The following is a 115343-nucleotide window of genomic DNA, read 5'->3' on the forward strand; positions in this document are numbered from 1 at the left end:
TTGGCGATACTATTCGCATCTCGTTGGCGGCCGACCCGGTCGAGGAAGTGAAAGTCGGCTACGACATCCTCAAGTCCCTGCACCTGCGCTCCCGTGGTATCAACTTCATCGCCTGCCCGAGCTGCTCGCGGCAGAACTTCGATGTGGTCAAGACCATGAACGAGCTGGAAGGGCGCCTGGAAGATCTGCTGGTGCCGCTGGATGTGGCGGTGATCGGGTGTGTGGTCAATGGACCGGGTGAGGCCAAAGAGGCCCATATCGGCCTGACCGGTGGGACGCCGAACCTGATCTACATCGACGGCAAGCCGGCGCAGAAACTGACGAATGACAATCTGGTGGATGAGCTCGAAAGGCTGATCCGGCAGAAGGCGGCCGAAAAGGTCGAAGCCGACGCGGCGCTGATCGCCCGCGGCTGATCGAAGAATTTAAGGATATTTTGTGAGCAAGTCTTTGCAAGCCATTCGTGGCATGAACGACATCCTGCCCGAGCAGACGCCGCTGTGGCGCTATTTCGAGGGCACCGTTGCGCGCCTGCTGGATAACTACGGTTACAAGCAGATCCGCATGCCGATCGTCGAATTCACCGAGCTGTTCAAGCGCTCCATCGGTGAAGTGACCGACATCGTCGAAAAAGAGATGTACACCTTCGAGGACCGCAACGGCGATTCCCTGACCCTGCGTCCGGAAGGTACCGCAGCCTGTGTGCGCGCGGTGCTGGAACACGGCATCACCGGTGGCGGCCAGCCGCAGAAACTCTGGTACATCGGCCCGATGTTCCGCCACGAGCGTCCGCAGAAAGGCCGTTATCGCCAGTTTCACCAGATCGGCTGCGAAGTCTTCAATATCGACGGCCCGGACATCGACGCCGAACTGATCGTGCTGACCTGGCGCCTGTGGGGCCTGCTGGGCATCCGCAACGCGGTCAAGCTCGAACTCAACAGCCTGGGCACCAGCGAGGCCCGCGGACGTTATCGCGAGGCCCTGGTGGAGTTCCTCAGCGCGCGTCTCGAGCTGTTGGACGAAGACAGCCAGCGCCGCCTGAAGACCAACCCGCTGCGGGTGCTCGACACCAAGAACCCGGATACCCAGGCCGCGCTGGTGGATGCGCCGAAACTCGCCGACTACCTCGACGAAGAATCGCGTCTGCACTTCGAAGGCCTCAAGGCCCGTCTCGATGCAGCCGGTATCCCGTACGTGATCAATCCCAAGCTGGTGCGCGGGCTGGACTACTACAGCAAGACCGTTTTCGAATGGGTCACCGACCAATTGGGCGCTCAGGGCACGGTCTGTGCCGGTGGTCGCTACGATGGTCTGGTGGAGCAGATGGGCGGCAAGCCGACCCCGGGCGTGGGTTTTGCCATGGGCATCGAGCGGCTGATCCTGCTGCTGGAAACCCTGGAGCGGGTCCCGGAAGAAATTGCCCGTCAGGTCGACGTCTACCTGTGCGCCTTTGGTGAAGCCGCTGAGCTCGCGGCCCTGGCCCTGAGCGAGAAGGTCCGTGACCAGCTGCCGAACCTGCGTTTGCAGGTTAACGCCGGTGCGGGCAGCTTCAAGAGCCAGTTCAAGAAAGCTGACAAAAGCGGTGCGCTGTACGCCTTGATTCTCGGCGACGACGAGTTGGCTCAGCAAGTGGTAGGTTTCAAACCCCTGCGTGGCCAGGGCGAGCAACAAAGCATTGCCTGGGAGGCTCTTTCCGAGCACTTGGCCACCTGCGTCGTGCAGGGTTGAAGCTGTAAAACAGCCGATTTAGAGAATAAGGAGTATTGGGGTGTCGAGTACCGAAGATGATCACTTGGCGGAGTTGAAGGACTGGTGGCAGCGTAACGGCAAACCCCTGGTCACTGGCGGCTTGCTGGCCCTGGTAGTGGTGTTCGGCTGGCAGGCTTGGCACAAATACCAGAACAACCAGGCGCAAGGCGCCTCGGTGCTCTATCAGCAATTGCTGGAAACCACCCTGACGCCGGACGGCAAGCCCGACCCTGGGCGCGTGGCGGACCTGGCCAACAAGCTCAATACCGACTTTGCCGGGAGCGCCTATGCGCAATACGGCAGCCTGTTCGTGGCGAAAGTCGCGGTCGATACCGGTAAGCTGGACGACGCTGCTCGTGAGCTGAAAGCCATTATCGACAAACCGGCCAACGTCACCCTGGGCGAAGTCGCGCGTCAGCGCCTGGCCCAGGTGCTGGCGGCACAGAACAAGGTCGACGACGCACTGAAACTGCTCGACGGCGATGCTGACAAGGCGTTCCTGGCCAGTCGCGAAGAACTCAAGGGGGACCTGTTGGTTCAACTGGGTCGGACCGATGAAGCCCATGCCGCGTACCAAAAGGCCAAGGCGGCGCTGTCTGATGAAGCAGCGGTCGGTGGCTTACAAATCAAGCTGGACGACCTGGCCAAAGGGGATGCGTGACGTGATCCGTTGGAAACATGCAGCATTGCTGGCTCTGGCCATTCTGGCCGCGGGTTGCAGCAGCAACAGCAAGAAAGAACTGCCACCGGCCGAACTGACTTCCTTCAAGGAAGAAGTGGTTCTGCATAAAGAGTGGAGCCGTTCCATCGGTGACGGCCAGGGCAAGATCTACAACATGTTGGTGCCGGCGATTGACGGCGATACCCTCTACGCGGCCGATGCGACCGGTGTAGTGATCGCCATGGACCGCATGAACGGCGACGTGAAGTGGAAGAAAGACCTGGAGCTGCCGGTTTCCGGCGCCATCGGCGTCGGCTACGGCCTGGTGCTGATGGGCACCCTCAAGGGCGAAGTGATTGCCCTGGATGCCAGCAGCGGCGAGCAGAAATGGCGCGCCCAGGTGACCAGCGAAGTGCTGGCGCCACCGGCCACCAACGGTGATGTGGTGGTTGTGCAGACCCAGGACGACCGTGTGATCGGCCTCGATGCCGACACCGGTCACCAGCGCTGGTTGTACGACAGTTCCCCGGCGGTCCTGACCCTGCGTGGCACCGGCGCACCGATCGTGACCAACCACCTGGCGGTGGCGGGTCTGTCCAGCGGTAAAGTGGTCGCCCTGGATACCCATAACGGCGTGCCGGCGTGGGAAACCCGCGTGGCCATCCCGCAAGGGCGTTCGGAGCTGGAGCGCATCGTCGACATCGACGGCGGCCTGCTGTTGTCTGGCGGCAGCTTGTATGTCGCCAGCTACCAGGGCCGCATGGCGGCACTGGACCTGGAAAGCGGTCGAGTGCTCTGGCAGCGTGATGCTTCCAGCTACTCGGGTGTTGCCCAGGGTTTCGGCAGTGTCTATGTTGCCTTGGCGTCCGGCACGGTTGAAGGCGTCGACGAACGTTCCACCACGGCGATCTGGAGCAACGATGCCCTGGCTCGCCGTCAGCTGTCGGCACCGGAAGTGTTCTCCAGCTATGTTGCCGTGGGCGACTTCGAAGGCTACCTGCACCTGCTGAGCCAGGTGGACGGTCGCTTCGTCGGTCGCGAGCGCATCGACAGCGACGGCCTGCGTGCCCGTCCGCTGGTGGTAGGTGACATGATTTACGTGTATGGCAACAGTGGCAAACTGGAAGCCCTGACCATCAAGTAAAGGTTTGACTATGCTTGGGGGCATCCCAGCGCATCACTTGTAGGAGCGAGCTTGCTCGCGATGGTCGTCAACGATAACGTGGGGCATCTGATGCACCGCGGCGCCCCGGCCCATCGCGAGCAAGCTCGCTCCTACAGGTTTGGCGTTGATCCCACAGGCGGCCTCGTTTCATGAGGTTTGCGGCACCTCCCGGTGCTGCCCCGAGCACCAGCCGCTGCCTTGCAGCGGCTTTTGTATTTTCTGAAATAACGAAGTGGAGAGCCGCATGGTTCCCGTAATCGCCCTGGTGGGCCGACCGAACGTCGGCAAATCCACCCTGTTCAACCGCCTGACCAGGACTCGCGACGCCATTGTCGGCGACTTGTCCGGTCTGACCCGTGATCGCCAATACGGTGAGGCAAAGTGGCAGGGGCGCACCTATATCCTGATCGACACCGGCGGTATTTCCGGCGACGAGCATGGCATGGATGAAAAAATGGCCGAGCAGTCGCTGCTGGCCATTGAAGAAGCCGATGTCGTGCTGTTCCTGGTGGATGCCAAAGCCGGCTTCACCGCCGCTGACCAGATGATCGGCGAGCACTTGCGCAAACGTAACAAGCGCTCCTACGTGGTCGCCAACAAGGTCGACAACATCGACCCGGATATGGCCCGCGCCGAATTCAGCCCGATGGGCCTGGGCGACGCGATCCCGATCGCTGGCGCCCACGGTCGCGGTATCACCCAGATGCTGGAAATCGCCCTGAGCGACTTCCCGAAAGACGACGAAGACGAGCCGGAAGACGGTGAGATCGAAGACGTTGCCGAAGGTGAAGAAGCCAAGCGTATTCCCGGCCCGAGCGAAAAAGATGGCATCAAGATCGCCATCATCGGTCGTCCGAACGTCGGCAAGTCGACCCTGGTCAACCGCATGCTCGGTGAAGACCGGGTCATCGTCTATGACGAGCCGGGCACCACCCGCGACAGTATCTACATCCCGTTCGAACGTAATGAAGAAAAGTACACGCTGATCGACACCGCCGGTGTGCGTAAGCGCGGCAAGATCCACGAGGAAGTCGAAAAGTTCTCCGTGGTGAAAACCTTGCAGGCGATCAAGGACGCCAACGTGGTGATCTTCGTCATGGATGCCCGCGAAGGGGTGGTCGACCACGACCTCAACCTGCTCGGGTTTGCCCTGGAGTCGGGGCGTGCGCTGGTGATCGCCCTGAACAAATGGGACGGCATGACCCCGGGCGAGCGTGATTTCGTCAAAATCGAGTTGGAACGCCGGTTGTTCTTCGTCGATTTCGCCGACATCCACTTCATCTCGGCCTTGCACGGCACTGGCGTGGGTAACCTGTACCAGTCGGTGCAGAACTCCTTCAAGTCGGCGGTGACCCGCTGGCCGACCAGCCGTCTGACCCAGATTCTCGAAGACGCCGTGAGCGAGCACGCGCCGCCGATGGTCAACAGCCGTCGGATCAAGCTGCGTTACGCGCACCTGGGTGGGGCCAACCCGCCGTTGATCGTGATCCACGGCAACCAGGTGGAGAAGGTGCCGAAGTCCTATGTTCGCTACCTGGAAAACACCTACCGTCGCGTGTTGAAACTGGTAGGGACGCCGATCCGCATCGAGTTCAAGGGCGGCGAGAACCCGTACGAAGGCAAGAAGACCGCGCTGACCGACCGTCAGGTCAACAAAAAGCGCCGGATGATGTCGCACCACAAGCAGGCCGATAAAAAGCGTCGTGACAAGAAACGCTGATCCAGGGCATGAGAACGGGCGCTTCGGCGCCCTTTTTCATGCCTGCCGTTTACGTTATCCTCGAACCCTCCCGTGCCCCGTAGAGCCGGATGTTAAGCTGGGAAAACGCCCCCATGATCAGCAGTAAGTTGCCGAATGTCGGCACCACCATCTTTACCCGTATGTCTGCGCTCGCGGTGGAAACCGGCGCGCTGAACCTGTCCCAGGGCTTCCCGGATTTCGAGGGGCCGCAGGCCCTGCGCGACGCCGTTGGCCGGCACGTCAACAACGGCCACAACCAGTATGCCCCGATGACCGGGCTGCCCGCCCTGCGCCAGCAGGTGGCGACGAAAATCTCCCGCAGTTACGGCGTGCATGTGAATGCCGATGCCGAGATCACCATCACCCCCGGCGCGACCCAGGCGATCTTCTGCGCGATCCAGGCGGTGATCCACCCCGGCGACGAAGTGATCGTCTTCGACCCCTGCTACGACAGCTATGAACCTTCGGTGGAATTGGCCGGCGGTCGTTGTGTGCATGTGCAGTTGGGCTTGAATGACTTCGCCATCGACTGGCAGAAGCTCACCGATGCGCTGAGCCCGCGCACCCGCATGATCATCCTCAACAGCCCGCACAACCCCAGCGGTGCACTGATCACTCATGCCGAGCTGGACCAGTTGGCGAAATTGATCGCCGATCGCGATATCTACCTGGTCAGCGATGAGGTCTACGAGCACCTGGTGTTCGACGGCGTACCCCATGCCAGCGTGCTGAGTCATGAGGCGCTGTATCAGCGCGCCTTTGTGGTCAGCTCGTTCGGCAAGACTTATCACGTCACCGGTTGGAAAACCGGTTATGTGGTGGCGCCGCCGGCCCTCACCGCCGAGCTGCGCAAGGTGCACCAGTACGTCAGCTTCTGCGGCGTGACGCCGTTGCAGTATGCGCTGGCCGATTTCATGGCGCTGCGTCCGGAGCATGTCGAGGAATTGCCGGCGTTCTATCAGGAGAAGCGCGACCTGTTCTGCGACCTGCTCGGCAAGTCGCGTTTCAGCTTCACCCGGGCCGCGGGGACGTACTTCCAACTGGTCGACTACTCGCAGATCCGCCCGGACCTGAACGACGTCGACATGGCCGTGTGGATGACCCGCGAGCATGGTGTGGCGAGTATTCCGGTGTCGGTGTTCTACCAGAACCCGCCGGAAGGGCAGCGCCTGGTACGGCTGTGTTTTGCCAAACGCGAGGAGACGCTGCGTGAGGCGGCGGAAAAACTATGCGTGATTTGACCGGCTTGCCGGACCTGACGGTCGCGTTGGTGCAGACCACTTTGGCCTGGCATGACCGCCAGGCCAACCTGGAGCATTTCGAAGGACTGCTGGAGCAGGCCGTGGGCGCTGATCTGGTGATCCTGCCGGAGATGTTCACCACTGGTTTCTCCATGGAGTCGCAGACCCTGGCCGAAGCCGAAAATGGCCCGACCAGTCATTGGCTGCGCGAGCAGGCGAAAAAACTCGATGCGGTGATCACCGGCAGCGTGATTGTCCGCGCCGCCGATGGCAGTCACCGCAATCGTCTGTTGTGGGCGCGGCCGGATGGCGAGCTGCTGCACTACGACAAGCGGCATCTGTTCCGCATGGCCGGTGAGCACAACCACTACACCCCGGGCGAGCGGCAGATGCAGTTCGAGCTCAAGGGCTGGCGGGTACGTCCGCTGATCTGCTATGACCTGCGTTTCCCGGTGTGGAGCCGTGATGCCCAAGACACCGACCTGCTGCTGTACACCGCCAACTGGCCGGGCGCACGACGGTTGCACTGGAACCGGTTGTTACCGGCACGGGCGATTGAAAACCTGTGTTATGTCGCGGCGGTGAATCGGATCGGCACCGATGGCAAGGGTTTCGCTTATACCGGCGACAGCCAGGTGCTGGACTTCCAGGGCGAGTCGCTGCTGGGCGCGGGGGAGGCCGATGGGGTGTTCCAGGTCACCTTGAGCGCGGCGGAACTGACGGCCTATCGGACGCGGTTTCCGGCTTACCTGGATGCTGACAGCTTCGAGTTGCATCAGTAACACCGCGTTATCGTTTATCGCCGGCAAGCCGGCTCCCACACGGGATTTGTGGCGTACGCAACTCCAGGAGTTGGCATGCTCTCCTGTGGGAGCCGGCTTGCCGGCGATGACGGACTCAAACGCACAAAAAAGGCCTCGGGGGTTCATACCACCGAGGCCTTTTTTTGTCAGCCGACGCTTACGCCGCCTTGCTGGTATCCACCTGGCTCAACGAGCGGTTCAGCGCACTGAACAGCGCCTTGAAGCTGGCGGTGGTGATGTTTTCATCGATCCCCACGCCGTGCACCGCACGTTCGCCGTTGACCCGCAGTTCGATATAAGCCGCGGCCTTGGCGTTGGTCCCGGCACCGATGGCGTGCTCGTTGTAGTCCATGATCTCCACCGGCAGCGGCAGACCGGCCACCAGCGCTTCCAGGGCGCCGTTGCCCTTGCCGCGCCAGTGCAGGTTGGTCTCGCCCTGGCCCTTGCCGGACACTTCCACTTCCACGGTGCTGTTGCCGTTCTCTTCCTGCAGGCGATGGCTGACCAGCGCATACGGAGTGTTGGCTTGCAGGTACTCGCTGTGCAGCAGGGCATGAATCTGCTGCGCGCTCATTTCCAGGCCAAGGCGGTCGGTTTCCCGCTGTACCACCTGGCTGAATTCGATTTGCATGCGCCGTGGCAGGCTGATGCCGTATTCCTGTTCCAGCAGGTAGGCGATGCCGCCCTTGCCCGACTGGCTGTTGACGCGGATCACCGCCTCGTAGCTGCGACCGATATCGGCCGGGTCGATCGGCAGGTACGGCACTTCCCACAGGGTGTCGGCTTGCTGCTGGGCGAAGCCCTTGCGGATCGCGTCCTGGTGGGAGCCGGAGAAGGCGGTGTGGACCAGGTCGCCGACATACGGGTGACGTGGGTGCACCGGAATCTGGTTGCACTCCTCGACGACCTTGCGCACGCCGTCGATATCGGAGAAGTCCAGCTGCGGGTCGAGCCCCTGGGTGTACATGTTCAGGGCCACGGTGACCAGGTCGACGTTACCGGTACGCTCGCCGTTGCCGAACAGGCAGCCTTCGACGCGGTCGGCGCCGGCCATCAGGCCCAGTTCGGTGGCGGCCACGCCGGTGCCACGGTCGTTGTGGGTGTGCAGGCTGATGATCACGCTGTCACGACGGTTGATATGACGACCGAACCACTCGATCTGGTCGGCATAGATGTTCGGGGTGGCGCACTCGACCGTGGCCGGCAGGTTGAGGATCACCTTGTGCTCGGGCGTCGGGTTCCAGACGTCGATCACCGCGTCACAGACTTCCTTGGCGAACTCCAGCTCGGTGGCGCTGAAGGTTTCCGGGGAGTATTCGAACTGCCACTGGGTTTCCGGTTGCTGAGCGGCATATTTGACGAACAGCTTGGCGGCGTTGACCGCGATGGCCTTGATCCCGTCCTTGTCCTGGTTGAAGACAATGCGGCGGAAGGACGGCGAGGTGGCGTTGTACAGGTGAACGATGGCTTTTTTCGCCCCGCGCAGCGATTCGAAGGTACGTGCGATCAAGTCTTCACGGCCCTGGGTCAGCACCTGGATGGTGGTGTCCGCGGGGATGTGGTTGTCTTCGATCAGGGTCCGCACGAAGTCGAAGTCGGTTTGCGAGGCAGCCGGGAACGAGGCTTCGATTTCCTTCACGCCGACGCTGACCAGGGTTTTCCAGAAGCGCAGTTTCTTCACCGCGTCCATCGGTTCGATCAGCGACTGGTTGCCGTCGCGCAGGTCGGAGCTGCACCAGATCGGCGCGCTGGTGATGGTTTTCGACGGCCAGGTGCGGTCCGGGAGGTCAATGGTCGGGAACGCACGGTACTTCGAAGACGGGTCTTTGAGCATGCTCATGGGAATATTCCTTGGGGTCAGGGCCGAAAAAAGGCGGCCGGCCGGTGAAGCGTTATCAGGGAGAAAACCAGGGGCGAGGTCGGGCGATTCAGCCTGGCAGTCGTGCGCTGACGAGGCAGAGGCTGCGATGTTGACGTCGCTGGATGAGGGTGTGAGAAGTTTTCATGTCTTCAACCCTAACCACTGGGGTGAAAGATGGCAAGCCTGTGGGAAAAATTGAGAGAAATACTCAGAAAATCGACTTTTACGAGATTTTATTCTGCTTGATCGACTGAAAATCTAGAACAATTGCGCACTATTTTGGACCTGCGCAATCTTTGCCGCTGGGATGGTTGGCTGCAACATCGGTCGCCCAGACTGAACGAGGTCCTTGTAGGAGCGAGCTTGCTCGCGATGGACGTCAACGATAACGCGGGGGCACCTGATACCCAGTGGTGCCTGGACTACCATCGCGAGCAAGCTCGCCCCTACAGGGGGGCGGTGGTGTTCCGGGGATCAGGGTTGGAACGCGCCGATAAAGATCGCCGGATCGACCCGTGCGTCATTCAGGCTGACGTTCCAGTGCATATGGGGGCCGGTCGCCCGCCCTGTGGAGCCGACCTTGCCCACCACCGCACCACGGGCCAGTGACTGGCCCACCTGCACGTCGATCTTCGACATATGGCAGAACATGCTGATAAAGCCCTGGCCGTGGTCGACGAACACCGTATTGCCATTGAAGAAGTAATTGCCGATCAGAATCACCTTGCCCGCTGCCGGGGTCTTGATCGGCGTACCTGCTGGCACCGCGAAGTCCAGCCCGGCGTGTGGGTTGCGCTCCTCGCCGTTGAAGAACCGACGCACGCCGAAGCGGCTCGACAGTGGCCCGTTGACCGGCTTGTCCAACAGCAGGTTGCTCGGCGTACCGGGGCTGAAGCTGCGATAGGCCCGAATCTGCACCGCCAGTTCTTCATCGATGCGCTTGAGGTCGGCCGGGTTCGGGTTGACCTGGCGGGTGTTTTTCAAGGTGATGTGCTGTTCCGGGTATTTCTTGCTGGTAACGTTGAAACTCAGGTTGCGCCCCGCCGAGCTGATTTGCTGGCTGCCGGGTTTCACGCTGAGGGGAATCCCCACAATCGCCAGCCAGCTGTTCTGTTCCTTGACCACCAGCACCGGCTTGCCCTGGTAACTGGCCTTGGGCGCCTGGGCGTTTGCTCCGAGATCGACCACAGCCACGCCGCCGGGCACCGGTTTGTTCAGCAGGCGGGTGAGATAGCTGTCGGCGTGGGCGTTGAAGGCGAGGCCCAGCAACAGCAGGGCGGCAAGAAAACGGGGCATGCTCGGATCCCTTGAAAGTCAGTCCAGTAAAGAAAGGGTGACGGGCGTCAGGTGATTGTCCTCGACCCGAACCTGCAACTCCCCGTTACCAAGTTTCGCCTTGAGGCGTTGGCCGGTGTGGGTCTGCTCGGCACTGCGGATGGCCTGGCCGCGCTCGTCCAGCAAAATACTGTAGCCGCGGCCGAGGGTGGCCAGCGGACTGACCACATGCAGCGTCTGCATCTGGCTTTGTAGTTGCAGGCGCCGGGCCTTCAGGCCTTCGTGCATGGCCCGGGGCAGGCGCGAGGAGAGGCTGTCCAGGCGTTGGCGTAATAGTGCCAGTTGCCGCCCCGGATGTTGCCCGGCGAGACGGGTTTCCAGGCGGATCAGTTTTTCCCGGCGGGTATTGAGCTGGCGTTCGAACGCCCGGCGCATGCGCATATCCAGGTCATCCAGGCGCTGGGCCTGTTGGCGCAGGCGTTCACCGGGGTGGCGCAGGCGGCGGGCCAGGCCGTCGAGACGCAGGCGGTCGCGCATCAGGCGGTCTCGGATGCGCATCACCAAGCGGCGGTGCAGGCTCTCGATCCGGCGTTGCAGGTCGCTGGAGTCTGGAGCCAGCAGTTCGGCGGCGGCGGATGGGGTCGGGGCGCGGACGTCGGCGACAAAGTCGCTGATGGACACATCGGTTTCATGGCCGATGGCACTGACGATTGGCGTGACGCAGGCATCCACGGCTCGGGCCACGGCCTCTTCGTTGAAGCACCAGAGGTCTTCCAGCGAACCGCCGCCACGGGCCAGGATCAGCGCGTCGAAGCCCTTGGCATCGGCCAACTGCAACGCTCGGACGATTTGCGTGATGGCTTCGCGGCCCTGCACGGCGGTGGGGATCAGCGTCAGCTCGACCTGCGGTGCGCGGCGGCGGAACACGCTGATGATGTCGCGGATCACCGCGCCGGTGGGTGAGCTGATAATGCCGATGCGCTGCGGGTGGGCGGGGAGGGGGACCTTGCGTTCGGCGCTGAACAGGCCTTCGGCGCTGAGTTTTTCCTTCAATGCATCGAAGGCCAGGCGCAGGGCGCCATCACCGGCCGGCTCGACGGTATCGAGAATCAGCTGATAGTCGCCACGGCCTTCGAACAGCGAGACCTTGCCACGGACCTTGACCGCCAGGCCGTCCTTCAGCGCCTGACGCACTCGGGCGGCGTTCTGCCGGAACAGCGCGCAACGCACCTGGGCGCCGCTGTCCTTGAGGGTGAAATAGATATGGCCGGACGCCGGGCGGGCGAGGTTGGAGATTTCGCCTTCGACCCAGATATTGCTGAACACGTCTTCGAGCAACACTCGGGCGCGGCCGTTGAGCTGGCTGACAGTGAGGACTTCGCGGTCGAGGCCCAGGCGTGAAAAGGGATCTTTAATCATGGGCGGCATGATAAAGGCATTCGGTTGCCAATCTCTACGTTATGTCGTCGAACGCAGATTTTGTGTGCAACCTGGATCCAATGTGGGAGCAGAGCTTGCTCGCGAAGGCGGCCGTGAGGACGCTAAAAGCTTCGCGGGCAAGCTCCGCTCCCACATAAACCCTGCTCCTACAAGGTTCGTGGTGTTTTCAAGGGCGTTGGAGGTCTTCGCCGAACCGCTCGACAAACTGCGCCACCAGCGGTGTCGGGTCCTGGCGGCAGGCCAGGGCCAGGGTGCTCTGGCAATCCGGATCCTTGAGGGGCAGGAAATGGATATTCGTCGGGGCGATGTCCCGCATCGACTCGGGCAGCAGCGCGATACCGAATCCGGCCTGGATCAACTGCAACTGGGTGGTCTTGCGCGACACCACTCGCGCCGCCCGGGGAAAGAAACCCTGGCGCATGCACAATTCAGCCGAGAGATAACTCAAACCACCGCGCTGCGGATGGGGAATGGAAATAAAGGCTTCATCTTTCAGTCTCGCCAGGTCGACGGCCTCGGTCGAACCCGCCAGCGGATGATTCGGCGGTACCGCCAGCAGCAGGCGCTCGCTGAACAGCGGCAGGATCTGCACACCCTCGCGTTGGCGCAGTACCGGCAGGCGCAACAGGCCGATATCCAGCCGCCCCTCGGCGAGTTCTTCGAGCTGGGCTTCGGAGGACAGCTTGACGATATCCATCGACGCGCCCGGGCTCTGCGCCAGAAAATGACCGATCGCCCGCAGCAATCGACCGCTCATCGGCACCGTGCTGGAATGACTCAGGCGCAAGGTGCCCAGCTGCCCTTTACCCACCTGGGTCGCCAGTTCGCTGGCCTTGTTCAGTTCGCTCAGCAGATTGCGCGCCCGCGGATAAAAGGCCTCGCCGGCCGCGGTCAGCCTCGGCTGGCGCGCCGTACGTTCGAACAAGGGCGTCTGCAAATGGTTTTCCAGTTCCTTGATTTGCCGGCTCAAGGCCGACTGCGCGATAAACAGGCGTTCGGCAGCAGCGCTGAAACTGCCGGATTCGGCGATCTCGACGAAGTAGCGCAATTGGCGGGTGGAAATCACGAGTCATGCCTTTTCGAGATGGGTGTCGGGCTTTGAATATATTAGTCGCAAGGCTCGGCACTGGCTAAAGTCAATCGAACCCATTGTGGAAGTGTTCTTCATGAGTCTTGTTGCACTGTTGAACCAGTGGCCGTTCAGCGCCAACGATTGGCTGGTGGTGGAGCTGGGCGTGGCCCTGGCCTATATCGTCTTCGGCGTGGCGGGTTTCGGCACGGCGCTGCTGGCGGGGCCGATCCTGATCCTGTTTATGCCGCTGTCGAAAATCGTGCCCCTGCTGGTGCTGCTGGATTTTGTCGCGGCCTTTGGCAATCTGCTGCCTTCGCGCAAGGATGTGGCCAAACCCGAATTGCTGCGGTTGCTACCCTGCATGGCGGTGGGCTGCACCCTGGGGGTGATCTTCCTGTTGAATCTCAAGTCCGACATCCTGTTGCTGCTGATGGGTTTGTTTATCAGCGCCTATGCGGTCTACAGCCTGTTGGTGAAGGTGCGGCCGACGCAACTGGCCGCCGGGTGGGCGGTGCCCATGGGCACGGTGGGCGGGATGTTCGGCGCGCTGTTTGGCAGTGGCGGCTTTCTTTATGCGATCTACCTCAACAGCCGCTTGCCCAAGGACGCGGCCCGAGCCACGCAAAGTGCGCTGATCAGTTGCAGCACGGTGGTGCGTCTGTCGCTGTTCGTGATCGCCGGGGTCTATGCCGAGCTACCCTTATTGATGTTGGCGCTGTGTTTGCTGCCAGCGATGGCGCTGGGCCTCTGGATCGGCAGGCGTTTGACCCGCCGGCTGTCGCGTGAAGCCTTCGTGCGCCTGGTGACCTGGCTGGTGCTGGCCAGTGGGATTGCCCTGATCACCCGTTACTTCAGCACTTGACCTCGGGGTTTCAGGGATTAAGCTGCCGGGTCGCAAACGCTCCAGGCCGTACCCATGAATTCGCAAAGCATCATCGTCCCGAAGATTTCCACCTTGCCGGTCCACGAAGCCCGGGCCCGGGCCATCGTGCGCTGGCTGGTGCGCAAGAACATCATCGAGGAACAACTGAGCACCTGCGGGCGCACCGGCAACCGCATGGCCCACGCTATTGCCCCGGGCGCCGCCAGCGTGGTCCTGCACCCCGATGCATTGCCGTTCCACGAGCCGATCAACGGCCTGGAGATCGTCACCAAACGCTGCATCTATACCCCGGCCAAGGGCTTTCTCGAAGAGGCGGGTTGCGCCGAGTGCCGCAAGGAAGTTGGCGAGGCGTTGTTCGACAGCCTAGAAGACTGGATGCCGGGGCGCACCGAGAACTTCATCTGCCCGCTGTGCGGTCATGAAGACGATATCAACGGCTTTCTGTTCCTGCAGGAGTGCGCTTTTTCCAATCTGGGCTTTATCTTCAACAACTGGGCTGAAGCCGGCTTCAAGCAGAGTTTTCTCGACGAGTTCGCCGACTGGCTGGATCAGCCGGTAGCCTGGGTGAAAGTGCAGCTTTAAATAAGCCAAGGTTTACATTGAGCCCAGGGGTCCATCTGAGTATAATGGCGCGCTTCCATTTTCCCGCTCGGGAGCCCCCGCGATGCTGCGTATCAGCCAAGAAGCTCTGACCTTCGACGACATTCTCCTAGTGCCCGGTTATTCCGAGGTACTCCCTAACGAAGTCAGTCTCAAGACCCGCCTTACCCGTGGCATCGAGCTGAATATTCCGCTGGTTTCCGCCGCCATGGACACCGTGACCGAAGCCCGTCTGGCCATTGCCATGGCCCAGGAAGGCGGTATCGGCATCATCCACAAGAACATGACCATCGAGCAGCAAGCTGCCGAAGTGCGCAAGGTCAAGAAGTTCGAAGCCGGCGTGGTCAAGGACCCGATCACCATCGAGGCCGATGCCACGGTGCGTGAACTGCTCGAACTGACCCGCATGCACAACATCTCCGGCGTGCCGGTGCTGCATGACGGCGACCTGGTCGGTATCGTCACTTCCCGTGACGTGCGTTTTGAAACCCGCATGGATGTCCCGGTTCGTGAAGTGATGACGCCTAAAGAGCGCCTGGTCACGGTCCGCGAAGGCGCCAACAAGCACGAAGTCCGCGATTTGCTGCACAAGCACCGTCTGGAAAAAGTGCTGATCGTCGACGACAAGTTCGCCCTCAAGGGCATGATGACCGTCAAGGACATCGAAAAATCCAAGGCTTACCCGTTGGCCAGCAAGGACGACCAAGGTCGTCTGCGTGTCGGCGCCGCGGTCGGCACCGGTAAAGACACCGCTGATCGCGTGGCCGCACTGGTCAATGCCGGTGTCGACGTGGTGGTGGTCGACACCGCCCACGGTCACTCCAAAGGCGTGATCGACCGCGTTCGCTGGGTCAAGCAGAACTTCCCGGAAGTCCAGGTGATCGGCGGCAACATCGCCACCGGCGCGGCCGCCAAGGCCCTGGCCGAAGCGGGCGCGGATGCGGTCAAGGTCGGTATCGGCCCTGGCTCGATCTGCACTACCCGTATCGTTGCCGGTGTCGGCGTACCGCAAATCAGCGCCATCGCCAACGTCGCCGCCGCCCTTGAAGGCACCGGCGTACCCTTGATCGCCGACGGCGGTATCCGGTTCTCCGGTGACCTGTCCAAGGCCATCGTCGCCGGTGCTTCCTGCGTGATGATGGGCTCGATGTTCGCCGGTACCGAAGAGGCACCGGGCGAAATCGAACTGTTCCAGGGCCGTTCCTACAAGGCTTATCGCGGCATGGGTTCGCTGGGTGCGATGTCGCAGTCCCAGGGTTCCTCCGACCGCTACTTCCAGGACTCCTCCGCGGGTGCCGAGAAGCTGGTACCGGAAGGCATCGAAGGTCGTGTTCCCTACAAGGGCAGCCTGAGCGCCATCGTCCATCAACTGATGGGCGGCCTGCGTTCCTCGATGGGTTACACCGGCAGCGCCGACATCGAAGAAATGCGCACCAAGCCTGAATTCGTGCGTATCACCGGTGCCGGCATGGCCGAATCTCACGTTCACGACGTGCAGATCACCAAGGAAGCTCCAAACTATCGCGTAGGTTGATAGTGATCGCCTCCTGGCCGAGGTCGGGAGGCGATTGACGAATTTGAACCGGGGCTGTTGATGACAGCCCCGTGTTGTTTCTGATTTCACAGACGAGAATGACTCATGGCCCTCGACATTCACGCCCACCGCATCCTGATCCTCGACTTCGGTTCCCAGTACACCCAGCTGATCGCCCGCCGCGTGCGTGAAATCGGCGTGTACTGCGAACTGCATCCGTTCGACATGGACGATGAAGCGATTCGCGAATTCGCTCCCAAAGGCGTCATCCTCGCCGGCGGTCCCGAGTCCGTGCACGAAGCCGACAGCCCGCGCTGCCCGCAAGCCGTGTTTGACCTGGGGGTTCCAGTCTTCGGTATCTGCTACGGCATGCAGACCATGGCCGAGCAGTTGGGTGGCAAGGTCGAAGGTTCCGAGTTGCGTGAGTTCGGTTACGCCCGTGTCGATGTGGTCGGCAAGAGCCGCCTGCTGGATGGCATCGAAGACCACGTCGACGCCGACGGCCTGTTCGGCCTCGACGTCTGGATGAGCCACGGTGACAAGGTCACCCGGATGCCGGCCGACTTCCATGTCCTGGCCAGCACCCCGAGCTGCCCGATTGCCGGCATGTTCAACGACGACCTGCGTTACTACGGCGTGCAGTTCCACCCGGAAGTGACCCACACCAAGCAGGGCGGTCGGATCCTGTCGCGTTTCATCCTCGACATCTGCGGCTGCGAAGCGCTGTGGACGCCGTCGAAGATCGCTGAAGACGCCATCGCCAACATCCGTGCCCAGGTCGGCACCGACAACGTCCTCCTGGGCCTGTCCGGCGGTGTGGACTCCTCGGTGGTTGCGGCACTGCTGCACAAGGCCATCGGCGACCAACTGACCTGCGTCTTCGTCGACAACGGCCTGCTGCGCTTGCACGAAGGCGAGCAAGTGATGGCCATGTTCGCCGAGAACATGGGCGTCAAGGTGATCCGCGCCAACGCCGAGGATCAGTTCCTGAACAACCTGGCTGGCGAGTCCGATCCAGAGAAGAAGCGCAAGATCATCGGCCGCACCTTTATCGACGTGTTCGATGCCGAGTCGTGCAAGCTGGACAACATCAAGTACCTGGCCCAGGGCACCATCTACCCGGACGTGATCGAGTCGGCTGGCGCGAAAAGCGGCAAGGCCCATGTGATCAAGTCCCACCACAACGTCGGTGGCCTGCCGGAAGAGATGAACCTCAAGCTGGTCGAGCCGCTGCGTGAGCTGTTCAAGGACGAGGTCCGTCGTCTTGGCCTGGAACTCGGCCTGCCGTACGACATGGTCTACCGTCACCCGTTCCCGGGCCCGGGCCTGGGTGTGCGGATCCTCGGTGAAGTGAAGAAGGAATACGCCGACCTGCTGCGGCGCGCCGACCATATCTTCATCGAAGAACTGCGCAAGGCCGACTGGTATCACAAGGTCAGCCAGGCGTTCGTGGTGTTCCAGCCGGTGAAATCGGTCGGTGTGGTCGGTGACGGCCGGCGTTACGCCTGGGTCGTGGCCCTGCGTGCGGTGGAAACCATCGACTTCATGACCGCCCGTTGGGCGCACCTGCCTTACGAGCTGCTGGAAACCGTCAGCGGCCGGATCATCAACGAGATCGAAGGCATCTCCCGCGTCACCTACGACGTGTCGAGCAAGCCGCCGGCGACGATTGAGTGGGAATGATGGCTTCATCCTCGCGTCAGCGGGGTGAAGAATAGGCGCTTTAGCCCAATGCCAGTCAGTCACGCTGACTGGCATTTTCATTTGTGCTCGGATGCTTCGGGGATTCAAGTCTGATGGTCTTTGGAGGCATCACACTCCGACACAATTGCACTCATTACTCTGATCGCCTGGTGAGCTGATAGGCGCTTATAGTCTGTGCTTCGCTGCTAAATCAGCGAACGGATTTCGCAGTCCGTACACATTCTAACCAGCAGCGCCGCAAGCCTGTTGTTGGCGTTTTCTCTCGCCTCCAATAAGCTTCCATGGCGACTGTGCGTGGGAGACCTTCGGGTCTGCCGGGTTTATGGTTGGAATTACCGGTCTGCGAACCCGCGCACAGTTGCCACCCATTTCGTTTCGCAGCGGACGGTGGTGACCCTTTAAGACATTTAAGGGAATTCCTACCATGCAAAGTAACGAACGCTTTACCCCCGTCGATACCGTAGCTTCCGAGCACCCTGTCCTGTACATCGATAGCCATGCGCCCCTGGTCGACCTGCATGCCTGCGTCAGCGAGCGCATCGGTGCCTTGGGTAATATACTGAGTCTTTTTTCTTGTTGTAGCTTGAATGACAGTGATCCACGCGACATTGCTTCTATCGCCAATATCAGTCGAATCCTGTTGCAGGACGTCAATGATGTCTTCGCAGTGATTCAACGGCGTGGCCTGATGGCAGAGCGGCGCGTCTGCTGATTTTTACTCCATGCTTTGCTGAGGCCGCGATAGCCCGTTGGGTTTTATTGCGGCCCTTCCCTGAGTTTTCTGTCAGCAATGATCGCTGCTGAGTTGCGCGCTGACGTGGCACTGATGCCAATCGGCAAGCAGCGTATGACGCCGTCGATGGCTCGGTGGTGTGTCTTGTCTTTTAGTGTACTACCTTGTGAGCAAAGATTGATCAAGCCGTATGGGGTACTCAAGCCATGAACCACAAGCTGAACACCTATGGCGTATCCATAGTAGAGAGGCCTAAAATTAAAGCCACCAAGAAGCTGGACTTGGGTGGCGACCCGGGTAAGCGGATTGTTTTTTTGGAAACCAGGCTCGTTCTGACAACGCACAAGAAGACCTTTCGGAAACTGGCTGACATGTAATGGAGTTGATCTTCTTTCCATTTGAACGGGTCATTGAGATAAATACTCAAATCTTGACTACCGAGCCCGGCAAATATTCCGATCTTGCAGGGCGCGCTGGCCCGAATCGATAATGCGATCGCCTATAATGGCCTCGACGATGTATTTGAAATTGCCGCTAAGTACACTGCCAGTATCGCGCAAGGCCATGCACTGCCTGATGCTAACAAGCGTACCGGACTTGCAGTCGGCTTGGAGTATCTTTCGCTCAATGATTATGAAATTACCCTAGACAATGATCTTCTGGCGGATGCGGTTAGAGATTTGGTTGTCGGCGATATCAATGAGCTTGATTCCGCTGATATTCTCTACTCCTATTTCAGCGCCTCACAAAATCAGGCTTAGTACTAGAAGGGGCTGTCAGATGTATTGGCTGGATTAGCCGTAGTTATGATGAGGCAATAGCAGAGTTTTCGAGGCTGATCCGTTATATGCGGCTGAGCTGCTGGATGAAGTTGTGCATGATAGCGTGCGGATGAATTGTCCATCCGCCCCGGAGCATCAGTGATCGGCTGCCTCTGCTATGAAAGACGCTGGCCGGGCCTCCTGAGTAGTGTTTTTGCTAGTATCGCCGATTCGGCAAGCCAATCGAGGTTTGGATTACTGATTAAGAAAAGGCGGTGATCACCGATTGCGACGAGAAGGCTGGCATACCCCGGTCGGGCTATGTTCAGGTACTTGGGTGAACACTATAGAACTAGGCGCCTTTAAATATTTATCTAAAGGGAATGTTGAAGGTAGAAGGAGCTCAGAGCTGTCGAAATTGTAGCCTGCTGAGAAGTACGGCATTGTGCGCGGCCTATGGACTTTGATATCAGGATGGAACGACTTCAAAAATTTTAGTTAGAATCTGTCTCTTCTGATTTGTGTATTAAGGTAAAGCCAATCCGATACGATCTCTAAATTGAGCCGCTGACTTGGCATCGAGAATGGATACAGATTGCTATTGTTCTTTCTCGGATTTTATTATCATGGGCTTATTGATAGAATACTATGCATATAATGGTACTCGCTCTCATAGCTGTGGCTGATTCACGATACGTAACCTTTGTTCAAAAAGCTCATTAATGGCTTCAATTTTAAATTTCTGTGCGGAGACTTTCGTATTAGGTCTTCGTAGGTCAATTACGCTTTTATGGGGTGGTGATCTAAAGTCAACGCTACTTAGTTCCTCTCCTTTTCCTTTGAGGAATTCACGAAGCTCATATGTATCAAAATACCACTCTCGCAGGTCTTCATTGCCATTGTAAATACCCTTTATTTTAAAAAGGTTAATATTGTTATTTTTGGAGTGGCTATTTTGTTGGAGTATATCTATACTAAAAGTATCACGTATATCTCCATCCGGAAGAAATCCAAAGCGAAACATTGTATCGTTTTCTAAACCTTCAATGTGGGGGTGCATATGTCCCAACATAGAATTATTTCTCTTGAGTTTTTGATTGCAAATAGATCCGGCTGGAATGAGGTTGTAAAGTGAAATAGCGAGAAACGGAAAACGAGTTTGTGGGTAGAAATGGTCTAGGTCTGGCCGAATAGATATGGCGCTGTATGTTTGGATTGACTCCAGTGCGCAATAAGGGCAAACCGTCATTTCTAGCTGTTCAGTTATTGCTTGACCAAGCTTTTCTGATACTGCGTCGTAATCAAAGCAACTGGAAAGTTGGTTGACCCATGTAGGGAAAAGCTGTCGGTCACGCTCAGTCAACTGCGAACGTCCTCTCTGCGCATTCTCTAATCTACATAGGTATCTTTTTTTCTTATGTCGTGGAATATTTGATTCAAGTTCGCTGATTATGAATGGAGTAAGATATAGCCGGTATTTTGATGTTAGTCTTTTTAACTCTTGGATCGTACGCGTTACGAGTTTGTCAAATACCTCCCGGTCGGAAGAAGATTCCGTTGCTATATTGACCACATTTGTCGCAATATCAATTTCTTTTAATAAATAGCAATAGCAGTATCTCTCGGCTAAAAAAGGAAATAATGTGTATATCCTTTCGATAGTGCTTTCAAAGAACGCAGGTTGGCTTCGTAGTAAGTTTTCAAGGAAACGCTTGTTGAATGTTTGTGTCGCTAGTTTTCTGTGGATGTGAGGGATAGTATTTAATAAACTTAAGATATTAGGCCAAAGAATAACGTCCAAAGCATACTCAATGTATGTTTCTTTGAAAGCGGATGAAAAGTTTTTATTGATCTTTATCATGATTTAGGAAGAAGTTTCTTGTGTTGGGGTTCGGGATGTTGGAGATCAGCACTCGGTCGGCTTCTGTGAGTGCGCTCTGTTCCGCTTTTCTAAGAAGATGTTCGATTTTGCGACGTGCATGCTCTCCAAAGGTAGATTTTAAATGCATGCCTTTTATATATATATCTGCAATACTATTGCCGAACCCATAGGAGCTGGTCGCAATAATCTCGTTATCTTCATTTCTTGTTAATGAAACAATGTCGTTTGGAAGAAAGTCGCTGATGATTATTGGAGAGTGCGTGCAAATGACAATCTGAGATGTTTTAATATCTCGGCTTTCTTCTATTGAACTTAAGTGATAAAGCATTTCATGTATAAATATACGTTGCCATTCTGGATGCAAGTATAGATCTGCTTCGTCAAATACGAATATGTTATTGGATTTGGAGTCTGTCGCTTTTAAATAGTGATAGCTCTCGGAGAAAATATGTGTTCGCGCTAATTCTCCGCTACTGATCCCGCGCCAACCCCAGGTCATATTACTGGCAATATTCGACGGGAGGCGGTTAATTGCGGCGATTAAATTTTGAACTGCCTCGTAATAGTCTGTCTTTACACTTTTGAGATCAAGCTTCTCGCCGTCATAGCAATAATCGATTAAGATTGTTGCTATCTCTTCAAAAATCTCTAAGAAACTATCAAGTAAGATTCGGAGATTTCCAAAGTTTATTTGGTCTCTGGAAAATAACTGTTTAATTCCTTTTCCTAGAATTGAACCCTGTACGAACTCGGGCCAATCAGATACTTCTAAATTTGAGATAGCCTCTCGGAGACGGTTAGACGTGCTCATCCCGTTAGTGCTTAAGTTGGATGTTTTGTCAAAGTGAAATAGGATGCTTGGAAGGACATTTTCTTCCACGCCCGAAGCTTTTGCTAGAGCACTAGATATTGATAGAAGGTTAATGTCAATCAATTTCTGAAATACCGCTCCATGTGTAATTTCGCTGTCTGACACTACGAATTGATATTCGTGGGTTATCCATTTCTTTATGAAGTCACTTTCGGAAGCTACTGACTCCAGGCCACGTTTGGCAATGCTAACAGGCGAGCTAGAGAAAATGAATTCGAAAACAATTTCTTCCATGAACCCCTCTCGGTTGAAAGAGTCTCTAAAATAAGCTAATAGCTTCTCAAAATATTTACGTTGTCTAGCGTTGTTTTTTACGTTTTCATAGATGGTGAGATTGTGGATGTTGGGGGAGTGTTTGGGCCTTCTAAAGTTTAGCGTGTCTTCATTGGATGATATTGAATTTATTTTAACGAAATTTATACGGTGCGCTGATAAGAAATTTTCATTGTTCTCAACTAGCTCGTAGTTTTTGTCGGAGACTATTTTTTTTATTTCAAAATTCGAGATATTGATAGAGCAAATATAGTATTTATTTGCGATATTGTCGAAAAAAATTATTATCGCACGAGAGTCGCTTTCGCCGTTTAGTGTTTCCAGGATATCGAGAATACTACTTTTACCTACCCCATTGGGGCCAATCAAAGCAGAGCAATAACGACCAAGATAGTATTCAGCGGTGTTTTCAGGTTTGCTCAGATTCAAAATCGTGTTGTGATAGTTGCACCGGAAGCTGCCATTAAGGTGGACGTTGATGTTACGTAGCGCTTTGTGTTCTGCAATAAATATGTGGGCAAGGATCATGATGCTTTCCGTGTCGATATAACCAAATATCAATGGTTATTTTTAAAGAGCACAATGAGCAGCTGGACTCCTTCCAGTTGCTCTGTGAAAGTAGTTAGTCAGTTTGTTGTGCTCTTCGGGTTTAGTCTTACGTAGCTCTTCACAACATTCATAAAGACATTGTCGGTCTGGTGATGTTTAATGCCTCTATTGACTACACTTTTTAACATGGCAAAAGCATCTTCGTCCGATGGGTTGTTTTCGATAACCTGAATTAAGCACTGTCCTAGTGAGGTGTATGGATAAACATCGTTGTGTCCTCGGAGTTCAATCTCTCTTAGCAGTACTGTGGTCCCTTCTTCGTAAAGCTCCCGTTCTGTGTAGTTTGAGCTTATGTATTTTTTTAACAAGGTCTGCCCCAGCGCATGGCGTACTTGAAATGAGTCATATAAGCCCAAGCCTTTTCTAAAGCAGTGTATTGCACCATCTATATCACTGTCTTTCTCTAGAAAACGGCCATACTGAAGCCAGAATACGCCGTCGCTTGCGAATAAATTTTGGCATGTCGAATAAATTTCGTGTATGTGTGAATAGTTTTTTCTGCCCCTGAATAGTGTTTCAGTCAAATAGTGAAAGGACAGGGTGGAGCGATATATTTTGTAGCTTAAAGGGTGATGCTTGATGTCTTCGATTGTGAACTTGGGTGCAAGGCATGTCATCAGGTTAATAAGGCGCGTTTTGATCTGGTCCGGGGGGATATTATAAGCCAGATGATATTCTGCGATCGAATGATGCCGCGCTGAGACGCCACGTGCTACCCCGTGTGTGTGTATCTTATCTCTCAACCCATCGGAAATTATTCGATCTAGGTTCGATATTGATATGTTATGACTCTCAGCAATGAAATTCAGCGGCAGCGGAAGGCGTGCCGCAGTTACCAACGCTACAGTCTGATATACATCGCGGGCTTCTTGAGTATCAATCTCTCGATACTCTTCTGCCAATTTTTCTTTGTATGACTGTCGAGATGATAAGTCATATAGAGTTGCAAGTAGATCGCCTTTGTATCCTTTGTCAAAGTCAATAATTTCTTTGACTGACTCTTTTTTTGTTTTGCCCGCTAATTTTTCAAATCTGATCCCTAGTTCGAAAGATCTATCGTAAAGTTTAGTAGCGCTAGCCAGGTTTAGATTTTCCACTTTAATTTGGCGTATGTTATCAAGTTGGCTTGACATAAAGTGGTGTTTGTTTCTTTCAAATTGTCGAGTTCTTTCTTCTACGATGACGCATAATCTACAAGATGTTGCTCTATCCATGATTCTTTCGAACACTGCGTTTATTGCGTAGAAGTGCTCATATGCTGCATCAACTACTAAGCAGAATAGTCCGCGTGTGTCTTTAATAGTTCTCCAAAGGTGCTCAATTTCTATACCATTTAGCCCATTGAAATGATGCACATTCAGGTGGTTTGCTGAGAGCTCGGCAGCGGCCATCATGCAGGCGGTGGTTTTTCCCGATCCTAAAGGTCCTGTAACTGCGATAAGCCTGCATTTTGAATCGCTGTTTAGAAACGCATTAACCTCGGAAACAATAGCTCTGTGTGCTGGCAGTGTTGCTGGAACATTGTGCGATACATAAAACCACTCGGGTAGGTCGCCCATATAGAATCGGGAATACGGGCCACGTTGTTTAGCAGCTGCACTTAGCTGAGTAGGAATGTGTTCAAAGTTCTCTGTAAACCATCCGGTGGAATGGTTTGAGTTATCCGCTAGGTAGGGTGCTTTACGCTTTAAAAACTTATCTGGAGAAACGTGGTTTATTTGAGATTTTAAGTAAGAAAAGAACTCATCAGTACGAGCGATTATTGGTGTGATTCCCTTTCTAGTGTAGTGGCTTTTTTCTATCTGAGTAAAATTTTCTGCCACTACCCAGCTGCGCTCTTTTATATTAAAGCTTTCTGCGGAAGTTTTTGATCGAATGGCGCTATCTATAGCCGATCCTTTGAATTTTGAACCGATGAATAGACAATTGCCATATTCGATGTTCAGCGCGCATTTGGCCAGCCATTCGCTTTGTTTTGATGAGGTAATTCCGTAGCTAACTCCGTCAATCAGTATCCCGGCTGGGATATTGGTGACCGTGCCATGCAGGTACACAATTGGTGGTGAGGTGGGTAGTCCGTGAACCGGTTCAAGATCTGCATAGTTGTACGTTTTGTAATCTGGGTAATTTAGTGTTGAGTTTTTATTTTGGTTTATTGCTTCGTTCGCTATGTTATCAATATTGGCAGTGAAAATTGTTTTCCACCATAGCTTGAAAATATCCACCTGCCAGGTATGTATTGAGCTGACTGTGTAATTGGACTTTAGAAAACTGTCGAAGTCATCGATGTCATCCTGGCCTGCACCGAACGCAGTAGGGAAATCTGTCAGCATCGCTTCGTCTGGAGGGTAACCTGCCGAGTCGAAAATTCGCTTTATAAGCTCTTCGGTGGTCGGAATCCCTTTACCGTTTAGGGATGGCGTGCCAGCAAATGTTTCTGCGCCTAAAAAAAGCGTTAAATCCCCAATCTCCATTTTCGGGATTATTTCCGCATCGATAATTTGTTTGGCTTCATGGTTCAACATTTTTGGCTCCCATCCCTAGAATTTTAGTTCTACTGCATTGGCCGTTTGGATCTCATCGGTCCGCTTTTTTCGAGCAGACCATTTTGGATCCTAGATAATAGCAATTTGGCATTATTTGAAAAGCAAAAAGGCGCGAGATTTTCGGTAACAGCACCGGGCTAGGACGGCTGTGGCGGGTGGTTGGTAGCGCCATTGTAGATGCAAGCACGAGGAAGCTCCGTGGCATGAGTTAGTCCTATGCCCCCCGGTGTCAGGATAGTTGTCGCCTCTCCGAATTTTCCTGAAAACGCAGATCGGGGCGGAAAGAGACTGTTCGTGCCGTACTATTCACCGGAGCGCAAAGCTGCATTGCTCAAGATGCTGCTTCCCCCACTGAGCCTGTCGATGGCCGAGGTTGCTCGGCGCGAAGGGGTCAGCGACATGTTATTGGCCAACTGGCGCAGAAAGGCCCGCTCTGAAGGAAACGCAGTGTCCGAGAACATCCCATCGGCCCAGAACTGGACAGCCGAAACCCAGTTTGCCGTCGCCCTTGAAACTGCCGGCTTGTCCGAAATTGAACTGGCTGAATACTGCCGTCGCAAAGGCCTGTACCCCGAGCAAATCAAGGCGTGGCGGCAAGCCTGTATCAACGGTCAGAAGGCAGACAAAGCGCAGCAAAAAGACGATCGCGAGTAAGCCCGCAAGGACAAGAAACGCATCCAGGAACTGGAGCGCGAACTGCGCCGAAAAGACAAGGCGCTGGCTGAAACCGCCGCGTTGCTGGTGCTGCAAAAAAAGCTCAACGACTACTGGGGGATCGACAACGAGGACAACTGACCGCCTTGCCGGAACGGCAATTACTGGTGACCTGGTTGAGTGAAGCCCGGATGGCCGGCGCCCGGAAAATCAAGGCCTGCCAGGAAGTCGGTCTCTCGCTCAGAACCGTGCAGCTCTGGACTGAAACTGAGGCGGTTCAGGCAGACGCCCGAACGACCACGGTACGACCCAGGCCGCGCAATGCGCTGAGCGAGGTCGAACGACAAGCAATCCTAAACGTGTGTAACAGCCCGGGCTACGGCCATTTGCCGCCGAGCCAGATCGTACCGAGGTTGGCTGATCAGCAGCTCTATCTGGCGTCGGAGTCGACGTTTTACCGGGTGCTGCGTGCGGCAGGCCAACAGCAGCATCGTGGTCGTAGCCAGCGCCCCGGGCGGCACGTGGCACCGACGACGCATGCCGCCAAAGGGCCGAACCAGGTGTGGTCGTGGGACATCACGTACCTGCCGTCTCCGGTACGCGGAAAGTATTACTACCTGTACCTGATCGAGGATATTTACAGCCGCAAGGCCGTGGCATGACCTGGGCATCACGCCGTCCCGTGGCCGATCGCGAGTGAGCAATGACAACCCGTACTCGGAATCACTGTTTCGGACGTTGAAATACTGCCCGCAATGGCCGGCAGATGGCTTTGCCAGTCTGGACGCCGCACGCGCCTGGGTCAGGGATTTTATGCGTTGGTATAACCACGAGCATCGGCACAGCCGAATCCGCTTTGTGACCCCGGCCGAACGGCACCGTGGTCAGGATCATCAGATCCTGGCTCGGCGTCATGAGCTGTACGAGCAAGCCCGGGAGAGAAGCCCGGAACGCTGGTCTGGACAGACACGAAACTGGGAGCCGATGGGTACGGTGCTGTTGAACCCGGATCGGGAGCAGCCGCTTGAGAAAAGAGCAGCATAGTTAGACGGTGACGCGGCAACTACCTTGAAAAACGCCGGCAGGTTCCCTGCTTCTTCGGGATGAAGAGGTACGTTTCGGCCAGTGTCGAATAGTAAAACTTTTCCTCTTGACGTTTGACCGCAAGAAATCAAAATCCGATGTCTGTACCGGCATCGGATTTTTTATGCGTCTCGTTCGGGCACTGGGGTTGACCCACAATATCGCCTCTACCCTCGCCGATGGGGAACTCCAGACTGAGGCAACTATTAGGAAATTCCTAATAGTTCGCCAGGTCAAGCGGCAGGTCAGCTAACCGGTACCTGTAACCTGGGTTCCGGACGCGTGGCTTGAGGCGCGCGCGTTCTCTCCTTGAAAATCGGTTCCGATCGGGCGAGAAGCAAAGGCTTACTTGATAAAGCCTTTGATCGCTGCAATCGTCGGCACCGGCGCCTCTTCCATCAGCCAGTGACCGGCATCGGGAATCACCACTTCGGTGACATCGGTGGCGACATTGCGCATCACGATGGCTTCGTTCGCGCCAAAGGACTTGGCGCCCCCTATTGCCAGCACCGGCATGTTCAGCTTGTTACCCATCACCTTCTGGTTCTGCTCCGCGTCCTGGTTGATACTCAGGAACTGCGCGAATGCCGAATGCATTGCACCTGGGCGAGCATAGAACCGGGTGTAGTGCTGGCGGGTCGCTTCGTCGATTTTCGCGGGATTGCCAGCGAACTCGTTCCAGAATCGATCCAGATAAATGCGTTCGCGACCAGCAACCAAACGTTCGGCATCCTTCCCACCGAAGTTGAAATGCCACAGCGCAGGCATCCGTACGATCTGGTCCCACGGTGGGATACCCGGTACCGGGGCATCCATCACGATCAGGCGATCAGTCTTGTCCGGGTAGCGAGCGGCATAGGCGTAGGCGACCATGGTGCCGATGTCATGCCCGACAATCGCGGCATGGTCGATCCCCAGCTTGCCCAGCACGGCGCGGATATCCGCCGCCTGGTTCCATTTGTCGTAACCCCCTTCAGGATGAGACGACAGCCCCATGCCACGCAGGTCGGGTACGACCACGGTATGGGTCTTGGCCAGCTCGGCCGCCAGTGGAGACCACATATCGCCGGTGTCACCGAAGCCGTGGATCAGTACGACCGCTGAACCTTGTCCGCCACTCACGACATGGAGGGTTGCGCCGTTGGCTTGAATCTCTTGGGCGTGGAATGACTTGGGGAATGGCCGGACTTCGGCGGCTGCCGGCAGGGCCAGAGCCAATGCGATCGCGGTCGCGGCAAAGTATTTGAGCATGATGGACTCCTAACCCTGCGGGGATAGCCACTTGGCGATCACTGTTAGCCCGAGGGAGTGACGCCAGTGTGGCCCTGGGCAATTTGAAGGAGTAGCCTTCGAATTCCTGATCAGGATTTCGGAAAAACCGAACAATCATGAAGCTCGATGGAATTGCGACCTTTGTGATGGTCGCCGAATGCAAGTCTCTGACTGAAGCCGCTCTCAGGCTCCGTGTATCCCGATCCGTGGTGAGCGATCGAATTGCCGAGCTCGAAAAAGAGCTGGGCACCAGCCTGCTTCAGAGAACGACTCGCAAGATTTCAGTGACTGAAGACGGGCATGAGTTTCTGGGGCGCGCAATCCGAATTGTAAAGGAGGTCGAGGAGGCGTCAGCCGCCATGTCCAAGCGTCGGGACACGCTTTCCGGCTCGCTGCGGATCTCGGCCCCTGTGACATTTGGGCGAATGCATCTTGGGCCGGCCTTGTACCCCTTTATGGCGCAGCACCCGGATATACAGATCACGCTGGATTTGAATGATCGTCGGGTGGACCCCTCCGCTGACGGGTTTGACGCCATCGTGCGGCACGGCGTGATCCAGGATCGCTATCTTGTGGCCTGGACGTTGGCCACCAGCCGGCGTGTCCTTGTAGCGTCGCCGGAATACCTGGCGCGCAATGGCAAGCCGACCACGCCTGCTGAGCTGGAAGGGCATCGAGGTATTTTCTACTCGAATCGCGGTGGTGCGGATTGGCGTTTCATGCAGCAAGGACACACCCTCATCGTCCATGGGCGGTCCGATTTGGTGCTCAACAATGGGGACCTGATGCGGGATGCGGCGGTGGCCGGTCTGGGCATTACCTTGCTGCCGCAGTTTATTGTCGGCGAGGCCCTCAAGGCCGGCTCCCTGGCGAAAATCGATATCGGCATAGAGGCTGAGCAGGAGTTCATCTATATCGCACATCCTGACGGTCAGCATCCCTCGGCGAAGCTCAGGGCACTGGCGGACTGGCTTCGTGAGGCATTTGGGAGCCCGCCCTATTGGGACGCGGTTTGAATCGATAACAAATGTGCATCTGTCGTTGAAGAGCTGTGGGGGGGGGTAACAAATTCCTGTGATTGGGTAGCCTTTTGACGGCTACCCCCCACTGCTTTTTGAAAGTCTCGGTGCCTCCTGTGTTTACTTGCCCTGCAGCAGCAAGCCGAGCGGGGCGAGTGGACCGACGTGCATCAACTCATACTCGGCAAAACCGCCCGCCGTCAGTGGCAGCGATTCCACCGCCGCCTTGGCCTCTTCGAGAGTTTCGACGTTCATGAGGAAGATCACCCCGGGCTTGTCCTGGCGGAACCAGAACTGTTCGATCTTGCCGTCGAGATAGAGCTTGAGCGTAGCCGGTACTTCGCTCGGCATGATCTGCTGGCGTTGCTCCGGGGTGAGTGGCTGGTTGATCGAGGCGATGGCTAGGACTTTCATGTGTATCTCCTGGATTGACGTTCATTGCGTTGCGCAATGGAGAGCACAGTAGTCCTCGCCGGCCAAAAACCTTATCATCACAAATGACAACTTTATGGTCATTTACGCCATGCGAATTTCAGTCCTCGCTCTTGATGGATTATTCGATACCGGGCTCGCGGTGACGCTCGATTCGCTCCGGGCGGCGAATGGGCTCGCGTCCCTCCTGACGGGCGGAGCACCGCGTTTCGAGGTCTCAACCGTCGGCGTGAACAAACGGGTGCGCTCCGGCCAGGGCTTCACGATTCCCGTACAAGCCATCACGCCGGATCTGAAGCCGGATTGGGTGATCGTGCCGGCACTGAATACGATCACTCCGGATCGGCTGATCCCCGCCCTTGATCGGGCCGATGTGAAACGGGCCATGGCGCAACTGCGCACCTGGCACAGCGAAGGCGTACGGATTGCCGCGGCCTGTATCGGTACCTTCCTGCTGGCGGAGGCCGGTCTGCTCGATGATCGGCAGGCGACGACGACCTGGTCGCTGGCGCCGCTGTTTCGGCAACGTTATCCGCGGGTGCTGCTCGACGAGTCGCGTATGCTCGTGCCCACGGACATCGGTGTGACCGCTGGCGCCGCAATGGGCCATCTCGACCTGGTCCTCTGGTTGATCCGCTCGGCGAGCCCGGAGTTGTCGGCCCTGGTTTCACGTTACCTGCTGGCCGATATTCGTTCGCTGCAGGCGCCTTACATCATCCCCAACCATCTGGCCCAGGCCGATCCGTTGATCCAGCTGTTCGAACGCTGGGCCCGCGATCATCTGAAGGCCGGCTTTTCGTTGCAGGAAGCGGCGAGTGCGCTGGCGGTCAGTACACGGACTTTGCAGCGTCGTTGCCAGGAAGTGCTGGGCAAGTCACCGCTGGCCTATTTTCAGGATCTGCGGGTCGAACGCGCGCAATCGCTGCTGCATGGCAGTGGGCTCGACATTGAAGCGATTGCCACCGAAGTCGGTTACGAAGACGGAGCCACGCTACGTACGCTCTTGCGCCGACGACTCGGGCGCGGCGTGCGTGAGCTGCGTGCTGATTTGCGCTGACGGCCCGTATACGAAACAGCGTTCATCCGGCCTTCGCAACACCTCGTAAATACCTCGCTCAGCCTCGACGCCATCCCTCCCTACACTCAAGAAACCGGCACTGAATTGAAGTGCCGGGAGTGTCATTTTTTGTCGATAAATGGATTTGGTTGTCAGTTGACAACCTATGCGCTTGGAGCAAGACTGGAGGCTATGGATGGCTAGAGCAAGACACCCGATCAAGGAGATCGAGAAGGTTCTGCGTCATGCAGAGGAACTTGGCTGGCGAATCAAGGTGGGCGGTTCGCATGCCTGGGGCAGGATGTACTGCCCGCTTAACAGTGGGCTGTGTCGTTGCCAGGATCACTGTATTACCAGCATTTGGAGTACGCCGCGTAATCTGGTCAGCCATGCCTGCAACTTGCAGCGGGTGGTTGATGGCTGTGTCATCAATCACGCCAATGGCGATCCCCGAATCGCGTCACCCAAGGAGTAGAACCATGGAGTATGAATTCACCCTGAGGTACCAGCTCTCGGAACAGAACAACGATCCGGATGTATTGATCGAGCTCTTGTATGAGTGCGGTTGCGATGACTCGCTGATCGGCTGCGGAATCCCTGGAAGGCTGGCGCTGAAGTTCTCCCGAGACGCCGACAGCGCCGCTCAGGCATTGCTTAGCGCTTTGCAGGACGTCAAGCGCGCTATCCCCGATGCGCGTCTCATAGAGGTTGTGCCCGACCTGGTCGGCCTTTCGGATATAGCCGATATCGTCGGCGTTTCGCGGCAGAACATGCGCAAACTCATGCTCAGTCATGGGGCTTCATTTCCGTTGGCGGTCCACGAAGGCAGCGCTTCGGTCTGGCACCTGGCGGAAGTCCTGGGCTGGCTCGAAGGTCGGGGCTATGACCTTGAGCCCCGAATGATTGAAACCGCGCAGGTGGCCCAGGATATCAATCTCACGAAAGCCTCCAGCAAGCTTGGGGCGGTCAACCCCGAGTGGCTGGCGCTGGTGCTGTGAGCCATGGCAGGGCGCCGACTCAGCGTCTTGCCACGTCGGAAAAGTAGAACTTGTCCAGGGTGTGCCGCGATTCGGTGTATTCAAACTGCCGCCCATCCTGCAGGAACGTCTGGTTCTTCACCACGATTACATGACTGGCCCCATCCAGGTCCAGGTGCAGCAGGTCGTCCCGGCTGCAGCGGGCCGCCTCGATGGTGCGCTGGGCGAAGCTGATGCTCAGTTGCAGGGTTTTTTCGATGTAGGCATAGATCGACTGTTCGGCGATTTCCCGGGTCAGGCCGGGGATCCGGTCGGCGACGAAATAGTTGATGTCGAGAATGATCCGCTTGCCGTCGATGCGCCGCACCCGCTTGATGCGAATCACCGGGCTGCCCGGCTCGGCGTCCAGGCGCTCCTGAAGCGAACCCTCAAGGGCGATCTCGCTGAACTCCACCACTTCGGTGCTGATATTGCTGCCAAGGCTGGAATGGGCCTCCTGGAAGCTGACGATGCCGCCCAATTGAAACTCGATCGGGCTGCGGGACAGCACGAAGGTGCCCTTGCCATGGATCTTCTGCGCGAAACCGCGCTCCTGCAATTGCTCGATGGCCTTGCGCACGGTGCCGCGGCTGGCCTGGTAGCTTTCCATCAGTTCGGTTTCCGACGGCAGCCGGGCGCCTTTTTCCAATTGCTCTGTGGTAATGCTGGCAAGCAGATCACTGTAGATCTGGTTGTATTTGCTCATGCTGGTCGCTCTGGATCGAAAGTACTCGCCAACAGGGTAGCCGACGCGATGTCCTGGGACCTTGAACCTTAAGGGCAGGTCGAAACTTTGTCCATTTGTCGGATCTTTTACCGATAAACCCCAAACTCGTCTGTACGAGTTATTGCTTTAACTCGTACAGACGAGTATTTTTCATTCCTGTGTGCTGGCAACACCCTCCAATAACAAGAACCAGTGGAAGAAAAGCATGAGCCACGACTATCCGAATATCGCCCGCGAGCTGCTGCAAGGCCTCGGTGGCGCTGAAAACCTCGAGCAGGCCGCTCACTGTGTCACCCGTCTGCGCCTGGCCCTCAAGGACCCGAGCCTGGTCGACAAGGCCGCGCTGGCCAATATCGACCTGGTGAAAGGCACTTTCTTCACCGGCGGCTTGTTCCAGATCGTTATCGGCCCGGGGGAGGTTGAGCGTGTCTACGCCACCTTGCGCGAAATCACCGGGCTGGCCGCCTCGACCATCGCCGACGTCAAGCAGAGGGGCGCTGACAAAACCAACGCCATGCAGCGTCTGGTGCGGGTGTTCTCCGATGTGTTCATGCCGATCCTGCCGGCGCTGATCATTGCCGGCCTGCTGATGGGGGTGAACAACCTCATGGGCGCCAAGGGCATGTTTATCGAGGGCAAGACCTTGCTCGAGGCCTACCCGTCGCTGGACGGCGTGTGGAGCTTGATCAACCTGATGGCCAACACCTCCTTCGTGTTCCTTCCGGCCCTGGTCGGCTGGTCGGCGGCCAAGCGCTTTGGCGGCAGCGAAATCCTCGGCATCGTGCTCGGCCTGATGCTGGTGCACCCCGACCTGCTCAACGCCTGGAACTACGGCAAGGCGGTCGCCGGCCTGGACGGCCAGAGCCTGCCGTACTTCAACATCTTCGGCTGGTTCCGGATCGAGAAGGTCGGCTACCAGGGCCAGATCCTGCCGATCCTGATGGCCGCCTATGTCATGAGCGTGATCGAGAAATGGCTGCGGGCGCGGGTGCCGAATGCCATTCAATTGCTGGTGGTGCCCATCACCACCATCGTCGTCACCGGCGTGCTGGCCCTGGCGGTCATCGGTCCGGTGACCCGTCACCTGGGCATCCTGATCACCCAGGGTGTGGTCATGCTGTTCGATGTGGCGCCGGTGCTCGGCGGCGCGATCTTCGGCCTGCTCTACGCGCCACTGGTGATCACCGGCATGCACCACATGTTCCTCGCGGTGGACTTGCAACTGATCGCTACCCAGGGCGGCACCTTCATCTGGCCGATGATCGTCATGTCCAACCTGGCCCAGGGCAGCGCGGCACTGGCGGTGTTCTACATGAGCCGCAATGCACGGGACCGCAGCATGGCGTCGACCTCGGCGATCTCCGCCTACTTCGGCATCACCGAGCCGGCGATGTTCGGCGTCAACCTGCGCTACAAGTTTCCGTTCTATGCCGCGCTGATCGGTTCGGCACTGGGCAGCATTTTCCTCTCGCTGAACAAGATCCAGGCCTCGGCCATCGGCGTCGGCGGCTTGCCGGGCTTCATCTCGATCATTCCGCAGTACATCCCGATGTTCATCGTCGGCATGGGCATCGCGATGGTCGTGCCGTTCGTGCTGACTTGCGGGTTGAGCATGAAGATCATCCGGCCCGGCTACCGCGTCGCCTGAGCCGGAACTGTATAGGAAGCAGGGCTTGCGAACGCGGTATCTGTAGGAACTGAGCTTGGTTCGACGGCGTTCCGACGAAGGCGGCTGTGAGGACGCTAAAAGCTTCGCGGGCAAGCTCCGCTCCCACACAAGCTCTGCTCCTACAGGTTCGCGGTGTTCATGAGGCCGCAGGCTCAAGTTTACTGAAAGTATCAGGAGTACCCATGCAAGACTGGCAGCGTTCGGTGATCTACCAGATCTACCCGAAAAGTTTCTACAGCCACTCAGGCCAGGCCACCGGCGATCTGCTAGGGGTGGTCGACAAGCTCGACTACCTCAAGTGGTTGGGCGTCGATTGCCTGTGGATCACGCCGTTCCTGCGCTCGCCGCAGCGCGACAATGGCTACGACATCAGCGACTACTACGCCATCGATCCGAGCTACGGGAGCATGGCCGACTGCGACCTGCTGCTCGCCGAAGCCGGCAAGCGTGGCATCAGGTTGATGCTCGATATCGTGGTCAACCACACCTCGATCGAGCACGAATGGTTTCGCCAGGCCCGCAGCAGCCTCGACAACCCATACCGCGACTTCTACATCTGGCGCGACCAGCCGAACAACTGGCAGTCGAAGTTCGGCGGCAATGCCTGGGAGTACGAGGCCCAGACCGGCCAGTACTACCTGCACCTGTTCGACCACACCCAGGCCGACCTGAATTGGGACAATCCCAAGGTGCGCCAGGAAGTGTTCAAGATGATGCGTTTCTGGCGTGACAAGGGCGTCGGCGGTTTCCGCCTGGACGTGATCAACCTGATCTCCAAACCCGCCGACTTCCCCGAGGACGCCAGCGACGGTCGTCGTTTCTACACCGACGGTCCGAACGTGCACGACTACCTGCAGGAAATGCACCGCGAAGTCTTCGAGGGCCATGACCTGATCAACGTCGGCGAAATGTCCTCCACCAGTCTTGCGCATTGCATTCGTTATTCGAATCCGGAGTCCCGCGAACTGTCGATGACCTTCAACTTTCACCACCTGAAAGTCGATTACCCGAACATGGAGAAATGGGTCCGCGCCGATTTCGATTTCCTCGAACTCAAGCGCATCCTCTCCGACTGGCAGACCGGCATGCAGGCCGGTGGCGGCTGGAATGCACTGTTCTGGTGTAACCACGACCAGCCGCGGGTGGTCTCGCGCTTCGGTCATGAGGGTGAATACCGGGACGTCTCGGCGAAGATGCTCGCCACCGCGTTGCATTTCCTCCAGGGCACCCCGTACATCTATCAAGGTGAAGAACTGGGGATGACCAATCCGGGCTTCGAGTCCATCGGGCAGTACCGCGATGTCGAAACCCTGAACATCTATCGGCTCAAGCGCGAAGCCGGCGAGTCCGAAGCCCTGGGCATGGCGGCGATCATGCAAAAGTCCCGGGACAACGGGCGCACGCCGATGCAATGGAGCGCCGGGCCGAATGCCGGTTTCAGCAGCGCGCAGCCCTGGATCGAGGTGCCGGCGAACGCCGCGCTGATCAACGTCGACAAGCAGTTCGACGATACCCGCTCGGTGCTGCATCACTACCGGGCCCTGGTCAGCTTGCGGCGCAACGAAGCGCTGATGGTGGACGGCGTCTACCGCCAGTTGCTGCCCGAACATCCACGGGTCTGGGCCTACGTGCGGGAAGGCCAGGGTGAACGACTGCTGGTGGTGAACAACTTCTATGCCGAGCCTTGCGCAGTCGAATTGCCCGAAGGCGTTTTCATCGACGGCCAGAGCCAGCGCCTGGTGATCGGCAACTACGACGACGGCTTGCCGCGTAGCCGACATCTGTCACTGAAACCTTACGAGTCCTTTGTGTTGCACCTGTCAGAAAAGTAAGACGTTTCGTTCGCTCAATGCAGTTCGCATCAGATCGTGCGCGGGGGAGCCGCGCCCGATAATCAAGAAGCACTACACAATAAAAATAATGGGGGAGCCAATGAAAACAACAATAAATCGTCGTCTTGCGGTGTCTTGTTTGTGCCTGGGATTGCCGTTCTCGGCCCAGGCCCTGGAGTTCGCCGGCTACTTGCGCAGCGGCATGGGCAGTTCGGCCAACAGCGGTACGCAAAGCTGTTTCCATTTGCCTGGCGCCGAGTCCAAATATCGCCTGGGCAACGAGTGCGAACAGTACGCGGAGCTGGAGTTGCGCCAGGACTTGCTGACCCTTGATGACGGCTCGGTGTTCAGCGTCGACGGGATGGCCTCGCTCTACAACAAGTACGATCACAATCCCAGTTTCGACGGCGACAACGGCACGGTGCGCATGCCGCAGATGTATGCCCAGTGGTCGAACCTGCCTTCGCTCAATGGCGGTTCGCTGTGGGCCGGGCGCCGCTACTACAAGCGTAACGACATCCATATCTCCGACTTCTACTACTGGAACCAGAGCGGCACCGGTGGCGGTATCGAGGACGTGAAGATCGGCGACTTGAAATACAGCTACGCCTTCTCGCGCAAGGACAACCTGTACCAGAAGGACTATATCAACCGTCACGACGTCAACGTCTCCGGCTTCAAGGTCAATCCCGATGGCGAGCTGGAGTTCGGTGTCAGTTACCTCGATGCCCCGAATCGCCGTGATACCCACCAGGGTTGGGCCGTCACCGCGCAGCATGTGCAGAAGAATTTCCTCGGCGGCAAGAACAAGTTCGCCCTGCAATACGGCGAAGGGCCGGGTACCGGATTGGGCTACACCGGCGACACCAGCCTGGACACCAGCAACAAGAGCTACCGCGCGGTCGAGTTTTTCGACTGGCAGGTGACACCGCGCTTCGGCGGGCAGATCGAGGCCGTGTACCAGAAGGACATTCGTCCCGACGGTCAGGGCCAGACCTGGATGTCCCTCGGGGTCCGCCCGTCCTATGCGATTACCGAGCAATTCAAGCTGGTGACCGAACTGGGCCACGACCAGATCGAAGCTCCGGGCGGCACCCGCAAGCTCAGCAAATTTACCTTCGCCCCGACCTGGTCGCCCAAGGGCCCGGACTTCTGGGCACGCCCCGAAGTGCGCGTCTACTACACCTATGCCAGTTGGAACGCGGCGGCCCAGCGCGCGGCCAATGAGTTGGACGCCGGTTCGGCATTGTCCGATAGCGGTGCGTTTGGCAGTGCCCTGCATGGCTCCAATTTCGGTGTGCAGGTCGAGTATTGGTGGAAATAAGCCCTATGCTGGCGTGGCCTTCGCCGCGCCAGCGCTTCAAAGAACAATGATAAAGGTGATGTCATGACCGCAACCCCTTCCCTGGAACTGCTCGCGCCCCTGTCCGGGGTGCTGATCGAGCTGGATCAGGTGCCTGATCCGGTGTTCTCCAGTCGCATGATCGGCGACGGCCTGTGCATCGACCCGACGTCCGGGGTGCTCTGTGCACCCTTGGCCGGGGTGGTGAGCAATCTCCAGGCCAGCGGCCATGCCATCAGCATTACCGACGACCAGGGGGTGCAGGTGCTGATGCATATCGGCCTGGATACCGTGCAACTGCAGGGCCAGGGTTTCACGGCCCGGGTCCGCGAGGGCGAGCGGGTGACGGCCGGGCAGACACTGATCGAGTTCGATGTCGACTACATCGCCTTGCACGCCCGTAGCCTGCTGACCCTGGTGCTGGTCGTCAGTGGCGAGACATTCACCCGGCTGGCACCGGCCAGTGGCTTGATTGAAAGCGGCGCGCCGCTGCTGCGTATCGAGCACAACGCTGCGGCGGCGAGCCCGGTGCTGGAAGAGGAAGGCGAGGCGTTGTTCTCAAGTCCGGTGACCTTGCCCAATGCCAATGGCCTGCATGCCCGCCCGGCGGCGGTGCTGGCGCAGGCGGCCAAGGGCTTTGCCGCGAGCATCGTCGTGCATCGCCGCCAGGACAGCGCGAACGCCAAGTCCCTGGTGGCGATCATGGCCCTGCAGACGGTGCGTGGCGACGTGTTGCAGGTCAGTGCGGTGGGCGCGGATGCCCAGGCCGCCATCGAGGCACTGGCGGTACTGTTGGCCGACGGCTGCGGCGAAGCGGTCGAGCCGGTGGCCAGGATCGATATTCCTGCGGTGGTCGAAGCGTCTTCGCCGACCTTGCTGCGCGGCGTCTGTGCGTCGCCGGGATCGGCGTTCGGTCGGGTCGTGCAGGTGGCCGAACAGCGGCTGGAAGTGGCGGAGTTCGGTGCCGATGAGCCCCATGAGCGCGCATCGCTCGAACGGGCTCTGGAGCAGGCGACCGAGGCCTTGCAGCTGTTGCGGGACAACGCCGAGGGCAGTGCCCAGGCGCAGATTTTTCGTGCGCATCAGGAATTGCTGGAAGACCCGAGTCTGCTGGAGCAGGCCCAGGCACTGCTCAGCCAGGGTAAAAGCGCGGCGTTCGCCTGGCGCCAGGTCACCGAGGATACCTGCGCATTGTTCGAACGCCTGGGCAGCAGCTTGCTGGCCGAGCGCGCGCTGGATCTGAAGGACGTCGGCCAGCGGGTCCTGCGGCTGATTCTCGGGGTCCAGGAGCGGGTCAGCGAACTGCCGGACGACGCGATCCTGATTGCCGAGCAACTGACCCCGTCGCAAACGGCCGGACTCGATACGCGCAAGGTCCTCGGCTTCGTCACCGTCGGTGGCGGCGCCACCAGCCATGTGGCGATCCTGGCCCGGGCGTTCGGCTTGCCGGCCCTTTGCGGCTTGCCCGCCGAGGTCCTGAAGGTGCCCGCCGGTACCCAGGTGCTGCTCGATGCCGACCTCGGGCGCCTGCACCTGATGCCGGAAGAGGCTGATGTGCAGCGCCTGCTGGTCAAGCGCCAGCAACAACGCCTGCGTCACCAGCGCGAGACGGAACAGGCGGCCGAGGCGGCGCGCACCCGTGACGGTCATCATTTCGAGGTCACCGCCAACGTCGCCTCGTTGCAAGAGGTGGAGCAGTCGTTGACCCTGGGCGGAGAAGGGGTCGGTTTGCTGCGTTCCGAGTTTCTCTATCTGGAGCGCCAGAGCGCGCCGAGTGTCGAGGAGCAGGCTGCCACGTATTCGGCGATTGCCCGCGCCTTGGGACCGCAGCGCAATCTGGTGGTACGGACCCTCGACGTCGGCGGCGACAAGCCTCTGGCCTACGTGCCGATGGACAGTGAAGCCAACCCTTTTCTCGGCATGCGCGGGATTCGCCTGTGCCTGCAACGCCCGGAACTGCTGCGTCAGCAATTGCGGGGGATTCTCGCCTGTGCCGGGCTGACGCAACTGCACATCATGCTGCCGATGATCACCCAGTTGTCCGAGCTGCGGCAGGCGCGCCAGTTCCTCGAGGATGAGGCCCTGGCCTTGGGCCTCAAGGCGTTGCCGAAACTGGGGATCATGATCGAAGTGCCGGCGGCGGCCTTGATGGCCGACCTGTTCGCTGCCGAGGTGGATTTCTTTTCCATCGGCACCAATGACCTGACCCAATACACCCTGGCCATGGACCGTGATCACCCGCAACTGGCGAGCCAGGCCGACAGCCTGCACCCGGCGGTATTGCGTTTGATCGCCACCACCGTGAAAGCCGCCCATGCCCATGGCAAGCCGGTCAGCGTGTGTGGCGCGCTGGCCTCCGAGGCGCTGGCGGTGCCGGTGTTACTGGGCCTGGGGGTGGATGAACTGTCGGTCAGCGTGCCGCTGATTCCGGCGATCAAGGCGGCGGTCCGCGAGGTCGAGTTGCTCGAGTGCCAGGCCCTGGCGCAACGGATTCTCGGTCTGGAAAATGCCGGGCAGGTGCGTGAAGCCTTGCTCGCTCATCAACACACCACGGCGCTGCAGCCGCGGGTCCTGGAGAACTGAACATGTTCGAGAAATTTCAGCGGGCGTTCTGGAAAGCCCTGACACCGGACCTGGTGGCGGATCAGCCAAGTACGCCGGTTGCCACGGGAGAAGAGGCGTTGCGCCCGGAGATCGTCGCGGCCCTGGGCGGCGAGGGCAATCTCAAGTCCCACCAGCGCGTGGCACTGACACGTATGCGCGTGGCCTTGAATGACAGTGCCCGGGTCGATCAGTCGGCGCTACGGGCGGCGGGTGTCGTCGGAGTGATGATATTGGCCGGTGGCGTGACCCATTTGTTGTTGGGCCTGGACTGATTCTCTTACGGTTTCGCAACTGCGGGTGTATCGTATTCGCCTTTTGCGCGCCCTGGCGCGCGGCTGAATTGGTGAGGTGGTTGCGTTCATGTCCTTTACCCGTCGACAGATACTCGGTGGACTGGCCGGTCTTGCAGTGGTGGGCGTTGGCGCCGGCGGTGCATCGCGTTACTGGTTGGGGAAAATGGCCGACGCTGATGCCGGCCATGACTATGAACTGATCGCCGCGCCCCTGGATGTCGAACTGGTGGCCGGGCATCAAACCCCGGCCTGGGCCTTCGGCCCGTCGGCGCCGGGCACCGAATTGCGAGTGCGCCAGGGTGAGTGGCTACGGGTGCGTTTTATCAACCACCTGCCGGTGGCCACCACCATTCACTGGCACGGTATCCGCTTGCCGCTGGAAATGGACGGCGTGCCCTACGTGTCGCAACTGCCGGTGTTGCCTGGCGAGTATTTCGACTACAAGTTCCGCGTCCCGGACGCCGGCAGCTACTGGTATCACCCCCACGTCAACAGCAGTGAAGAACTGGGGCGCGGCCTGGTCGGTCCGCTGATCGTCGAAGAACGCGAGCCCAGCGGTTTCCAGCACGAACGCACCTTGAGCCTGAAAAGCTGGCACGTCGATGAAGCGGGGGCCTTCGTGCCTTTCAGCATTCCCCGTGAAGCCGCTCGTGGCGGAACGGCGGGGCGCCTGTCGACCGTCAATGGCGTGCCGCAAGCGGTGGTCGACTTACCGGCCGGGCAGATCACCCGGGTGCGTCTGCTCAACCTCGACAACACCCTGACCTACCGCCTCAATATCCCCGGTGTCGAAGCGCGGATCTATGCGCTGGATGGCAACCCGGTCGAACCGCGGCCGTTGGGCAAGGAATACTGGCTGGGGCCGGGCATGCGCATCTGCTTGGCGATCAAGGCGCCGCTGGCCGGTGAAGAACTGTCTCTGCGCAACGGCCCGGTGCGTCTGGCGACCTTTCGTTCAGTGGCCGCCAGCGACACCCCGGGCGACTGGCCGAAGGCCTTGCCGGCCAATCCGGTGGCGGAGCCGGACCTGGCGAATGCGCAAAAGCTCAACTTCAATTTCGAATGGGTTGGCTCGGTTTCAGTGAACGTCGATAATGGCCGGCCACCGAGTCTCTGGCAGATCAATGGCAAGGCCTGGGACATCACCGACAAGACTTGCGCCGACCGGCCTATCGCCAAGTTGGTGAAGGGCAAGAGCTATATTTTCGAATTGAAGAACATGACCCAGTATCAGCACCCGATCCACTTGCATGGCATGAGCTTCAAGGTCATCGCCTCGAACCGCAAGGCGATCACGCCATACTTCACCGACACCTACCTGCTGGGCAAGAACGAGCGGGTGCGGCTGGCGTTGGTCGCCGATAACCCGGGGGTGTGGATGTTCCATTGCCATGTGATCGACCATATGGAAACCGGCCTGATGGCCGCCATCGAGGTGGCTTGATGCGTCAGATACGGCCGGCGCCGATCATCGACCGCAGTCGCGACCAGGACTTCATGCGTGAAGCCCTGGCGCTGGCCGCCGAGGGCGCGCTGCTGGGCGAGGTGCCAGTGGGTGCGGTGCTGGTGCAGGATGGCGAGATCATTGGGCGCGGCTTCAATTGCCCGATCAGCGGCAGCGATCCGAGTGCCCATGCCGAGATGGTCGCCATCCGTGCCGCCGCCCAGGCGCTCGATAACTACCGGCTGCCGGGCAGTACGCTATACGTGACCCTGGAGCCGTGCAGCATGTGCGCCGGGTTGATCGTGCATTCGCGGATTGCGCGGGTGGTCTATGGCGCGCTGGAACCCAAGGCTGGAATCGTGCAGAGCCAGGGGCAGTTCTTTACCCAGGACTTTCTCAATCACCGGGTGTTGTTCGAAGGCGGCGTGCTGGCCGAGGAGTGCGGGGCCATCCTCAGCGAGTTCTTCAAGGCCCGCAGAAGCAAATCCTGAGTAAGGCTGTTGTGTGTGCCTGTCTTGAGGGCCTCTTCGCGGCGGTGAGGCGTCCCGACAAGTTCTGCTCCCACGAGCTCAGGGCCGTGCGCAAGCTTTGTGTACGACTCAAGACTCAGTGTGGGAGCGGAGCTTGCCCGCGAAGAGGCCAGACCTGACACCGCCTACTTACGAGCGACAATCACCGCCCGCATCGGTGCCGGCAACCCTTCAATAGTCTTGCTGTGATCCTCCGGATCGAGGAAATCGCTCAGCGACTGAAACTTCATCCACTCGGTCCCGCGTTGCTCCTGCACCGTGGTTACGCTCACATCGACGCAGCGCACCTCGCTGAACCCGGCACGCCGCAACCAGCGCTCCAGTGCCGGCACCGACGGCAGGAACCAGACATTGCGCATCTGTGCATAACGGTCCTCGGGCATCAGCACCTGATGCTCGTCACCTTCCACCACCAGGGTCTCCAGCACCAGTTCGCCACCCTTGACCAGGCAGTCCTTGAGCGCGAGCAAATGCTCGATGGGCGAGCGCCGATGGTAGAACACGCCCATGGAAAACACCGTGTCGAAACCTTCCAGCTCGGCCGGCAGGTCTTCGAAAGGAAACGGCAGATGCCAAGCCGACGGCGCTGACAAATAACGCTGTACCGCCTGGAACTGACAGAAGAACAGCCAGTTCGGATCGACGCCGATCACCGTGTCCGCGCCGGCGCCGAGCATGCGCCACATGTAGTAGCCGTTGCCGCAACCGACATCGAGAATGCGCTTGCCCTTGAGGTCCAGGTGCGGGGCGACCCGCGACCATTTCCAGTCCGAGCGCCATTCGGTGTCGACATGCACGCCGAACAGATCGAACGGGCCTTTGCGCCACGGGCACAAGCCCATCAGCGCCGTGCGCATCTGCGCGCGGGTGGCGGCGTCGCAGTCAGTGTCCAGGGTCAGGCCATGCAGCAGGTCGACCTGTGTCGGCTGGATCTTCGGCAGCGCATCGAGCGCACTCTGCCAGCGTTCCAGGTCGCCATGACCTTTTTCCATGCGGGCATCGAGTTGCGCTTGCAGGCCTTGGGCCCATTCGGCCAACGGGGTGCCCGCCAGGCGGCGGGCGAGGGGCGAGAGATCAATCATGGCAGGGCAATCAACGAGGCAAAGTTAAGGCATTGGAACCAGGGCACGACTTTCGAGAAACCCGCCGCCAGCAGGCGTTCGCGGTGTTCTTCGAGGCTGTCGGGTTTCATGACGTTTTCGATGGCGCTACGTTTCTGGGCAATTTCCAGTTCGCTGTAGCCATTGGCGCGCTTGAAGGCGACGTGCAGGTCGGTAAGCAGCGCATGCTCCTCGAGGTCATTGAAGCGCAGTTTTTCCGAGAGGATCAGCGCGCCGCCGGGCAGCAAGGCCTGGCGGATACGCCCGAGCAAGGCCTGGCGCTGTTCGGGGGCGATGAATTGCAGGGTGAAGTTCAGCGCCACCACCGAGGCCGGCTGGAATTCCAGGGCGAGAATATCGCCCTCGATCACTTCCACCGGCAGCAGCTCCTGGAACATCGAGTCCTGGCCATTGAGGTACTGGCGGCAGCGCTCGACCATGGCCGCGGAGTTATCCACCGCGATGACCTTGCAACCGTCGCTGCGCACATGGCGGCGCAGGGCCTGGGTCACCGCGCCGAGGGAACTGCCCAGATCGTAGAGCACGCTGTGCGGCTGGGCGAATTGCGCGGCCAGCACGCCGAGGTTCTCGACGATGGTCGGGTAGCCGGGCACCGAGCGCTTGATCATGTCCGGGAAGACCCGCACCACGTCTTCGTTGAAGGCGAAGTCCGGCACCTGGGCCAGGGGCTGGGCGAAAAGGCGATCGGGTTCTTTGCTCACGGCGGTTCCGGCGGATGCTGAAAAGGCCGGCATTTTAGCCAAGTTGGCGCTGCGATGCGCGCTTTGTCGGATAAAACGCCAAGCCTGCACGCCCCGAAAACTAAAACTGTAGGCGCGAGCTTGCTCGCGATGGACGTCAACGATAACGCGGGGTATCTGGAAGTCAGTGGTGCTCTTGCGTTCATCGCGAGCAAGCTCGCTCCTACAGAAGAGCGGAAGAGCGGAAGAGCAGAAGAGCGGAAGAGCGGAAGAGCAGAAGAGTAGGCGGCGTTCAGCGCGGCTTCTGGCTGAAGGCCGAGGCCGCAATGCCCCATTGCCCCAGCCAGTAGGCAATGATGATCAGGTAGGGCGCGGCGGCGAACTTGACCACGAAGCGATCAATGCCGATCAGGCTGTCGGAGAAGGCGAAGGTCAGCGCGCCAGCGGCCGCCAACAACGCGGAGCGCTTGGGCACATCGGTGCCCAGGCGAGCCAGGGCGCGCCAGAGCATGGCGCTGATGGCCAGTGCGTAAACCGTGACCGGGATCAGCAGGTCGCCCAGGCCCTTGGACATCAGGATGCCGAGCAACCCGGCGCCGATCAGCAGGGCCAGCAACAAGGGCAGCGGCGCGAGCCGACGGCAGTCGCCCAGGTAAGCCTTGAGGTAAGCCAGGTGCGCGACGAGGAACGCGCCCAGGCCGAACACGAACAGGTCGCCCGGCCAGGCCAGCAGCACATCGCCGAGCAGGGAAAAGATCAGGCCCAGGCCGATCCAGCGGCGATACTCGGTCACCGGGGCATCGTGCAACCAGCCGAGCAGGACCAGCACCGGCACCGGTTTGGTCAGCAGGCACAGCATCGGCAGCTCGATGCTCACGCCGTAGAGGAACGCGGCAGCGCCCATCAGCGCGAGGATCAGCCAAGGCATGTCAGTTCACCGTGATCGGGCAGTCGAAACTTTGTGCCGGCGTGGCTTCCGGTTCCCAGGGTTGCTGGTAGGTCAGGCGCAAGCGCCCGGTGCCGACGGCGAAGGCCTGGAAGCGCCAGGTCGATTGCCCGCCGCTGCCCACCAGGCCGTTGTCATCCGGATTGTGATAGACCTCCGGGCCGAGGCTTTTCAGCACGCCGCCGGCCGAATCCTGGATGGCCCAGCGATAGCCGGTGGTGGGGTTGCTGGGCAGGCTGAGGATCATGTTCTGCCCGGTCTTGAGTTGCATCGGGCAGTCACTTTGTTTTTCCAGCGTCAGGTTCTGCCGCGGTTGCTGGGCACAGGCGGCGAGCAAGGCGAGGCTTAACGGCAGCAGCAGGCGAGTCGGGGTCATAGTGTCTCCAGTTATTACAGCGATGACCGAGCATAACCTGTGACGCTGGCGTTGCACTAATGCCTGTGAATCAAGACTGAATACTGTCCTGTAGGGGAGGTGCTTGCCGCCAAAAGCTTCGCGGGAAATCCCCGCTCCGATTGTTTAGAACAAAATCTTCGCCGCATCCGAGAAACGCTTGGCGAAGTGCACCGTGATGCCGTCCTTCAGGTAATCCGGCAACTCCTCGAAATGGCCACGGTTGGCTTCCGGCAGGATCAGCTCGAACAGTTTCTGCCGCCGCGCCGCAATCACCTTTTCCCGCACCCCGCCAATCGGCAGCACATGCCCGGTCAGGGTCAGCTCGCCGGTCATGGCCACGCCCTTTTTCGGCGGCTGGTTGCGCGCCAGGGACAGCAGCGCGCTGGCCATGGTCACCCCGGCGCTGGGGCCGTCTTTCGGCGTCGCGCCTTCTGGCACATGCAGATGCACAAAGGCCTTGTCGAAAAACTCCGGATCGCCACCGAACTGCTTGAGGTGCGAGCTGACGTAGCTATAAGCGATCTCCGCCGATTCCTTCATCACTTCACCCAACTGCCCGGTGAGTTTGAAACCACGGTTGAGCGTATGGATGCGGGTCGCCTCAATCGGCAAGGTGGCGCCGCCCATGCTGGTCCAGGCCAGGCCAGTAATTACCCCCACCCCGGAGAGCACCTGCTCATTACGGAATACCGGCATGCCCAGCGAGGCTTCGAGATCCTTGTTGCCGATCTTGATCGCCGTGTCCGGCGCGTCCAGCAACTTGACCACGGCCTTGCGCACCAGTTTGCCCAACTGCTTCTCCAACTGACGGACCCCGGCTTCCCGGGCGTAACCGTCGATTACCGCGCGCAAGGCACCGTCGCTGATACTCAGGCGGTTTTTATTGACGCCGGCCTTTTCCAACTGCTTGGGCCACAGGTGGCGCTTGGCGATGGCGATTTTTTCCTCGGTGATATAGCCCGACAGGCGAATCACTTCCATCCGGTCCAGCAATGGACCGGGGATCGAGTCCAGGGTGTTGGCGGTGCAGATGAACAGCACCTTCGACAGGTCCAGGCGCAGGTCCAGGTAGTGGTCGAGGAAATCCACGTTCTGTTCCGGGTCGAGGGTTTCCAGCAGCGCCGACGCCGGGTCGCCCTGGAAGCTCTGGCCCATCTTGTCGATTTCGTCGAGCATGATCACCGGGTTCATCACCTCGACCTCTTTCAAGGCCTGCACCAGCTTGCCCGGCTGGGCACCGATATAGGTGCGCCGATGACCCTTGATCTCCGCTTCGTCGCGCATACCGCCGACGCTGAAGCGATAGAACGGCCGCCCGAGGGATTCAGCGATGGATTTGCCAACGCTGGTCTTGCCCACCCCCGGCGGGCCCACCAGCAGGACGATGGAACCGCTGATCTCGCCTTTATAGGCACCGACCGCGAGGAATTCGAGGATCCGCGCCTTGATGTCATCCAGGCCGGCGTGGTGCTGGTCGAGCACCTTGCGCGCATGCTTGAGGTCGAGCTTGTCTTCGCCATACACGCCCCAGGGCAGGGCGGTGGCCCATTCCAGGTAATTGCGGGTGACGGCGTATTCCGGCGAGCCGGTCTCGAGGATCGACAGCTTGCTCATTTCTTCGGTCATGCGCTTTTGCGCCTGGGCCGGCAGGACTTTGCCCTGCAAGCGCTGTTCGAACTGTTCGATATCGGCGCTGCGGTCATCCTTGGTCAGCCCCAGCTCCTGCTGGATGACCTTGAGCTGCTCCTTGAGGAAGAACTCGCGCTGGTGCTCGCCGATCTTGCGGTTCACCTCGGCGGAGATTTCTTTTTGCAGCCGCGCGACTTCGACCTCCTTGCGCAGCATCGGCAGGACTTTTTCCATGCGCTTGAGCATCGGCACGCAGTCGAGCACTTCCTGCAACTCGTTACCGGTGGCGGAAGTGAGGGCGGCGGCGAAGTCGGTCAGCGGCGACGGGTCGTTGGGGCTGAAGCGGTTGAGATAATTCTTCAGTTCTTCGCTGTACAGCGGATTGAGCGGCAACAGCTCCTTGATCGCATTGATCAGCGCCATGCCGTAGGCCTTGACCTCGTCGGTCGGCTCGCTCGGCTGGTGCGGGTACTCGACTTCCACCAGGTACGGCGGGCGGTGGTGCTTGAGCCAGGTGCGGATGCGCACCCGGGTCAGGCCCTGGGCGACAAACTGCAACTTGCCGCCTTCGCGACTGGCATGGTGGACCTTCACCAGGGTGCCGTACTCGGGCAGGGCCTTGGTGTCGAAATGGCGGGTGTCTTCGCTGGGTGTGTCCATGAAGAACAGCGCCAGGGAGTGGTGATCGGACTTGCTCACCAGTTCCAGAGTCTCGGCCCAGGGTTCTTCATTGACGATCACCGGCAGCACCTGGGCCGGGAAGAACGGGCGGTTATGGATCGGGATGATATAGACCTTGTCCGGCAGGTTCTGCCCGGGCAGTGCCAGGCCGGTGCCGGCGGCACTCGTGGCGTGGGCGTCGTCAAGGGTGTGTTCGGTGTCGGCCTCTAGGGTCGGATGTTCAGGGAATTCCTGCTGCTCGCTCATGGGGCACCTGCACAATGGTATATGCCAGTTAGATGGGGCGAGCCGCCGGTGGTTTCAATGGTCGAGGGGTATAGCTTTGCGAAAGTCGGCCGAGAGTTGATCGATGAGCGTTGTATCGAAACAGCTTTTATGTAGAGGTTTTTCCGGCCTGGCGGCCATTCGTCGGTTTTACCTGGATAGTGGCTAATGGCCCATTTGCCACGTGATCTTCTGTGCAACGCCCGCTACTCTGCACTTGCGCAATGCTTTCATGCCAAGCTAGGCCCTCCCGTTCACGAACCTATGAGTAGTTTCCGCATGGCTCGCCCAACCTCGCTGATCGGATTATTTCTGTTTGTTACGAGCCTGTTGTCGAGCAGCCTGAGCGCCGCCGCCGGTTTCCAGGTCGAGATGCTTGACCAGGGCGGCAAGCCCTTGCCAAACGCGGTCGTGACCTTGCAAGGCGACTCGGCGCCGCCGGTCTACAGCCTCAAGGCCGATATGGATCAGCGCAACAAGGAGTTCGACCCCCACGTGCTGGCGGTGCATACCGGCACCCGGATCAAGTTCCCCAACAGCGACAATATTCGCCATCAGGTCTATTCCTTCTCGGCGCCCAAGCGCTTTGAGCTGCGCCTTTACGAAGGCACACCGTCGGATCCGGTGCTGTTCGACAAGCCGGGTATCGTGGTGCTGGGTTGCAACATCCATGACTGGATGCTTGGCTATGTCTATGTCACCGACGATCCCTGGTTCGCGGTCAGTGACGAAAAGGGCCTGATCCGCTTCGACAAACTGCCTGCCGGCCGCTACCACGTGACACTCTGGCATCCCCAGGTGGCCGATAGGCTGCCGCAGCCGGGGGGCGAAATTAATGTGTCCGCCACGGGCCTGAAGCAACGCTTCAGTCTGTCGATTCAACCCCTGTCGCCGGACGAACCCACGGCGCCCGCTGCGAGTGCTTTCGGCGATGCCTTCAATAAAGCTGTCAGTGAAACTGCGAAGTAGCTTTCAGGCGCAGGTCGCCTGCGTCCTGATCCTGCTGTTGCTGGTGGTGATCGGCGCGCTGTATTTCAGCGTCAAGGCGGCCACCAACAGCGCGATCCGCAGCCAGGCCAGTGAGCAATTGCAGCTCGGTACCCGGGTCTTCGAGCGTTTGCTGGATGTCCAGGGCCGGCGCCTGAGCGATGGCGTGCAACTGCTGGCGGCGGATTTCGGCTTTCGCGATGCGGTGGCCAGCGGCGATTCGGCGACCATCCGTTCGGTGCTGGTCAACCACGGCAAGCGGATCAACGCCAATGACATGATCCTGTTGAGCATGGACGGCAAGGTCCTGGCCAGCACCCTGGCCGATGTGCCCGACGGTTCGCAGTTTCGCTACGACCAGGCCCTGCGTGAGGCCCGGCGACTCAAGCAGTCGAACCTGATCGTGCCGTTGCAGGGCAAGCCGCACCTGCTGGTGGAAGCGCCGGTGCTGGCGCCCTTGCCGATTGCCCGGGTGGTGATGGGCTTTTCCATGGACACGGCGTTTGCCCGCGAGCTGCGTTCGTTGAGCAACCTGGAAGTGTCGTTTCTGACCGTGGACAGGCAGCAGCCCGGGCAACTGGTGAGCACCCAGCCGCCGGCCATGGCGCAAAGCATTGAGCAACTGATGCTCGCCAACGCCAGCAAACACCTACCGGAACTGACGGAATACAAGCGGCACAGCTTCCTCAGCAAGACGCTGATGCTGGCCAGCGGTGCCGACGAAAATGACAACCAGGTCATCGCGTTGTTGCAAAGCCCGCTGGATGCGGCGATGCAGGCGTTCGCGCCGCTCGACCAGAATATCCTGTTTATCGCTCTGATCGCGCTGTTGGCGTCCCTGGCCGGTGCCTTGTTGCTGGCGCGCAGTGTGTCGCAGCCGGTGCGGGCGCTGGCCCAGGCGGCGGAGCGTATCGGCCAGGGCGATTACCAGACACCGGTGCCGCTCAAGCGTAGCGACGAACTGGGGCTGCTGGCCACGGCCTTCAATTCCATGCAAAGCGGCATCGCCGAGCGCGAGCAGCAGCTGGCGCACAATGCCTTGCACGATGGGCTCACCGGCCTGCCCAACCGGGCGCTGGCCATGGAGCGCCTGGGCAGTGCGATCAGCGCCGGGCGTCCGGTGGCCCTGGTGTACCTGGAGATCGACAACCTGCGGGCGATCAACGAAGCCGGTGGGCCCGACGCGGTGGACCTGGTATTGCAGCAGGTTGGCCAGCGGCTGCTGAGGGCCCTGCGTGCCGGCGATACCGTGGCACACCTGATCGCCGGCGAGTTCCTGCTGTTGCTGCAGAATGCCGCCAGCGACGGTGCGGTCGCCACTGCGGATAATCTCCAGCAACTGTTGCTAAAGCCCCTGCGGATCGCCGGGCATGACGTGGTCCTGGATTGCCGGATAGGGGTTGCCGCCTTTCCGGGCGATGGCCTGGCGGCCGAGGAGTTGCTCAGTCGCGCCGCCATCGCCATGAAAGACGCCGGACAGATCCCGGGACACATCCAGATTTACCAGCAGGGGCGCGACCTGGCGCACCGTCGCCAAGTCATGCTGATTCGTGACCTGCGCCATGCCGCGGCCAACGGCGAGTTGCTGCTGCATTACCAGCCCAAGCTGGATATCCGCGAGGGTCGTGTGCGTCAGGCCGAAGCCCTGCTGCGCTGGCAGCATCCGCAATTCGGCATGGTCTCACCGGCAGAGTTTATCGTCCTGGCTGAACGTACCGGCAGCATCCAGATCCTGACCCACTGGGTGATCGAGGAGGGCGTGCGGCAGTTGTCGGAGTGGAACCAGCGTGGCCTGCACCTGCAACTGTCGTTGAATATTTCGGCAGAGGACCTGCTCGGCCCCGACCTGACCGACCGGGTCTCGGCGTTGCTCAAGCAGTACCGGCTGCCGGCCGAGCAATTGATTTTCGAGATCACCGAAAGCGCGGTGATGCGCGAGCCCGAGCAGGCCTTGAAGGTTCTGCACCGGCTGCGCGAGTGTGGCATCAGCCTGTCGGTGGACGACTTTGGTACCGGTTACTCATCTCTGGCGCACCTCAAGCGTCTGCCGGTGCAGGAGCTGAAGATCGACCAATCTTTCGTCCGCGACCTGGATGAAACCAGCGAGGACGCGGTGATCGTCCGCTCGACCATCGAAATGAGCCACAACCTGGGGCTGAAGGTGGTCGCCGAGGGCGTTGAATATGCACACAGTCTGCGTTTGCTGGAGCGCTGGCACTGCGACACCGCCCAGGGTTACCTGATCAGCCGTCCGTTGACCGCGGCGGCGTTCGAGGCCTGGGTTGCCTTACCTTTGGGCTCCCCGTCCGTTATGGTTCGTTGACTGCCATGAAGCGGTTACCTGTTTTGCTCTGTGGCTTGGTCTGCCTGGGGGGGCAACCGGTCCTGGCCGACAACGGCCGTTTGATCGCCACGGGCGGGGCCAGCAGCCTCGAAGGCCCGGCGGGCGGCGGTATCACGCCCTGGGCGGTGTTGACCGGCTACGGTGAACAGAACGAGTGGAGTGCCACCGCGTTCGCGACCACGGTCAATGTCCCGGATTATCGGCTTGATGTGGCCGGGGTTGCGGCGTCCTACGACAACCGCGTGGAAGTGTCCTTTGCCCGCCAGCGTCTCGAGCTGGGTTCGCTGGTCAGCAAGCTGAGCCTGCCGCAGGATCATCTGGGCCAGGACATCCTCGGCTTGAAGGTGCGCTTGTTCGGTGATCTGATTTACGACCCGTTGCCCCAGGTGTCCCTGGGGCTGGAATACAAGCATCAAACCAACTTCGATATTCCCCAACGGGTGGGTGCCAAGCGCGACCAGGACGTTGAGGGCTACCTGAGCGCCAGTCGCCTGTTCATGGGCGCGGCGTTCGGCTACAACCTGCTGCTCAACGGCGGCGTGCGCTACAGCCGGGCCAACGAACTGGGGCTGATGGGTTTCGGCGGTGATCGTCGTGATACTCGCAGCGTGCTCAAGGAAGGCTCGGTGGCGGTGTTGTTCAACCCGCGTTGGGCCCTGGGCGTGGAATATCGGCAGAAACCGGACAATCTGTCGTTTTCCGCTGAGAGCGATTGGGTTGACCTGTTTGTCGGCTACTTTCCTAACAAACATGTGTCCTTTGTACTGGCTTACGCTCGGCTTGGAGAAATCGCGACCCTGGATAACCAGAACGGCAGCTATCTGTCCGTGCAGGGGAGTTTCTGATGGGGGCTCTGAAACTGCTGGTGGTCGTCCTCCTGCTGGTCGGTTGTGCCCAGCAGCCGCCCAAGGATGACCGCCTTTATCGCGACCTGGGCGAGCGGGTGGGGATTACCCGGATTGTCGAAGGCATGCTGCTGAACATTGCCCGGGATCCGCGGATCGTCGAGCGTTTTCGCAAGATCGATATCCAGCGCTTGCGGGACAAGTTGGTCGAGCAGTTCTGCGTGCAGGCGGGTGGGCCCTGTGTGTACAGCGGCGATAGCATGGCCGAGAGCCACAAAGGCAAGAACATCAGCCGCAGCGATTTCAATGCGCTGGTGGAAGACCTGATCGCGGCGATGGATGCCCAGGGTATTCCGGTGCCGGTGCAGAATCGGCTGATTGCGCGGTTGGCGCTGCTGCGGGGTGAGGTTATTCAGCATTAGGCTGAATCGCGGCGGTTTGGTGTTGCCCCTGGGGCGCTTGAGTATTTTCATAACGGCTACTGGCCTCTTCGCGGGCAAGCACCGCTCCCACATTAAGTTTTGTGTTGTGCACACAATATCTAGGCTCGACTCAAAATTAGGTTTTGTGTTGTGCACAATATCTAGGCTCGACTCAAAATTAGGTTTTGTGTTGTGCACAATATCTAGGCTCGACTCAAAATTAGGTTTTGTGTCATGCACAACATCTAGGCTCGACTCAAAATTAGGTTTTGTGTCATGCACAACATCTAGGCTCGACTCAAAATTAGGTTTTGTGTTGTGCACAATATCTAGGCTCGACTCAAAATTAGATTTTGTGTCATGCACAACATCTAGGCTCGACTCAAAATTAGGTTTTGTGTCGTGCACAACATCTAGGCTCGACTCAAATACTGTGGGAGCGGTGCTTGCCCGCGAAGGCGTCCGTCCAGGCGCCGCAAAACTTATGGGTGTTGTCCCCCGCGCTCATTCAACGCCGAATCCACCAACGCCTTCGCCAACTCGATCAGATGCACCACGCCGAGTACTACCTTGCGATTGGCACCGCTCAGGTTTTCCACGGATTCATAGGCCGTCGCGGCGGCCGACTCCAGCAACTCGTAGGCAGTGGTCAACGACTCTTCCGAGCGCACATCCGCACGGATCTGGTACAGGCTTTCCGGCAGCTTGTAAGGTTCGGGCGGTTCAACCGGTGGCAGGTTGTAATGGGCGAATACCCGGTCGGTGGTCTTGTCGTGTTTGTACAGTGGGTTGATGGGGGGATCGGGGGTAATCTTCGACATGGGTCTAGCTCTCTCAACATGGGTTGAGCTGCTACCGAGTCGCGACTAAACGATGAAGGTGGCAGCTGTACGCAGGTTAGTCGACCGGCGAGCTAAGAAACCGGCGCGCCCGAGGGCGCCCTGCGCACAGCCACCATAAAGTGCAGGCAACAAAAAAGCGCCTGAACAGGACGATGGCGCTATGCGCCTTAACTCACAGTGGGCGACTAAACCCGATCACTGAATTGGCAGTGACGAACGAAGACTAGCCACGTGTTTTGGCAGGCGCAAGCGGTCAGAATTTTCTAGGAAACTTCATACAAATGAAAGAGCAAAGTCGCATTCGGTGGTGATCCATTGACCGTTTTCAGGAACCGTTAATACACGGCTATGCTCTAGTTGAGAGAGTCAGGAGCCAAGGTCATGGACAGTGACCGGGTTTTGACACAAGGCTGGCGTGGAGTCTCCCTGAAGGCGGCGGCACTTCTGGGATGGGTGGCATTGGGCATCCAGCTCTACCAGAACTGTCAGGCCGCTGGGAGCTTGTTGGGCGGACTGGACGTCTTCTTCAGTTATTTTACGGTGCTGAGCAATATCCTGGTGGCGCTGGTGCTGACCTGCGCGGCGACATTGGGGGATTCGGCGGCGCATCGTTTCTTTCTCAGTCCCTCGGTTCAGGGCGGCGTGTCAGTCAGCGTGGTGCTGGTCGCGCTGGTGTACAACCTGTTGTTGCGCGTTCCGTGGAGCGCCCAGGACTTCGAGTGGGTACCTGATGAGTTGATGCACGACGTGATGCCCGTGCTGTTTTTACTCTACTGGTGGTTCTGTGTGACCAAGGGGCGGCTGCAATGGCGGCATATGCTCCCCTGGGTGATTTATCTGCTGATCTACTTCGTTTGTATTCTGGTGCGTGGACGGCTGATCGATTCCTACCCTTATTCCTTCATCGAAGTGGACACGCTCGGTTATCCCCAGGTGTTTATCAATGCCGGAGCGGTACTGCTCGGATTCGTGCTGGTGTCTCTGATGCTGATTGCCGTGGATCGCTGGCGCGGCAGGCTGTGAACAGCGACAACCGTTGGTCAGGACTGTCATTTCTGACAGTAGAGTCTTGTCCCGGGTTCTTCTAGGGTCTTGCTCAACAGGCCGCCTGTTTCATAAGTACTCAACCATGGGGCTTTGCCGTCGCAGGTGCCGATATAGCGAGGAACCCAAGCCATGAGCAAATCGATGAAACAGCAGCCTACCGGACAGGTCTTGGTGTGGTGGAACGACGGTGTCGAAATGCGGATGCCGGAGCAAGTAAGCTCCGGGGTCTCAGCCATGACCACGAATTCGATCGGTATGTTGCTGGCCCTTAAAGACGGTGAGGTGCTGTCTTGGGATGGCAACGGTAGTACCACCTTGACTCCTGTTCCGCTGGAGGCGAAGTCCGGCGTCACCGCCATCGCCAATGGGTATAACGAATTTCCCACACGGGCGAACTCGTTGGCACTGAAGGCCGGAGAGGTCCTCTCCTGGCGGGACTATCCGGCTTTCACCGGATTGCTGACGGTACCGGAGGCTGCGAAGTCGGGGGTTACGGAGATCGCCACCAACGGTACCTGGGCCATGGCACTCAAACAGGGAGAGGTCCTGCTCTGGGAGATTGATACGCCGTTCCTCACGCCGGTCCCGCAGGAGGCTCGGTCAGGTATCAGGGCTATCTCCATCGACTGGTATCTCGGGGGGCAGGCGATGGCCCTGACTGAGCACGGTCGGGTGCTTACCTGGGCCGCCGGTACCACCCGCCTGATGGACACGCCAGACCAGGCGCAGTCTCGGGTCAGCGCCATCGACAACGACTATGCCCGCTGGGTTGTGATCAGAGGGGGGGAGGTCTTGGCCTGGCACCACGAAGGTGGGGCTGTCATGGTCCCGGTGCCGAAGCAGGCAAGGTCTGACGTAAGCGACGTGGCCATTCGCGCGAAACGGGTGGTGGCGCTGAAACACGGTGGTGTGTTGGACTGGACTTTCGGCGAAACCGAGTCCAGGCCAGGCCCTGAGCCAGCGCTCAGCGGTGTTCTTGAGGTCGACACTTCCAGCTACTCGCTGATGGTGCTGAAGCAGACCCCCTGATGCGCTTATATCGACTGGCGTTAAGCTGCGACGACCGTTGGTCAGGACTGTCATTTCTGACAGTAGAGTCTTGTCCCGGGTTCTTCTAGGGTCTTGCTCAACAGGCCACCTGTTTCATAAGCACTCAACCATGGGGCTTTGCCGTCGCAGGTGCCGCGTAGCCAGGAACCAGGTCATGAGCGACGGAATGGTGTTAACGCAAAGTGGGGGCGGGATTGCGGTGAAGATCGCGGCAGTGCTGGGCTGGTTTGCCCTGATCCTCCAGCTCTACCTGATCCTGATGTCGCGCTGGCAAGGCGACAAGAGCTTGTTGGGCGGGGTGGACATTTTCTTCAGTTACTTCACGGTGCTGACCAATATCCTGGTGGCGTTGGTGCTGACCTGCGCGGCGACGTCGGGGGATTCGGTACTGCGGCGTTTCTTTCTCAAACCCTCGGTTCAGGGCGGTGTGGTCGCCGCCATCGTGCTGGTTGGGCTGGCGTACAACCTGCTGCTGCGCCATACGTGGAACCCCCAGGGCCTGCAGTGGGTGGCCGACGAGTTGCTGCACGATGTGATGCCGGTGCTGTTTGTGCTCTATTGGTGGTTCTGCGTGCCCAAGGGCACCTTGCATGGGAGCAATGTGTGGCCGTGGCTGATCTATCCGCTGGTCTATTTCATCTACGCTCTGGTGCGTGGCTATTTTGTCGGCACCTACCCCTATCCCTTTATCGAAGTGGACACGCTGGGTTATCCACAGGTGTTTATCAATGCCGTGATGGTACTGGTGGCGTTTGTGGTGATTTCACTGGTGGTGATTGCCGTGGATCGGTGGAAAGGCAAGCGCTGAGCGGTTGATCCTGTCGGTACCTGGGTGCCGTTGGATGGAAAACTCAGAGTGGTCCTACACTTATCCCAGGCACTGGACGGTTTGTCTTCGCCCGTGGCTCTTCCCCCCGCCCCAAGGCTCGGCTAAGGTGCGCGGCTTCTTCCATTTCCTGACCTGAAGGCCTGGCATGACGGCATCGAACAACAACCCTTTGCATGGCGTGACCCTGGAGCAGATTCTCAATGCCCTGGTGGCCCATTACGAATGGGAAGGGTTGGCGCAACGCATCGATATCCGTTGCTTCAAGAGTGACCCGAGCATCAAGTCGAGCCTGACCTTCCTGCGCAAGACGCCCTGGGCGCGGGAGAAGGTCGAGGCCCTCTATATCAAGCTGGCGCGTACCAAGCGCGAGCTGTGAGCGCGGGAACCGGAGCGATGCACGGCGCTGTCGAAACCTCGGGTGGCGGGTCTTGGATCCTGCTGTTGGGCGCGGCGCTGCTGGGCTGGAGCGGGCTGGCGATTCAGATGTACCTGCTGCTGATTTTTCGTTGGCAGGTGGAGGCCAGCCTGATCGGCGGGCTGGTGACCTTTTTCAGTTTTTTCACGGTGCTGACCAATACCCTGGCAGCGACGGTGCTGACCTGCGCGGTGACCGCCCGGGACTCAGCGGGCAGGCGCTGGTTTCTCAAACCGACGGTGCAGACTGGCGTGACGGCGAGCATCGTCGTGGTCGGGCTGGCCTACAACCTGCTGCTACGCCATCTGTGGCATCCCCAGGGGTTTCAATGGCTGGCCGATGAGTTGCTGCACGACGTGATGCCGCTGTTGTTTGTGGTCTATTGGTGGTGTTGCGTGAAGAAGGGCACCTTGCGGCTGTGGAATGGGTTGCCCTGGGCGCTCTACCCCATAGTCTATTTAGCCTATGTGCTATTGCGCGGGCATCTGATCGGGGTGTATCCGTATCCTTTTTTCGATGTGGATAAGTTGGGTTATCCACAGGTGTTTATCCATGCCGGGCAGATTCTGCTGGGGTTTTTGCTGGTGTCGGGTGTGTTGATTGCGCTGGATCGATGGCGGAGCGGCAGGTAGCGCGGTGGTGTCTGGACTGACGCTTTCGCGGCGGTGCGGCGTCCCGACAAGCTCCGCTCCACAATGTTGTGTCGTTCACCGATTTTGCATACGACACAACCTTATTGTGGGAGCGGAGCTTGCCCGCGAAGAGGCCCTCCCTACCGACGAATCATTCCTCGGTGCTGTCGTCCAGTTTCCAGTAGCCGACCGCCTTGAGGCATTCCTCGTTCAAACCATGGCTGCCAAGCAACACCTTGCGGATCTTGCGTGACAGCGCCGCTTCGGTCGCGACCCAGGCGTACAGGCTGCCCTCGGGGATGCTCAGCTGTTCGACGGTGTGCAGCAGATCCTGCTCCGGCATATCGCGCCGCACCCAGGTCACCTCGACCTGCGCCGGACTCTGCAGCACTTGCTGCTCCGCCGCATTCTCCACCTCGATTACCACCCGCACCCGGCGATTGGCCGCCAGGCCTTCCAGGCGTCGGGCAATCGCCGGCAGCGCGGTTTCGTCGCCGATCAGCAGGTAGCTGTCGAAGATATCCGGCACCACCATCGAACCCCGCGGGCCGGCGATAGTGAGGCACTGACCGGGCGCGGCCTGGGCCGCCCAAGTCGCGGCGGGACCGTCGCCGTGGAGAACGAAGTCGATATCCAGTTCAGCGCTTTCCAGGTCATAACGCCGTGGGGTGTAGTCACGCATGGCCGGCAGCGGGCCATTGTCCTTGGCCCCCAGTACCATGGTGTCCAGCGCGGCCTGTTCGGCGGCGTTCTGTGGGAAAAATACTTTCACATGGTCGTCCGTGCCCAGGCTGATAAAGCCCGCCAGCTCCGGCCCGCCCAGGGTGATGCGGCGCATGCGCGGCGTCAGGTCGACCACCCGCAGCACTTCCAGGCGCCGGCGCTTGATCTCGTGCATGACACGGTGAATCCCTGGTTGATTGACTGCATTCATTCCGGTTGCTCCGAGCAGGATGGGGCTGATACAGGCCCATCAACGATGGCCTTGGCGGTGTTGTTCAGCAGGTCGCGAACCCGCAGGATTTCTTCCTGGCTCCAGCGGCCGTTGTGCAGTTGCAGGGCGTGGCGCAGGTTGTGCACCGCTTCGTGGATTTCCAACGGCCGTTCATGGCCGCGCAGCGAACGTTTGCTGACATCGATGCGCATGCGCACGCCATCGAGGGCCACGGCCTGTTCGACCAGGGACTGGCGTCCGGCGTCGGTCACGCCGTAGCGCTTTTTCCCGTCGGCTGCATCGCCGATGATCAATTCGCTTTCTTCGAGGAAGGTCAGGGTCGGGTAGATCACGCCAGGGCTCGGGCTGTAGGCACCGTCGAACATGCCTTCAATCTGGCGGATCAGGTCGTAGCCGTGGCTGGGCTGTTCGGCAATCAGCGCCAGCAGCAACAGCTTCAGGTCGCCGGGGGCGAAGACCCGGGGGCCGCGGCCACCACGTTCACGACCAGGGCGGCGTTCGAAACCGTCATGGCCATCGCCGAGTTCTCGCGGATGATGACGATGGTGGGGATGTTCCTCTCTCATTTCTCTTTCTCCTGTCTTCTTAAGATATACCTTAAGATATATCTTAAGCGCGCGACAAGAAAAAATGACGAACGGACATTCAGCCCGTTGGCGCTCATGTGCCTGCCAGGCTCCGGTGTTTTTTCTGTTTGTTTCTGAGGATTTTCCCTACGTGAATCGAAGAAAAGCACTCTAATCAAGGGCTGGGACAGCTCTTTACCATGCCGCCTGGTGTCAAAAAGGCGGGACTTATCGTGTCCAGTTTCTTGTTCGGAGCGCTTCTGTGGGTATCACCGGGTCTGTTCCTGTCGGCTCAGGCATCCGTCGATGCGGCAAAACCGGGGTTGTCGGCGAGGCTGGTCCAGGGGCTGCGGGCCAAGCCGGCGCCCATCGACAATGTCGTGGGCCGCGCCCATGAACTGATTGGCACGCCCTATCGCTGGGGCGGGATGTCGGTCAACGGTTTCGATTGCAGCGGCCTGCTGGTCTACCTGTTTCAGCAGGAGGCTGATATCAAGTTGCCGCGCACCACCGTCGCCATGCGCCGCTCCAACGCCAGGACCATCGAGCGGCACAACCTCAAGCCCGGCGATGCGGTGTTCTTCAGGCGCAATGGGCAAAACACCGTCAATCATGTCGGGCTCTATATCGGCGGGGGCAAATTCATTCATTCGCCGCGCAGCGGCAAGACGGTGCGCATCGATTCCCTCAGCAACAGCTACTGGAAAAAGAGTTACACCCTCGCCAAGCGCTTTCACACTTCCCGCTGAGGTTTTTCTCCTGCCGTCATGGCGTTTGCGCGACCTTTTGCGCGGTGCACAAGGTGCTGCTGCCCGGTTGCAGGTAAGGCGTCAGGATCGGCGCCATGCCCTTGAGCACTTGTACCGGCAAGGCCGAGGTGAATTTGAACGACTCGGCCGAGCGCCCCGGGACGAACGCGGTCAGGGTGCCGAAGTGATGGTCGCCGATGTAGAACACGAAGGTCGCCGTGCGGTTGATCGACTTCGAACTCAAGACCCGTCCGCCGGACCCGATGGCTTCGATACGGTTGTCGCCGGTGCCGGTCTTTCCACCCATGGCCAGCGGTGTGCCGTCCGGCTGTTTGAAGCTGCCGGAAACCCGCCGCGCGGTGCCCGCATCCACCACTTGTGACAAGGCTTCGCGCAGCGCCGTGGCCACCTCCGACGGCAGCACCCGCTTGCCTTTGCTCGGGTCGTTGACCAAGCGGGTTTCGTAAGGGGTGCCGGCAGCGAAGTGCAGGCTGTCGATGCGCAGTGTCGGCATGCGCACGCCGTCGTTGAGGATGATCCCCACCAGTTCGGCGAGGGCCGCCGGCCGATCGCCGGAGCTGCCGATGGCGGTCGCCAGCGACGGCACCAGGTGATCGAAGGGGTAGCCGACCTGTTGCCAGCGCTGATGGATATCGAGGAAGGCTTCGATCTCCATCATCACCCGGATCCGGCTGTCGCGGGCGCCCTTGTGCTTGCTCTTGAACAGCCAGCCGTAGACTTCCTGGCGCTCGAACTCGCTGGCGGCCACCACCTGGCTGAAGTGCGCCTGGGGGTTGTTCAACAGGTAACCCAGCAGCCACAGGTCCAGCGGGTGAACCTTGGCGATAAAACCCTGGTCCGGCAGGTCGAAGGTGCCGGGGCCGTAGGTCTTGTACAGCTTGGCCAGGCGTTCGTCGGTAACTTTCTCGGTTTTCAGGTGGGCCCGCACGAAGGTGTTGAAGGCCGCCTGCGGGGCATTCGGCAGCAGGTAGCGATGCACGGCGGCCAGGCGAATCGGCGTCGGATGCATGCTGTCGAGAAAAGTGTCCAGGCGTTCCTGGGAGGTCTTGTTCTGGTACTTCTTCCAGAAGCGCAGCATGAACGCCGTGCCCTCGCGGTCGGCGAAGCGCGCCAGGTATTCCTGGCGACGGGGCTCGCTATCGTCCTTGAGCAGTTCGGCGCTGTTGTTCGGTCCCTGGTAGGTGCTGTAGCGCACCAGGTCGCGCAGCAGGCGGATAAACGGCAGGTTGATCGACTCGCGCAGGGCCTCGCGCAAGGTCGGGCTGCGGCCGTTGTCTTCCTTGCGGAAGTTGTGGAAGTGGTGCAGGCCGCCGCCGGTGAAGAAGCTTTCGCCGGGGTTGGCCGAGTATTTCCGGCTGAGGGCCTCATCGAGCATTTTCGGCAAGGAGCGGTCGTTGTTCTGCGCCAGGTAATCCACTGCCCAGCGGGTGATCGGGTCCTGGGCGTCATTGGCCACTTTCTTCAGTTCGGCGGATGGCTGGTTGCCATAACGGTCGTGCAGTTCGGCGATGATCTGCAGGTAGCTGGTCAGCACCCGCAGTTTGGCGGTGGAGCCCAGTTCGAGCTTGCTGCCTTCGTTGATGTCGAAGGGCTGGTCGGTGCTGTCGGTCTGCACCCGTACCCGCGCACTGTCGGGGGTCAGTTCGAAAAGGGTGAAGCTGTAGCGCACCTGTTGCGTGCTGGTGGGGGTCAGCAGGTGTTCGCCGAACAGGCCCAGGGACTTGGCGACCTCGGGATCGGCCAGGCGCTTGAGGTAGTCGCTGGCCTGGCTTTGCAACTCCGACTGCAAGGTGCTGGTGGCCGAGAGGTCGAGGCGGTCGAGGTCGTAGAGTGGCCGGTTGAGCATGGCCGACAGGCGACTGCGGGCCACGCTGATACCCTTGTTCGACTCCACCGGCTGGATCGTCGGCTCCTGCTGCCAGTCGCGGTAGGTCACTTTGCTGGCCAGGGCAGCGGCGGCCAGGGGGCCGTCGATCACGGCGTTCTGGGCCAGCAGGCGGATATGGCTGTCGGTCAGCTCGGCCAACTCGTCGCGGCCACGGGCCAGGTAATGGGAGGGGCGGCGCTGGGCAATCATCAGCGATAGCACTTCACGCAGGGCCAGGCCGCGTTGGGACAGGCTCAGGGGATCGCTGGCCACACTGTTCAAGCGCGCGTTGACCTGGGCGAAGTCGGCGCCGTACCAAACCCGCAAGCCCTCCGCCATGCCATGCACCTCACCATGCCCGGGCACGGCCGACAACGGCACGCTGTTGAGGTAGTCGCGGACCACGTCCTTGCGCGCTTCCAGGGTTTGCGGTCCGGCCTGATAGGCACGCACGCTGGCGGAAATCATCTGCCGGATCTTTTCGCCGCCCGAGAGGGTCAGGCCGTCCGGCGAGTGCCGGTATTTTTCCAACTGGGTCGCCAGGGTGCTGCCGCCGGCGGTCTGGCCGCCCATGTGCAGCACCTTGGTAATCTGCGACAGCACCGCCTTGCCGAAGCGTGGCCAGTCCACGGCCGGGTTGGCCTCGGGCTGTTTCGGGTCGAGCAGGTCACGGTTTTCGATGAACAGCAGGCTGTTGACCACCAGCGGCGGGATGGCTTCGAAGCTCGCATACAGTTGTTGCGGATAGTCGTAGTGGTAGACATCGCCCCCGCGGCAATCGGTGATCGACAGCCCAGCCTGGATTTTCTCCTTGTACGGTACGAAGAAGCCTTCCTGGCTATAGTCCAGCAGCGCCGGGGAGAAGCGCGCCTGGGCTTCGATCATGTAGTTGCGTTTCAGCAGGCGTGGCAGGAATTCACCGAGGGCGCTGTAGCCCAGGCGCTTGTCGAACGGTCCTTCACCGGGATAGAGCATCGAGTCACTGGGGCCGGGCTCCAGCGAATAACCGAGGTCGGCGGCAAGGCGACTGAACTCGCGCGCCTGGATTTTTGAACTGCGCATTTCCCGCGAGGCGGCAAACCCCAGCAGCACCAGGGCAATCAGCAGCACGAGCCAGAACAGCCGCCACCACAACCTGCGCTTACGCGGTTTTTTCGGTAAAGGCGCTTCATCCTCCCTGTTGGCTGGCGCCACAGTGTTGCCCGAATCGGATTGCCATAAAGCGCCCATAGTCGATTCATCCATTCACGCAGATTGATCGCACTTGCCTGAAGCTTAGACGCTGCTTGGGGGCGGGGAAAAATATGTGAAGTGAGTCAGGCTACGTGGGGCAATCAGGTGGTCATCACTTGCACCGGCTGGCCCAGGCGCTTGTTGAGGTCCAGCCAGCTCGCCAGCGCCGCCATCAACGCCACCCCCAGCAGCGCGCTGAACACCTGCACCGGCAAGCCATCCCCGGCCTGGGCATTGAGCATGTCCGCCAGCGGTGCCAGCAGCACGCCGAAGCAGAACACTTCCAGCGAATAACGGCCCATCCGGCAGCTTTGCCGGGCCAGCCAATGATCCAGCCAGCGGCCATTGGGTAACAGCTTCGCCAGCACATAGGCCAGTGCCAGGAAATGCAGCAAGCGTGCTGGCGACAGGTTGGTCTTGCTGATCGGGTAAAGCCATTCGCCCAACAGCTTGGGCATGAAGGCGTCGTGCAACTGTGGCCATTTCCACGACAGGGCGATCACCGCGCAGACCAGCAAATAGACCGCACAGGTCACGAACAGCGGTTGGCGTGACAACGGGCGGAGTTCCGGGGGCTTTTTTCGCTGCCCATGAATGGCCGCCGCGCCGCCGAGCACGAACAACAATTGCCAGGCCATGGGGTTGAAGAACCATACGCCGCCCTCCTGGGCGGCCAGGTTCCACTGGAACCAGGGCGCCAGCAGGTACAGCAGCACGGACAGCCCGACCACGTATTCGGCCTTGCGCAGCAGCATTGGCAGGACCAGCGGCAGACCGAGCAGCAACAGAATATACAGCGGCAGGGGATCCATCAGGTTGGGTTTGAAGCGCAGTAGCAGTTCGTCCACCAGTGCCTGCTGCGGATGGCTAAGGAAATACTGCAAGCCCATTTCCTGCACCAGGTCGCGGGTTTCCACCTGGCTGTTGGCAAAGAACACGATGCCCATCAGCAACGCCAGCAGGAAGATATGCGCCACATAAAGCACCCAGGCCCGGCGCAGGATGCGCACGCTGGCGACCAGAAAGCCGTCGCGGCGGGCGATCTTGCCATAGGTCAGGATCGCCGCGTAGCCGGCGAGAAAGACAAAGATCTCCGCCGCATCGCTGAAACCGAAATTGCGCACGGTGAAATGGCCGAGCGGGTTCTGTGGCACGTGATCCCAGAAAATGAAGATCAGCGCCAACCCACGGAAAAAGTCGATGCGAAGGTCGCGTCCGTTGGATATCACGGGAAAACTCTTGGGCGAATGTTGAATAGGGCTGTTGTGGCTGTAAGAAATTGAACGCCGCACAGCGGCGGCGTGCAGGTTGGCGTGAGTGGGCGGGAATTGCAAAACTGGGGTATTACTGAATGTCACAGTTTTGTGCCGGGGTTTGCCTGCCACCGTTTGCCGAGGAGCGGATGACATAAGGCCTGAAATTCCGATCAGCGCTACCTTTCAGATAGCCGGCGCAGGGTTGAAAGGGCTCCATCGTTAGGGGTGGGATGGCAGGGTGACGGACTGGTCTATACTTGTGGTTTCTGACAGTAGACAGACCTGTTGGCGCGGCCTAGTGTTGAGATCTCACCACGCGGGTGTTTCGTTGTACGTGGAAGCGCCCCCCGGCCGGTATCGGGTGGGTATTTCTTTTCGGCTGCGGAATTCAGGACATGGCCGTGTGTGTGCTGCTCAAGCATTTTTCGACCTACGTTTATATCGGCGTTCTTAATACGTTGATTCACTGGGGTGTCTTCCTGACGCTGCACGCTGTCATGTCGGTTCGTCAGCTCGTCAGTAATGTCTGCGCTTTTGTCGTGGCAGCCACATTCTCTTTTTATGCCAACTCACGATATAACTTCAAGCGCGCGGCATCCTTGCCGCGCTATCTGTCCTTTACTGGCTTCATGGCGTGTTTGAGCTTTGCAATAGGCTGGCTTGGGGATCGGTTGGCCATGCCGGGTGTCGTGACCCTGGTCGTCTTTTCAGGTGTCAGTCTGGTCGTGGGTTATTTCTATGCCAGTTACGTGGTCTTTCGGGGGAGGGCAACGTGAAAATTTCTTTGGTTGTTCCGGTGTTCAATGAAGAACAAGCCATTGAGCTATTTTATCGAGCGGTCAGACAAGAGCCTGGATTACGTAATTACCTGCTCGAGATTATTTTTATCAATGACGGTAGTGCTGATAGTACGGAAGGGCTCGCTCGTGCATTGGCGTTGATTGATGAAGATGTGGTGGTGATCAATTTTTCTCGGAATTTTGGTAAGGAACCGGCCTTGTTTGCCGGTCTTGAGTTTTCCAGTGGTGATGCGGTCATTCCTATCGATGTCGACTTGCAGGACCCGATTGAGGTCATTCCAAGGTTGATTGCCGAATGGCAAAACGGAGCGGATGTGGTTCTGGCCAAGCGCCGAAGTCGTTCGGCGGACAGCTATCTGAAACGGAAGTTTGCGAGCATGTTTTATCACCTGCTGAATAGTATTGCGTATCCTCATATAGAAGAGAATGTGGGCGATTTTCGCCTGATGGATCGAAAAGTGGTGGATGTGATCAAGGTTTTGCCGGAGCAGCAGTTGTTCATGAAGGGGGTGCTGTCGTGGCCCGGTTTCACGGTCACCATTATTGAATACGATCGGGCGTCCCGTGCTGGTGGTCGGAGCAAGTTCAATGCCTGGAAATTATGGAATCTGGCGCTCGACGGGGTCACCTCGTTCAGTACCCTGCCGTTGCGCCTGTGGAGTTACATCGGCGGTGGGATTTCATTATTGGCGCTACTGTATGCCGGGTATATGGTGGTCGACAAACTGTTGTTTGGTAACGCCGTGCCGGGGTATCCATCGCTGATGACGGCCATCTTGTTTTTAGGTGGAGTGCAACTGGTCGGGATTGGGGTGTTGGGAGAGTATGTGGGACGGATTTATATGGAGGCCAAGCATCGGCCCAGGTATGTGGTAAAGGATATTGTTTCTACCCGGCGGGGGAAAGGACTGTCGTCGGTCCGGGAGTGGGGGCGTCATGAGTGACATCGAGTCAGCGGCGATGACGACCACGCGTTCACGCGCCATAGGGGGGTGGGTTGTCGCGATTGTCGGCTTGTCGATAGGAGTGCGTTTTTACTTGTTGACCAACGCCTCCATATGGTCCGACGAAGGTTTTAGCCTGGAGTTAATTACCTATCCGCTTGCTGATATCTGGACGCTAAGTGGGCGAGATGTGCATCCCCCGCTTTTTTATATACTCCTGCATGGGCTGGTCGCACTGACCGACAGCGAAGCGTTGATGTGGACAAGGGGTTTCAGCGCCTTGCTTGGCGTTGTAAACGTCGGGCTTGGTATCTGGCTGGTGCGGATGGTTTCAACACCGCGGGCAGCAATAACGGCCGGCTTGTTGCTGGCGTTATTACCTATCGCGGTTCGATACAGTCAGGATGTTCGCATGTATGCGCTGATGGGGGTCGAACTGACGGGCGCCACCATTGCGCTGGTGTACTGGGTGCTCAGGTCGCAAAAAAATGTCTATCTGGTTATTTATGCTTTATTGATGGTGAGCGGGTTTTATACACACTATTTTTCGATTTTTTGCGCACTTTCCCACTGGATATATCTGCTGTTGATCCGTCTGCCGGGTTATGGTGGGCATCGACAGATTGAGCGGCTCGAGTGGTGGTTGGCTAATTTGTTGATTTCGCTGCTTTATTTGCCATGGGTGTCGAACATTTTTACGCAGCTGGACACCTTCGGCGTGGGCTGGATTCGGCCAGTTTCAAGTTATAGCTTGCCATCGGCGATATGGAGATTTTTGATCGTTAACGATGGGCGTTATTATAATGTATTTGTTTATTGGCTGGTGCCGATCTTGTATCTGATGGCGGGGAGTGTCGTGCTGTGGAAGGATACCAGTCGATGTGCAGTGCAAACGCTGATTGTCATAGGCGGGTTTTTGACGATGGTTGTCGTTTTTTTATTTTCTTTCTATATTCCGGTATTTGTAGAGCGCTATTTATTTTTTTCCGCCGTGCTGATGCCAGCTGTTGTGGCTATAGCACTGGATAAATTACGGAGTAGGAGGGTGTTTGTCCTGATGGTGTGCGTGCTCTCGGCGTTGGAGGGTTTGGGCTTAAGTCATGTTTATAGTCAGCAACATACACTGAATAATCCTTATCAGGTGGCGGATAATAGAGTGGCTGAGTTGATGGCCTACTTTAATGCTCGGTCTGTTAGCGGCGATGTATTGGTCGCGAGTGATGCCTATCTGTTTTATGCTGGGCACTTTTATAATGATAGGGGGCGGGAGCTTTTGTTGTATTTTCCACCGTCAAAAGGTGATCGTTCAATGACTTCAGGTTTTTTTGCACCCATGATGAAGTATGGCAATGATACTTATGTTGAATCTCTCGATCGTGTTGAAACGGCAACAGGTCGAGTATGGTGGTTTGACTACTCCCATAAAAAACCGGGTGACGAGGTTGCTCTTCCCGGTCGCTGGCGTCAGATCAAGCAAATATTGATGGGCGATAATGTTCTGGGGTTGTATGAGATCTGCGGGAGCGTGCCAGGGGATAACCCTGCGATGTGTGAGTGAAGGCGCCTGGCTACCAGGCGCTTTTACTCTCTTTACGCGACCGCCACCTCAAGGGGCTCAAAACTATCCGCCCGCGCCATCTGCCACATGCGCGAATAGAACTCGCCATTGATCTCGCCGGTGAGCAACTCCCCTGGCTTGAGGAACACATGCAGTTGCGAAAACAGCTTGATCTCGGTCGCCGACATCCGCCGGACCAGATGCTTGGCCTCCAGCTGCGCCGGATGCTCCAGGCCCGCCGCCGCGAGCATTTCGGCCAGCGCCTTCAGGGTATTGCGGTGGAAGTTGAACACCCGCTGGGCTTTATCCGGCACCACCAGGGCGCGTTGACGCAGGGTATCCTGGGTCGCGACACCGGTCGGGCACTTGTTGGTATGGCAGCTCTGCGACTGGATGCAGCCGATGGCGAACATGAAGCCCCGCGCCGAGTTGGCCCAGTCGGCGCCGATGGCCAGCACGCTGGCGATGTCGAAGGCGCTGACGATCTTGCCGCTGGCACCGAGCTTGATCTTGTCTCGCAGGTTCAGACCCACCAGGGTGTTGTGGACGAACAGCAGGCCATCGCGCATCGGTACGCCGATATGGTCGGTAAACTCTACCGGCGCGGCGCCGGTGCCGCCTTCCTTGCCATCGACCACGATAAAGTCCGGGAGGATGCCGGTTTCCAGCATGGCCTTGGCAATGCCCATGAACTCCCACGGATGACCCAGGCAGAACTTGAAGCCCACCGGCTTGCCGCCAGACAGTTCACGCAGTTGAGCGATGAAGTGCATCATTTCCACCGGGGTGGAAAACGCGCTGTGCCGCGACGGCGATATGCAGTCTTCGCCCATCATGATGCCGCGGGTTTCAGCGATCTCCTGGGTCACCTTGTGCTTGGGCAGGATGCCGCCATGGCCGGGCTTGGCGCCCTGGCTCATCTTGATTTCGATCATCCGTACCTGCGGGGTCTGCGCCTGGGCGGCGAAACGTTCCGGGTCGAAGCGGCCGTCCGCGGTGCGGCAGCCGAAATAGCCGCTGCCCAATTCCCAGGTCAGGTCGCCGCCGTTCTCGCGGTGATAGGGGCTGATGCTGCCCTCGCCGGTGTCGTGGGCGAAGTTGCCGAGCTTGGCGCCCTGGTTCAGGGCGCGAATCGCGTTGGCGCTCAGGGAGCCGAAGCTCATGGCCGAGATGTTGAATACCGAGGCCGAGTACGGTTGCTTGCACTGCGGGCCGCCGACGATCACGCGGAAGCTGCTCGGATCGCTCAGCGGTGCGGGGCGCATGGAGTGGCCGATAAACTCGAAACCGCCCTGGTACACATCGATCAGAGTGCCGAAGGGCTTGTCGGCGCTTTCGTTCTTGGCCCGTGAATACACCAGCGAGCGCTGGGAACGGGAGAAGGGCAGGGCATCGCTGTCGGATTCCAGCAGGTACTGGCGGATCTCCGGGCGAATGCCTTCCACCAGATAACGGATATTGCCCAGGATCGGGTAGTTGCGGCGCACCGCGTGGGGACTTTGCAGCAGGTCGAACAGGCCCAGCAGGCTCAGGCAGCCGGTCAGCAGGGTGAACGGCCAGAGCCAGTCATGCGCCAGGAACGGCAGGCTGGCGAGGGTAAAGATCACACAACCGGCAAAGAAGGCGTAGCGGCTCAGCAGGGACAGGCTCATACGGTTTCCTTTGGTTCGGACTCGTCGGGAGGTCAGGCATTCTGCGCCTGGAGGAAAATCGAGAACAGCTCGGACTGGGATTTGATCCCCAATTTGCTGTACATGTGCTTTTTGTGGACCTTGACGGTCTCGATGGAAATCTCCAGCTTGCGGGCGATTTCCTTGCTCGAACAACCGCTGAGCATCAGCCGCCCGACATCCAGTTCGCGGGCGGTCAGTTGGGCACCCTTGAGCTGTTGCACCGAGGCTTCCAGTTGCGTGCGCCAGTCGCCTTGTCCGGCCGTGCTCGGTTGGGCCACGGCGTCGTCGATTTCATACGGCAGGCGTTGACGCAGCAGCGCCAGGACCCAGGGCTGGATCAGCGAAAGCAGGGCGATCTGTTCGGCGCTGAATGGCGTGGTGGAGCCCAGCGACAGGCACAGGGTGCGGTCACCGTCGAGCTGGCAGTTGAACTGGATTTCATCGGCCACCACGTTCAGGCGGAAGTAACGCTGGTAGTACTCGGTCAGCTCGAAATGCTCCGGTGCCACCTCCGGCAGGCGGTACAGGCCGGTGCGTTGCTGTTCGCGGCTGGCGATATAGAAGGGGTCGAGCAGGTACAGGCCGCGCAGGTAATCCTGGAACAACGTGTCGGGGCCGCCGTCCTCACCCGGGCATTCGGCGAACACTTGCGGGTGCCGGCCGTTGCTGAACAGCAGCACCACCCAGCTGTCGAAGGTCACGTACTGGTTGAGCAGGCGCACCAGTTGCGTCCAGAAATTCGGCCGGTCGAGGGCCTCGATCATTTGCCCCATCGCCCGGTGCCAGGCGATGTCGTCCAGGATCAGTGTCATTCGTCTACCCCTATCAGGTTACCCCGGCCGCGTAATTCCCACGGCCCTCCCCCGGTGCGCATACTGAGCCCACACACAATGGCCGGGCACTCATTCTGCCAGCTCGGCGCCGTCATTGAGCCTGGCCAGCTATCGAAAACAAGGAAAAACCCATGAAGGTCGAATTTGCCCAGCTTGCGGGCCGGGACAACGATACCGCCTACAACCTCGAGCGCGCACTGGCGGCCATCGCGGCCTGCGCCGCCGATACGCAGCTGATCGTGTTCCCGGAAACCCAGCTGATGGGCTTTCCGTCCGCCGAGACCGTGGCCGCTGTCGCCGAGCCGCTGGATGGCCCCAGCGTCCGGGCCGTGCAGCGGGCCGCCCGGGAACGCAACCTGGCGGTGGTGATCGGTGTGGCCGAGAACGCCGCCGGACAGTTCTATAACACCACGTTGTTGATCACCCCCGAAGGTATTGCCCTGCGTTATCGCAAGACCCATCTGTGGGCCTCGGATCGTGGCGTATTTACTCCCGGTGACCGCTACGTCACCGCCGAGTGGAACGGCATCCGCGTCGGTCTGCTGATCTGCTACGACATCGAGTTTCCGGAAACCGCCCGGGCCCTGGCGCAGTTGGGCGCCGAGTTGTTGATCGTCACCAACGGCAACATGGACCCCTATGGACCGACCCATCGCACCGCGATCATGGCCCGCGCCCAGGAAAACCAGGCGTTCGCGCTGATGGTCAACCGGGTCGGGGAGGGCGACGGCGGCTTGTTGTTCGCCGGGGGCAGTGCCCTGGTGGATCCGTTCGGCACCCTGCTGTTCGAAGCCGGGCGTGAAGACGGACAGTTCACGGCGGAGCTGGACCTGAGCCAGTTGGCGGCGGCACGGCGTGACTACCGCTATCTGGATGACCAGCGCCTGCGTTTGCCGGGCGAGGTGATCGAGCATGCCAACGGTGTGCGGGAGTTGTTGATTCCGTAGGCGCCGAGCTTGCTCGCGAAGCTTTTAGCGCCCTTGAGGGCCCCTTCGCGAGCAAGCTCGGCTCCTACAGGTTCCTGCTGTCCTCAAGGTTTTTCAAAACAAGAACTTCGTAGTACCGCTCCACCTTGCCGAACTCGGCTCTGCCATAAATCCAATAACATTCGGAGTAGTCGCCTCATGGCTCGTTTGCAACGTACCCTTTCGCTGGGGTCGGTGGTGCTGTTCGGCATCGCCTATATGACGCCGATCATTGTCCTCGGCACTTTCGGCATTCTTGCCCAGTCCACCGCCGGTATGGTTCCGGCCGCCTATCTCGTCGCGCTGGTGGCGATGTTCTTTACCGCCATGAGCTACGGGCGCATGGCCGCGGCCTTTCCGGTGGCCGGCTCGGCCTACAGCTATGTGCGCAAGGCCATCAGCCCGAAGCTGGGCTTTATCGCTGGCTGGGCGGTGTTGCTCGATTATCTGTTCCTGCCCATGGCGATCTGGCTGATCGGCGCGGCGTACCTCAATTCGGCGTTCCCCTCGGTGCCGCAAGCGGTCTGGGTGCTGGCCTTTATCGGCATCACCAGCGTGATCAATATCGTCGGCCTGCGCCTGGCCAACGGTATCAATGCGCTGCTGATGCTGGTGCAGTTCCTGGTGTTGGTGGCCTTTGTCGCCCTGGCGATCCACTACATCGGCGGTGACGCCAGCAAGCCGTTGTGGACCTTGTCGCCGTTTCTCAGCGGCGATATGCAGATGCCCTTGATCATGAGCGGCGCGGCGATTGCCTGCTATTCGTTCCTGGGCTTTGATGCGGTGAGTACCCTGACCGAAGAAACCCGCGACCCGCGCCGGACCATCCCGCGGGCGATCATGCTGATCACCCTGATCGGCGGTCTGATCTTTGTTGGGGTGTCGTACTTCGTGCAGCTGGCCCATCCGTCGTTCGTGTTCGATAACGTCGATTCGGCCGCCTATGAAATCGCCCGCAATATCGGCGGCGACCTGTTCGTGACGATCTTCCTGATCGGCCTGATCGTCGGTCAGTTCGCCTCGGGTCTGTCGGCCCAGGCCAGCGGTTCGCGCCTGCTGTATGCGATGGGTCGTGACGGGGTGTTGCCGAAGTCGTTCTTTGGCACCTTGCATGAGCGTTTCGGCACGCCGGTCAACAGCATCCTGCTCTGTGCGGTGGTGGCCTTGCTGGCACTGAAACTGGACGTGACCACCTCCACCTCGTTCATCAACTTCGGCGCGTTCCTGGCCTTCAGCCTGGTGAACCTGTCGGTGATTTTCCACTACTGGATCGGTGGCGAGAAACGTGGGCCCCGTGAGCTGCTGCTGTTCCTGGTGTGCCCGCTGATCGGCCTGGTGGCGGATCTGTGGTTGATGATCAGCCTCGATCACCTGGCGATTTACCTGGGCTTGAGCTGGCTGGCGGTCGGCTTGGTGTACCTGGGCTTCCTCACCGGCGGTTTCCGCAAACAACCGCCGGAGATGGATTTCCAGGAAGCGGTCTGATGCCCTTGGGTATTGCATCGACCAAACGGACGCCATCGCCGGCAAGCCAGCTCCTACAGGGTATGGGGTTCGACGATACGTTTCGGTGAAACACGGATTTGTGGGAGCCGGCTTGCCGGCGATGAGGACCTTGAGTCTTGCGTCGCCCCAGCGGACGTCATCGCTGGCAAGCCAGCTCCTGCAGGAGGTGGTCAGGCGGCCTTGTTCTGGCGGATCGGCAACTCGATCCTGAACGTGGTGCCCACCCCCAGTTCGCTGCGCACGCTGATCTGCCCGGCATGTTTCTGCACGATGCCATAGGACAGCGATAAGCCCAGGCCGGTGCCCTGGCCGATGGGTTTGGTGGTGAAGAACGGGTCGAAGATCTTCTGCACGGTCTCGGGCGCCATGCCCGAGCCGGTGTCGGCCACTTCCAGCCAGATCCGCTCACCGTGGGTGCCGCCACGCAGGGTGATGGTGCCGCGCTCCGGCCCCATGGCCTGGGCGGCGTTGACCACCAGGTTCATGATGACCTGGTTGATCTGCGACGCCAGGCACTCGATCTCCGGCAGTGCGGCGTAGTCCTTGACCACATCGGCCTTGTACTTGAGTTCGTTGGCGACAATGTTCAGGGTCGATTCGATGCCCTGTTGCAGGTTGCTCCATTGCCACTCCTGGTTCGAGTCGACCCGGGAGAAGTTCTTCAGGTCCTTGACGATCTGCCCGACCCGACCGATGCCTTCCTTGGACTCCTTGATCAGCAGCGGAATATCTTCCTCGAGGAAATCCAGCTCGACCCGTTCGCGCAGGTCCTTCAAGCGTGCGCGCAACTCGGGCGCGGCGATGCCTTCCTCGGCGCCCTGATAGGCCTGGAGCATTTCCAGCAGCTTGCCGAAATAGCCTTCCAGGGTTCCCAGGTTCGAGGAAATGAAGCCGATCGGGTTGTTGATCTCGTGGGCGACGCCGGCGGCCAGTTGGCCGAGGGAGGCGAGCTTTTCCGATTGAACGAGTTGCCCTTCCAGTTGCTTGCGTTCGTCGATCTCGTGCTGCAAGGCCAGACTGGTCTGCGTGAGCGCCTGGGTCCGTTGCTCGACCAACTCTTCCAGCCGGTGCATCTGCAGATTGGCGCGTTCGGTCATTTCCCATTTGTTGGTGAGGGTGTTGGCCAATTGCTGGACTTCGATATTGTCGAAAGGCTTTTTCAGGATCACCAAGCGGTCGTGGCCGTGCAGGCGTTCCAGCAACTCATCCCAGGAATAGTCGGTGTAGGCGGTGCAGACCACCACTTGCAGGTTGGGGTCGACTTGCCACAGGTGTTCGATGGTTTCGGCACCGTCCCAGCCCTGGGGCATGCGCATGTCGACGAAGGCCAGGGCGTAGGGCTCGCCGCGGGCCACCGCCTGCTCGATTTTTTGCAGGCCTTCCTGGCCCTGATAAGCGGAGTCGAGTTCGAACGGCAGGACGCGGCTGGTCTTGACTTCCTGGCCGAACAGCGCGGCTTCCATCAGGTCCAGATCCGGCGAATCGTCGGCCGCGGGGGTGAGAATCTTGCGAAAGTCGTCGTGGATCGACGGGGTGTCGTCGACCAGCAGGATACGGCGGTTACTGAGTGTGCTCATGTTCATAAAGCCCCCACGGCGGTTTTCAAGGGCAATTCGAGGGTAAAGACGGCGCCTTTTCCGGGGCCGTCGCTGTGGGCGGTCAGGTGCCCTTTCATTTCGATCGCGGCCAGGGCACAGCTGTGCAGGCCGAAGCCATGGCCGTCCTTGCGGGTAGTGAAGCCATGGGCAAAGATGCGGGTCATGTTTTCCGGAAGGATGCCTTCGCCGGCGTCCTTGACGCTGATGCGCAAGGTGCTGTCCTCGATCGCCTGGACCTGCAGGGTGATTTCGCGTGGACGGTCGGAGAGGCCGGCCATGGCCTGCTTGGCGTTGCTGATCAGGTTGATCAGGATCAGCAGCAAGCGGTGTTTGTCGGCCATCACCTGGGGCACCTCGTCGTATTGGCGGATCACGGTGACGTTGTGCCGGTTCAGGGCGCCGGAGTTCATGCGCAGGGCGTCTTCGAGCAAATCGCGGATGTGCAGCGGTTCTTCGATGCTCGAAACACCCGCATAGGATTGCTGGGTCGAGACGATGTCCTTGATATGGTCGACGCTCTTGCTCAACTGGGTCAGTTCGTCGCTCATGCTCTGTTGTTCCGCGGCAATGGCCTCGACCAGTTGGTTGAGGTACCCGGGCAACAGCTTGCCACGTTCGTCACCAGTAATGAACTCGCCGAGATCGTGCTTGTGTTCGTTGAGCATCGTCACGGCCCTGGCCAGGCCCTGGGTTTTGCTGGCGCGCAGCTTGCGCGCCACCAGGTCGGCGGAGATATTCACGCTGTTGAGCACATTGCCGACGTTGTGCAGCACGTTGGTGGCGATCTCGGCCATACCGGCCAGGCGCGCGCTTTCCATCAGTTCGCTCTGGGCATCGCGCAGTTCGCGGGTGCGCCGTTCCACCCGTTGTTCCAGGTGCGTGTTGGCCGCCTGCAGGGCCCGGTTGACCCGGTTGATCTCGGCGTAGCTGCGTATCAGGCGGCTGGCCAGGTACACCAGCAAGACCAGGAGCAGGCCCGAGAAAATCAACAGGTACAAATGGTGGCGCTGTTCGAGGTGGTCGGCCTGTTGCTGATCCTGGTTCAGTTGGTCGGTGATGGCGTCCAGGCTTTCGGAGAGCGGTACCGCGTCGATCTCTTCAATCAGTGAGTTGACCCGGGGTTGTTCGCGCAGAATCAGGTTGACGTGGTTGAGCAGGATCTGCACCGGCTCCTTGAAGGCGGGCGGCAGGCGCTGGGTGTCGGTCAGCACCTGATTGAGCCCCAGTTCGATGCTGTGGGCGCGTTCTTCGGTGGTGGTCTGGGCGAACTCCAGGGTACTGAGCAGCAGGTCGTAGATGTCGCTGGAGGCGTCCTGGAGCATCAGTTTGTCCTGATCCTCCAATGCGTTGAGCTGGTGCTGGATATCGTCTTCGGCGGTCGGCAGGAAAGCCAGGGAGTTGCGCAGTACCGCGTTGCGGGATTTGAACTGTTCCACCAGGCGCGATTTTTCCTCGAGCGTCTGGGCCAGGGTTTCCCGGCGGTCCCTCCAGGCGTCGGCGGCCCGGTGAGCCTGGTCGGGTTCGATGGGGGTGAAGGTCTGCAGGAGCTGGCGCATTTCCTGTGGGGGCTTGACCAGCGGGTCGTAATTGCGCGTCACCGCGATCCTGGACTTGAGGATTTCGGCGTCCCACCGGGCATCCAGCTGTTTGACCCGGTTGATCAGGTCACGGGCGTGGGCATAATCCAGGGTTACGTCGGCGGCGGCCATGAGGTACAGAAATACCAGCACTGCCGTGAGCAGGACGGCCAGGCGCGGCAGGAGCACCCGGTTCAGGACATTGTTGGTGGCCGTCATAGTGGTTTGCCTCCCAACTCACCGGTCAGGGTTTTGAGAAACAACACGATCAGGCGGACGTCCTCGGCGGAGGGGACGCGCCCCAGTTGATAGGTGAACATGACGTGGACGGCGTCTTCCAGGGTCTTGGCCGAGGCGTCGTGGAAGTACGGCGCGGTGAGCGCGACATTGCGCAGGCTGGGGACCTTGAACACGTAGCGGTCCTCTTCGGCCCTGGTGGCCAGGTAGCGCCCGAGGTCGGCCTCGGTGGGATTGCCCCGGGCCGCGAAGTAGTCGCCCATCACGCCGAACTTCTGGAACATGTTGCCGCCGACATTGACCCCTTGGTGGCAGGCGATGCAGCCGTAGTCCTTGAAGCGCTGGTAGCCGTATTTTTCGTCGAGGCTCAGGATATCGGTGTTGCCCTTGAGGTACTGGTCGAAGCGCGAGTTGGGCGTCAGCAGGCTGCGCTCGTAGCTGGCCAGGGCGTTCTGCACGTTGGCGATGGTCACGCCGTCGGTATAGGCCTCGCGGAAGGCCGCCTGGTAAGTCGGCGCCTGGTTGAGGGTATCGACCACGTGGGGCCAGTTGTTGCCCATTTCTGTCGGGCTTTTCACCACACCCTCGATCTGCGCCTCCAGGGTCTCGGCGCGACCGTTCCAGAACTGCTTGAAGTTCAGCGCCGCGTTGAGCACGGTCGGGGTGTTGATCCCCAGGGTTTCCCCGTGGAAGCCGATGGAGAAGGGCTTATCGTCGCCGCCACCGTGCTCCAGATGATGGCAACTGGAGCAGGACGTGGTGTTGTTGATCGACAGTTGCTTTTCATTGAACAGCTGGCGACCCAGCTCCACCTTGCGCGGATCCTGCTGCGGAGCGTCCGGCAACGGCTTGAGCGGCTCGTCCAGGGGCGCGGCGAACAGCGGCGTGGCGAGGAGTATCCCGCCGCAGGCGAGCGATCTCGCCAGCAACGACAGCAGTGCGCGAGACGTCATGAGCATGTCCTTGGCAAAAGAGGCGAGTTCAGGGATCAGTCCTGTGCCGGTCGTTCGAAGCGCTTGTCCTGCAACAAGCGCAGGAAGGTCTCGGCCTCGACCGCCTTGCTGAAGTAGTAGCCCTGACCTTCCTCGCAGTTGTGAGCCTTGAGAAAGGTCAGCTGATCACGGGTTTCCACGCCTTCGGCGATGATGTTCAGGTTCAGGCTCTTGCCCAGGCTGATGATCGCGCTCACCAGCGCGGCATCGTTGCTGTCGCCATTGAGGTCACGCACGAACGACTGGTCGATCTTCAGCACATCGATGGGAAACCGTTGCAAGTAGCTGAGGCTCGAATAACCGGTGCCGAAGTCATCGATGGCCAGGCGGATACCCAGGGCCTTGATGGCTTTGAGGGTTTCAATGGTGTGGTCGACATTCTGCATCAGCACGCTTTCGGTGATTTCCAGTTCCAGCCGTGTCGGCTCCATGCCGGTTTCTTCCAGCACCTGGCGGATGCTATCGAGGAAGTCGCGCTGGCGGAAGTCCATTGCCGAGATGTTGAGCGACAGGATCAGCGGTGTGAGGGTCTGATCCTGCCAGGCCCGACCTTGCAGGCAGACTTGGCGCAGCACCCAATGGCTCATTTGAATGATCAGGCCACTGTCTTCGGCCACCGGGATGAACTCCGTGGGGTAGAGCAGGCCGCGTTCGGGATGCCGCCAGCGGATCAGTGCCTCGGCACCGACCACCGTGCCGGTCCTGAGGTCCAGCTTGGGTTGGTAATGCAGCACGAACTCGTCCCGCTCCAGGGCCAGGCGAATGCCGGACTCGATGGATTGCTGCTCGCGAGCCCGCAGGTTCAGGTCTTCGATGAAAAATCCGAAGTTGTTGGCGCCCTGTTCCTTGACGTTGCGCATGGCGCCTTCGGCTTTCTTGATCAGCACCAGCGGATCCTCGCCGTCGCCGGGGTAGAGGCTGATCCCCAGGCTCGCAGTGACCCGCAGGTCATGCCCGGCGGTCTCATGGGGGGTATTAATGGCGGCGAGGATTTTCTCGGCGGTGCCACGGGTCTGTTGCGGATGGCTGAACTCGGGCAGTACCAGAACGAATTCGTCGGAGCGGTAACGAAACACCGAGTCCGATTGGCGCAAGGCCGCCACCAGGCAGTCGGCCACATGCTTGAGCATTTCATCGCCCGCCGGATAGCCCAGGGCATTGTTGATGCGCTTGAAGCGATCCAGGCCGATGAACATCACGGCAACCTGTTCGTCGTGACGTTTGGCCAGGGCGATGGCCTGGCCCAGGCGGTCGCCAAGCAGGGTGCTGTTGGGCAGTTCGGTGAGCACATCGAATTGCAGCAGCCGGGACACCTGCAACAGTTCCTGGACGCGCTCCTCGATGGTCCGTTCCAGGCTGGCCATCCGCGAGGCGACATCCCGCGCCAGTTGCCACTTCCAGGTCAGGGCGCTGGCCATCTGGCGGATTTCCAGGGCGTCGAAGGGCTTTTTCAGGATCAGCATCTGGTCACCGAAGGCGATGCGTTCGTCCATGGATTCCCAGGAGTAATCCGAGTAGGCGGTGCACAGGGCGATTTGCAGCTCCGGGTCGACCGCCCATAGTTGTTCGATGGTTTCCAGGCCGTCCCAGCCCGGCGGCATGCGCATGTCGAGAAAGGCCATGGCATAGGGATTCTCGGCGGCCAGGGCCAACTTCACCAGCTCCAGTGCCTCCTGCCCCTGGTAGGCCGAGTCGATCTCGAAGCTCTGGCGCTGTGGGCGGGTGGTGCCGAACAGCAGGTGCTCGGTGGAGTCCAGGCTCAGTTCGTCCTCCAGCTCGGGGCCGAGGATCTTGCGAAAGTCCTGATGAATCGAGGCGGTGTCGTCGATGATCAGGATGCGCCGGTTGGCGGCGCTGGCTGCACTATTCATAGGCGGTTCTCTGGCGTGGACGTTGGGCTGGGCGCGATATGTCCGGCGTGCAGCAGTTCGCTGGCGCGCTGGCTGTCGACGGCCTTGCTGAAGTAATACCCCTGGGCCGTCATCGGCGAGCCGGTGGACATCAATGAATGGCGTTGCTCCTGGGTTTCCACGCCTTCGGCGATGATGCCGATGCCCACTTCCCGGGCAAAGTTGATGATCGCCCGCAGGGTGGTGGCGCTTTCCACGTCCTGGGTCGCGTGGTTGATCAGCGACTGGGCCAGCTTCAGGTGGTTGACGCGGTAGGTCTTGAGGTAGTCGAAGGACGAGTAGTCGGTACCGAAGTCGTCAATGGCGATCTTCACGCCGAGTTCGCGCAGCCTGGGCAATACGTCGTTCTGGGTCCATTTGGTCTGGGCCAGGGTCGCTTCGGTGACGTCGAACTGCAGGTCCGCGGGTGACAGCCCCCATTTGCCGGTGATCTCGAGCACATCACGAATCAGTTCGTTGCCACTTTTGAGCTGGGCCAGCGACAGGTTGATGGCGATCACCGGCGGTGCCATGTCGTCCGTGCGCCATTGCTGCATCTGCCGGCAGGCCTGTTCCAGCACCCAGCGGCCGAGGGCGACGATGGTGCCGGTCTTTTCCGCGGCGGGGATGAACTGATCGGCGCCAAGTATGCCGCGCTCGGGGTGGTTCCAGCGTACCAGGGCCTCCATGCCAAGGATCCTGCCGCTGCCCAGGTCGACTTCCGGCAGGTAATGCAGCTCCAGTTCGTTCTGTTCGATGGCCTTTTTCAGGTCCTGGGTAATGGCGACCCGGTCGATGACTTCCTGGTTGATTTCCTCGGAATGGAAGTGGTACTGGTTGCGCCCGCTGTCCTTGGAGCGGTACAGCGCCATGTCGGCCTGGACCAGCATGCTGTCGGCGCTTTCGCTGTCCAGGGCATAGGTGCTGATGCCGATGCTGACCGAAATCCGTACTTCATTACCTTCCAGTTGGTAAGGCTCCACCAGCGTTTTAAGGATCTTGCTGGCCAGGGCGCCGGATTGCGTCGGGTCGAGCATTTCAGTCTGCAACACGGCGAACTCATCGCCGCCCAGGCGCGCCACCACATCGCTTTCCCGGGTGCAGTCCTGGATGCGCCGGGAGACTTCCTGCAGCAGCAGGTCGCCCACCGGATGCCCGAGGGTGTCGTTGATACGCTTGAAGTGATCCAGGTCCAGGTAGAACACCGCGAACGGCGAGGCCCCGCGCCGGGCGGCGGCGAAGCTCTGGTGCAGGCGCTCGATCAGGGTCGAGCGGTTGGCCAGCCCGGTGAGTCCGTCGGTGCGGGCGAGCAGGGCGATTTTCTCTTCGGCGAGCTTGTGTTCGGTGATGTCGATGATGATGCCTTCGACTTCCAGCAGGCGCCCTTCCGGGTCGCGGACCGGTACGTAGCGATTTTCCACCCAGCGCCAGTGGCCGTCACCGGTGCGCAGGCGAAACTCGATCGAGGCGCCCTCGGCATCCTTGTCCAGGACCTTGGCCATGGCCGCGTCGACCTTGGCCTGATCGTCGGCGTGGATCAGCTCCGCGGCCCAGTCGGCGGAGCTCAGCAATTCCTCGGCCACGTGCCCGAACTTGGTGATGTTGTGAGAGATGTACATCAGCGGGAACGACGGCTCGCCGCGCAGGCGATAGAGCAGGGTCGGGCTGTTCTGCACGATGATGTTGGCGTCGGACAGCTCGCGGGTGCGTTCCTCGACGGCCTGTTCGAGCTGGTCCATTTTCAGCGCGGCGTCTTCGGTCATCTGCCATTTGACGGTCAGGGCGCTGGCCAGTTGGCGGATCTCGATGGCATCGAAGGGTTTTTTCAGGATCAACAGGCGGTCGCCCATCTCGACCCGTTCGTTCATTTCCTCAAGGGAGTAGTCGGAATAGGCGGTGCACAGGGCGACTTGCAGCTTGGGGTCGACCTGCCAGAGCCGCTCGAGGGTTTGCAGGCCGTCCCAGCCCGGAGGCATGCGCATGTCGATAAAGGCCATGGCGTAAGGCTGGCCTTGCAGCAGGGCCTGTTCGACCTTGGCCAGGCCCTCCTGGCCCTGGAACGCCGAATCGAGCTCGAACGGCTCCATTCGATGACTGATGCTGTCACCGAACAAAGCGTGTTCGGCGCTTTGCAAGTCATCTTCGAGGTCTTCAGGGCAGAGGATCTTGCGGAAGTCGGCGTGGATCGACGGCGTGTCGTCGATGATCAGGATACGGCGGTTGGCGCGGCTGGCCGGCAAGTCTCCGGTCACACTGAAAGCGAGATGTACCGAGCTCATGCGGAGTTCCTTTCCTGATAACCACGCTAGCTGTGGCGCGCTAGATTGCTTGCAGCATAGATCGGCTTGCGCTGATTTGCTGATAAACATAATGCCATTTGATGATCGAACATCTACCCTTAGCGGAAAAGACAGGGACTGTCGGCTGTTCCAAGGTCCCTAGATAGAAGCCACACGCAGACATGAGGTGCTCCATGGATGAATCCACAGTTGATGTCGTGATCAAACCCCGTGTCCTGCTGGTCGACGATGAAGAGTCGATCCTCAACAGTCTGCGCCGTTTGCTGCGCAGTCAGGGTTATGAACTGTTTCTGGCCACCAGCGGCGCCCGCGCCCTGGAAATCATGGCCGAGCAGACCATCGACCTGGTGATCAGCGATGCGCGCATGCCGAACATGGACGGTGCCAGCCTGCTGGCGCGGATTCATGAGCTGTATCCGGCCTGCCTGCGGATCCTGCTGACCGGTTACGCTGACCTGGACATGATTGCCAAGGCGATCAACGAGGGGCGGATCTACCGTTATCTCAGCAAACCCTGGAATGATGAAGAGCTGTTGATGACCATCACCCAGGGCCTGGCTTTTCAGCATTCCGAGCGTGAGCGCCAGCGCCTGCAGCTGTTGGTCCGGGAGCAGAACCGGCAATTGCAGTCGCTCAACTCGACCCTGGAAAAGCGCGTGATCGCGCGCACCAGCGAAGTCCAGCAGACCGCCGACATGCTTGACCTGGCCTATGAAGAACTCAAGCGCAGCTACGCCGTCACGGCCGAGGTGTTCTCGCGGATGGTCGAGTGGCGCCTGCCGAAGGACAAGCAGACCAACCGGGCGATCATTGATCTGGTCAAGGTCTACTGCAAGAGCCATGTCATGAATGAAGCCGCCAGTCGCGACCTGGCCATGGCCGCGGCCCTGCACAATATCGGCAAGATGAGTTGGACCGACAGCATGATGGGTGCGCCGGCCGACCTGCTGCACCACACCGATCGCGAGCGTTTTCGCGGTTATCCGAAACAGAGCGAGTCGCTGTTGATGACCCTGGAGCCGATGCAGGATGCCGCCCGGCTGATCCTGCATCACCAGGAGCGCTGGGATGGCACGGGGTTTCCCGACCACCTCAGGGGCGAGGCGATTCCCCTCGGGTCACGGGTGTTGAAGTTGGCGGTGGACTTTATCGAGTTGCAGCGCGGCCTGATTCTCGAGCGGCAGATGAACAGCGATGAGGCCCTGCTATTTATTCGCAAGTACGCTGGCAAGCTCTACGATCCGGATCTGGTCGAGGACTTCGTCAAGGTCTGCGCCGACTACCTGAGCGATGTGACTCTGGGCGACCCGTCGGTCAAGGTCCTGAGCACCCGCGAGCTGGTGGCCGGAATGATCCTGGCGCGTAATCTCAATGCCGACAACGGCATGCTGCTGCTCAACGCCGGCAAGCTGCTCAGTGCGCCGCTGGTGGAGAAGCTGATTGCTTTCGAATCCATGGAAGGTGCCAGGTACAGTGTGTTCGTCAAGATTCCGGAGGAAGTCTTGGCGTTGCTGGAGCAGACCGAGTAGCTCCCGCCTGCTGGAACTCGTCCTGTAGGAGCCAGCTTGCTGGCGATGGCGATCTCATAGTCGACATCGTTGTCGCCTGATAAACCGCCATCGCCAGCAAGCCGGCTCCTACAAGGTTCTGCGGCTTTCGCATGATTGCGCGATCAGCGCGGCCCATGTGATCCTGCGGCCTTTTGCCAAGGCCGCTGTGACCTCCATGACCTCCAAAATTATCCGAATTGCCGCCGCCCTGCTGATCGGTCCCGACGGCCGTACCCTGTTGGTGCGCAAACGCGGCACCCGGGCCTTCATGCAGCCAGGCGGCAAGATCGAAGCCGATGAGCAACCGGTGAATGCCCTGGCCCGCGAGCTTGAAGAAGAGTTGGGGCTGCTCATCGACACGGCCGCCGCCACCTATCTCGGTCAGTTCGCGGCCGCGGCGGCCAATGAGCCGGGTCACAAGGTGGTGGCCGAGCTGTTCCGGGTCCATACCGACGAACCGCTGGAGGCCGCTGCCGAGATCGAAGAGGTGGTCTGGATCGATCCCGCCGGCGACGGTGGCCTGTTCCTCGCGCCATTGACACGGGACCTGATCCTGCCGTTTTATCGTGCCTCGCTAATGACCACCGCCTGAGCCCCTTCGACCAGATGACGCTTGACGGGCTTCAACGCACCGCGCTGACCCCGTCAAGCGTGGAGAACGAGGTGTCCTTGGCGGTCAGCAGGAAGTCACGCATGTACGGTGCATCCAGCATGTCGGTGCGCACCGCCGCATACAACGTGGCGAACAGGCCTTTCTCGCCCAGCCGCTTGGCCTTGACGTAACCCCGTGAGCTGTATTCGTGCAGCGCCCAATGGGGCATGCCGCAGACGCCGCGACCGCTGGCCACCAGTTGCATCATCATCACGGTCAGTTCGGAGGTGCGTACCTGCGCCGGTTCGACGTCCGCGGGTTCGAGGAAACGGGTGAAGATATCCAGCCGGTCGCGCTCCACCGGGTAGGTGATCAGGGTTTCCTTGAGCAGGTCCTCGGGCACGATATAGGGCTTGTTGGCCAATGCATGCTGGTTGGCTACCGCGAGCATGGCCTCGTAGGTGAACAGCGGCACGTAGGTGATGCCCACCAGTTCCACCGGGTCGGAGGTCACCACCAGATCCAGATCGCCACGGGCCAGGGCCGGCAGCGGGGCGAAGGAAAAACCCGAGGCCAGGTCCAGCTCGACTTCCGGCCAGGCATCGCGGAACTGGTCGATGGTCGGCATCAGCCACTGGAAGCAGCTGTGGCATTCGATCGCCATGTGCAGGCGGCCGGCGGTGCCACCAGCCAGGCGCGCGATATCCCGCTCCGCCGCGCGCAGCAACGGCAGGCTGGCGTCCGCCAGTTGCAGCAGGCGCAGCCCGGCGCTGGTAAAGCGCACCGGCTTGGTCTTGCGCACGAACAACGGCATGCCCAGGCGCTCTTCCAGTTCCTTGAACTGGTGGGACAGGGCCGACTGGGTCAGGTGCAGGCGTTCGGCGGCTTCTACCAGGCTGTCGGCCTCGCGTAGCGCGTGAAGGGTTTTCAAGTGACGGATTTCCAGCACCGGGGCGCTCCATGAGAAAATTTTGTGAGTGGCGGGCAGGGTATGAGTTTGTCTCATGTTGCCTTGGCAGGGTGCCATTCGGCAATCTTCATCAAACTGTCACTGAACTGTGGCAGCGCCATTGAACAAATAACATCAAACTCGCGCCTCAATGGGGTTCTGCGTTTCGGTGTTTTCATGCGTGTAGTCATTTTCCTGGTCGCACTGCTGTTCGGCCTGCCGTCTTTTGCGGCGTCAAGATGCGATGTCAATGTTCCGACCCAACGGGTCGAACTGGAGAAGGTCAGCCTGGCCTACCAGAGTATCGGGCGTGCCTCGGATCCGGCCTTGCTGCTGGTCATGGGCCTGGGCGGGCAACTGATCCACTGGCCGGATGAAGTGGTGGTCGCGCTCTGTCAGCAGGGCTTCCGGGTGATTCGCTATGACAATCGCGATGTCGGCCTGTCCACCTGGCGCCAGGCGCCGACCAGCGCCAACCTGACCTTCGAAGTGCTGCGCTACAAGCTTGGCTTGCCGGTGGCGGCGCCTTATACCCTGACCGATATGGCCGGCGATGCCCTGGGCCTGATGGATGCATTGCAGGTCCAGCAGTTCCATGTGCTCGGCGCCAGCATGGGCGGCATGATTGCCCAGCACGTGGCGGCGATGGCGCCGGAGCGGGTCGAGAGCCTGACCCTGGTGATGAGCAGTTCCGGTGCCGAGGGCCTGCCGGCGCCGAACGCGGCGCTGGTGCAGTTGCTCTCGCGGCGCAGCGCGCCGAATCGCGAGGTGGCGATCGAGCAACAGGCCGACCTGCTGGCCGCCCTGGGCAGCCCTGAGGTACGTGATGACCGGCGCAAGCTGTTGCAGCAGGCGGCGGCGTCCTATGACCGGGCCTTCAATCCGGAAGGGGTGAAGCGTCAGATCATGGCGATTCTCGCCGAGCCGAGCCGGGTGCCTTTGCTCAATCAACTGCGGGTGCCGACCCTGGTGGTCCATGGCACCGCCGATCCGTTGTTGCCGGTGATGCACGGTGTGCACCTGGCGGCGCATATCCAGGGCAGCCAGTTGGTGTTGATCCCGGGGCTGGCCCATCGTTTCCAGGAGGCGTTCAAGGCGCCATTGCTGGCCGCGGTGTTGCCGTACCTGCGCCGACATCAGGGCGATGTCAGTCGCTGGGCGCAGCTCTGAGGGAACGCTGTACCTGTAGGAGCTGGCTTGCCAGCGATGAGGCCCTTGAGCCTTGCGGCGTTCATCCGGGCGCCATCGCCAGCAAGCCGGCTCCCACAATGTTGCGTATCACCCCAAAGTTTCGTGCTGCCATAACCCGACAAGCCAGCTCCTACAGGTGATGCGGTGTTTTCAAAATCGTTGTATGGGCTCAGCGGATGATCTTGTCGACGTGGATCGCCAGTTTCTTCAGGCGATACCAGAAGCTGCGCTCGGAAATCCCGATCAATTGCGCCGCCGCCGCCTGCACGCCATTACTTTCCTGCAGGGCCGCGAGGATATAGGCTTTCTCGACGTCCGCCAGGGCCGCGTCGAGGTCTTTCGGCAGGCCCGGGGCAACCCCCGGCAGCGCTGCGCCGCTGTTTGACGGCGGCGTCGACTCGAACAGATAAGCTGGCAGGTCGGTCTCTTCGATCATGTGCCCGGCCGCGACAATGGTCGCCCGTTCCACACAATTCTGCAGTTCACGGATATTCCCCGGCCACGGGTAGTTGAGCATCGCCTGCAAGGCTTGCGCGCTGAAACCGTCGATGCGTTTGCCGGCCGTGGCGCCCAGGGTATGGGCGAAATGCCGGGCCAGCGGGGCGATGTCCTCGACCCGGTCACGCAGGGCGGGCAGGGGAATCGGGAAGACGTTCAGGCGGTAATACAGGTCTTCGCGAAACGCCTTGTCAGCCACCGCTTGCAGCAGGTTCTTGTTGGTCGCGGCAATCACTCGCACGTCGACCTTGCGCTCGCGCGGGTCGCCCACCGGCTCGATGATCCGCTCCTGTAGTGCACGGAGGATCTTGGCTTGCAACGCCAGCGGCATATCGCCGATTTCATCGAGAAACAGCGTGCCCTTGTCGGCCTGCATAAAGCGCCCGACCCGGTCCGCGACGGCCCCGGTAAAAGCGCCCTTGCGATGACCGAACATCTCGCTTTCCAGCAAACCCTCGGGAATCGCCGCGCAGTTGACCGCGACAAACGGCATATCGGCGCGGTTGCCGTGTTTGTGGATGGCCCGGGCGACCATTTCCTTGCCGGTGCCGCTTTCGCCGGTCAGCAGGATCGTGGCGTTGCTCTCGCGCACCGAGTCCACGGCCTGCAGCACCCGGCGGAAGGTCGGGCTGTCGCCCACCAGGCTGTCGATCTGCTGGTGTTCGTCGAGTTCGGCGCGCAGGCGCGCGTTATCCCGCAGGATGTCGCGAAATTGCAGGGCCTTGTTGACGGTGATGTCCAGCTCGTCGATGTCGAACGGCTTGGCGATATAGTCGAAGGCGCCATTGCGCATCGATTGCACGGCATTCTTCACGGTGCTGTAGGCGGTCATCACAATGACCGGCAGCTGCGGGAAACGCAGCTTGACCTCGGCCAGTAACTGCGGCCCGTCCATGCCGGGCATGCGCCAGTCGCTGATGATCAGGTCGATTTCTTCCTGTTCCAGCACGGCCAGGGCCTCCAGACCATTGCCGGCGGTGAAGACGCGGATATCGTTCTGGCTCAGCGCCGAGCTCAGCAGGTCGCAGAGCTTGGGCTCGTCATCGACCACCAGAACGTTATGCGTCATTTTCTTCTTCCTCATCCTCGTGATCCAGGTCACCACCATGGGCCGGAATGTACAGGTTGAAGGTCGCGCCGGCATCTTTTTCGCTGAGGCACTCGATACGCCCGTCATGGTTTTCCATGATCGAATAGACCTTCGCCAGGCCCAGGCCGGTGCCCGAGGCCTTGGTGGTGACGAACGGTGTAAAAATACGCTCGATCATGTCCGGCTCGATACCCTGGCCGGTGTCGGAAACACTGATGATGGTGTATCGCGGGTCCTTGGCAATACCAATGGTCAGGCGCCCGCCCTTGGGCATGGCGTCGATGGCATTGAGGATCAGGTTCAGGCACGCCTGCTTCAACTGCCGCGAGTCGGCATACAGGGTGGCGCCGGGTGCCTGGTCGTCGATCTGCGCGTCGATATTGTGGATCGCCAGTTCCGGGGCGCAGAAGCCGAGGATTTCCTCGGCCAGCTCGCGGGCCGGGTAGAGCGCGCGAATCGGTGCGCTGGGCTTGGCGAAATCGAGGAATTCGGTGATCAGGTCGTTGATCCGCGAGACCTCGCTGATCACGTATTCCAGGTGGCGCTTGTCGGTGTCCAGCAGGTTGGCCCGGCGGTGCAGCAACTGCGTGGCGGTTTTGATGATGCCCAACGGGTTGCGGATTTCGTGGGCCAGGCCCATGGCGACCTCGCCCAGGGCGTGCAGGCGGTCGCGGCGGCGCAACTGGGCTTCGAGGTGATGCAGTTCGCCCAGGCGTTCGGTCATGTGGTTGAAGGTGTGGCTCAGTTCCGCCAGTTCGTCGCTGCCGGTCACCGGGATACGTTTGCTGTAGTCGCCGGAGATCACCGCGCTGACCCCTTCGGCCAAGCCGCGCAAGGGCAGGGTCAGGCGCCGCGAAACCAGCCAGCCGACGCTCAGCGACAGCACCGAACCGAGCATGAAGATCAGGATGAACAGGTTGCTCTGGTTGACCAGGCCGACCAGGCTGGTATGGCGCAGCAGGCCGCTGAAAATCACCCCCTGCAGGTCGCCGGTGTCGTTGAAGATCGGCCAGTACAACCCGCTGTAACGGGTGGTGAAAACTTCACTGGGCTGGCGGGTTTCACGCAGAGTGTCGGTGATGCTGTCGGGCACGTTGCTGGGGTGGTCTTCGAAGCGCTGGGTGGAGAAAATTTCGGAAAAGCCCTGGGGGTTGGCCAGGTACAGGCGCAGGTCCAGGGAGTGCACGTCGGCGACACTGTTGAGGAAACTGCTGTCCAGGTAGGTGGCGATGACCATCTGGTAGTCGACGCCGTCCTGGGTGGTGTCGAAGGTCGAGACCACCACTCCGGTGGTTGCGCCCGCGATCTGGATGGTCTGCAGCACGGCATTCGGCGCGGTGCTGATCTGCGAGACGATGTCGTCCGGCTGGGTGGTGAACACCACCTTGTGATCCTGGGTGCGCACCAGCGCCACCAGGTCAATGCCCATGGCGTCGGCGATGTCGGCGGTCAGCTTGTCATGCTTGGCGGCCCGGCGCGAGCTGGGCGGGCGGGTGTAGAGCAGGAACAACTGCGCGACACGGGCGTTGGAACGCTTGATCTCGCTGATTTCATCCTTGACCACCTTGGTCGACTCTTGCAGCCAGATGCGCACGTTGCTGTCGAAAATCTGCGACAGGGTGGTCGCCGCCAGCTCCGCGGCAATCATGGTCGGCACTACGCTGACCAGCCAGAACGCCAGCAGCAACTTGCGTTGTACGCTCCAGCGCGAGATCGAGAAGGGGCGTCGTTTACGGCGGCGTTCTGGCGTGTTGGTCATCAGGTTTCGCTTATCGCAGCAGACATGGCAGGGTCGAATCGATCCGGGCGAACCAACAATTTAACCCCTCTGAGGACATGGTTGATCAGCCAGTTGCGATGGTGGAAAAACATGTTGTTGCCCTGGAAGCTGCACCCCAGGCGAATCTTGCTGGCGTAACCGGCCTGCCCGGATTCGTAGACCGGGATCCGGTGGCGAATGCAGTACTCGACATTGGCCAGCCAGTTGCGGAAATAGAGATTGGGCTCGCGGCGTTGGTTCACCTCATGGCCGAAAAACTTGTCGATCAAGCGTTCGCCGTCGAACAGCACCAGGTTGAACGCCACCAGTCGTTCGCCAGCCCAGTACAGGACACAGGCCGCGCGCTCGTCCATGTGTTCGAGTACGTTGGTGAAGTAACCCGCCGGCAGCCGTTCGAATTGCAGTTCGCTACGGGCCAGCGTCGCCTGGTACAGGTCCATGATCCGTGGCAGCACATCGTCGATGTTGCGTCGCCATTCGATTCGTGGTCCCGACGCCCGCAGCTTGCGCCGCAGGTCCTTGCGGGTGGTTTTGTCCAGGGTGCCCAGGTAGGCGTCGATGGAACCGAATGGGATCGGCAGCAGCGCGTTGGGCAGGCTGGGCATGGCCTGGTAGCCGGCGGCCTTGCAGCCGCGGCGCCAGTCGTGGTCGTCGCTGGGCGCATCCTTGACGGCGATCAGGCGGATACCCAATTGCCGGGCGTCGTCGTGGGCCAGGGCCAGCAACTGTTCGAGCAGGGCCTGGCGCCGTGCCGGCGGCACATGGCTGGCCATCCCGGCCGTGCAGCGCTCCGCCACCGGTGAGCCGATGGCGTAGAGCGGAAATTCGAGCAATCCCGGCAAGAATCGATTGATCCAGCCGGTGATGCGTTTAACCAAACCCTGCACCGTGGTGTCGAGCTTGTAGGAAGTCAGGAAGGCGGGGGCGACCGCCAGCAAACGACCCTCTTCGAACAGCGCCAGGTAGCGCCATTCAAAGTCTTCGATGCCGGCTTTCTCCACTGCCAGGTAATACTCCCAATTCTCCAGGACGCCGACAAAGCAATCGTTCCAGGCGTTACGGTCGATAGCCTCGATGGTCGAGAAGGCTTGGGCGCTGATCACGGGTCTTTCCTTAGGCTTGTTGCCGCTGTGCTTCAGGCTCGCTCGAGGCGCCGCTCAAACGCTCGACATAGTCGGCGCTCAGCTCGATCACTTCCTTGTATTGCAGGTCGACGGTGATCATGTGATAGCAGTTATCGAGCATGACCTTGGTCACCGGGCCGCCCAGGTGACGCTCGACGTAGTCGGCGTTCCACGGGCTGGTGATGTCGTCCTCGATGGAGTGAATCACCAGGGCCGGGGTCTTGATCGATGGCATGCGGCGCATGACCACAGCGTTCATCCGGTGCAGTTCGCGCACGGTGATGCCTTCCATGGTCAACAGCCCGGCATCGCTGCTCTGGCCGGCTTTCATCTGGCGCTCGACGATGGCCCGCAGGCGTTCGTTCTTGATGCCATACGGCGGTTTTTCTTCGAAACGGCAGATGTGCACGCCGAACGGGATCTTCATCAGCAACGGCGTCAGGAACGCCAGCTTGTGAATGCTCCAGCCGTCGTAGCGCAGGGTCGTCGAATACATCAACAGCCCGGCGACCTGGCCCGGATGCTCGGAGGCCACGTACATGGACATCACCGCACCCATGGACAGGCCACCGACGAAAACCTGTTCGTGGCGTTGTTTCACCGCCACGAACGTCTTGCGTACCCCTTCATACCAGTCCAGCCAGCCGGTGGCTTGCAGGTCTTCGTTGCCGCCGCAGTGCCCGGCTAGGGTCGGCACGTAAACCGTGCAGTTGCCCTTCTTGGCCAGGCCCTGGGCCACCCGACGGAGTTCCGTCGGGGTGCCGGTCAGGCCGTGGATCAGCAAGATCCCGACCGGACCCGAGCCGAGTACGAAGCCAGCATCACCTTCGCCCAGATCGATAGGTGTCATGTTCACCGCTTCATGGCTCGGTTCAGCAGCTGCTCGAGCAGTTTCAGACCCAGGTCGATTTCCGGGTAGCTGATTTCCAGCGACGGCGCCAGGGTGATCACGTTCTTGTAGTAGCCGCCGACGTCGAGGATCAGGCCGAGTTTCTGGCCATCAACCACCATGTCGCCCTTCATGCCTTCCTCGACCATGTAGTCCAGGGTCGCCTTGTCCGGGGTGAAGCCGTCGGCGGTGCAGATTTCGCAGCGCAGGGCCAGGCCCAGGCCGTCGACGTCGCCGATGATCGGGAAACGTTTCTGCAGCTCTTGCAGGCCTTCGAGGAAGTACTTGCCCTTGGCCATGACCATCGCGCCGTAGTCGACTTCGCTGGTCATTTTGAACATTTCCAGGCCAACGGCCGTACCCAGTGGGTTCGAGGCGAAGGTGGAGTGGGTGGAGCCTGGTGGGAAGATCTTCGGGTTGATCAGTTCTTCACGGGCCCAGATGCCGCCCAGCGGGTTCAGACCGTTGGTCAGCGCCTTGCCGAAGACGATCACGTCCGGCTTGACGTCGAAGTGTTCGATCGACCACAGCTTGCCGGTGCGCCAGAAGCCCATCTGGATTTCGTCGACGACCATCAGGATGCCGTGCTGGTCGAGGACCTGCTTCAGCTCGCTGTAGAAGTTCATCGGCGGGATCACGTAGCCGCCGGTGCCCTGGATCGGCTCGACGTAGAACGCGGCGTATTCACTGGTACCGACTTTAGGGTCCCAGACACCGTTGTATTCGGTTTCGAACAGACGGGCGAACTGCTGCACGCAGTGGCTGCCGTATTCTTCCTTGGTCATGCCTTTCGGGCCGCGGAAGTGGTACGGGAACGGGATGAACTGTGCGCGCTCGCCGAAGTGGCCGTAGCGGCGACGGTAGCGGTAGCTCGAAGTGATCGAGGATGCGCCCAGGGTACGGCCGTGGTAGCCGCCTTCGAAGGCGAACATCAGGCTCTTGCCGTTGGTGGCGTTACGCACGACCTTCAGCGAGTCTTCGATGGACTGCGAACCGCCGACGTTGAAGTGTACGCGACCGTCGAGGCCGAACTTGTTCTTGGCGTCGACTGCGATCATTTCCGACAGTTCGATCTTGCCTTTGTGCAGGTACTGGCTGGCAATCTGCGGCAGGGTGTCGATCTGTTTCTTCAGGGCGTTGTTCAGACGTGGGTTGGCGTAGCCGAAGTTGACCGCCGAGTACCACATTTGCAGGTCGAGGTAGGCCTGGTCTTCGGTGTCCCAGACGTAGGAACCTTCGCAACGGCTGAAAATGCGCGGTGGTTCGATGTAGTGGACTGTATCGCCGTAGGAGCAATATTTGGCTTCTTTTTCCAGAAGCACCTGGTCTTCGGCTGTAGCGATACGAATATCAGACATGGTGGAAGAGTTCCTGTTGTTCAAGATCGATAGAGTAGTTGCCGGCGTTCGCCGCGATGTCGTTCGGCAGCAGGGCCAGCATGGCCGGCAGCTCGGCGAAGGAGTCGAAGCGCGCGTAAGGAATGTTGTTGCGTTCGCAATGCTCGGCCAGGCGGCCCTTGGCGAAGACGAAGTCGGCGGTGCCGGCCACGCACATGTCCGATTGACCGTCGCCGATCACCAGGATGCGCTTGCCCTTGGGCGCGGACTTGCATTTGCAGTTGCCGGAGGCGGCGCGGCAGGCGTCGCTGGAGTACGGGAAATCGATGCGCCAGCTGTTGTGGTCGACCTGGCGCAGGCGGTTGGCGAGAATCGGCAGCAAGGTCACGTAGTTGCGCGAGAGGATCCGCGCGATGCCTTGTTCGATGCCGTCGCTGACCACTTCGATGGAGGCGCCGAGGCCCATGACATGATCGACGAAGTCCGGGAAATCCGGGTCGATATCGATGGTGTCGAAGTACGCCAGCAAATCCGCTGGCGAAGCCTTGACCAGCGCCAGTTGGCGGCTGAGGCATTCGCGCGAACCGATATGACCGTCCAGCCACTCTTGCTCGATGCTTTCCCAGCTCGGGTCGGCGAAACGCTCAAGGATGTTGTCGATCGCGTCGGTGCGGGAGATGGTCCCATCGAAATCACACACGATATGCCAGTGCATCATCTACTTGTACCTGTTGAATAAGAGCGCACACTGCGCATTCCCTACGCAGAGCACGGAGTGTGCCAAGTGCTCAAATCCGGTATTCTCGTAGGGAATATCCCCTGCATGTATCCGACTACGTACACGGAGCTACAAAATTTGTAGCTTCCTACAAACAACATCAGTGCTTGCCTATAAAAAGTCGCGTTTATGATCGCGCCAGGCATGTATCGACAAGGACATTTTTCATGATTCGTCTGACCTCCTCATTGCTGCTGGCCGGCCTGTTTTCCCTGGGGGGCTGGAGTCATGCCGCCCTGGCTGACGAAGGTCCGACCGGACAGGTGGGGGCTGGGTTGGGTTATCAACCCTATGATCCGTCGGGTAGCCGGTATGAAGTGACGCCGCTGCCGTACGTGGATCTGGACTGGGGCAATTTCAGCCTCAGCGGCGACGATGGCCTGACCTGGGCGGCATTCAAGGCCAACGGTTTCAGTGTCGGGCCTTTTGCCAATTACATTCCCGGGCGCAACTCCAACGGTTCGTTGCGCGGCCTGCGCGATGTACCGGACATGGGGCTGGTAGGCGGTTACGTGGAATATGCGCCGGCCGACTTCTGGCGGCTGTTCGCCGAGCTCGGCAGTGCCGTCGGCGGCGCTGGCGGCCAGGGCGGCCTGTTGGGCCGGATGGGCGGTGAACTGGGGTATCCGTTGGGCATGGGGATTATCGGCCGCAGCAATTTCACCGCGCACTTTGCCGATGAACGCCAGGCCCAGACCTTCTTCGGGGTGAGTGCCCAGGAGGCGCAGGCTTCGGGGATCAGCCAGTACCATGCCGGCGGCGGCTTCCAGAACCTGACCCTGACCCAGAGCTTTGCTTTCCCGCTGGGCGGCAACTGGTCGCTGATGACCAGTGCCAGCTGGATTCACCTGGTGGGTTCGGCGGCGGACAGCAGCATCGTCAAGCAGAAGGGCGACAATGACCAGGGTCAGATCCAGACGGCGATCAGCTACAAGTTCTGAGGCCGGAATACGGACCTTGTGGGAGCCGGCTTGCTGGCGATGGCGATGTCATATTCACCGACGTCATCGCTGGCAAGCCAGCTCCCACAATAGTTCGCGGCGTGGCTCGGATTTGTAGGAGCCGGCTTGCTGGCGATAGCGGTGTCACGCTCGCCGCCATCGTCGGCTAGTTCTTCTCACCCTCGGCCAGCAGCGCAATCCCACCGATGATCACCGCCACACCGATCCAGTGCAGCAGGCTGATCTGCTCATTGAGCCCCAGCCAGGACGCCAGCAGCACCGCGACAAACACCAGCGAGCTCAGCGGAAACGCCAGCGACAGCGTGCTGCGTCGCAGAATCAGCATCCAGACGAAAAACGCCCCGATATAACAGGCTACCGCTACCCAGACACCGGGGTTGAGCAGCACCGCTTGCAGCCATTGCAGGCTGAAATCGCTCTGCCCCAACAGATCGCCACCGATTTTGGAAGCGATCTGTCCGCCGCTTTCGCAAGCGATCAGCAAGGCCCAGAGCACAATGGTGCCAAAACGCCCATGCAGCCAATCAATGTGTTTTGCACCGCTCATCAACACTTTCCTTCGAACATGAATGGAGCCCTCAAGCGCCGGAAATGGCCACCAGCATCACGCCGGCGGTGATCACCAGCGTGCCGAGCCAGCGACGGCGGCTGACGGTTTCGCCCAGCACCACCTTGCCCGCCAGCACTACACCGCAATACGCCAGCGCGCCGATGGGGAATACCAGGCTCAGCGGTGCCCGCGACAGGGCTTCGATCCAGACAAAGAACTCGATGGCATAGGAACCGATCCCGCACCACAACAGTGGGGCGTTGAAGACCTGACCCCAGAAGGCTTTCAGTCGGAAGCCGCCGTCCAGCTCTGGCAGACGGTCGAGGCCCATCTTGAAACAGAGCTGGCCGACCACGTCCAGGACCACGGAAAAAAGCACCAGAAAAATAACGCCAAGGGACACGGAAACAGCTCCTAGAACAACATAATCAACACTTGATGGCGGGGCGAGGATTGCACGGCCGCCCGGTTTCGCTTCGGTGTTGGTAAAAAAACACACAGCGTAAGGGCTTTGCCGGCAAATGCAAAGGACGGGCCAGTACAAATCGACGCGGGTGCCCGGGACTCAAGTGTGAAAACGCAGCCAGAGGCTGACCAGCACGCTGGCCGCCAGCAACCAGGCGAGTACCGCCAGCGCCAGCGACACCTCCAGGCGCAGCCGGTCTACCAGCACATACAGGGTCGCCAGGTAGATGAAATAGGGGATGATCGACCACATGCCGAACAGGATCGTGGTCTTCAGGTCATCGATTGAGCGCGTCTTGCCGACGATGTAGTGAGCGATCAGGGCAAAGGTCGGGAACAGCGGCACCAGCCCGGCAATGTAGTAATTGCGGGTTTTCGACAGCGCGGCCAGCAACACCACCATCGCCGCGCCGAGCGCGGCTTTCAACAGTAAATCCATCGTCAATACTCGCGGTCAGTGGCTCAAGCCGTACTTCTTGACCTTGTCGAACAAGGTGGTCTTGGCCAGGCCCAGTTCGTGGCTGGCCTGGCTCAGATTGCCGCCGCTGCGTTGCAGGGCATCGTTGAGCAGGTTGCGCTCGAAAGCTTCCACCGCTTCGGCAAAGCCCAGCCCGCCGCTGCTTTGCGCGCCGGCTTTCTTGAAGGGCGGCAGGCCCAGGGCGAAACGCTCGGCGACGTTGCGCAGTTCGCGGACATTGCCCGGCCAGTCGTGGCTCATGAGGCTGGACAAGGTCTGGTTGTCCAGCTCCGGCACGATACGGTCGAAACGCAGGGAAGACTGCTGGAGGAAATGTTCGAACAATTGCAGGATGTCCTCGCGCCGCTCGCGCAGGGGCGGCAGTTCCAGGGTCACCACGTTCAGCCGGTAATACAGGTCGCTGCGAAACTCTCCGGCGCGGCCGAGTTCGTCGAGGTCGGACTTGGTGGCGGCGATGACTCGGCAATCGACGGCCACGCTCTGGTTCGAGCCCAGGCGTTCCAGGGTGCGCTCCTGCAAGACCCGCAGCAGTTTGATCTGCATGGCAATCGGCATGCTTTCCACTTCGTCGAGGAACAGCGTGCCGCCATGGGCGTGCTCGATCTTGCCGATACGCCGTTTGCCGGCGCCGGTGAACGCGTTGGCCTCATGGCCGAAGATTTCGCTCTCGAACAGATTCTCCGGCAGCCCACCGCAGTTGAGCGCGACGAACTGTTGCGACTGGCGCCGGCTGAAGTCATGCAGGCAGCGGGCAACCAGTTCCTTGCCGGTGCCGGTCTCGCCTTCGATCAGTACGTTGGCCGAGGTGTCGGCGACATTGGCAATCAATTCCCGCAGGTTCTGCATGGCCGGCGAGCGCCCGATGATCCGTCCCTCCAGCGAGTCGCGCTCGGCCAGTTGCCGCCGTAACGACCAGACTTCCCGGGCCAGCCCGCGTTGTTCCAGGGCACGGCGGGCGACGTCCACCAGGCGTTCCGGGGAAAAGGGTTTCTCCATGAAGTCATAGGCGCCGTTGCGCATGGCACCGACAGCCATGGAGATATCGCCGTGGCCGGTGATCAGCACCACCGGCAGGCTGCGGTCGCGGGCCTTGAGCCGGGTCAGCAGCTCCAGACCATCGATGCCCGGCAGGCGGATATCGCTGATGACGATGCCGGGGAAGTTGTCGCCGATCCGGGCCAGGGCTTCCTCGGCACTGCCGACGCCTTCGCAGGGGATATCTTCCAGGGACAGCGCCTGCTGGCAACCGAGCAAGACATGCGGGTCGTCCTCGACAATCAGGACAGTGAGGTCGTTGTTCATATCGGCTCGGCCTTGGCAGGGGGGACCCGCGGTAAAGTGAGAACGAAGGCGGTGCCGCCCGTGGCTGGGTGTTCGACCCCGAGGTGGCCACTGGCCGCCGCCGCCAGGCTGGCGGAGAGGGTCAGGCCGAGGCCGAGGCCCTGTTCTCCCGGCTTGGTGGTGAAGAAAGGTTCGAACAGGTGCTTGCGCGCCTCAGGCTCGATGCCGTGACCGTTGTCGCGCACCAGCAGGCGGTATTTGCCTTCGACGAAGTCGCCTTCCAGCCACAGTTCCGGCAGCGCTTGCGCCTGCATGGCGTCGAGGGCGTTGCCGATCAGGTTGACCAGGATCTGTTCCAGGCGGGTCTGGTCGATGGCCAGTTGCACGTCGTCGAAGTCGCGATGGACTTCCAGGCGCAGGGTTTCGATCCGGCTGCCGAGAACCTGCAAGGCAGCGTCGATGGCCTTGGCCAGGCTCGACTCGCCCTTGTCGTCGCCGCGTCGGGCAAAGGCGCGCAGGCTGGCGGTGATCCGGCCCATGCGGTCGATCAGGTCGTTGATGGTGCGCAGGTTGGTGCTGGCGGTGTCGAGTTCACCGCGTTCGAGGAAACGCACGGTGTTGCCGGACAGGGTACGCAGCGCCGCCAGCGGCTGGTTGAGTTCATGGGCGATGCTGGTGGACATCTGGCCGATGGCGGCCAGCTTGCCGGCCTGGACCAGTTCGTCCTGGGCGCGGCGCAGGGTTTCCTCGGCCTGGCGTCGTTCGCGGATCTGGTCCTTGAGCCGGTCGTTGCTGGCGCGCAGGTCAACGGTACGTTCGGCGATCCGCCGTTCCAGCTGACTGTTGGCTTCCTCCAGGGCCTCGCGGGCGGCCAGGCGGGTGGCGATAACCTTGCGCCGTTCGTTCCAGGCGATCAGCAGGAAGGCCACCAGGGCGAAGGCCACGGCCACCAGGATGCCCTGGTTGGCGGCTTCGCGCCGCAGGTCCTGCAGGGGCGTGAGCAGGGTGAAGTGCCAGGGTGTGTCGTTCAGACGGCGGGTTTGGGCCAGGTAGCTGACGCTGTCGCCGTCCTTGGCCAGTTCGGTGTTGGCTGGGAAGGTCAGGGTTTCCACGCCCTCGGCCAGGCGTTCGCGGGCCAGGGGTTGCAGCTCGTTCAGCGGCCACCAGTAATATTGCAGGCTGCGGGCCAGGCGCTCCTTGATCTCCGGGGTCAGCGGGCGCACGGACTTGAGGCGCCGGGCCGGGTCGCTGGAGAGGATGATGATGCCGTTCTCGTCACTGACGAAGGCTTCCAGGCGGGCCCGTTGCCAGCGTTCTTCAAGGGCTTCGAGGCGCACCTTGATCACCGCCACGCCGATGATCTTGCCTTGTTCTTCGAGGCCGTGGGCCAGGTAATAACCGGGTTCGCCGCTGGTGCTGCCGATTCCGTAGAAACGTCCCGGCAGACCGCGCACGGCGTCCTGGAAGTAGGCGCGAAAGGACAGGTCTTCGCCCAGGTAACTGTCGGCGTCGCGCCAGTTGCTGGTGGCCAGTACCCGGCCGGTGGTGTCCAGCACATAGATGGCCCGACTGCGGCTGCGCCGGTTCAGGCCTTCGAGGTAGTCGTTGACGGCTTGGCGGTGTTCGGCGTCGGGTTCCCTGAGCAGGGCCGAGACACTGGATTCAAGCTCCAGCAGGCTGGGCAGGTAGGTGTACTTGCTGATCTCGCTTTCGACGGTGCGGGCGTGCAACTCCAGCTGGCGTTCACCGTTTTCGCTGAGGGTGCGGATGCCATAGTGTTCGCTGATGCGATAGCCGGCATAACCCAGGCCGATCATCAGCAGGATGATCAGCGGTGGCAGGAACAGTTGGCGAATCTGGCGGGGTTTCACGGCAAGTGATGGCGGCGTTGCGCGATAGAGGTTGGGGTCGCATTTCATCACGTTTGCCTTGGGTCAACCAGACCGCGTGTCTGCACGGCCATCACCTGAACCCTGTAGGAGCGAGCTTGCTCGCGATGGTGGAGCAGGCGCCATGGGGCATCAGGTACCCCGTGTTATCGTTGACGTCCATCGCGAGCAAGCTCGACTCCTACAGGGGGAGCCTGGGGTTTTAGTGTTGCAGGATCTTCTCGAGGAAATGCTGCGCACGGTCCGAACGGGCACTGATGTCGCCGAAGAACTCATCCTTGTTGCAGTCTTCGATGATCTTGCCCTGGTCCATGAAGATCACGCGGCTGGCGACCTTGCGCGCAAAACCCATTTCGTGGGTCACGCACATCATGGTCATGCCTTCCTGGGCCAGTTGCACCATCACGTCGAGCACTTCGTTGACCATTTCCGGGTCGAGCGCCGAGGTCGGTTCGTCGAACAGCATCACCACCGGGTCCATCGCCAGGGCGCGGGCAATCGCCACACGCTGTTGCTGGCCGCCGGAGAGTTGCCCCGGGTGCTTGTGAGCGTGGGCCGAGAGCCCGACGCGATCAAGCAGTTGCAGGCCTTTCTTGGTCGCTTCTTCCTTGCTGCGGCCGAGGACCTTGATCTGCGCGATGGTCAGGTTTTCGGTAATGGTCAGGTGCGGGAACAACTCGAAATGCTGGAACACCATGCCGACCCGCGAACGCAGTTTCGGCAGGTTGGTCTTCGGGTCGGCGATGGAGGTGCCATCGACCACGATGTCGCCTTTCTGGAAGGGTTCCAGGGCGTTCACGCATTTGATCAGGGTGGACTTGCCCGAGCCCGAAGGACCGCAGACCACCACTACTTCGCCCTTGCTGACCTCGGTGCTGCAATCGGTCAGCACCTGGAAGTCGCCATACCACTTGTTGATGTTCTTGATAGAGATCATACGGCAAACCTTTTTTGCAGACGCTTGACCAGCAGCGAGGCGGCAAAGCTGATTGTGAAGTAGACGAGACCGGCGAAGATCAGGAATTCGTTGGAGCGGCCGATGATGTCGCCGCTGGAGCGCGAGGCGTTGAGGAAGTCCACCAGGCCCACGGTGTAGACCAGCGAAGTGTCCTGGAACAGGATGATGCTCTGCTGCAACAGCAGCGGGGTCATCTTGCGGAATGCCTGGGGCAGGATGATCAGGCGCATGGTCTGGCCATAGCTCATGCCCAGGGCCTGGGCGGCGCCCATCTGGCCCTTGGCGATCGACTGCACGCCGGCACGGACGATTTCGCAGAAGTACGCCGCTTCGAACATCATGAATGCCACGATGCAGGAAGTGAACGCACCGATCGGCGTGTCAACGCCTGTGATCCAGCGCAGGACGAACGGCACCGCCAGGTAGAACCAGGTGATCACCAGCAGCAGCGGGATCGAGCGGAAGTAGTTGACGTAGGCGCCGGCGATATTGGCCAGCAGCTTGTTCGAAGACAAGCGCATCAACGCCAGCAGCGTACCGATGACCAGGCCGCCGACGACGCCCAGCACCATCAGTTGCAGGGTCATCAACATGCCGTTCCAGAGGCCCGGAATGGCCGGGACGATACCACTGAAATCGAAGTCCATTATTTACCCCCCACGGAGATCAGGCCGGGCACCGCGACTTTTTTCTCCACCTGGCGCATCAGCAGCATCAGGCTCATGTTCAGGGTGAAGTAGATCAGCGTCGCCAGGGTGAAGGCTTCGAACAGGTTGGCGGAGAACTCGGCGGTCTGCTTGGTCTGCGCGAGCAGTTCCATCAGGCCGATCAGCGAGGCCACGGAGGAGTTCTTGAAGACGTTGAGGAATTCCGAGGTGAGCGGCGGAATGATGATCCGGTAGGCTTGCGGCAGCAGCACGTTCCAGTAGATCTGCGGCAGTTTGAAACCCATGGCGCGGGCCGCCGATTCCTGGCCGCGGGGCAGCGCCTGAATCCCGGTGCGCACTTGCTCGCAGACCCGGGCGGCGGTGAACAGGCCCAGGCAGACCACGACGCTCAGATAGGCCGAGGTGGTTGGATGCAGGTCCTGCTTGTACCAGTCCTGCAGGTGTTGCGGCAGCAGGTCGGGTACCAGGAAGTACCAGATGAACAGCTGCACCAGCAGTGGCACGTTGCGGAAGATTTCCACGTAGACCGTGGCAATACCTGCCACTACGCGGTTCGGTACGGTGCGCATCACGCCCAGCAGCGAGCCGAGGATCAGTGCAACGATCCAGGCCACCACGGCGATGGCGATGGTCCAGCCCAAGCCGGAGATGAACCAGTCGAGATAGGTCTCGCTGCCCACGCCGGTGGACTTGAAGAACACGCCCCAGTCCCAGTTGTAATTCATTCGGGTCTCCCCTCGGATCAATCAGTGGTCACGCACGTGCTTCCCGGGACTCCGCCCCGCCTGACGTGCTCCGTCAGGCACACGCGCACCGCTCGCGGTCCGAGTGTCTTTCCCATCTCAATAGAGGAAGCCAGTACAGCAGGTGTCAAGCAACTCCCGGGGGGGCGTTCGCGCCAACGGGAGTCGGATCAAGGGTGAATCAGATCTTTTTGTCCGGTGCTGGCTTGTCGTTCGGATTGGCCAGCAGCGCCTTGAGCTCGTCGCTCATCGGGAAGTTCAGGTTCAGGCCCTTTGGCGGGATCGGCTGAGTGAACCACTTGGCGTAGATCTTGTTGATCTCGCCGGATTTGTAGATCCCGACAATGGCGTCATCCACGGCTTTCTTGAACGCCGGGTCGTCCTTGCGGACCATGCAGCCATAGATTTCGTAGGATTGCGCGGTACCGGTCACGGCCCAGTCATCGGGCTTCTTGGCCTTGGCCATTTCCCCGGCGAGCAGTGCGTCGTCCATCATGAAGGCCACGGCGCGGCCGCTTTCGAGCATGTTGAAGGCTTCGCCATGGTCTTTGGCGGAGATGACGTTCATGCCCATCTGCTTGTCGGCGTTCATCGCCTTGATGATGCGCTCGGAGGTGGTGCCGGCGGTGGTCACGACGTTCTTGCCCTTGAGGTCGGCGAAGTCCTTGTAGGTGGAGTCCTTCTTCGTCAGCAGACGGGTGCCGATTTCGAAGATACCGACCGAGAAGTCGACTTGCTGGCCGCGTTCGGCGTTGTTGGTGGTGGAACCACACTCGACGTCGACGGTGCCGTTCTGCACCAGCGGGATACGGGTCTGGGAAGTGACCAGGTTGTACTTGACCTTGAGTTCCGGCAGGCCGAGGTCTTTCTTGATGCCGTCGACGATAGCCAACTGGATGTCGTGGGAGTAGCCCACTGGCTTGCCGGATGCATCCGCGATGTAGGAGAACGGAATAGAGCTGTCGCGATGCCCGAGGGTGATGGTGCCGGATTCTTTGATCTTCTTCAGGGTGCCGGTCAGTTCAGCGGCGAAAACTGGAGTACTGATCAGAGCAACAGCGATAGCTGCGCCCAGAAGCTGGGGAACGATGCGCATCAGATGATTTCCTCGAGATTGTTTTTCTTATGGAGCCGGTCAGCCGACTCTCGGGTACTTCGAATCGCTCATATGACCCAAGGGATGGCCTGAGTATTCGGTACAGAGTGTAGAGCACGACTCATGCCAGGCTCGGAGGGGTGGATTTAGCCTTTGATTTTAAAGGGGTTTTTGTTTATTTCGAGAGAATTCTGAGCGTCTGGCGTCCGGTTTGCCGAATAGTGGGCGAAGGCTTGTTCGGAAAACCGAATGGGAAGGGGGTGTAGGAGGAGGAGTGATTTTCGAGGTTTATGGTGATCTTGGATGTGTCGCAAAAAATGTAGGAGCCAGCTTGCTGGCGATGAGGCCCTTGGGCCATGCAGCGTCCTTGCGGACGCCGTCGCCGGCAAGCCGGCTCCTACAAAGGGAAACGTTCTGTCTTGAGAGGGGCCTGAAATCAGGCCGCTTCGATCTTGCCGCGATGCTGCTCGACCTTGTCCAGGTAGTGCTGCAACTGTTGCTGCTCGGCCGCCGTGGTGAACAGCCCCAGCTTGCTGCGTCGCCACAGGATATCCACCGCCGCGCAAGCCCACTCCTCGCGGCACAGATAATCTACTTCGCGGGTGTAGAGGCCGCCACCGAGGTGTTCGCCCAGGTCGCTGAGGTTCTGCACGCCCTCCAGCAGGCGCCAGGTGCGGCTGCCGTAGGTGCTCGCCCAGCGCCGGGCAATCTCGTTCGGAATCCAGTCGAAGCGGGTGCGGATCTCGTGACTCAGGGCCTGGCGCGTGGTCATGTCTTCGCCACCGGGCAAGGTCGAACTGGCGGTCCAGCTCGGCTTCATGTTCTTGAAGAACGGTGCCAGTTGAGCCAGCGCCGACTCGGCGAGCTTGCGGTAGGTGGTCAACTTGCCGCCGAACACCGACAGCAGCGGGGCTTCATCGTTGCCGCCGGACAGCGCCAGGGTGTAATCGCGAGTGACCGCCGAAGGGTTGTCGGACTCGTCGTTGCACAGTGGCCGAACGCCGGAATAGCTGTGCACGATATCGCCGCGGGCCAGTTGCTTCTTGAAGTGCGCGTTGACCACCTTGAGCAGGTAGTCGGTTTCGGCTTCGGTGATGCTGACCTTGGCCGGGTCGCCCTGGTATTCGCGGTCGGTGGTGCCAATCAGGGTGAAACGGTCCAGGTACGGAATGGTGAAGACAATGCGCTGGTCCTCGTTCTGCAGGATGTGCGCGTGCTCGCCTTCGTACAGCCGGGGCACGATCAGGTGGCTGCCCTGGATCAGACGGATGCCGTAGGGCGATTCCAGCTTCAGATCGTCCTTGATGAACTTGGCGACCCAAGGGCCGGCCGCGTTGACCAGGGCCTTGGCCTGGATCGAGAAGCGCGCGCCGTTGCCGCGCTCCATTTCCAGCTGCCACAGGCCTTTGCCGCGGCGGGCGCTGACGCAGCGGGTACGGGTGTGCACATGGGCACCGTTTTCCCGCGCCGCCATGGCATTGAGCACCACCAGGCGCGCGTCGTCGACCCAGCAATCGGAGTATTCGAAACCCCTGGTGATTTCGGCCTTGAGCGCGCTGTCGGCGCCGAACTTCAGGCTTTTCGAACCGGCGAGCTTCTCGCGCTTGCCCAGGTGGTCATAGAGGAACAGGCCGGCGCGAATCATCCAGGCCGGACGCAGGTGCGGGCGGTGCGGCAGGACGAAGCGCATCGGCTTGACGATATGCGGGGCCTTGGCGAGCAGGACTTCACGCTCGGCCAGGGCTTCGCGTACCAGACGGAATTCGTAGTGTTCCAGGTAGCGCAAGCCACCGTGGATCAACTTGCTGCTGGCCGAGGAGGTGTGGCTGGCCAGGTCGTCCTTTTCGCAAAGGAACACCGAGAGACCGCGACCGGCTGCGTCCGCGGCAATCCCGACACCATTGATACCACCGCCAATCACGGCGATGTCATAGATCTCGGCAAGGGGTGGGGCAGGCAAGGTGCTGGGGTTCATCGGTGAGCCTCGCAGGGTCTTCTCTATATTTGAATTCGAACATTAATGTTCACTTTCGAAAATAGTAACGGATAAACGCGCCCACGACCAGTCAACCCTGATTGAAAAAATCGATCAAGACCGGGGAAAAGGAAAATTATCGAACATTGTAGGGCGAGAGCAGCGAGGTGTTCGCTATTACTCATGTAGGAGCAGCCGGTCGACGCTCGATTGCTCGCGATGGACGTAAAGACACCGCGGCTATCCAGATACCCCGCGTTAGCGTTGGCGTCCATCGCGAGCAAGCTCGCTCCTACAAGGGGGGATGGGCTAGACCACTTCCAGGCGGATCTTGTGCTGGTGAAGCAACTGGGCCAACGCCGGCACGGGCGCCTGGTCGGTCACCAGGCTGTCGATCAGGGTGATCGGCCCCAGGCGCACCATGGCATTGCGCCCGAACTTGCTGGAGTCCGCGGCCAGGATGACCTGGCGGGCATTGGCGATGATCGCCTGGGAAACCCGCACCTCCTGGTAGTCGAAATCCAGCAGGCTGCCGTCTTCATCTATACCGCTGATGCCCACCAGGGCGAAGTCGACCTTGAACTGGTTGATGAAGTCGACGCAGGCCTGGCCCACCACGCCGCCGTCGCGGCGTACGTTGCCGCCGGCTAGTTGCACTTCGAAGTCATCCTTGGTGCTGAGGATCGAGGCGACATGCAGGTTGTTGGTGATGATCTTCAGGTGGTTGTGATTGAGCAGCGCCCGGGCGATGGACTCGGTGGTGGTGCCGATATTGATGAACAGCGAGGCGTGATCGGGGATATGGGCGGCAATAGCCTCGGCGATGCGCTGCTTTTCATCGCGCATCTGGTCGGCGCGCATGGCGTAGGCGGTGTTTTCCACGCTGGAATCATAGGCCGCGCCACCGTGGTAGCGACGCAGCAGATTGGAGTCCGCCAACTGGTTGATATCGCGGCGGATGGTTTGCGGGGTGACAACAAAAAGCTGGGCCATTTCCTCGATGCTGACATAACCGCGTTCGCGGACCAGTTCGAGGATTTGCTGCTGGCGGGGAGGCAGATTCATTGGGCGTCCTTTGGGCTGCCGTACAAATTCCTCCATCATGCCGCAGGAAGGACCTGTCTGCCACTTGTGGGGCCAATCAATCGTGGATGTGCGGCGGTTGCGTCGTAAACCGGGCGGGTGCCTGTCGGTTAGGCAGGGGCGTGAGGTGTAGGGGCTGACGCAAGACCTGTGGGGGCCGGCTTGCTGGCGATGGCGTCCAGATGGACGCTGCAAGGCTCAAGGGCCTCATCGCCAGCAAGCTGGCTCCTACAAGGGGCGGCTCGGCTTAGTTGCTGCCTTCGTGTGGTTCCCAATCGCGGGTGCGGCTGACGGCTTTCTGCCAGCCGGCATAGAGTTTTTCCTTCTCGGCCTCAGGACGTTGCGGCGCGAACTCGCGCTCGATCACCGCCTTGCCGCGCAGCTCTTCCAGGCTGCCCCAGAAACCGCATGCCAGGCCGGCCAGGTAGGCCGCGCCGAGTGCCGTGGTTTCGCGCATTTGCGGACGCTCGACCTGGGTCCCGAGAATGTCGGCCTGGAACTGCATCAGGAAGTTGTTGGCTACCGCGCCACCGTCCACGCGCAGGGCCTTGAGGCGTTCGCCCGAGTCCTGTTGCATGGCGTCCAGTACATCGCGGGTCTGGTAGGCGATCGACTCCAGCGCGGCACGAATGATGTGATCCACCTTCACCCCGCGTGTCAGGCCGAACAAGGCGCCACGGGCATAGGGGTCCCAGTACGGCGCGCCGAGACCGGTGAAGGCCGGTACCAGGTACACGCCGTTGCTGTCCTTGACCTTGCTGGCGAAGTATTCAGTGTCGAAGGCGTCGTTGATGATCTTCAGTTCGTCACGCAGCCACTGGATGGTCGAGCCACCGTTGAATACCGCGCCTTCGAGGGCATAAGCGACTTCGCCGCGTGGCCCGCAAGCGATGGTGGTGAGCATGCCGTGCTTGGAGCGGACGGCCTTGGTACCGGTGTTCATCAGCAGGAAGCAGCCGGTGCCGTAGGTGTTTTTCGCCTGGCCTGGCTCCACGCACATCTGGCCGAACAGGGCGGCCTGCTGGTCGCCGGCGATACCGCCGATGGCGATGCCGCTCTTGGTGTGGCCGTAGATTTCCGAAGACGACTTCACTTCCGGGAGCATTTCCCGGGGAATATCGAGGATCTCGAGCATCTTCGAGTCCCACTCCAGGGAGTGGATGTTGAAGAGCAGGGTGCGCGAGGCGTTGGTGTAGTCGGTGACGTGGGTCTTGCCGCCGGTGAATTTCCAGATCAGCCAGCTGTCGATGGTGCCGAACAGCAGTTCGCCGTTACGCGCGCGTTCGCGGCTGCCTTCGACGTTGTCGAGGATCCACTTCAGCTTGGTGCCGGAGAAGTACGGGTCGGTGACCAGGCCGGTGGTTTCGCGGATGTACTCTTCGTGACCGTCGCGCTTGAGTTGCTGGCAGATCTCGGTGCTGCGGCGGCACTGCCAGACGATGGCGTTGTAGATCGGACGGCCGCTGACCTTGTCCCAGACCACGGTGGTTTCACGCTGGTTGGTGATGCCGATGGCGGCGACCTGGTCGTGGTGCAGGCCGGCTTGCGCCAGGGCTTCGACCATCACCGCGCTCTGGGTGGCGAAGATTTCCATCGGGTCGTGTTCGACCCAGCCGGCTTGTGGATAGTGTTGCTGGAATTCGCGCTGGGCGGTGCCGACCACATTGGCGTTGCGATCGAAGATGATCGCCCGGGAGCTGGTCGTACCCTGATCGAGGGCAATGATGTAGTTCTTATTCTGAATGTCGGTCATTTTCAATTGCCTTGCTGAAATAGAGAAAAGTGCCGGGATGAGCACCCTCAGGGAGAAGGACGCTCACAAGGGGTGGCGCATTGCAGGTGTGTCAGGAAGCCTGGACCTTTTTGGCAGCGGTCGCGGGTTGTTCCTGTGTCGCAGGTTCGGCGCTGGGCAGGTGACGGGCAATCATCCCGCGATACAGCACGGCGCCGAGGCAGGCACCGACAATCGGTGCAAAGATCGGAATCAGGAAATACGGAATGTCGCGCCCGCCGGTGAAGGCGATCTCACCCCAGCCAAAGAGGAAGGTCATCAGCTTGGGGCCGAAATCCCGGGCAGGGTTCATCGCAAAGCCGGTCAACGGACCCATCGCGCTGCCGATCACGGCGATCAGCAGGCCGATCAGCAGGGGGGCCAACGGGCCGTTGGGCAGACCGTTGTTGTCGTCGGTCAGGGACATGATCACGCCCATCAGGATCGCAGTGATCACCACTTCCACCAGGAACGCCTGGGCGGTGCTCAGGGCCGGGTTGGGGTAGGTGGAAAACACCGACGCCAGTTCCAGGCTGGCCTGGGAACCGCGGATCATATGATGGGTTTGTTCGAAATCGAAGAACAGGTTGCTGTAGAGCGTGTAAACCAACGCGGCGGCGCAGAAGGCCCCGGCGACCTGGGCGAGGATGTAGAACGGCAGTTTGCGTTTTTCGAAATCGGCGAACAGGCACAGCGCAATGCTGACGGCGGGGTTCAGGTGAGCGCCGGAAACGCCGGCGGTCAGGTAGATCGCCATGCTCACGCCCATGCCCCAGATGATGCTGATTTCCCACAGGCCAAAGCTGGCGCCCGCGACCTTGAGCGCGGCAACACAACCGGTGCCGAAGAAGATCAACAGCGCGGTGCCGAGGAATTCGGCGATGCATTGGCCCGAGAGCGACGGTTGTTTCAAAGCGGTACTCATTGGACACCTCGATTTTTGTTGTTGTTAGACGCCCACCCGGATGATGGACGTGGACTTTCACCGATGCTCAGGAATCCCCTGCTCTGATTTCGGCTTACCGCTCGTTACGACTGAGTGTAGGACTGTAATCTTCAGTTTCGAAAAAATATAGACAAGAAACGCTGATGTCAAAGGTCGAAAGTGAACGATAGTCTACTTTTTGAGCATTGGCTGCGTGAATGAGGATGATTTGTATGTAGGACTGAGGTGTTTTTTATGTGTTGATTGGCTAGGGTAATGCTAGGAAAAGCTTGGGGCTTGGCCTGTCATAGAGCCTTTTCGTCGCGAATAGCCTAAAATCCACGCCTGTCTTTCGAGCTGCCTGGACCTGCCATGACCCCCGCATTGGACCTGCTGAAAAAAGTTCGTGCCGAACATCGCGTGCACAGTTATGAACACGATCCGAAAGCGCCGTCTTATGGTCTGGAGGCCGCGGAAAAATTGGGATTGGCCCCGGAGCAGGTGTTCAAGACGCTGCTCGCCAGCACCGAAAAGGCCGAATTGCTGGTGGCGGTGGTGCCGGTCGTCGGAAGTCTGGACCTGAAGGCGCTGGCCCAGGCGGCGGGGGTCAAGAAGGTCGAGATGGCGGATCCGGCGGCGGCCCAGCGGGCCACCGGTTATCTGCTCGGCGGTATCAGCCCGCTTGGACAGAAGAAGCGCTTGCGAACCTTTATCGATCGGAGTGCGCAGCCCTTCGCGAGTATTTTCGTCAGCGCCGGCCGTCGGGGTCTGGAGGTGGAGTTGGCGCCCGCGGTGTTGGCCGAGCATACCCAGGCGAAGTTCGCCGATATCGGCCGCGCCTGATCCCGTTTACGCTCTACGCGGCAGGCTGGAACAGCACCAGGTGCTCGGCGGCCACGCGAATACCCACCGGCGTGCCTGGCAGGTAATCGACGTGGCTGGGGAAAATCGATTCCAGCTGGCTGCCCGTCGGCAGTTGCAGGCGATACAGGGTCGAGGCACCAAGGAAGGTCTTGCCGATGACTGTCGCCTGCAGCGCGCTGTCCGGGGCATGGACAATGTCATCTGGTCGTAGCAACACATCCACCGCGCCGCCCAGCGGCCAACCGTAGGCCCGATTGCCGCGCAGCACGCCCAGTTCGGTGTGCACCGACTCGGGGCTGCTCAGTTGCCCTCGAATGAAGTAGCCCTGGCCGACAAAGCTCGCCACGAAAGCCGTCTGCGGTTCGTGATAGAGGTTGTAGGGCGTATCCCATTGCTCCAGGCGACCCTCCTTGAATACACCGACCTGGTCGCTGACGGCGAAGGCTTCTTCCTGATCATGGGTCACCAGGATCGCGCTGGTGCCGCGTTGCTTGAGGATGTCGCGGACTTCCTGGCTGAGCTTGCGCCGCAGCTCGACGTCGAGGTTGGAAAAGGGTTCGTCGAGCAACAGCAATTGCGGCTCGGGGGCCAGGGCACGGGCCAGGGCCACCCGTTGTTGTTGCCCGCCGGACAGTTCGTGGGGATAACGCTTGCCCAGCCCCTTGAGGTTGACCAACTCGAGCATTTCTTCGGTGATCCGCGCCTTGCGCGGGTGCTGGCGAATACCGAAGGCGATGTTGTCGGCGACGCTCAGGTGTGGAAACAGCGCGTAGTCCTGGAACACCATGCCTATCCGACGCTTCTCCGGCGCCAGGGTGAACCCGGCGCGGGAGATGACTTCGCCGGCCAGCTGGATTTCGCCCTCGTGCACTGGCTCGAAACCGGCAATGGCTCGCAGGGTGGTGGTCTTGCCGCACCCGGACGCACCGAGCAGGCAGCCGATGTCCCCGGCATTGAGGTGCAGGTTGAGGTTCTGCACGACCCGTTGCGCCTGGTAGCCGCAAGCCAGGTTATGCAGATTCAACAGCAGCGGATGACTCATGCAGGGCGGTACGCCGGCGCGACCAGGAATTCGAGCAGAGCCTTTTGTGCATGCAGGCGGTTTTCGGCCTGGTCCCAGGCGACCGAACGCGGGTCGTCGAGCAGGTCGAGGCTGATTTCCTCGCCGCGGTGGGCCGGCAGGCAGTGCAGGAACAGCACGTCGGGCGCGGCCAGATCGAGCAGTTCGCGGGTGACTTGCAGTGGGGCGAACAGGGCCAGGCGCTTGGCGGTTTCTTCTTCCTGGCCCATGGAGGTCCAGACATCGGTGCTCACCAGGTGCGCACCGCGTACCGCTTCACGCGGATCGCGGATCAGTCGTACCCGTTCGCCGGCCTGGGCCAGCAGCGCCGGGTTGGGGTCATAGCCTTCGGGGCAACTGACGCGCAACTGGAAGTCGAACTGGATGGCCGCCTCGATATAGCTGTTGCACATGTTGTTGCCGTCGCCGATCCAGGTCACGGTCTTGCCCTGGATCGAGCCACGATGTTCGAGGAACGTCTGCATGTCCGCGAGCAACTGGCAGGGATGCAGGTCATCGGACAGGCCATTGATCACTGGTACCCGGGAGTTGGCGGCGAACTCGGTCAGGGTGCTGTGCTTGAACGTGCGGAGCATGACCACATCGAGCATGCGCGACAGGACGATGGCGCTGTCGCCGATAGGCTCGCCACGGCCCAACTGGGTGTCGCGCGGCGAGAGGAAAATCGCCTGGCCGCCCAGCTGGATCATGCCGGCTTCGAAAGAGACACGGGTGCGCGTCGAGGACTTCTCGAAAATCATCCCGAGAATCCGACCCTTGAGTGGCTCGAAGAGTACGCCGCGGTCACGCAGGTCCTTCAGCTCGATGCCTCGACGAATCACGCTGACCAGCTCTTCGGGCGTGCAATCCATCAGGGAGAGAAAGTGCCTTGCGCTCATCATTAACTACCTTTTTGCAACAGACCGCAGATACTCAAAGCCGGGTTTTACGGAAAAACGGGCGAGACCTGCGGCGTAAGCCGCACGGGGCGACGAAATAGGGGAAGACGCGATCGTATAAGAAAATGTCGCGTGTTACCAATAGGAGGCTTAGATTCAGGGCGTTTCGGGGGTTGGCCGCCTCAATGGCCATGATTTTTTCAAGCCGATGCACGCCTGTCTCCTGGCGACAGCAGGCCTTTGTACACTGTGCCGCAAAGCCTTGGCAATCGAGGGCGACGGGCGCAGGCGGGCTCTGGTCGCTTTCTGACTGGCAGGGCAGGGCAATGGCCTGCAAGATGGAGGCGACGGAAACATTTCCTAAACTAATCTGCTAGGTTGTAAAATGTGTCACCGCGGACACAGGGAGGCTTTGGAATGGACTCGAAAGAGCAACAATTAATGGAATTGCTGAAGCTGACAGCGCAGGCGCTAACCCATATGACCGCTTCCGTGACCTCGATGTCGTTCGAGTTGTTGCGTAGCGAGGATGAAGTCACTCGGGCGGCCGGCCGCCGGATGATCGATCGGATGGCGACCATCAGTTCCGGTCTTGACGAGCATTGGCGCCTGATCGGCGAACTGACCGGGGTCCATATGGGCCAGGAGCAGATCGAAACCATTCAGGAAATCCAGTTGCAACCCGCCCCCAGGCTGCCCCTGGCCTGATTTCCGGGCCGCCATCGGCTGGCCTGATGTCCCTCGATTCACAAGATGAACGTCGCTGGCATGCTGCTCGGCGTGGGGCCATAGTTTTGTTCTCGCAACCGATCCGGGTTGCCTTGAACAAAACAGAGACTGGCCATGACCAAGACTCTCCATCACCGTGCCTGCCATTTGTGTGAGGCCATCTGCGGCCTGACCATCGAAACCACCACCACCGAAGCATCGGTGCAGATCACCTCGATCAAGGGCGATCCGCTGGATACCTTCAGTCGCGGGCATATCTGTCCCAAGGCGGTGGCGCTGCAGGATATCCAGAACGATCCGGATCGTCTGCGCCAGCCGATGCGTCGAGTGGGCAGCGAATGGTTGCCGATCGAGTGGGAGGAGGCCTTTGCCCTGGTGGCCGAACGCCTGTCGGCGATCCAGGCCCGGCATGGCCAGAATGCCGTGGCGATCTATCAGGGCAACCCCAGTGTGCACAACTATGGGTTGATGACCCACAGCAATTATTTCCTCGGCTTGCTGAAAACCCGCAACCGGTTTTCCGCGACCTCCGTCGACCAGTTGCCCCATCACCTGAGCAGTCACCTGATGTACGGCCATGGGCTGTTGCTGCCGATTCCGGATATCGACCACACCGACTTCATGCTGATCCTGGGGGGCAATCCGTTGGCCTCCAACGGCAGCATCATGACCGTGCCGGATGTGGAGAAGCGCCTGAAGGCGATCCAGGCCCGGGGCGGCAAAGTGGTGGTGGTCGACCCGCGACGCAGCGAGACGGCGGCCATTGCCGACCAGCACTTGTTCGTGCGCCCGGGCGGTGATGCGGCCTTGTTGTTCGGCCTGCTCAACACCCTGTTCGCCGAAGGGCTGACACGTGCCAGTCATCTGCCGGTGGACGGCCTCGATGAGGTGCGCCAGGCCGTGGCCGGCTTCAGCGCCGAATCCATGAGCCCGCTGTGTGCGGTGCCAGCGGCGCAGATTCGCCAGTTGGCCCGGGACTTCGCCGCGGCGGACAAGGCGGTCTGCTATGGCCGGATGGGCGTCTCGACCCAATCGTTCGGTACCTTGTGCCATTGGCTGGTGCAGTTGCTCAACCTGGTGACCGGCAATCTCGATCGGGTCGGCGGGGCCTTGTGCACGGAGCCGGCGGTGGATCTGGTGGCCTCGACCTCCGGCGGCCATTTCAATCGCTGGCAGAGCCGGGTGTCCGGGTTGCCGGAGTATGGCGGTGAACTGCCGGTGTCGGCCCTGGCCGAGGAAATGCTCAGCGAAGGCGAAGGGCAGGTGCGGGCCCTGGTGACGATCGCCGGCAACCCGGTGTTGTCGACGCCCAATGGCCGGCAATTGGAGCAGGCGCTGGACGGTCTGGAGTTCATGGTCAGTATCGACCTGTACATCAACGAGACCACCCGTTATGCCGACCTGATCCTGCCGTCGACCTCGGCCCTGGAAAACGATCACTACGACACCACGTTCAATATGTTCGCGGTGCGCAACGTCAGCCGTTTCAACAAGGCGATCCTGGCCAAGCCCGAGGGGGCGTTACACGACTGGGAGATTTTTGTCGGCCTGGCCAAGGCTTTTTCCAGCCTGACCGGCCAGGTGCTCAAGCCGACCATGGCCCCGGCGCAGATGATCGACATGGGCTTGCGGATGGGGCTGTATGGCGATGCATCGCCGCGCCAGCTGTCGCTCAAGACCCTGGAGGACTTTCCCCATGGCGTCGATCTCGGCGCGCTCAAGCCGAACCTGGCGCCACGCCTCAAGACGCCCGGGCAACGGGTCCAGGCGGCGCCGGCGGTGATTCTGGCCGACCTTGCCCGTTTCGCCGCGCAGCAGGCACCGCAAGCCGGGGAGTTGCTGATGATCGGTCGCCGGCATGTGCGTAGCAATAATTCGTGGATGCACAATTATCATCGCCTGGTGAAGGGCAAGCCGCGTCATCAGCTGCTGATGCATCCTGATGACCTGGCCAGCCGCAGCCTCGAGGATGGGCAGCGGGTGCAGGTCAGTTCACGGGTCGGCATGATCGAGGTGGAGGTGCTCGCCAGCCTGGAGATGATGCCCGGCGTGGTCAGCCTGCCCCATGGTTGGGGGCATGCGCGGCCCGGGGTGAAGATGGCGATTGCCAGTGGCCAGCCGGGCTCCAGCGCCAACGACCTGACCGATGAACGTCAATTGGACGTGCTGTCGGGCAATGCGGCGTTGAACGGCGTGCCGGTCACGGTGGCGGCCGCCTGATACCTGCTGATGTGTGAACCGGCTTGCCGGCGATAGCGGTCGCAAGGGCGCTACAAGGTTCAAGGGCCTCATCGCCGGCAAGCCGGCTCCCACAAGATCTGTTGTGTCAGTGGTGGCCATGATGTCTGGGAGACCGAGCACCACGCTCGGCTTTCCGTTACAATGCCTCACCGTGCCGACAACAGAGTCGGAAAGTTCAGAAGAGGTGCCTTGTGGATATCATCGAAACGATTAAAGAGCAGATTGCCAACAACACCGTTCTGCTTTACATGAAAGGCTCGCCGAATGCGCCACAGTGCGGCTTTTCCGCCAAGGCCGCGCAGGCCGTGATGGGCTGCGGCGAGAAGTTCGCTTACGTGGACATCCTGCAGAACCCGGAAATCCGTGCCAACCTGCCGAAATACGCCAACTGGCCGACGTTCCCACAACTGTGGGTCGGTGGCGAACTGGTCGGCGGCAGCGACATCATGGCGGAAATGTTCGCCAACGGTGAGTTGCAGACCCTGGTCAAGGATGCAGCGACCAAAGCGGCAGCGGCCAAGACCGAAGCCTGAGTCGATTGCACGCGATCCTGTAGGAGCCAGCTTGCTGGCGATGAGGCCCGTAAGCCTTGTATCGATCTTGCGGACGTCATCGCCAGCAAGCTGGCTCCTACAGGGGGTCGTAAAAAAGCCCCGCACTCTGAACAAGAATGCGGGGCTTTTTAATGGGCGCTGTTTATTCGCCCATTTGCGACTGCAGGTAATTCTCGAGGCCCACTTTGTCGATCAGACCCAGTTGGGTTTCCAGCCAGTCGATATGTTCTTCCTCGGACTCGAGGATCTCTTCCAGTAGTTCGCGGCTGCCGAAGTCACCCGTGGCTTCACAGTGGGCAATGGCCACTTTCAGATCGGCATGGCCGATGCGTTCGATACGCAGGTCACACTCGAGCATTTCCTTGGTGTGTTCGCCGATGTGCAGCTTGCCGAGGTCCTGCACGTTCGGCAGGCCCTCGAGGAACAGGATGCGCTTGATCAGCTTGTCCGCGTGCTTCATCTCGTCGATGGACTCGTGGTACTCGTGCTTGCCCAGCTTGTTCAGGCCCCAGTCTTCATACATGCGGGCATGCAGGAAGTATTGGTTGATCGCAACCAGCTCATTGGCAAGGATCTTGTTGAGATGCTGGATGACCGTGATATCGCCTTTCATGGTGGGGTCCTGTCCTGTAATAACTGACTATAAGGCAGAGTTTGATCTCGACAACTTCGAGTGTCAAACCTAAGTTATTGAATCCTATATAAAAATTAATCGGAATAAGAATGTTTGTGTTCCGCGTCTTAGTCCTAAGCAATTGAATTACAGGCATAAAAAAACCGGACACGAGGTCCGGTTCTTTGAAAATTTGCGATTTACGCGACAGAAAATTCTACCGGGTAAGGGATCGCCGCCTGTTGGCTTTGCAGCTCGGTCAGGGTCTCGCGGACCACTTGCTTGGCCAGGCATGCACATTTGCCGCATTGGCTGGCCACACCGGTGACTTGCCGCACGTCGCGATAGCTGCAGCAACCCTCGTAGATCGCTTCGCGGATTTGTCCATCGGTGACGCCAGTGCAGAGGCAGACATACATAAAGTGAGAACCATCGCTGATTAAGGCTCGATTGCGTTGGATCTTAATGTTAACGAGAATGATTGTCAAAGTGCTTTCGGTAAAGCTTTTGCCAGCGGGTTGCTTACCTGACGAATGGTGTCACCCCGCGACGGGCGAGTTTGTAAAAAGCGTTGGAGGCAGTCGAAAAACGCGGTGTATGATGGTCGGTCCTTAGGAAGGTAGGTCGCGTCACAGTCCTGTCGTCTGTTCATGGCAGGCTGGGCTGGACCTTGTTCTTCACCGCATCACACCAGGAGATATTCAATGAGCGTACTCGTAGGCAAACAAGCCCC

Annotated in this window: 99 protein-coding genes and 1 pseudogene (2 of these 100 running past the window's edge); 49 read left to right on the top strand and 51 right to left on the bottom strand. The window is 60.0% G+C overall.

The features are described 5' to 3' along the window. The 7 genes from ispG to AC07VG_RS04755 all read left to right on the top strand — a co-directional run. A protein-coding gene (gene ispG / locus AC07VG_RS04725; protein ID WP_495000728.1) for a flavodoxin-dependent (E)-4-hydroxy-3-methylbut-2-enyl-diphosphate synthase crosses the window boundary here: on the top strand, window positions 1-416 show its end. Its footprint begins 694 nt before the window's first position; only the last 416 of its 1110 coding nucleotides appear in the window; its start codon lies off the left edge, out of view; the stop codon is at window positions 414-416. A 22-nt stretch (window positions 417-438) separates the two neighbouring features. Continuing rightward, entirely contained in the window at window positions 439-1728 is a 1290-nt protein-coding gene (hisS, locus tag AC07VG_RS04730; protein ID WP_495020578.1) for a histidine--tRNA ligase, read from the top strand. Window positions 1729-1768: 40 nt separating this feature from the next. Continuing rightward, window positions 1769-2410, top strand: coding sequence for a tetratricopeptide repeat protein (locus AC07VG_RS04735; protein WP_495000730.1), 642 nt, complete (start codon window positions 1769-1771; stop codon window positions 2408-2410). After that, the gene (gene bamB / locus AC07VG_RS04740; protein WP_495020579.1) at window positions 2403-3554 is read left to right on the top strand and encodes an outer membrane protein assembly factor BamB; all 1152 of its coding nucleotides are present in this window, start codon (window positions 2403-2405) and stop codon (window positions 3552-3554) included. The genes AC07VG_RS04735 and bamB overlap by 8 nt, the downstream gene beginning before the upstream one ends. Window positions 3555-3819: 265 nt before the next feature. Then, the gene (gene der / locus AC07VG_RS04745; protein WP_495000732.1) at window positions 3820-5295 is read left to right on the top strand and encodes a ribosome biogenesis GTPase Der; all 1476 of its coding nucleotides are present in this window, start codon (window positions 3820-3822) and stop codon (window positions 5293-5295) included. A gap of 113 nt (window positions 5296-5408) precedes the next feature. Continuing rightward, window positions 5409-6557, top strand: coding sequence for a pyridoxal phosphate-dependent aminotransferase (locus AC07VG_RS04750; protein WP_495000733.1), 1149 nt, complete (start codon window positions 5409-5411; stop codon window positions 6555-6557). Then, entirely contained in the window at window positions 6545-7339 is a 795-nt protein-coding gene (locus AC07VG_RS04755) for an amidohydrolase (protein ID WP_495000734.1), read from the top strand. Before AC07VG_RS04750 ends, AC07VG_RS04755 begins: the two co-directional genes overlap by 13 nt. A gap of 178 nt (window positions 7340-7517) precedes the next feature. On the opposite strand, the gene leuA is transcribed toward AC07VG_RS04755, so the two are convergent. The 4 genes from leuA to AC07VG_RS04775 all read right to left on the bottom strand — a co-directional run bounded on the left by leuA (window position 7518) and on the right by AC07VG_RS04775 (window position 13002). Continuing rightward, window positions 7518-9200: a 2-isopropylmalate synthase gene (leuA, locus tag AC07VG_RS04760; protein WP_495020580.1), complete on the bottom strand. Its 1683-nt coding sequence runs from the start codon at window positions 9198-9200 to the stop codon at window positions 7518-7520. Between the two features lie 495 nt (window positions 9201-9695). Further along, window positions 9696-10517, bottom strand: coding sequence for a peptidoglycan DD-metalloendopeptidase family protein (locus tag AC07VG_RS04765; RefSeq protein ID WP_495000736.1), 822 nt, complete (start codon window positions 10515-10517; stop codon window positions 9696-9698). Between the two features lie 18 nt (window positions 10518-10535). Next, a complete protein-coding gene (xseA, locus tag AC07VG_RS04770) occupies window positions 10536-11915 on the bottom strand; it encodes an exodeoxyribonuclease VII large subunit (protein ID WP_495000737.1) in 1380 nt (459 codons plus the stop codon). A gap of 187 nt (window positions 11916-12102) precedes the next feature. After that, window positions 12103-13002, bottom strand: coding sequence for a LysR family transcriptional regulator (locus AC07VG_RS04775; protein ID WP_495000738.1), 900 nt, complete (start codon window positions 13000-13002; stop codon window positions 12103-12105). A gap of 100 nt (window positions 13003-13102) precedes the next feature. Here AC07VG_RS04775 and AC07VG_RS04780 point away from each other — a divergent pair, with 100 nt between their 5' ends. The 6 genes from AC07VG_RS04780 to AC07VG_RS04805 all read left to right on the top strand — a co-directional run bounded on the left by AC07VG_RS04780 (window position 13103) and on the right by AC07VG_RS04805 (window position 19223). Beyond that, a complete protein-coding gene (locus tag AC07VG_RS04780) occupies window positions 13103-13870 on the top strand; it encodes a sulfite exporter TauE/SafE family protein (protein WP_495020581.1) in 768 nt (255 codons plus the stop codon). A 54-nt stretch (window positions 13871-13924) separates the two neighbouring features. Further along, window positions 13925-14473: a sugar ABC transporter ATPase gene (locus tag AC07VG_RS04785; RefSeq protein ID WP_495020582.1), complete on the top strand. Its 549-nt coding sequence runs from the start codon at window positions 13925-13927 to the stop codon at window positions 14471-14473. A gap of 82 nt (window positions 14474-14555) precedes the next feature. Next, complete coding sequence (gene guaB, locus AC07VG_RS04790; RefSeq protein WP_495000741.1) at window positions 14556-16025, top strand: IMP dehydrogenase; 1470 nt, start codon at window positions 14556-14558, stop codon at window positions 16023-16025. 105 nt (window positions 16026-16130) lie between these two features. Further along, the gene (gene guaA / locus AC07VG_RS04795) at window positions 16131-17708 is read left to right on the top strand and encodes a glutamine-hydrolyzing GMP synthase (RefSeq protein ID WP_248797115.1); all 1578 of its coding nucleotides are present in this window, start codon (window positions 16131-16133) and stop codon (window positions 17706-17708) included. Window positions 17709-18153: 445 nt separating this feature from the next. Then, on the top strand, window positions 18154-18441 hold the full coding sequence (locus AC07VG_RS04800) for a fructose-bisphosphate aldolase (protein ID WP_495020583.1): 288 nt from the start codon (window positions 18154-18156) through the stop codon (window positions 18439-18441). Window positions 18442-18923: 482 nt separating this feature from the next. Next, window positions 18924-19223, top strand: a complete 300-nt coding sequence (locus AC07VG_RS04805) for a type II toxin-antitoxin system death-on-curing family toxin (RefSeq protein WP_495020584.1) — start codon at window positions 18924-18926, stop codon at window positions 19221-19223. Window positions 19224-19893: 670 nt separating this feature from the next. On the opposite strand, the gene AC07VG_RS04810 is transcribed toward AC07VG_RS04805, so the two are convergent. The 3 genes from AC07VG_RS04810 to AC07VG_RS04820 form a co-directional block, all read right to left on the bottom strand. Then, on the bottom strand, window positions 19894-21084 hold the full coding sequence (locus AC07VG_RS04810; RefSeq protein ID WP_495020585.1) for a hypothetical protein: 1191 nt from the start codon (window positions 21082-21084) through the stop codon (window positions 19894-19896). After that, window positions 21068-22777, bottom strand: coding sequence for an AAA family ATPase (locus AC07VG_RS04815; RefSeq protein ID WP_495020586.1), 1710 nt, complete (start codon window positions 22775-22777; stop codon window positions 21068-21070). Before AC07VG_RS04815 ends, AC07VG_RS04810 begins: the two co-directional genes overlap by 17 nt. 98 nt (window positions 22778-22875) lie before the next feature. After that, on the bottom strand, window positions 22876-25383 hold the full coding sequence (locus AC07VG_RS04820; protein ID WP_495020587.1) for a P-loop NTPase: 2508 nt from the start codon (window positions 25381-25383) through the stop codon (window positions 22876-22878). Between the two features lie 315 nt (window positions 25384-25698). On the opposite strand from AC07VG_RS04820, the pseudogene AC07VG_RS04825 reads away from it, so the two are divergent. Further along, window positions 25699-27102, top strand: a pseudogene (locus AC07VG_RS04825) (integrase core domain-containing protein). A gap of 384 nt (window positions 27103-27486) precedes the next feature. Here AC07VG_RS04825 and AC07VG_RS04830 read toward each other — a convergent pair. Next, a complete protein-coding gene (locus tag AC07VG_RS04830) occupies window positions 27487-28392 on the bottom strand; it encodes an alpha/beta fold hydrolase (RefSeq protein ID WP_495020588.1) in 906 nt (301 codons plus the stop codon). A 137-nt stretch (window positions 28393-28529) separates the two neighbouring features. Between AC07VG_RS04830 and AC07VG_RS04835 the strand changes: the two genes are divergently transcribed. Next, on the top strand, window positions 28530-29429 hold the full coding sequence (locus AC07VG_RS04835; RefSeq protein ID WP_495000744.1) for a LysR family transcriptional regulator: 900 nt from the start codon (window positions 28530-28532) through the stop codon (window positions 29427-29429). 123 nt (window positions 29430-29552) lie between these two features. On the opposite strand, the gene AC07VG_RS04840 is transcribed toward AC07VG_RS04835, so the two are convergent. Next, window positions 29553-29846 carry a hypothetical protein gene (locus AC07VG_RS04840; RefSeq protein ID WP_495000745.1) on the bottom strand — a complete coding sequence of 98 codons (294 nt, stop codon included), beginning with the start codon at window positions 29844-29846 and terminating at the stop codon, window positions 29553-29555. Between the two features lie 109 nt (window positions 29847-29955). Here AC07VG_RS04840 and AC07VG_RS04845 point away from each other — a divergent pair, with 109 nt between their 5' ends. The 3 genes from AC07VG_RS04845 (at window position 29956) to AC07VG_RS04855 (ending at window position 31919) form a co-directional block, all read left to right on the top strand. Next, window positions 29956-30921 carry a GlxA family transcriptional regulator gene (locus tag AC07VG_RS04845; RefSeq protein ID WP_495000746.1) on the top strand — a complete coding sequence of 322 codons (966 nt, stop codon included), beginning with the start codon at window positions 29956-29958 and terminating at the stop codon, window positions 30919-30921. 196 nt (window positions 30922-31117) lie between these two features. After that, on the top strand, window positions 31118-31396 hold the full coding sequence (locus tag AC07VG_RS04850; protein WP_495020589.1) for a hypothetical protein: 279 nt from the start codon (window positions 31118-31120) through the stop codon (window positions 31394-31396). A 4-nt stretch (window positions 31397-31400) separates the two neighbouring features. Then, entirely contained in the window at window positions 31401-31919 is a 519-nt protein-coding gene (locus AC07VG_RS04855) for a helix-turn-helix transcriptional regulator (protein ID WP_495000747.1), read from the top strand. A gap of 19 nt (window positions 31920-31938) precedes the next feature. On the opposite strand, the gene treR is transcribed toward AC07VG_RS04855, so the two are convergent. Beyond that, entirely contained in the window at window positions 31939-32643 is a 705-nt protein-coding gene (treR, locus tag AC07VG_RS04860) for a trehalose operon repressor (protein WP_495000748.1), read from the bottom strand. A 226-nt stretch (window positions 32644-32869) separates the two neighbouring features. On the opposite strand from treR, the gene treP reads away from it, so the two are divergent. From treP to tadA, 7 genes are all read left to right on the top strand, one after another. Next, window positions 32870-34312 carry a PTS system trehalose-specific EIIBC component gene (gene treP / locus AC07VG_RS04865; RefSeq protein ID WP_495020590.1) on the top strand — a complete coding sequence of 481 codons (1443 nt, stop codon included), beginning with the start codon at window positions 32870-32872 and terminating at the stop codon, window positions 34310-34312. A 203-nt stretch (window positions 34313-34515) separates the two neighbouring features. Next, a complete protein-coding gene (treC, locus tag AC07VG_RS04870; protein WP_495020591.1) occupies window positions 34516-36165 on the top strand; it encodes an alpha,alpha-phosphotrehalase in 1650 nt (549 codons plus the stop codon). Between the two features lie 100 nt (window positions 36166-36265). Next, window positions 36266-37489, top strand: coding sequence for a maltoporin (locus AC07VG_RS04875; protein WP_495020592.1), 1224 nt, complete (start codon window positions 36266-36268; stop codon window positions 37487-37489). 63 nt (window positions 37490-37552) lie between these two features. Beyond that, window positions 37553-40090, top strand: coding sequence for a phosphoenolpyruvate--protein phosphotransferase (gene ptsP, locus AC07VG_RS04880; RefSeq protein ID WP_495020593.1), 2538 nt, complete (start codon window positions 37553-37555; stop codon window positions 40088-40090). Window positions 40091-40092: 2 nt separating this feature from the next. After that, window positions 40093-40383 (top strand): PTS sugar transporter subunit IIB, encoded by a 291-nt coding sequence (locus AC07VG_RS04885; protein WP_495000753.1) that lies wholly within the window; start codon window positions 40093-40095, stop codon window positions 40381-40383. Window positions 40384-40471: 88 nt separating this feature from the next. Next, window positions 40472-41848: a multicopper oxidase family protein gene (locus AC07VG_RS04890; protein ID WP_495020594.1), complete on the top strand. Its 1377-nt coding sequence runs from the start codon at window positions 40472-40474 to the stop codon at window positions 41846-41848. Beyond that, complete coding sequence (tadA, locus tag AC07VG_RS04895) at window positions 41848-42339, top strand: tRNA adenosine(34) deaminase TadA (protein WP_495000755.1); 492 nt, start codon at window positions 41848-41850, stop codon at window positions 42337-42339. The genes AC07VG_RS04890 and tadA overlap by 1 nt, the downstream gene beginning before the upstream one ends. Before the next feature lie 164 nt (window positions 42340-42503). Here the strand turns inward: tadA and cmoB are convergent, their stop codons facing one another. The 5 genes from cmoB to lon all read right to left on the bottom strand — a co-directional run bounded on the left by cmoB (window position 42504) and on the right by lon (window position 48078). Continuing rightward, entirely contained in the window at window positions 42504-43460 is a 957-nt protein-coding gene (gene cmoB / locus AC07VG_RS04900; RefSeq protein ID WP_495000756.1) for a tRNA 5-methoxyuridine(34)/uridine 5-oxyacetic acid(34) synthase CmoB, read from the bottom strand. Next, complete coding sequence (gene cmoA / locus AC07VG_RS04905; RefSeq protein ID WP_495000757.1) at window positions 43457-44233, bottom strand: carboxy-S-adenosyl-L-methionine synthase CmoA; 777 nt, start codon at window positions 44231-44233, stop codon at window positions 43457-43459. Before cmoA ends, cmoB begins: the two co-directional genes overlap by 4 nt. Window positions 44234-44471: 238 nt before the next feature. Then, window positions 44472-45107: a lysoplasmalogenase gene (locus AC07VG_RS04910; protein ID WP_100944545.1), complete on the bottom strand. Its 636-nt coding sequence runs from the start codon at window positions 45105-45107 to the stop codon at window positions 44472-44474. A gap of 1 nt (window position 45108) precedes the next feature. After that, window positions 45109-45501: a protease inhibitor I42 family protein gene (locus AC07VG_RS04915; RefSeq protein ID WP_495020595.1), complete on the bottom strand. Its 393-nt coding sequence runs from the start codon at window positions 45499-45501 to the stop codon at window positions 45109-45111. A gap of 144 nt (window positions 45502-45645) precedes the next feature. Beyond that, a complete protein-coding gene (lon, locus tag AC07VG_RS04920; protein WP_495000760.1) occupies window positions 45646-48078 on the bottom strand; it encodes an endopeptidase La in 2433 nt (810 codons plus the stop codon). A 297-nt stretch (window positions 48079-48375) separates the two neighbouring features. Between lon and AC07VG_RS04925 the strand changes: the two genes are divergently transcribed. From AC07VG_RS04925 to AC07VG_RS04940, 4 genes are read left to right on the top strand one after another with little or no spacing between them, the layout of a single operon-like run. Next, window positions 48376-49065 (top strand): methylamine utilization protein, encoded by a 690-nt coding sequence (locus AC07VG_RS04925; RefSeq protein WP_495000761.1) that lies wholly within the window; start codon window positions 48376-48378, stop codon window positions 49063-49065. Continuing rightward, window positions 49049-51406 carry a putative bifunctional diguanylate cyclase/phosphodiesterase gene (locus AC07VG_RS04930; protein ID WP_495000762.1) on the top strand — a complete coding sequence of 786 codons (2358 nt, stop codon included), beginning with the start codon at window positions 49049-49051 and terminating at the stop codon, window positions 51404-51406. The genes AC07VG_RS04925 and AC07VG_RS04930 overlap by 17 nt, the downstream gene beginning before the upstream one ends. 5 nt (window positions 51407-51411) lie before the next feature. Next, the gene (locus AC07VG_RS04935) at window positions 51412-52272 is read left to right on the top strand and encodes a DUF3034 family protein (RefSeq protein ID WP_495020596.1); all 861 of its coding nucleotides are present in this window, start codon (window positions 51412-51414) and stop codon (window positions 52270-52272) included. After that, the gene (locus tag AC07VG_RS04940) at window positions 52272-52694 is read left to right on the top strand and encodes a group I truncated hemoglobin (protein ID WP_495000764.1); all 423 of its coding nucleotides are present in this window, start codon (window positions 52272-52274) and stop codon (window positions 52692-52694) included. Before AC07VG_RS04935 ends, AC07VG_RS04940 begins: the two co-directional genes overlap by 1 nt. 482 nt (window positions 52695-53176) lie before the next feature. On the opposite strand, the gene AC07VG_RS04945 is transcribed toward AC07VG_RS04940, so the two are convergent. Continuing rightward, window positions 53177-53515, bottom strand: a complete 339-nt coding sequence (locus AC07VG_RS04945) for a DUF6124 family protein (RefSeq protein ID WP_495020597.1) — start codon at window positions 53513-53515, stop codon at window positions 53177-53179. A 402-nt stretch (window positions 53516-53917) separates the two neighbouring features. Here AC07VG_RS04945 and AC07VG_RS04950 point away from each other — a divergent pair, with 402 nt between their 5' ends. The 5 genes from AC07VG_RS04950 to AC07VG_RS04970 all read left to right on the top strand — a co-directional run bounded on the left by AC07VG_RS04950 (window position 53918) and on the right by AC07VG_RS04970 (window position 57509). Then, window positions 53918-54559, top strand: coding sequence for a Pr6Pr family membrane protein (locus tag AC07VG_RS04950; protein WP_495000767.1), 642 nt, complete (start codon window positions 53918-53920; stop codon window positions 54557-54559). A 153-nt stretch (window positions 54560-54712) separates the two neighbouring features. Beyond that, entirely contained in the window at window positions 54713-55612 is a 900-nt protein-coding gene (locus AC07VG_RS04955) for an RCC1 domain-containing protein (RefSeq protein ID WP_495020598.1), read from the top strand. Between the two features lie 175 nt (window positions 55613-55787). After that, window positions 55788-56441, top strand: coding sequence for a Pr6Pr family membrane protein (locus AC07VG_RS04960; protein WP_495020599.1), 654 nt, complete (start codon window positions 55788-55790; stop codon window positions 56439-56441). A gap of 166 nt (window positions 56442-56607) precedes the next feature. Continuing rightward, the gene (locus AC07VG_RS04965) at window positions 56608-56838 is read left to right on the top strand and encodes a VF530 family protein (protein WP_040070571.1); all 231 of its coding nucleotides are present in this window, start codon (window positions 56608-56610) and stop codon (window positions 56836-56838) included. A 17-nt stretch (window positions 56839-56855) separates the two neighbouring features. After that, window positions 56856-57509, top strand: a complete 654-nt coding sequence (locus AC07VG_RS04970; RefSeq protein ID WP_495020600.1) for a Pr6Pr family membrane protein — start codon at window positions 56856-56858, stop codon at window positions 57507-57509. A 151-nt stretch (window positions 57510-57660) separates the two neighbouring features. Here AC07VG_RS04970 and AC07VG_RS04975 read toward each other — a convergent pair whose 3' ends face one another. Together AC07VG_RS04975 and AC07VG_RS04980 are read right to left on the bottom strand one after the other, a co-directional pair. Then, the gene (locus AC07VG_RS04975) at window positions 57661-58443 is read right to left on the bottom strand and encodes a siderophore-interacting protein (protein WP_495000770.1); all 783 of its coding nucleotides are present in this window, start codon (window positions 58441-58443) and stop codon (window positions 57661-57663) included. Then, window positions 58440-59030 (bottom strand): PadR family transcriptional regulator, encoded by a 591-nt coding sequence (locus AC07VG_RS04980; RefSeq protein WP_495000771.1) that lies wholly within the window; start codon window positions 59028-59030, stop codon window positions 58440-58442. Before AC07VG_RS04980 ends, AC07VG_RS04975 begins: the two co-directional genes overlap by 4 nt. 323 nt (window positions 59031-59353) lie before the next feature. On the opposite strand from AC07VG_RS04980, the gene AC07VG_RS04985 reads away from it, so the two are divergent. Further along, the gene (locus tag AC07VG_RS04985; protein ID WP_495000796.1) at window positions 59354-59779 is read left to right on the top strand and encodes a C40 family peptidase; all 426 of its coding nucleotides are present in this window, start codon (window positions 59354-59356) and stop codon (window positions 59777-59779) included. A gap of 16 nt (window positions 59780-59795) precedes the next feature. Here the strand turns inward: AC07VG_RS04985 and AC07VG_RS04990 are convergent, their stop codons facing one another. After that, entirely contained in the window at window positions 59796-62897 is a 3102-nt protein-coding gene (locus tag AC07VG_RS04990) for a transglycosylase domain-containing protein (RefSeq protein WP_495000772.1), read from the bottom strand. Window positions 62898-63001: 104 nt separating this feature from the next. Beyond that, window positions 63002-64126: an OpgC family protein gene (locus tag AC07VG_RS04995; protein ID WP_495020653.1), complete on the bottom strand. Its 1125-nt coding sequence runs from the start codon at window positions 64124-64126 to the stop codon at window positions 63002-63004. Window positions 64127-64551: 425 nt separating this feature from the next. On the opposite strand from AC07VG_RS04995, the gene AC07VG_RS05000 reads away from it, so the two are divergent. Genes AC07VG_RS05000 through AC07VG_RS05010 form a run of 3 tightly spaced genes read left to right on the top strand, consistent with a single transcriptional unit; the run spans window position 64552 to window position 67458 of the window. Next, window positions 64552-64932, top strand: coding sequence for a GtrA family protein (locus AC07VG_RS05000; protein ID WP_495000773.1), 381 nt, complete (start codon window positions 64552-64554; stop codon window positions 64930-64932). Then, window positions 64929-65900, top strand: coding sequence for a glycosyltransferase family 2 protein (locus AC07VG_RS05005; protein WP_495020601.1), 972 nt, complete (start codon window positions 64929-64931; stop codon window positions 65898-65900). The genes AC07VG_RS05000 and AC07VG_RS05005 overlap by 4 nt, the downstream gene beginning before the upstream one ends. Next, complete coding sequence (locus tag AC07VG_RS05010) at window positions 65893-67458, top strand: glycosyltransferase family 39 protein (RefSeq protein WP_495000775.1); 1566 nt, start codon at window positions 65893-65895, stop codon at window positions 67456-67458. The genes AC07VG_RS05005 and AC07VG_RS05010 overlap by 8 nt, the downstream gene beginning before the upstream one ends. A gap of 32 nt (window positions 67459-67490) precedes the next feature. Here AC07VG_RS05010 and AC07VG_RS05015 read toward each other — a convergent pair whose 3' ends face one another. After that, window positions 67491-69110, bottom strand: coding sequence for an FMN-binding glutamate synthase family protein (locus AC07VG_RS05015; protein WP_495020602.1), 1620 nt, complete (start codon window positions 69108-69110; stop codon window positions 67491-67493). 32 nt (window positions 69111-69142) lie between these two features. Then, window positions 69143-69943 carry a helix-turn-helix transcriptional regulator gene (locus tag AC07VG_RS05020; RefSeq protein WP_495000777.1) on the bottom strand — a complete coding sequence of 267 codons (801 nt, stop codon included), beginning with the start codon at window positions 69941-69943 and terminating at the stop codon, window positions 69143-69145. 152 nt (window positions 69944-70095) lie between these two features. On the opposite strand from AC07VG_RS05020, the gene AC07VG_RS05025 reads away from it, so the two are divergent. Beyond that, window positions 70096-70911, top strand: coding sequence for a carbon-nitrogen hydrolase family protein (locus AC07VG_RS05025; RefSeq protein ID WP_495000778.1), 816 nt, complete (start codon window positions 70096-70098; stop codon window positions 70909-70911). A gap of 177 nt (window positions 70912-71088) precedes the next feature. Then, the gene (locus AC07VG_RS05030; RefSeq protein WP_495000779.1) at window positions 71089-72414 is read left to right on the top strand and encodes an APC family permease; all 1326 of its coding nucleotides are present in this window, start codon (window positions 71089-71091) and stop codon (window positions 72412-72414) included. Window positions 72415-72605: 191 nt separating this feature from the next. On the opposite strand, the gene AC07VG_RS05035 is transcribed toward AC07VG_RS05030, so the two are convergent. The 5 genes from AC07VG_RS05035 to AC07VG_RS05055 are packed head-to-tail and all read right to left on the bottom strand — an operon-like array spanning window position 72606 to window position 81007. Next, window positions 72606-74012 (bottom strand): ATP-binding protein, encoded by a 1407-nt coding sequence (locus AC07VG_RS05035; protein WP_495000780.1) that lies wholly within the window; start codon window positions 74010-74012, stop codon window positions 72606-72608. A gap of 2 nt (window positions 74013-74014) precedes the next feature. Next, window positions 74015-75829 carry a DAHL domain-containing sensor histidine kinase gene (locus tag AC07VG_RS05040; RefSeq protein WP_495020603.1) on the bottom strand — a complete coding sequence of 605 codons (1815 nt, stop codon included), beginning with the start codon at window positions 75827-75829 and terminating at the stop codon, window positions 74015-74017. Beyond that, window positions 75826-76800: a cytochrome-c peroxidase gene (locus AC07VG_RS05045; RefSeq protein ID WP_495020604.1), complete on the bottom strand. Its 975-nt coding sequence runs from the start codon at window positions 76798-76800 to the stop codon at window positions 75826-75828. The genes AC07VG_RS05040 and AC07VG_RS05045 overlap by 4 nt, the downstream gene beginning before the upstream one ends. Window positions 76801-76835: 35 nt before the next feature. Next, a complete protein-coding gene (locus AC07VG_RS05050) occupies window positions 76836-78710 on the bottom strand; it encodes a putative bifunctional diguanylate cyclase/phosphodiesterase (protein WP_495000783.1) in 1875 nt (624 codons plus the stop codon). After that, complete coding sequence (locus tag AC07VG_RS05055; protein ID WP_495000784.1) at window positions 78707-81007, bottom strand: GGDEF/EAL domain-containing response regulator; 2301 nt, start codon at window positions 81005-81007, stop codon at window positions 78707-78709. Before AC07VG_RS05055 ends, AC07VG_RS05050 begins: the two co-directional genes overlap by 4 nt. Window positions 81008-81201: 194 nt before the next feature. On the opposite strand from AC07VG_RS05055, the gene nosR reads away from it, so the two are divergent. Continuing rightward, complete coding sequence (nosR, locus tag AC07VG_RS05060; RefSeq protein ID WP_495000785.1) at window positions 81202-82557, top strand: response regulator c-di-GMP phosphodiesterase, NosR family; 1356 nt, start codon at window positions 81202-81204, stop codon at window positions 82555-82557. Window positions 82558-82753: 196 nt separating this feature from the next. Then, a complete protein-coding gene (locus AC07VG_RS05065; RefSeq protein WP_495004385.1) occupies window positions 82754-83170 on the top strand; it encodes an NUDIX hydrolase in 417 nt (138 codons plus the stop codon). Between the two features lie 31 nt (window positions 83171-83201). Here AC07VG_RS05065 and metR read toward each other — a convergent pair whose 3' ends face one another. Next, on the bottom strand, window positions 83202-84119 hold the full coding sequence (metR, locus tag AC07VG_RS05070) for a transcriptional regulator MetR (protein ID WP_495004386.1): 918 nt from the start codon (window positions 84117-84119) through the stop codon (window positions 83202-83204). Between the two features lie 177 nt (window positions 84120-84296). On the opposite strand from metR, the gene AC07VG_RS05075 reads away from it, so the two are divergent. Continuing rightward, complete coding sequence (locus AC07VG_RS05075; protein WP_495004387.1) at window positions 84297-85289, top strand: alpha/beta fold hydrolase; 993 nt, start codon at window positions 84297-84299, stop codon at window positions 85287-85289. A 190-nt stretch (window positions 85290-85479) separates the two neighbouring features. Here AC07VG_RS05075 and AC07VG_RS05080 read toward each other — a convergent pair whose 3' ends face one another. The 6 genes from AC07VG_RS05080 to AC07VG_RS05105 are packed head-to-tail and all read right to left on the bottom strand — an operon-like array spanning window position 85480 to window position 92746. Continuing rightward, a complete protein-coding gene (locus tag AC07VG_RS05080; RefSeq protein ID WP_495004388.1) occupies window positions 85480-86877 on the bottom strand; it encodes a sigma-54-dependent transcriptional regulator in 1398 nt (465 codons plus the stop codon). Beyond that, window positions 86867-88657: a sensor histidine kinase gene (locus AC07VG_RS05085; RefSeq protein ID WP_495004389.1), complete on the bottom strand. Its 1791-nt coding sequence runs from the start codon at window positions 88655-88657 to the stop codon at window positions 86867-86869. Before AC07VG_RS05085 ends, AC07VG_RS05080 begins: the two co-directional genes overlap by 11 nt. Continuing rightward, window positions 88657-89781 carry a GNAT family N-acetyltransferase gene (locus AC07VG_RS05090; RefSeq protein ID WP_495004390.1) on the bottom strand — a complete coding sequence of 375 codons (1125 nt, stop codon included), beginning with the start codon at window positions 89779-89781 and terminating at the stop codon, window positions 88657-88659. The genes AC07VG_RS05085 and AC07VG_RS05090 overlap by 1 nt, the downstream gene beginning before the upstream one ends. Window positions 89782-89791: 10 nt before the next feature. Continuing rightward, window positions 89792-90658, bottom strand: coding sequence for an alpha/beta hydrolase (locus tag AC07VG_RS05095; protein ID WP_495004391.1), 867 nt, complete (start codon window positions 90656-90658; stop codon window positions 89792-89794). Next, window positions 90655-92049: an aspartate aminotransferase family protein gene (locus tag AC07VG_RS05100; protein ID WP_100944507.1), complete on the bottom strand. Its 1395-nt coding sequence runs from the start codon at window positions 92047-92049 to the stop codon at window positions 90655-90657. Before AC07VG_RS05100 ends, AC07VG_RS05095 begins: the two co-directional genes overlap by 4 nt. Beyond that, entirely contained in the window at window positions 92042-92746 is a 705-nt protein-coding gene (locus AC07VG_RS05105) for an HAD-IB family phosphatase (RefSeq protein WP_100944506.1), read from the bottom strand. Before AC07VG_RS05105 ends, AC07VG_RS05100 begins: the two co-directional genes overlap by 8 nt. A 227-nt stretch (window positions 92747-92973) precedes the next feature. Between AC07VG_RS05105 and AC07VG_RS05110 the strand changes: the two genes are divergently transcribed. Next, entirely contained in the window at window positions 92974-93747 is a 774-nt protein-coding gene (locus AC07VG_RS05110) for a MipA/OmpV family protein (protein ID WP_495004392.1), read from the top strand. 166 nt (window positions 93748-93913) lie between these two features. Here the strand turns inward: AC07VG_RS05110 and AC07VG_RS05115 are convergent, their stop codons facing one another. The 13 genes from AC07VG_RS05115 to AC07VG_RS05175 all read right to left on the bottom strand — a co-directional run bounded on the left by AC07VG_RS05115 (window position 93914) and on the right by AC07VG_RS05175 (window position 107650). Then, entirely contained in the window at window positions 93914-94315 is a 402-nt protein-coding gene (locus AC07VG_RS05115) for a DMT family transporter (protein ID WP_495004393.1), read from the bottom strand. Between the two features lie 31 nt (window positions 94316-94346). After that, window positions 94347-94721, bottom strand: coding sequence for an EamA family transporter (locus AC07VG_RS05120; RefSeq protein ID WP_495004394.1), 375 nt, complete (start codon window positions 94719-94721; stop codon window positions 94347-94349). A 162-nt stretch (window positions 94722-94883) separates the two neighbouring features. Continuing rightward, window positions 94884-95213: a GlpM family protein gene (locus tag AC07VG_RS05125; protein ID WP_495020654.1), complete on the bottom strand. Its 330-nt coding sequence runs from the start codon at window positions 95211-95213 to the stop codon at window positions 94884-94886. A 24-nt stretch (window positions 95214-95237) separates the two neighbouring features. After that, the gene (gene aauR, locus AC07VG_RS05130; protein WP_495004426.1) at window positions 95238-96515 is read right to left on the bottom strand and encodes a two-component response regulator AauR; all 1278 of its coding nucleotides are present in this window, start codon (window positions 96513-96515) and stop codon (window positions 95238-95240) included. A 44-nt stretch (window positions 96516-96559) separates the two neighbouring features. After that, the gene (aauS, locus tag AC07VG_RS05135; RefSeq protein WP_495020605.1) at window positions 96560-98461 is read right to left on the bottom strand and encodes a two-component sensor histidine kinase AauS; all 1902 of its coding nucleotides are present in this window, start codon (window positions 98459-98461) and stop codon (window positions 96560-96562) included. A gap of 172 nt (window positions 98462-98633) precedes the next feature. Beyond that, window positions 98634-99368, bottom strand: coding sequence for an amino acid ABC transporter ATP-binding protein (locus AC07VG_RS05140; protein WP_495004396.1), 735 nt, complete (start codon window positions 99366-99368; stop codon window positions 98634-98636). Then, window positions 99365-100036: an amino acid ABC transporter permease gene (locus AC07VG_RS05145; RefSeq protein WP_495004397.1), complete on the bottom strand. Its 672-nt coding sequence runs from the start codon at window positions 100034-100036 to the stop codon at window positions 99365-99367. The genes AC07VG_RS05140 and AC07VG_RS05145 overlap by 4 nt, the downstream gene beginning before the upstream one ends. Then, a complete protein-coding gene (locus AC07VG_RS05150; RefSeq protein WP_495004398.1) occupies window positions 100036-100782 on the bottom strand; it encodes an amino acid ABC transporter permease in 747 nt (248 codons plus the stop codon). Before AC07VG_RS05150 ends, AC07VG_RS05145 begins: the two co-directional genes overlap by 1 nt. 199 nt (window positions 100783-100981) lie before the next feature. Next, complete coding sequence (locus AC07VG_RS05155; RefSeq protein WP_495004399.1) at window positions 100982-101896, bottom strand: glutamate/aspartate ABC transporter substrate-binding protein; 915 nt, start codon at window positions 101894-101896, stop codon at window positions 100982-100984. A 436-nt stretch (window positions 101897-102332) separates the two neighbouring features. Further along, a complete protein-coding gene (glpD, locus tag AC07VG_RS05160; protein WP_495020606.1) occupies window positions 102333-103871 on the bottom strand; it encodes a glycerol-3-phosphate dehydrogenase in 1539 nt (512 codons plus the stop codon). Between the two features lie 309 nt (window positions 103872-104180). Then, window positions 104181-104936 carry a DeoR/GlpR family transcriptional regulator gene (locus AC07VG_RS05165; RefSeq protein WP_495020607.1) on the bottom strand — a complete coding sequence of 252 codons (756 nt, stop codon included), beginning with the start codon at window positions 104934-104936 and terminating at the stop codon, window positions 104181-104183. Window positions 104937-105201: 265 nt separating this feature from the next. Then, on the bottom strand, window positions 105202-106707 hold the full coding sequence (gene glpK / locus AC07VG_RS05170; RefSeq protein WP_495004401.1) for a glycerol kinase GlpK: 1506 nt from the start codon (window positions 106705-106707) through the stop codon (window positions 105202-105204). A gap of 91 nt (window positions 106708-106798) precedes the next feature. Further along, window positions 106799-107650, bottom strand: coding sequence for an MIP/aquaporin family protein (locus tag AC07VG_RS05175; RefSeq protein WP_495004402.1), 852 nt, complete (start codon window positions 107648-107650; stop codon window positions 106799-106801). A 372-nt stretch (window positions 107651-108022) separates the two neighbouring features. Between AC07VG_RS05175 and ybaK the strand changes: the two genes are divergently transcribed. Beyond that, window positions 108023-108493: a Cys-tRNA(Pro) deacylase gene (gene ybaK / locus AC07VG_RS05180; RefSeq protein WP_495004403.1), complete on the top strand. Its 471-nt coding sequence runs from the start codon at window positions 108023-108025 to the stop codon at window positions 108491-108493. A 13-nt stretch (window positions 108494-108506) separates the two neighbouring features. Here the strand turns inward: ybaK and AC07VG_RS05185 are convergent, their stop codons facing one another. Further along, window positions 108507-109556, bottom strand: a complete 1050-nt coding sequence (locus AC07VG_RS05185) for an ABC transporter ATP-binding protein (RefSeq protein ID WP_495004404.1) — start codon at window positions 109554-109556, stop codon at window positions 108507-108509. Beyond that, the gene (argF, locus tag AC07VG_RS05190) at window positions 109553-110473 is read right to left on the bottom strand and encodes an ornithine carbamoyltransferase (RefSeq protein WP_495020608.1); all 921 of its coding nucleotides are present in this window, start codon (window positions 110471-110473) and stop codon (window positions 109553-109555) included. Before argF ends, AC07VG_RS05185 begins: the two co-directional genes overlap by 4 nt. 417 nt (window positions 110474-110890) lie before the next feature. On the opposite strand from argF, the gene plzR reads away from it, so the two are divergent. From plzR to grxD, 3 genes are all read left to right on the top strand, one after another. Further along, window positions 110891-111181, top strand: coding sequence for a PlzR type 4 pili assembly inhibitor (gene plzR, locus AC07VG_RS05195; protein WP_495004406.1), 291 nt, complete (start codon window positions 110891-110893; stop codon window positions 111179-111181). Between the two features lie 135 nt (window positions 111182-111316). Further along, the gene (locus tag AC07VG_RS05200; protein WP_495020609.1) at window positions 111317-113422 is read left to right on the top strand and encodes a molybdopterin oxidoreductase family protein; all 2106 of its coding nucleotides are present in this window, start codon (window positions 111317-111319) and stop codon (window positions 113420-113422) included. Window positions 113423-113634: 212 nt separating this feature from the next. Next, entirely contained in the window at window positions 113635-113976 is a 342-nt protein-coding gene (gene grxD / locus AC07VG_RS05205; protein WP_495004408.1) for a Grx4 family monothiol glutaredoxin, read from the top strand. A gap of 163 nt (window positions 113977-114139) precedes the next feature. On the opposite strand, the gene bfr is transcribed toward grxD, so the two are convergent. Together bfr and AC07VG_RS05215 are read right to left on the bottom strand one after the other, a co-directional pair. Continuing rightward, window positions 114140-114610, bottom strand: coding sequence for a bacterioferritin (bfr, locus tag AC07VG_RS05210; protein ID WP_495004409.1), 471 nt, complete (start codon window positions 114608-114610; stop codon window positions 114140-114142). A 200-nt stretch (window positions 114611-114810) separates the two neighbouring features. Beyond that, window positions 114811-115029, bottom strand: coding sequence for a bacterioferritin-associated ferredoxin (locus tag AC07VG_RS05215; RefSeq protein ID WP_495004410.1), 219 nt, complete (start codon window positions 115027-115029; stop codon window positions 114811-114813). Between the two features lie 285 nt (window positions 115030-115314). Here AC07VG_RS05215 and AC07VG_RS05220 point away from each other — a divergent pair, with 285 nt between their 5' ends. Then, window positions 115315-115343 carry the beginning of a peroxiredoxin gene (locus tag AC07VG_RS05220; RefSeq protein WP_495004411.1) on the top strand. 574 nt of this gene lie beyond the right edge of the window, so the window shows 29 of its 603 coding nt (coding positions 1-29); it begins with the start codon at window positions 115315-115317; the stop codon falls past the right edge of the window.

It is taken from the genome of Pseudomonas sp. GW821-FHT03C07 (genome assembly GCF_059420925.1).

Coding starts and splice junctions, on each gene's coding strand:
- AC07VG_RS05110 (WP_495004392.1), top strand. CDS start 92,974: ATGATTCGTCTGACCTCCTCATTGCTGCTGGCCGGCCTGTTTTCCCTG.
- AC07VG_RS04945 (WP_495020597.1), bottom strand. CDS start 53,515: ATGTCGAAGATTACCCCCGATCCCCCCATCAACCCACTGTACAAACAC.
- AC07VG_RS05155 (WP_495004399.1), bottom strand. CDS start 101,896: ATGCGCATCGTTCCCCAGCTTCTGGGCGCAGCTATCGCTGTTGCTCTG.
- argF (WP_495020608.1), bottom strand. CDS start 110,473: ATGAGCGCAAGGCACTTTCTCTCCCTGATGGATTGCACGCCCGAAGAG.
- AC07VG_RS05085 (WP_495004389.1), bottom strand. CDS start 88,657: ATGACCAACACGCCAGAACGCCGCCGTAAACGACGCCCCTTCTCGATC.
- AC07VG_RS04850 (WP_495020589.1), top strand. CDS start 31,118: ATGGCTAGAGCAAGACACCCGATCAAGGAGATCGAGAAGGTTCTGCGT.
- AC07VG_RS05055 (WP_495000784.1), bottom strand. CDS start 81,007: ATGAGCTCGGTACATCTCGCTTTCAGTGTGACCGGAGACTTGCCGGCC.
- glpK (WP_495004401.1), bottom strand. CDS start 106,707: ATGACCGACATTCAGAATAAGAACTACATCATTGCCCTCGATCAGGGT.
- AC07VG_RS04955 (WP_495020598.1), top strand. CDS start 54,713: ATGAGCAAATCGATGAAACAGCAGCCTACCGGACAGGTCTTGGTGTGG.
- AC07VG_RS04830 (WP_495020588.1), bottom strand. CDS start 28,392: ATGCTCAAATACTTTGCCGCGACCGCGATCGCATTGGCTCTGGCCCTG.
- AC07VG_RS04910 (WP_100944545.1), bottom strand. CDS start 45,107: ATGCCTTGGCTGATCCTCGCGCTGATGGGCGCTGCCGCGTTCCTCTAC.
- AC07VG_RS04965 (WP_040070571.1), top strand. CDS start 56,608: ATGACGGCATCGAACAACAACCCTTTGCATGGCGTGACCCTGGAGCAG.
- AC07VG_RS05020 (WP_495000777.1), bottom strand. CDS start 69,943: ATGACACTGATCCTGGACGACATCGCCTGGCACCGGGCGATGGGGCAA.
- AC07VG_RS04800 (WP_495020583.1), top strand. CDS start 18,154: ATGCAAAGTAACGAACGCTTTACCCCCGTCGATACCGTAGCTTCCGAG.
- AC07VG_RS05105 (WP_100944506.1), bottom strand. CDS start 92,746: ATGATGCACTGGCATATCGTGTGTGATTTCGATGGGACCATCTCCCGC.
- AC07VG_RS04950 (WP_495000767.1), top strand. CDS start 53,918: ATGGACAGTGACCGGGTTTTGACACAAGGCTGGCGTGGAGTCTCCCTG.
- AC07VG_RS04890 (WP_495020594.1), top strand. CDS start 40,472: ATGTCCTTTACCCGTCGACAGATACTCGGTGGACTGGCCGGTCTTGCA.
- AC07VG_RS05040 (WP_495020603.1), bottom strand. CDS start 75,829: ATGACGGCCACCAACAATGTCCTGAACCGGGTGCTCCTGCCGCGCCTG.
- AC07VG_RS04765 (WP_495000736.1), bottom strand. CDS start 10,517: ATGCCCCGTTTTCTTGCCGCCCTGCTGTTGCTGGGCCTCGCCTTCAAC.
- AC07VG_RS04990 (WP_495000772.1), bottom strand. CDS start 62,897: ATGGGCGCTTTATGGCAATCCGATTCGGGCAACACTGTGGCGCCAGCC.
- AC07VG_RS05035 (WP_495000780.1), bottom strand. CDS start 74,012: ATGAGCACACTCAGTAACCGCCGTATCCTGCTGGTCGACGACACCCCG.
- AC07VG_RS04915 (WP_495020595.1), bottom strand. CDS start 45,501: ATGACCCCGACTCGCCTGCTGCTGCCGTTAAGCCTCGCCTTGCTCGCC.
- guaA (WP_248797115.1), top strand. CDS start 16,131: ATGGCCCTCGACATTCACGCCCACCGCATCCTGATCCTCGACTTCGGT.
- AC07VG_RS05140 (WP_495004396.1), bottom strand. CDS start 99,368: ATGATCTCTATCAAGAACATCAACAAGTGGTATGGCGACTTCCAGGTG.
- cmoB (WP_495000756.1), bottom strand. CDS start 43,460: ATGATTGATCTCTCGCCCCTCGCCCGCCGCCTGGCGGGCACCCCGTTG.
- AC07VG_RS05200 (WP_495020609.1), top strand. CDS start 111,317: ATGACCAAGACTCTCCATCACCGTGCCTGCCATTTGTGTGAGGCCATC.
- AC07VG_RS04785 (WP_495020582.1), top strand. CDS start 13,925: ATGAATTCGCAAAGCATCATCGTCCCGAAGATTTCCACCTTGCCGGTC.
- AC07VG_RS04970 (WP_495020600.1), top strand. CDS start 56,856: ATGCACGGCGCTGTCGAAACCTCGGGTGGCGGGTCTTGGATCCTGCTG.
- AC07VG_RS05080 (WP_495004388.1), bottom strand. CDS start 86,877: ATGACGCATAACGTTCTGGTGGTCGATGACGAGCCCAAGCTCTGCGAC.
- AC07VG_RS05185 (WP_495004404.1), bottom strand. CDS start 109,556: ATGAGTCATCCGCTGCTGTTGAATCTGCATAACCTGGCTTGCGGCTAC.
- AC07VG_RS04840 (WP_495000745.1), bottom strand. CDS start 29,846: ATGAAAGTCCTAGCCATCGCCTCGATCAACCAGCCACTCACCCCGGAG.
- AC07VG_RS05065 (WP_495004385.1), top strand. CDS start 82,754: ATGACCTCCAAAATTATCCGAATTGCCGCCGCCCTGCTGATCGGTCCC.
- aauS (WP_495020605.1), bottom strand. CDS start 98,461: ATGAAATGCGACCCCAACCTCTATCGCGCAACGCCGCCATCACTTGCC.
- AC07VG_RS04960 (WP_495020599.1), top strand. CDS start 55,788: ATGAGCGACGGAATGGTGTTAACGCAAAGTGGGGGCGGGATTGCGGTG.
- AC07VG_RS04835 (WP_495000744.1), top strand. CDS start 28,530: ATGAAGCTCGATGGAATTGCGACCTTTGTGATGGTCGCCGAATGCAAG.
- AC07VG_RS05115 (WP_495004393.1), bottom strand. CDS start 94,315: ATGAGCGGTGCAAAACACATTGATTGGCTGCATGGGCGTTTTGGCACC.
- xseA (WP_495000737.1), bottom strand. CDS start 11,915: ATGATTAAAGATCCCTTTTCACGCCTGGGCCTCGACCGCGAAGTCCTC.
- AC07VG_RS04815 (WP_495020586.1), bottom strand. CDS start 22,777: ATGATCCTTGCCCACATATTTATTGCAGAACACAAAGCGCTACGTAAC.
- nosR (WP_495000785.1), top strand. CDS start 81,202: ATGGATGAATCCACAGTTGATGTCGTGATCAAACCCCGTGTCCTGCTG.
- AC07VG_RS05075 (WP_495004387.1), top strand. CDS start 84,297: ATGCGTGTAGTCATTTTCCTGGTCGCACTGCTGTTCGGCCTGCCGTCT.
- treC (WP_495020591.1), top strand. CDS start 34,516: ATGCAAGACTGGCAGCGTTCGGTGATCTACCAGATCTACCCGAAAAGT.
- AC07VG_RS04875 (WP_495020592.1), top strand. CDS start 36,266: ATGAAAACAACAATAAATCGTCGTCTTGCGGTGTCTTGTTTGTGCCTG.
- ptsP (WP_495020593.1), top strand. CDS start 37,553: ATGACCGCAACCCCTTCCCTGGAACTGCTCGCGCCCCTGTCCGGGGTG.
- guaB (WP_495000741.1), top strand. CDS start 14,556: ATGCTGCGTATCAGCCAAGAAGCTCTGACCTTCGACGACATTCTCCTA.
- AC07VG_RS04975 (WP_495000770.1), bottom strand. CDS start 58,443: ATGAATGCAGTCAATCAACCAGGGATTCACCGTGTCATGCACGAGATC.
- AC07VG_RS04845 (WP_495000746.1), top strand. CDS start 29,956: ATGCGAATTTCAGTCCTCGCTCTTGATGGATTATTCGATACCGGGCTC.
- AC07VG_RS04925 (WP_495000761.1), top strand. CDS start 48,376: ATGGCTCGCCCAACCTCGCTGATCGGATTATTTCTGTTTGTTACGAGC.
- glpD (WP_495020606.1), bottom strand. CDS start 103,871: ATGAACCCCAGCACCTTGCCTGCCCCACCCCTTGCCGAGATCTATGAC.
- AC07VG_RS04885 (WP_495000753.1), top strand. CDS start 40,093: ATGTTCGAGAAATTTCAGCGGGCGTTCTGGAAAGCCCTGACACCGGAC.
- lon (WP_495000760.1), bottom strand. CDS start 48,078: ATGAGCGAGCAGCAGGAATTCCCTGAACATCCGACCCTAGAGGCCGAC.
- der (WP_495000732.1), top strand. CDS start 3,820: ATGGTTCCCGTAATCGCCCTGGTGGGCCGACCGAACGTCGGCAAATCC.
- treP (WP_495020590.1), top strand. CDS start 32,870: ATGAGCCACGACTATCCGAATATCGCCCGCGAGCTGCTGCAAGGCCTC.
- bamB (WP_495020579.1), top strand. CDS start 2,403: ATGCGTGACGTGATCCGTTGGAAACATGCAGCATTGCTGGCTCTGGCC.
- AC07VG_RS04940 (WP_495000764.1), top strand. CDS start 52,272: ATGGGGGCTCTGAAACTGCTGGTGGTCGTCCTCCTGCTGGTCGGTTGT.
- AC07VG_RS04810 (WP_495020585.1), bottom strand. CDS start 21,084: ATGATAAAGATCAATAAAAACTTTTCATCCGCTTTCAAAGAAACATAC.
- AC07VG_RS04935 (WP_495020596.1), top strand. CDS start 51,412: ATGAAGCGGTTACCTGTTTTGCTCTGTGGCTTGGTCTGCCTGGGGGGG.
- AC07VG_RS05025 (WP_495000778.1), top strand. CDS start 70,096: ATGAAGGTCGAATTTGCCCAGCTTGCGGGCCGGGACAACGATACCGCC.
- bfr (WP_495004409.1), bottom strand. CDS start 114,610: ATGAAAGGCGATATCACGGTCATCCAGCATCTCAACAAGATCCTTGCC.
- treR (WP_495000748.1), bottom strand. CDS start 32,643: ATGAGCAAATACAACCAGATCTACAGTGATCTGCTTGCCAGCATTACC.
- AC07VG_RS04820 (WP_495020587.1), bottom strand. CDS start 25,383: ATGTTGAACCATGAAGCCAAACAAATTATCGATGCGGAAATAATCCCG.
- AC07VG_RS05215 (WP_495004410.1), bottom strand. CDS start 115,029: ATGTATGTCTGCCTCTGCACTGGCGTCACCGATGGACAAATCCGCGAA.
- ybaK (WP_495004403.1), top strand. CDS start 108,023: ATGACCCCCGCATTGGACCTGCTGAAAAAAGTTCGTGCCGAACATCGC.
- AC07VG_RS05045 (WP_495020604.1), bottom strand. CDS start 76,800: ATGACGTCTCGCGCACTGCTGTCGTTGCTGGCGAGATCGCTCGCCTGC.
- AC07VG_RS04755 (WP_495000734.1), top strand. CDS start 6,545: ATGCGTGATTTGACCGGCTTGCCGGACCTGACGGTCGCGTTGGTGCAG.
- AC07VG_RS04980 (WP_495000771.1), bottom strand. CDS start 59,030: ATGAGAGAGGAACATCCCCACCATCGTCATCATCCGCGAGAACTCGGC.
- AC07VG_RS04855 (WP_495000747.1), top strand. CDS start 31,401: ATGGAGTATGAATTCACCCTGAGGTACCAGCTCTCGGAACAGAACAAC.
- AC07VG_RS04750 (WP_495000733.1), top strand. CDS start 5,409: ATGATCAGCAGTAAGTTGCCGAATGTCGGCACCACCATCTTTACCCGT.
- AC07VG_RS05100 (WP_100944507.1), bottom strand. CDS start 92,049: ATGTCTGATATTCGTATCGCTACAGCCGAAGACCAGGTGCTTCTGGAA.
- AC07VG_RS05030 (WP_495000779.1), top strand. CDS start 71,089: ATGGCTCGTTTGCAACGTACCCTTTCGCTGGGGTCGGTGGTGCTGTTC.
- AC07VG_RS05050 (WP_495000783.1), bottom strand. CDS start 78,710: ATGAATAGTGCAGCCAGCGCCGCCAACCGGCGCATCCTGATCATCGAC.
- AC07VG_RS05145 (WP_495004397.1), bottom strand. CDS start 100,036: ATGGACTTCGATTTCAGTGGTATCGTCCCGGCCATTCCGGGCCTCTGG.
- AC07VG_RS05150 (WP_495004398.1), bottom strand. CDS start 100,782: ATGAATTACAACTGGGACTGGGGCGTGTTCTTCAAGTCCACCGGCGTG.
- AC07VG_RS05015 (WP_495020602.1), bottom strand. CDS start 69,110: ATGAGCCTGTCCCTGCTGAGCCGCTACGCCTTCTTTGCCGGTTGTGTG.
- AC07VG_RS05165 (WP_495020607.1), bottom strand. CDS start 104,936: ATGAATCTGCCTCCCCGCCAGCAGCAAATCCTCGAACTGGTCCGCGAA.
- AC07VG_RS05000 (WP_495000773.1), top strand. CDS start 64,552: ATGGCCGTGTGTGTGCTGCTCAAGCATTTTTCGACCTACGTTTATATC.
- AC07VG_RS04780 (WP_495020581.1), top strand. CDS start 13,103: ATGAGTCTTGTTGCACTGTTGAACCAGTGGCCGTTCAGCGCCAACGAT.
- AC07VG_RS05175 (WP_495004402.1), bottom strand. CDS start 107,650: ATGAGTACCGCTTTGAAACAACCGTCGCTCTCGGGCCAATGCATCGCC.
- leuA (WP_495020580.1), bottom strand. CDS start 9,200: ATGAGCATGCTCAAAGACCCGTCTTCGAAGTACCGTGCGTTCCCGACC.
- plzR (WP_495004406.1), top strand. CDS start 110,891: ATGGACTCGAAAGAGCAACAATTAATGGAATTGCTGAAGCTGACAGCG.
- AC07VG_RS05010 (WP_495000775.1), top strand. CDS start 65,893: ATGAGTGACATCGAGTCAGCGGCGATGACGACCACGCGTTCACGCGCC.
- tadA (WP_495000755.1), top strand. CDS start 41,848: ATGCGTCAGATACGGCCGGCGCCGATCATCGACCGCAGTCGCGACCAG.
- cmoA (WP_495000757.1), bottom strand. CDS start 44,233: ATGCCGGCCTTTTCAGCATCCGCCGGAACCGCCGTGAGCAAAGAACCC.